Source organism: Paenibacillus sp. EKM212P (assembly GCF_011066115.1).
Lineage (GTDB): Bacteria > Bacillota > Bacilli > Paenibacillales > Paenibacillaceae > Paenibacillus > Paenibacillus polymyxa_B.
The window spans coordinates 576,714-670,972 of record NZ_JAAMNR010000004.1; the positions used below are offsets into that span (position 1 = coordinate 576,714).

78 protein-coding genes, 1 tRNA gene and 1 riboswitch (1 of these 80 only partly in view) are annotated in these 94,259 nt (G+C 46.9%); of the genes, 14 read left to right on the top strand and 65 right to left on the bottom strand.

The window, feature by feature from the left end; all coding sequences use genetic code 11:
• The 4 genes from G9G54_RS15195 to gcvH all read right to left on the bottom strand — a co-directional run.
• Positions 1–170, bottom strand: the beginning of a protein-coding gene (locus tag G9G54_RS15195) for a PTS sugar transporter subunit IIA (protein ID WP_165178694.1). 265 nt of this gene lie to the left of the window's left edge; only the first 170 of its 435 coding nucleotides appear in the window; it begins with the start codon at positions 168–170; its stop codon lies off the left edge, out of view.
• Positions 167–2,245 (bottom strand): BglG family transcription antiterminator, encoded by a 2,079-nt coding sequence (locus G9G54_RS15200; protein WP_165178695.1) that lies wholly within the window; start codon positions 2,243–2,245, stop codon positions 167–169. Before G9G54_RS15200 ends, G9G54_RS15195 begins: the two co-directional genes overlap by 4 nt.
• A 66-nt stretch (positions 2,246–2,311) precedes the next feature.
• Complete coding sequence (locus tag G9G54_RS15205; RefSeq protein WP_069290173.1) at positions 2,312–3,790, bottom strand: PTS mannitol transporter subunit IICB; 1,479 nt, start codon at positions 3,788–3,790, stop codon at positions 2,312–2,314.
• A 378-nt stretch (positions 3,791–4,168) separates the two neighbouring features.
• Positions 4,169–4,567, bottom strand: coding sequence for a glycine cleavage system protein GcvH (gcvH, locus tag G9G54_RS15210; protein WP_165178696.1), 399 nt, complete (start codon positions 4,565–4,567; stop codon positions 4,169–4,171).
• Positions 4,568–4,868: 301 nt separating this feature from the next.
• A riboswitch (glycine riboswitch) is annotated at positions 4,869–5,060 on the top strand.
• Positions 5,061–5,237: 177 nt separating this feature from the next.
• On the opposite strand from gcvH, the gene gcvT reads away from it, so the two are divergent.
• From gcvT to gcvPB, 3 genes are all read left to right on the top strand, one after another.
• Complete coding sequence (gcvT, locus tag G9G54_RS15215) at positions 5,238–6,338, top strand: glycine cleavage system aminomethyltransferase GcvT (RefSeq protein WP_165178697.1); 1,101 nt, start codon at positions 5,238–5,240, stop codon at positions 6,336–6,338.
• A gap of 126 nt (positions 6,339–6,464) precedes the next feature.
• On the top strand, positions 6,465–7,820 hold the full coding sequence (gcvPA, locus tag G9G54_RS15220) for an aminomethyl-transferring glycine dehydrogenase subunit GcvPA (RefSeq protein WP_165178698.1): 1,356 nt from the start codon (positions 6,465–6,467) through the stop codon (positions 7,818–7,820).
• On the top strand, positions 7,817–9,313 hold the full coding sequence (gene gcvPB / locus G9G54_RS15225) for an aminomethyl-transferring glycine dehydrogenase subunit GcvPB (RefSeq protein ID WP_076294374.1): 1,497 nt from the start codon (positions 7,817–7,819) through the stop codon (positions 9,311–9,313). Before gcvPA ends, gcvPB begins: the two co-directional genes overlap by 4 nt.
• Positions 9,314–9,433: 120 nt before the next feature.
• Here the strand turns inward: gcvPB and ptsP are convergent, their stop codons facing one another.
• From ptsP to G9G54_RS15275, 10 genes are all read right to left on the bottom strand, one after another.
• Positions 9,434–11,146, bottom strand: a complete 1,713-nt coding sequence (gene ptsP / locus G9G54_RS15230) for a phosphoenolpyruvate--protein phosphotransferase (RefSeq protein WP_165178699.1) — start codon at positions 11,144–11,146, stop codon at positions 9,434–9,436.
• Positions 11,139–11,414, bottom strand: a complete 276-nt coding sequence (locus G9G54_RS15235) for an HPr family phosphocarrier protein (RefSeq protein WP_013372579.1) — start codon at positions 11,412–11,414, stop codon at positions 11,139–11,141. The genes ptsP and G9G54_RS15235 overlap by 8 nt, the downstream gene beginning before the upstream one ends.
• Before the next feature lie 110 nt (positions 11,415–11,524).
• Positions 11,525–13,570, bottom strand: a complete 2,046-nt coding sequence (gene ptsG / locus G9G54_RS15240; RefSeq protein ID WP_165178700.1) for a glucose-specific PTS transporter subunit IIBC — start codon at positions 13,568–13,570, stop codon at positions 11,525–11,527.
• A gap of 263 nt (positions 13,571–13,833) precedes the next feature.
• Positions 13,834–14,694: a glucose PTS transporter transcription antiterminator GlcT gene (gene glcT / locus G9G54_RS15245; protein ID WP_165178701.1), complete on the bottom strand. Its 861-nt coding sequence runs from the start codon at positions 14,692–14,694 to the stop codon at positions 13,834–13,836.
• A gap of 190 nt (positions 14,695–14,884) precedes the next feature.
• A complete protein-coding gene (locus G9G54_RS15250) occupies positions 14,885–16,420 on the bottom strand; it encodes a flotillin family protein (protein WP_061829261.1) in 1,536 nt (511 codons plus the stop codon).
• Between the two features lie 48 nt (positions 16,421–16,468).
• Positions 16,469–16,987 carry a protease gene (locus tag G9G54_RS15255; protein WP_061829262.1) on the bottom strand — a complete coding sequence of 173 codons (519 nt, stop codon included), beginning with the start codon at positions 16,985–16,987 and terminating at the stop codon, positions 16,469–16,471.
• A gap of 174 nt (positions 16,988–17,161) precedes the next feature.
• A complete protein-coding gene (locus G9G54_RS15260; RefSeq protein ID WP_028542451.1) occupies positions 17,162–18,325 on the bottom strand; it encodes an iron-containing alcohol dehydrogenase in 1,164 nt (387 codons plus the stop codon).
• Between the two features lie 184 nt (positions 18,326–18,509).
• Positions 18,510–20,153: a UDP-glucose--hexose-1-phosphate uridylyltransferase gene (locus tag G9G54_RS15265; RefSeq protein WP_165178702.1), complete on the bottom strand. Its 1,644-nt coding sequence runs from the start codon at positions 20,151–20,153 to the stop codon at positions 18,510–18,512.
• A gap of 17 nt (positions 20,154–20,170) precedes the next feature.
• Positions 20,171–21,160, bottom strand: coding sequence for a UDP-glucose 4-epimerase GalE (gene galE / locus G9G54_RS15270; RefSeq protein WP_165178703.1), 990 nt, complete (start codon positions 21,158–21,160; stop codon positions 20,171–20,173).
• A gap of 1 nt (position 21,161) precedes the next feature.
• Complete coding sequence (locus G9G54_RS15275; protein ID WP_165178704.1) at positions 21,162–22,340, bottom strand: galactokinase; 1,179 nt, start codon at positions 22,338–22,340, stop codon at positions 21,162–21,164.
• Between the two features lie 220 nt (positions 22,341–22,560).
• On the opposite strand from G9G54_RS15275, the gene G9G54_RS15280 reads away from it, so the two are divergent.
• Positions 22,561–23,427: an AraC family transcriptional regulator gene (locus G9G54_RS15280; RefSeq protein WP_069290183.1), complete on the top strand. Its 867-nt coding sequence runs from the start codon at positions 22,561–22,563 to the stop codon at positions 23,425–23,427.
• A gap of 126 nt (positions 23,428–23,553) precedes the next feature.
• Here G9G54_RS15280 and mgrA read toward each other — a convergent pair whose 3' ends face one another.
• The 4 genes from mgrA to G9G54_RS15300 form a co-directional block, all read right to left on the bottom strand.
• Positions 23,554–24,552: an L-glyceraldehyde 3-phosphate reductase gene (mgrA, locus tag G9G54_RS15285; protein WP_039272878.1), complete on the bottom strand. Its 999-nt coding sequence runs from the start codon at positions 24,550–24,552 to the stop codon at positions 23,554–23,556.
• Positions 24,553–24,636: 84 nt separating this feature from the next.
• The gene (locus tag G9G54_RS15290; RefSeq protein ID WP_165178705.1) at positions 24,637–25,377 is read right to left on the bottom strand and encodes an NAD-dependent protein deacylase; all 741 of its coding nucleotides are present in this window, start codon (positions 25,375–25,377) and stop codon (positions 24,637–24,639) included.
• Complete coding sequence (locus G9G54_RS15295) at positions 25,374–26,144, bottom strand: HAD family hydrolase (RefSeq protein WP_165178706.1); 771 nt, start codon at positions 26,142–26,144, stop codon at positions 25,374–25,376. Before G9G54_RS15295 ends, G9G54_RS15290 begins: the two co-directional genes overlap by 4 nt.
• 14 nt (positions 26,145–26,158) lie before the next feature.
• Complete coding sequence (locus G9G54_RS15300; protein ID WP_165178707.1) at positions 26,159–26,965, bottom strand: alpha/beta fold hydrolase; 807 nt, start codon at positions 26,963–26,965, stop codon at positions 26,159–26,161.
• A 314-nt stretch (positions 26,966–27,279) separates the two neighbouring features.
• Here G9G54_RS15300 and G9G54_RS15305 point away from each other — a divergent pair, with 314 nt between their 5' ends.
• From G9G54_RS15305 to ilvD, 3 genes are all read left to right on the top strand, one after another.
• Positions 27,280–28,314: an acyltransferase family protein gene (locus G9G54_RS15305; RefSeq protein WP_165178708.1), complete on the top strand. Its 1,035-nt coding sequence runs from the start codon at positions 27,280–27,282 to the stop codon at positions 28,312–28,314.
• Between the two features lie 176 nt (positions 28,315–28,490).
• Positions 28,491–28,739, top strand: a complete 249-nt coding sequence (locus G9G54_RS15310; protein WP_023989894.1) for a KGG domain-containing protein — start codon at positions 28,491–28,493, stop codon at positions 28,737–28,739.
• Positions 28,740–29,084: 345 nt separating this feature from the next.
• Positions 29,085–30,773 (top strand): dihydroxy-acid dehydratase, encoded by a 1,689-nt coding sequence (gene ilvD, locus G9G54_RS15315; RefSeq protein ID WP_185156302.1) that lies wholly within the window; start codon positions 29,085–29,087, stop codon positions 30,771–30,773.
• Positions 30,774–30,865: 92 nt separating this feature from the next.
• Here ilvD and G9G54_RS15320 read toward each other — a convergent pair whose 3' ends face one another.
• Positions 30,866–32,251 (bottom strand): polysaccharide deacetylase family protein, encoded by a 1,386-nt coding sequence (locus tag G9G54_RS15320; RefSeq protein ID WP_165178709.1) that lies wholly within the window; start codon positions 32,249–32,251, stop codon positions 30,866–30,868.
• A gap of 179 nt (positions 32,252–32,430) precedes the next feature.
• Between G9G54_RS15320 and G9G54_RS15325 the strand changes: the two genes are divergently transcribed.
• Positions 32,431–33,585, top strand: a complete 1,155-nt coding sequence (locus G9G54_RS15325; RefSeq protein ID WP_165178710.1) for an AI-2E family transporter — start codon at positions 32,431–32,433, stop codon at positions 33,583–33,585.
• On the opposite strand, the gene G9G54_RS15330 is transcribed toward G9G54_RS15325, so the two are convergent.
• From G9G54_RS15330 to G9G54_RS15380, 11 genes are all read right to left on the bottom strand, one after another.
• Positions 33,573–35,348, bottom strand: a complete 1,776-nt coding sequence (locus tag G9G54_RS15330) for a peptidoglycan D,D-transpeptidase FtsI family protein (protein WP_185156303.1) — start codon at positions 35,346–35,348, stop codon at positions 33,573–33,575. The two genes, G9G54_RS15325 and G9G54_RS15330, sit on opposite strands and share 13 nt — an antisense overlap.
• 308 nt (positions 35,349–35,656) lie before the next feature.
• A complete protein-coding gene (locus G9G54_RS15335; RefSeq protein WP_165178712.1) occupies positions 35,657–37,906 on the bottom strand; it encodes a methyl-accepting chemotaxis protein in 2,250 nt (749 codons plus the stop codon).
• Between the two features lie 224 nt (positions 37,907–38,130).
• A complete protein-coding gene (locus tag G9G54_RS15340; RefSeq protein ID WP_165178713.1) occupies positions 38,131–39,462 on the bottom strand; it encodes a peptidase U32 family protein in 1,332 nt (443 codons plus the stop codon).
• Positions 39,463–39,494: 32 nt separating this feature from the next.
• The gene (locus tag G9G54_RS15345; protein WP_165178714.1) at positions 39,495–40,424 is read right to left on the bottom strand and encodes a peptidase U32 family protein; all 930 of its coding nucleotides are present in this window, start codon (positions 40,422–40,424) and stop codon (positions 39,495–39,497) included.
• 11 nt (positions 40,425–40,435) lie between these two features.
• Positions 40,436–41,464, bottom strand: a complete 1,029-nt coding sequence (gene mltG / locus G9G54_RS15350; RefSeq protein WP_165178762.1) for an endolytic transglycosylase MltG — start codon at positions 41,462–41,464, stop codon at positions 40,436–40,438.
• A 94-nt stretch (positions 41,465–41,558) separates the two neighbouring features.
• Positions 41,559–41,864 (bottom strand): DUF1292 domain-containing protein, encoded by a 306-nt coding sequence (locus G9G54_RS15355; RefSeq protein ID WP_013311522.1) that lies wholly within the window; start codon positions 41,862–41,864, stop codon positions 41,559–41,561.
• The gene (locus tag G9G54_RS15360) at positions 41,861–42,163 is read right to left on the bottom strand and encodes a DUF1292 domain-containing protein (protein ID WP_165178715.1); all 303 of its coding nucleotides are present in this window, start codon (positions 42,161–42,163) and stop codon (positions 41,861–41,863) included. The genes G9G54_RS15355 and G9G54_RS15360 overlap by 4 nt, the downstream gene beginning before the upstream one ends.
• 13 nt (positions 42,164–42,176) lie before the next feature.
• Positions 42,177–42,593, bottom strand: coding sequence for a Holliday junction resolvase RuvX (ruvX, locus tag G9G54_RS15365; RefSeq protein ID WP_165178716.1), 417 nt, complete (start codon positions 42,591–42,593; stop codon positions 42,177–42,179).
• 9 nt (positions 42,594–42,602) lie between these two features.
• Entirely contained in the window at positions 42,603–42,863 is a 261-nt protein-coding gene (locus tag G9G54_RS15370) for an IreB family regulatory phosphoprotein (protein WP_007431624.1), read from the bottom strand.
• 136 nt (positions 42,864–42,999) lie between these two features.
• On the bottom strand, positions 43,000–45,633 hold the full coding sequence (gene alaS, locus G9G54_RS15375; RefSeq protein WP_165178717.1) for an alanine--tRNA ligase: 2,634 nt from the start codon (positions 45,631–45,633) through the stop codon (positions 43,000–43,002).
• A 351-nt stretch (positions 45,634–45,984) separates the two neighbouring features.
• Positions 45,985–47,052 carry an AI-2E family transporter gene (locus tag G9G54_RS15380; RefSeq protein WP_165178718.1) on the bottom strand — a complete coding sequence of 356 codons (1,068 nt, stop codon included), beginning with the start codon at positions 47,050–47,052 and terminating at the stop codon, positions 45,985–45,987.
• 211 nt (positions 47,053–47,263) lie between these two features.
• Here G9G54_RS15380 and G9G54_RS15385 point away from each other — a divergent pair, with 211 nt between their 5' ends.
• Positions 47,264–49,237 (top strand): methyl-accepting chemotaxis protein, encoded by a 1,974-nt coding sequence (locus G9G54_RS15385; RefSeq protein ID WP_165178719.1) that lies wholly within the window; start codon positions 47,264–47,266, stop codon positions 49,235–49,237.
• A 166-nt stretch (positions 49,238–49,403) separates the two neighbouring features.
• Here G9G54_RS15385 and G9G54_RS15390 read toward each other — a convergent pair whose 3' ends face one another.
• From G9G54_RS15390 to cymR, 4 genes are all read right to left on the bottom strand, one after another.
• A complete protein-coding gene (locus G9G54_RS15390) occupies positions 49,404–49,616 on the bottom strand; it encodes a hypothetical protein (RefSeq protein WP_013311529.1) in 213 nt (70 codons plus the stop codon).
• Between the two features lie 10 nt (positions 49,617–49,626).
• Positions 49,627–50,148, bottom strand: coding sequence for a PRC-barrel domain-containing protein (locus G9G54_RS15395; protein WP_013311530.1), 522 nt, complete (start codon positions 50,146–50,148; stop codon positions 49,627–49,629).
• Between the two features lie 136 nt (positions 50,149–50,284).
• Positions 50,285–51,436: a cysteine desulfurase family protein gene (locus tag G9G54_RS15400; protein WP_165178720.1), complete on the bottom strand. Its 1,152-nt coding sequence runs from the start codon at positions 51,434–51,436 to the stop codon at positions 50,285–50,287.
• A gap of 11 nt (positions 51,437–51,447) precedes the next feature.
• Positions 51,448–51,867 (bottom strand): cysteine metabolism transcriptional regulator CymR, encoded by a 420-nt coding sequence (cymR, locus tag G9G54_RS15405; protein ID WP_013311532.1) that lies wholly within the window; start codon positions 51,865–51,867, stop codon positions 51,448–51,450.
• A gap of 304 nt (positions 51,868–52,171) precedes the next feature.
• Here cymR and mnmA point away from each other — a divergent pair, with 304 nt between their 5' ends.
• Entirely contained in the window at positions 52,172–53,293 is a 1,122-nt protein-coding gene (mnmA, locus tag G9G54_RS15410) for a tRNA 2-thiouridine(34) synthase MnmA (RefSeq protein WP_165178721.1), read from the top strand.
• Positions 53,294–53,696: 403 nt separating this feature from the next.
• Entirely contained in the window at positions 53,697–54,527 is an 831-nt protein-coding gene (locus tag G9G54_RS15415) for a PPK2 family polyphosphate kinase (protein WP_025723903.1), read from the top strand.
• A gap of 112 nt (positions 54,528–54,639) precedes the next feature.
• On the opposite strand, the gene crcB (G9G54_RS15420) is transcribed toward G9G54_RS15415, so the two are convergent.
• The 14 genes from crcB (G9G54_RS15420) to G9G54_RS15485 all read right to left on the bottom strand — a co-directional run bounded on the left by crcB (G9G54_RS15420) (position 54,640) and on the right by G9G54_RS15485 (position 71,989).
• Positions 54,640–54,996 (bottom strand): fluoride efflux transporter CrcB, encoded by a 357-nt coding sequence (gene crcB / locus G9G54_RS15420; protein WP_165178722.1) that lies wholly within the window; start codon positions 54,994–54,996, stop codon positions 54,640–54,642.
• Positions 54,993–55,394 carry a fluoride efflux transporter CrcB gene (gene crcB / locus G9G54_RS15425; protein ID WP_023989914.1) on the bottom strand — a complete coding sequence of 134 codons (402 nt, stop codon included), beginning with the start codon at positions 55,392–55,394 and terminating at the stop codon, positions 54,993–54,995. Before crcB (G9G54_RS15425) ends, crcB (G9G54_RS15420) begins: the two co-directional genes overlap by 4 nt.
• A gap of 87 nt (positions 55,395–55,481) precedes the next feature.
• Positions 55,482–56,792: a replication-associated recombination protein A gene (locus G9G54_RS15430; RefSeq protein ID WP_023989915.1), complete on the bottom strand. Its 1,311-nt coding sequence runs from the start codon at positions 56,790–56,792 to the stop codon at positions 55,482–55,484.
• Positions 56,793–57,153: 361 nt separating this feature from the next.
• The gene (locus G9G54_RS15435) at positions 57,154–59,295 is read right to left on the bottom strand and encodes a HelD family protein (RefSeq protein ID WP_165178723.1); all 2,142 of its coding nucleotides are present in this window, start codon (positions 59,293–59,295) and stop codon (positions 57,154–57,156) included.
• A gap of 303 nt (positions 59,296–59,598) precedes the next feature.
• Positions 59,599–61,416: an ABC transporter ATP-binding protein gene (locus tag G9G54_RS15440; protein WP_165178724.1), complete on the bottom strand. Its 1,818-nt coding sequence runs from the start codon at positions 61,414–61,416 to the stop codon at positions 59,599–59,601.
• A 97-nt stretch (positions 61,417–61,513) separates the two neighbouring features.
• Positions 61,514–62,812, bottom strand: coding sequence for an NCS2 family permease (locus tag G9G54_RS15445; protein WP_165178725.1), 1,299 nt, complete (start codon positions 62,810–62,812; stop codon positions 61,514–61,516).
• Between the two features lie 174 nt (positions 62,813–62,986).
• The gene (locus tag G9G54_RS15450; protein ID WP_025720213.1) at positions 62,987–63,736 is read right to left on the bottom strand and encodes a tRNA threonylcarbamoyladenosine dehydratase; all 750 of its coding nucleotides are present in this window, start codon (positions 63,734–63,736) and stop codon (positions 62,987–62,989) included.
• Positions 63,737–63,888: 152 nt separating this feature from the next.
• Positions 63,889–65,667, bottom strand: a complete 1,779-nt coding sequence (aspS, locus tag G9G54_RS15455) for an aspartate--tRNA ligase (RefSeq protein ID WP_165178726.1) — start codon at positions 65,665–65,667, stop codon at positions 63,889–63,891.
• 84 nt (positions 65,668–65,751) lie between these two features.
• Entirely contained in the window at positions 65,752–66,996 is a 1,245-nt protein-coding gene (gene hisS / locus G9G54_RS15460; RefSeq protein WP_023989920.1) for a histidine--tRNA ligase, read from the bottom strand.
• Between the two features lie 690 nt (positions 66,997–67,686).
• A complete protein-coding gene (locus G9G54_RS15465; protein ID WP_165178727.1) occupies positions 67,687–68,157 on the bottom strand; it encodes a hypothetical protein in 471 nt (156 codons plus the stop codon).
• Positions 68,158–68,213: 56 nt separating this feature from the next.
• Entirely contained in the window at positions 68,214–68,720 is a 507-nt protein-coding gene (locus G9G54_RS15470) for a type 1 glutamine amidotransferase domain-containing protein (protein WP_103049309.1), read from the bottom strand.
• Between the two features lie 227 nt (positions 68,721–68,947).
• Positions 68,948–69,109, bottom strand: coding sequence for a hypothetical protein (locus tag G9G54_RS15475; RefSeq protein ID WP_165178728.1), 162 nt, complete (start codon positions 69,107–69,109; stop codon positions 68,948–68,950).
• A 118-nt stretch (positions 69,110–69,227) separates the two neighbouring features.
• Positions 69,228–69,674 carry a D-aminoacyl-tRNA deacylase gene (dtd, locus tag G9G54_RS15480; protein ID WP_023989923.1) on the bottom strand — a complete coding sequence of 149 codons (447 nt, stop codon included), beginning with the start codon at positions 69,672–69,674 and terminating at the stop codon, positions 69,228–69,230.
• A gap of 137 nt (positions 69,675–69,811) precedes the next feature.
• Positions 69,812–71,989, bottom strand: coding sequence for a RelA/SpoT family protein (locus G9G54_RS15485; protein WP_025720225.1), 2,178 nt, complete (start codon positions 71,987–71,989; stop codon positions 69,812–69,814).
• 268 nt (positions 71,990–72,257) lie between these two features.
• Here G9G54_RS15485 and uraA point away from each other — a divergent pair, with 268 nt between their 5' ends.
• Positions 72,258–73,568, top strand: a complete 1,311-nt coding sequence (gene uraA, locus G9G54_RS15490; RefSeq protein WP_061829372.1) for a uracil permease — start codon at positions 72,258–72,260, stop codon at positions 73,566–73,568.
• Between the two features lie 136 nt (positions 73,569–73,704).
• Here uraA and G9G54_RS15495 read toward each other — a convergent pair whose 3' ends face one another.
• The 7 genes from G9G54_RS15495 to G9G54_RS15525 form a co-directional block, all read right to left on the bottom strand.
• Positions 73,705–75,762, bottom strand: a complete 2,058-nt coding sequence (locus tag G9G54_RS15495) for a methyl-accepting chemotaxis protein (RefSeq protein ID WP_238808102.1) — start codon at positions 75,760–75,762, stop codon at positions 73,705–73,707.
• 224 nt (positions 75,763–75,986) lie between these two features.
• On the bottom strand, positions 75,987–76,499 hold the full coding sequence (locus G9G54_RS15500) for an adenine phosphoribosyltransferase (RefSeq protein ID WP_023989926.1): 513 nt from the start codon (positions 76,497–76,499) through the stop codon (positions 75,987–75,989).
• 69 nt (positions 76,500–76,568) lie between these two features.
• Complete coding sequence (recJ, locus tag G9G54_RS15505; RefSeq protein WP_165178730.1) at positions 76,569–78,965, bottom strand: single-stranded-DNA-specific exonuclease RecJ; 2,397 nt, start codon at positions 78,963–78,965, stop codon at positions 76,569–76,571.
• 33 nt (positions 78,966–78,998) lie between these two features.
• The gene (locus G9G54_RS15510; RefSeq protein WP_165178731.1) at positions 78,999–79,955 is read right to left on the bottom strand and encodes a cation diffusion facilitator family transporter; all 957 of its coding nucleotides are present in this window, start codon (positions 79,953–79,955) and stop codon (positions 78,999–79,001) included.
• Between the two features lie 201 nt (positions 79,956–80,156).
• Entirely contained in the window at positions 80,157–81,074 is a 918-nt protein-coding gene (secF, locus tag G9G54_RS15515) for a protein translocase subunit SecF (RefSeq protein ID WP_165178732.1), read from the bottom strand.
• Complete coding sequence (secD, locus tag G9G54_RS15520) at positions 81,064–82,320, bottom strand: protein translocase subunit SecD (RefSeq protein ID WP_165178733.1); 1,257 nt, start codon at positions 82,318–82,320, stop codon at positions 81,064–81,066. Before secD ends, secF begins: the two co-directional genes overlap by 11 nt.
• A gap of 90 nt (positions 82,321–82,410) precedes the next feature.
• Positions 82,411–82,668, bottom strand: coding sequence for a post-transcriptional regulator (locus G9G54_RS15525; RefSeq protein ID WP_013311570.1), 258 nt, complete (start codon positions 82,666–82,668; stop codon positions 82,411–82,413).
• Between the two features lie 307 nt (positions 82,669–82,975).
• On the opposite strand from G9G54_RS15525, the gene spoVB reads away from it, so the two are divergent.
• Positions 82,976–84,550, top strand: a complete 1,575-nt coding sequence (gene spoVB, locus G9G54_RS15530) for a stage V sporulation protein B (protein ID WP_165178734.1) — start codon at positions 82,976–82,978, stop codon at positions 84,548–84,550.
• 5 nt (positions 84,551–84,555) lie between these two features.
• On the opposite strand, the gene G9G54_RS15535 is transcribed toward spoVB, so the two are convergent.
• The gene (locus G9G54_RS15535; RefSeq protein ID WP_165178735.1) at positions 84,556–85,332 is read right to left on the bottom strand and encodes a YetF domain-containing protein; all 777 of its coding nucleotides are present in this window, start codon (positions 85,330–85,332) and stop codon (positions 84,556–84,558) included.
• Between the two features lie 205 nt (positions 85,333–85,537).
• Here G9G54_RS15535 and G9G54_RS15540 point away from each other — a divergent pair, with 205 nt between their 5' ends.
• Positions 85,538–85,927 carry a TIGR04086 family membrane protein gene (locus G9G54_RS15540; protein WP_061829378.1) on the top strand — a complete coding sequence of 130 codons (390 nt, stop codon included), beginning with the start codon at positions 85,538–85,540 and terminating at the stop codon, positions 85,925–85,927.
• 88 nt (positions 85,928–86,015) lie between these two features.
• Here G9G54_RS15540 and yajC read toward each other — a convergent pair whose 3' ends face one another.
• The 9 genes from yajC to G9G54_RS15585 form a co-directional block, all read right to left on the bottom strand.
• Positions 86,016–86,351, bottom strand: a complete 336-nt coding sequence (gene yajC / locus G9G54_RS15545) for a preprotein translocase subunit YajC (protein WP_165178736.1) — start codon at positions 86,349–86,351, stop codon at positions 86,016–86,018.
• 34 nt (positions 86,352–86,385) lie between these two features.
• Positions 86,386–87,525 carry a tRNA guanosine(34) transglycosylase Tgt gene (tgt, locus tag G9G54_RS15550; RefSeq protein ID WP_039275028.1) on the bottom strand — a complete coding sequence of 380 codons (1,140 nt, stop codon included), beginning with the start codon at positions 87,523–87,525 and terminating at the stop codon, positions 86,386–86,388.
• A gap of 20 nt (positions 87,526–87,545) precedes the next feature.
• Complete coding sequence (queA, locus tag G9G54_RS15555; protein ID WP_165178737.1) at positions 87,546–88,574, bottom strand: tRNA preQ1(34) S-adenosylmethionine ribosyltransferase-isomerase QueA; 1,029 nt, start codon at positions 88,572–88,574, stop codon at positions 87,546–87,548.
• 7 nt (positions 88,575–88,581) lie between these two features.
• Positions 88,582–90,675: a SpoIID/LytB domain-containing protein gene (locus tag G9G54_RS15560; RefSeq protein WP_165178738.1), complete on the bottom strand. Its 2,094-nt coding sequence runs from the start codon at positions 90,673–90,675 to the stop codon at positions 88,582–88,584.
• A 227-nt stretch (positions 90,676–90,902) separates the two neighbouring features.
• The gene (gene ruvB / locus G9G54_RS15565) at positions 90,903–91,910 is read right to left on the bottom strand and encodes a Holliday junction branch migration DNA helicase RuvB (protein WP_013372650.1); all 1,008 of its coding nucleotides are present in this window, start codon (positions 91,908–91,910) and stop codon (positions 90,903–90,905) included.
• A gap of 50 nt (positions 91,911–91,960) precedes the next feature.
• Positions 91,961–92,575: a Holliday junction branch migration protein RuvA gene (gene ruvA, locus G9G54_RS15570; RefSeq protein ID WP_165178739.1), complete on the bottom strand. Its 615-nt coding sequence runs from the start codon at positions 92,573–92,575 to the stop codon at positions 91,961–91,963.
• Positions 92,572–93,075 carry a crossover junction endodeoxyribonuclease RuvC gene (gene ruvC, locus G9G54_RS15575; protein ID WP_013311580.1) on the bottom strand — a complete coding sequence of 168 codons (504 nt, stop codon included), beginning with the start codon at positions 93,073–93,075 and terminating at the stop codon, positions 92,572–92,574. The genes ruvA and ruvC overlap by 4 nt, the downstream gene beginning before the upstream one ends.
• Before the next feature lie 228 nt (positions 93,076–93,303).
• The gene (locus G9G54_RS15580; protein WP_165178740.1) at positions 93,304–94,008 is read right to left on the bottom strand and encodes a BofC C-terminal domain-containing protein; all 705 of its coding nucleotides are present in this window, start codon (positions 94,006–94,008) and stop codon (positions 93,304–93,306) included.
• A gap of 114 nt (positions 94,009–94,122) precedes the next feature.
• Positions 94,123–94,196, bottom strand: a tRNA-Pro gene (locus G9G54_RS15585).
• Between the last annotated feature and the right edge of the window lie 63 nt (positions 94,197–94,259).

Here is a 94,259-nt window from a genome sequence, read left to right on the forward strand (position 1 = left end):
CCATTCCCGATGTAGGTAGACACGATCTCCTCGCGTTCCAGCATCTTGTCAATGTACTCACTTGAAATATGTCCCGCATCCAGCAGGATTTGTCCAGCCATACGAATCGCCTCATATTTGTCTTTGGCGGTTGCGTTCATTTTTACTTTGTCTATCGTCATAATACTCACGGTAGGTTCCTCCCTGTCCCTAATTTACTGTGGAAAAATTCAGCCAGCTCACTCGATATATAATTGACAATATGATCCCTGCTACCGTGTTCCAGTAGCGTAACCATGTCTTCATGCAAAAGTAATGCACTAATCTCGCTCAATACCTCCAAGCTTTCTCTCGGCAGCTCACGAGGCCCCAACATGAGCAGCACGCATTCTACCTGTTCACCTGTATCCGCCAACAGCGGCTCTGCCAGCTTATACAAGGTAAGCGAAGGCTTGGGAATATAGTGGCTGCGCGTATGAACTAAAGCAATGGAGGTATCAGAGATCACCTGACTACCTTGGCGCTCTCTTTCCATGAGTTGTGCAGCAACCACAGAAGGCTCTGTAACATTCCCCCGCCCCGCCTCCAGCATGCATATCGCCTCTACGGTCGCCGCCATATCCATCCCTTGATTTTCCAGCGGATATACTTGAAATTGCTGTACAATGTGTACAATTTCCTCGAGACTTTTCCGCAGACCGGTAAGCCACTCCATATCCTGACCAGGCTGAACGGCCTGGTCCTGCTGATGATCATTGAGATGATGGAGTGTAATATGCTGGATGAAATGACGCAGACGGTCACTCTCCTCCTGCGTTAGCAGCGGACTGATCTTAAGATACCGATCTGGTTCAAGCGGTAGCTCTACTGTCGAAATGATCAGATCATAATCCTCCTTGGGAATCCGCGCCGCCTCGTACCATGAAGCCCTATCCACAATTTTGATCTGTGGGAGCTCTTTGGCGAGCCTTGTTGCCAGAAGTCTGGATGATCCAATGCCGCTCGTGCAGACTACAATGGCCCGCACCTCCCGACGCAATTGTCGCAGCCGCTCCAGCGAAGCGCCGAAATGCATGACGAGAAATCCGATCTCTTCATCAGGCACTTTCATTTCTGTCATGCTCGCCGCAGCCTTTTTCACTGAGTCAAATAAGCTGCTGTAATCCTTGCGGATTTGCTGAAGGAGAGGGTTACGAATCGACCTGCCTTCCTTCAAACGTTTGAATACCGGAGCCATATGGGCAATCAGTCCTTCACGCAGAACACGGTCCTCTTTCAATGGCGTGCCTGTCTCTTCCTCCACACGACGAATCAACTCATGAACCGACTCTAACAGTACGAGATCATCCAACGGCAGTAGTCGGGTAGAGTGATCTTCGGCATCACGAAATAGCAGCCTGAGATAAGATCGTTCCGGCTCTGGAAATTCAATATCCAGCGCCTCTGACAACTCCGTGCATATGCGTTCCACCATAGCTGTGCGAAGCATGATATTTTCATCTGAATCTGTTTTTAAATACGAGAGAAGAGGATCTATAACATACCCGAGTCGCAGACGTACCAGCGAAACGCAAATTTGAATCAGCAGCTCCATGTATTTGCTTTCCACCATGTTTTCCAACCATTTTTCATGGGGCTGCCAGAGGGCCTTTTCCACGATTAGCAGGTTATCTCTGCCAATCATCTCCAGCAACTTGTCGGCAACACGGGTTACAGGACGAAGTTCTTCCCGGGCTGAAAACAGATCGGATTCATCCAAATATTCGAGAGCCAGCTCGGAAATCGCCCGTCTTTTATCTGTCTCCCGCCCTGTAATCTCGACCCCGTACCCCCGTCTGCGCACAAGCATGAGTCCACGTTTCCCAATCCAGTCTTGCAATTCGTCTAGATCATGACTGACCGTAGTTACCGTGACTTTCAGATCTGAAGCCAGCGCCAACAGCTTGATCGGCTCCCGTGTATCCAGCAGCATGCAGAGTACCACGATCTTTCTCTCCTCAGCCGAATATTCGTCTGACTTCGTATGCAGCAATTGTTTTCGCAGGCATACAAGCTGAGCTGGATCAGCATCTATACAGATACCGATCCCTGACTTTTTCTCCAGCTTCACCTCATGAGCTGCCAGCCAATGCTCGACTGCACCCAGTTCCCGATGAACCGTCCTTGTGCTGACATTGATCTTCGTGGCAATTTCCCCGGCTGTAACCTCTTTGGACTGCTCCAGAAGATATTCCACGATGTCACGTTGTCGTTTCGTAATATTCATAAGCGCATACCGTTCCTTCCCAAGCTCATCCCTCCAGCAGGAGACGTACATTGCATACGATGGGGATTAAGAATCGGATTTCAGACGTTCAACCAGCGCTTCGTATTCAGGACTCTTCAGAAAATTGTCAATGGAAATGTGCTCAGCTTTCGGAGCTACTGTTTTAGCCCGATCTGTCAACGTTTTTTGCGTAATGACAATATCCGCATCCTGTGGAATTTCACTGATTGCCGTATTCGTAACTGTTACGCCCACACCCGCCTGCTTCATTTTTTTGCGTAAAATCGAGGCACCCATAGCGCTTGAACCCATACCTGCATCACAGGAAAAGACGATTTTGTTCACTTCGGATTTATCCTTGAGCGTTCGATCTGCAGCAATTTCTGCAGCACGATCAGATTCGTGGTTATCTTCCATTACAGTGGCGTTAGCACTTGCACTCTTGCTTTGATTTTTCATATCTTTCAGGCGGGATGCAGCTTCCTCCAGCCCCTCTTCTTGTTGCTTACCAGTCTTGAGTAACACTGCGGCAACAGCAAAAGATACGACCGCAGCAGCGATCACCCCGCTTAGCATTGGCAAATATCCGCCTTTTGGCGTCATTAGAAAATAGGCGATGATGCTGCCCGGCGAAGGAGCAGCAACCAGTCCGGCACCTGTCAACATGAAACAGAAGGTTCCCACAACGCCCCCAGCTATAGCAGCAAGAATCAAAATCGGCTTCATCAAAATATAAGGGAAATAAATTTCATGAATCCCGCCGAAAAAATGAATGATGACTGCGCCAGGAGCCGACGACTTCGCAGAGCCTTTACCGAACAGGCAGTAGGCCAGCAAAATACCGAGCCCCGGCCCAGGGTTGGATTCCAGCATGAACAGTACGGATTTCCCTGTTCTTGCAGCTTCCTCCAACGCAATCGGACTTAATACTCCGTGATTCAGCGCGTTGTTTAAAAATAATACTTTTCCGGGCTCAATAATGAGGTTGACAAGCGGCAGTAGCCCTGCGTTCACGAGGAACTGTACCCCTGCCGACAATACTTGACTGATCATTTGTACAACCGGGCCGATCGCCACATGGGCAAGCAGTGCTAGAATGGCACCGATAATCCCGGCCGAAAAATTATTGACCAGCATTTCAAAGCCTGATCTGACTTTGCCTTCAATGGCCTTGTCGAACTTCTTCAATATCCACGCAGCCAGCGGACCAGCGACCATCGCGCCCAGGAACATCGGGATATCGGCTCCCACTATGACACCCATCGTCATAATGGCACCAATCACACCTCCACGTTGTCCGTGAATCATCGTGCCTCCCGTGTAACCAATCAGCAGCGGCAGCAAATAATTTTTCATCGGATCAACCAGTTGTGCAAAACCTTCGTTCGGGAACCACCCGGTCGGAATAAAGAGTGCCGTAATCAATCCCCACGCGATAAAGGCTCCCATATTGGGCATAACCATACCGCTAAGAAAACGGCCAAAACGCTGTACGGCGACACGAGTGCCTCCTTTTGAACTTGGCTTTGCGTCCAATGTACTCATATTCAAATCCTCCTTGTAGGTAAGCATCACTACCTTTTCTTAAAATTCATACTAAATGACAGCGCTATCTTCATCAACGAAATGAAAACGTACTTTCGTCATGAACGTTGATGACAACATTTAAATTTAATTTATCCGAGAAGGTATTATACCTGCATAATTCTTCTTAATATGACCTGTAGCTTTAGAAATTAGTCGAAAAACCGTACTGGATTATGTATGATTCTTACTATAGGGACAACCCTCTACATCAGAATAAAACACGTAATTACGTCTGCAAAAAGACAAAAAAATAGTCGCTATGTCAAATCATAGCGACTGTTGTATACAAAAATCGAGCAGACAAATAACACTCTTATTCCATACTACATTGCTCCATTACTGCTCATCGGAAATCAACTGCTCGTATTGATCCGCAGACAGTAGCTTGCCCAATGCTTCCTCCACATCTTTACCCATCTCTACTTCGATCATCCAACCTTTTTCATAGGGAGATTCATTCACTAGCTCAGGCGTACTTTCCAGCGCTTCATTCACTTTTAATACGGTTCCCGTCACCGGAGCAAAAAGGTCGGATACCGTCTTCACCGATTCAATCGTACCGATCTCCGCTCCCTGCTCAATCGTTACTCCCGCCTCAGGTAATTCTACAAAAACAATATCACCCAGTTGATGCTGTGCAAAGTCTGTAATACCAATCCGCAACGTTCCATTCTCTGTGCGCTGAACCCACTCATGTTCGTCTGTATACCAAAGTTGCTGCTTCACTTCACCCATTTTGTTCCCCTCGCTTCCATATGAATAAAATCGCTTTTGCTCACCTGTATTAGACAGGTTAAGATTATGACAACAGGAACACTCATGTCAATAATACTAACAAAAATACTTCATATGACCTCATATGGCGTACTATATAAAAATATGATAACTTATAACAAACGCTTACATATCCTTATTTATATATTAAATGTTTTTTCTATTGTTTTTGATGACATTTTTATTGACATTTTGAATGAATTTGCGTATTAATGGGTTATAGCAAATGCTTTGGGAAACACCCCGACAACTGCAAACGCGGATGAACGCGGAGGGAGAGACTGCCAAAAAGATTCGCATAGCTGTTGCCGCTTATGAGACATAAGTGCACGCGAATCGGATCAAGTTGTTATCTGCAAAGCCAGGTAATATACTGTTGATCCCGAAGGTAGCGCCGAAGGAGTAAGCCTGCATTGTAGGTGAATCTCTCAGGCAAAAGGACCTCTGCCGGACGCATCTCTGGAGAGCATTCGCTATTGGAGCGGATCACCCAAGGGGAAACCCGGTACATACCGGGGTAACTTTCTGGTATCAAGGACAGAGCTGAAAAAAAGAGTGTAGACTGCCGTCTATACGTTTTTTTCGGCCTGTCTTTTTTGTTTAGCCGATCACACCGGATAGGAGTGGAAAAATGACTAATTTGCGAAAAACACCGCTATATTCGTCCTACGGGACGCAGTCTGGGGTTCGTTGTATTGACTTTGGCGGCTGGGAGCTCCCCGTTCAGTTTAGCGGCATTCAAAAGGAGCATGAGGCCGTCCGGCAACGTGCGGGTTTATTCGATGTATCGCATATGGGCGAATTTTTGGTTGAAGGCAAAGAGGCCGAAGCTTTTCTGCAAAGGGTGACCACGAATGATGTCAGCCAGTTGGAACCAGGTCAGGCACAATATTCACTCCTGTGTTACCCCGATGGAGGGGTAGTAGACGACCTGCTTGTTTACTGCAAAGGACCGGAGCGCTACATGCTCGTTGTGAACGCCTCTAACATCGATAAGGATTGGGATTGGCTAATTCGCCATATGCCTGCATCCGTTCACATGGAGAATGTGTCTGATGCGATAGCATTGCTGGCGTTGCAAGGACCGGAAGCAGCACGTATTGCCGCAGCCGTGGCAGATACGGACATTACGAATCTGGCATCTTTTCGCTTCCATGAGAATGTGCCATTGTTCGGAGCAAAAGCACTCGTCTCACGAACCGGATATACGGGTGAAGACGGTTTTGAATTTTACGTACCTGCCGCGGAAGCACCAGCCATATGGGAGGGTTTGCTTCGTTCCGGTGAGTCGTATGGGCTGATTCCCGCTGGACTTGGTGCTCGGGATACATTACGCTTTGAGGCACGGTTGCCGCTGTACGGACAGGAGTTATCTGCCACGATTTCACCGCTCGAAGCCGGTCTAGGTTTCTTCGTCAAGCTGAATAAAGGAGATTTTATCGGTAGAGAAGCACTGCAACGTCAGAAAGAACAAGGGATTCCTCGCAAATTGATCGGGCTGGAAATGATGGATCGCGGTATCCCTCGCGCCCATTACCCGGTATTCGCAGAAGGACAACGCATCGGTGAGGTCACAACGGGGACTCAGTCGCCCACCTTGAAGCGTAATCTCGGCCTCGCCTTGGTGGACAGTCGTTTTAGCGCCCTCTCCACACCGCTGGAGGTTGAGATTCGTGGCAAACGCCTGCGTGCCGAGGTGGTGGCAGCCCCCTTTTATAAACGCCCGCGCTGATCTTAAACTCTCTTCATTTCAATAAAGCAAACATGTCAGATATGAACTTCTGGGTTTTCCATCTCACACTTTTTTATTAGCTAATTTACGATTTAAAATTTTGCTTTTCGAAAGGAGCCAGAACCTATGAAGCAGCATCGTTATCTCCCTATGACTGAACAGGATCAAACCGAAATGCTGCGTGTGGTCGGCGTTTCATCCATCGATGATTTATTCAGTGACATTCCAGAGGCCATTCGATATCAAGGGGAACTCCCTCTTTCTTCTCGGCTCGACGAGAGAGCCTTAACCCGACATTTGGCCGAGCTGGCCGGACACAACGCCAATACAGACACACATGCCAGCTTTCTTGGCGCAGGAATTTATGATCATCATATTCCGTCCGTCATCCAGCACATCACTTCACGCTCGGAATTCTACACAGCCTACACCCCCTATCAGCCGGAAGTAAGCCAAGGTGAGCTACAAGCCATTTTCGAATTTCAGTCGTATATTTGCGAATTGACGGGCATGGCTGTAGCTAATGCCAGCATGTACGACGGAGCGACTGCACTGGCGGAAGCGGGCTCACTGTCCGCCGCAGCTACCCGCCGTAAACAGCTTATCGTATCAAGGTCCGTCCATCCGGAGGCACGTCAGGTATTGGCAGCCTATGCACGCGGATTGGATTTGGACATTGTGGAGATTGGCTGTTCGGACGGGGTAACGGATGCCGATGCGTTAGCGGCGGCCGTATCGGAACAGACCGCGGCTGTTTTAGTCCAAAGCCCCAACTTTTTCGGAGCCGTGGAAAACCTGAAGCCGATGGCTGATCTCATCCATGCGCACAAAGGTCTTTTGGTCGTCAGCGCCAACCCACTGGCACTTGGCTTGCTGGAGACACCCGGCAAACAGGGCGCGGATATTGTGGTAGGAGATGCGCAGCCACTTGGCATCTCCTCTTCTCTCGGCGGTCCGACCTGTGGATACTTTGCCGTTTCTCAGGTACATATGCGCCGTATCCCCGGCCGTATTGTGGGTCAGACCACAGACCGTAACGGTAAACGCGGCTTCGTGCTGACCTTGCAAGCGCGGGAACAGCATATCCGCCGCGAAAAGGCCACGTCTAACATTTGCTCCAATCAAGCGTTGCTAGCTTTATCTGCATCTGTATACTTGTCTGTCATGGGTAGACAGGGGATCAAGGAAGTAGCCGAGCTAAATTTGCATAAAAGCCGTTATGCTTTAGAGCAATTGCTGAGCTTGAAGGGCGTAACTGCCTCATTTAACGCACCAACCTTTAACGAGTTTGCCCTTAGACTGCCTGAGGGTACGGATATGAGCAAACTCCAGGCCGAACTGCTAGCTGCTGGATTTATCGCTGGCTACGATTTGGGCCGGGACTATGAGGAACTTGCTGGTCACATGTTGATTGCCGTGACGGAGCAAAGAACCAAAGAAGAGATTGACCAATTTGTACACACCTTGGGGGGATTGCTATGACACACACCGGACAGGATCAGAAACAAGGGCTGTTGAAGGAACACGATCAAGCGCTCATTTTTGAATTGAGCCGTCCGGGTCGCATCGCCTATTCCCTTCCCGAGTGCGACGTTCCCCGTCGCCCGGTGGCAGAGCTTTTGCCAGATTATGCGCTGCGCAGTGAACCTGCGGCATTACCCGAGGTATACGAAGTAGACGTTATTCGGCATTATACCGCCTTGTCCCGGCGCAATTTCGGCGTGGACAACGGATTTTATCCGCTCGGCTCCTGTACGATGAAATACAATCCGAAAGTGAATGAGGATGTCGCCCGATATACAGGCTTCGCCAAAATCCATCCATATCAGCCCGAGGAGAGCATCCAGGGTGCTATGGAGCTACTGCATACGCTCCAAAATGATTTGGCTGCATTAACTGGCATGGATGCCGTCACACTTCAGCCCGCCGCGGGCGCCCATGGCGAATGGACCGGGCTGATGATGATTCGCTCATACCACGAAGCACGTGGTGAGCGACGTACCAAGGTGCTCGTGCCGGATTCCTCGCACGGAACGAACCCCGCCAGCGCAACCGTCGCGGGCTTCGAAACAGTCACCCTTCCCTCCACCCCTGAGGGGCTGGTGGATCTGGATGCGCTGCGTCAAGCCGTAGGAAACGACACCGCTGCGCTCATGCTGACCAACCCGAACACGCTTGGGCTGTTCGAGAAGCAAATCACTGACATTGCTGCCATCGTGCATGACGCGGGTGGTCTGCTCTACTATGACGGGGCGAACTCCAACGCCATCATGGGAATTACCCGCCCCGGCGATATGGGCTTCGATGTAGTGCATCTCAATTTACACAAAACGATGAGTACCCCGCACGGCGGCGGCGGCCCCGGCGCTGGGCCTGTCGGCGTAAAGCAACGGCTCATCCCTTATTTGCCCAAGCCGCTTGTCGTACGGGATCCGCAGGGGGTGTACCACTGGGACCGGGAACAGGGAGATTCTATTGGACGGGTTAAGGCCTTTTACGGCAACTTCGGTATTCTCGTTCGTGCCTACACCTATATCCGTAGCTACGGTCCTGATGGCTTAAAGCGTGTATCGGAATGCGCTGTGCTCAATGCCAATTACATGATGCATCGGCTCGCTCCACATTTTGACCTGCCCTACCCTGGACATTGCAAACACGAATTCGTAATGTCGGGGCGAGGCTTGAAAAAATTTGGAGTGCGCACGCTTGATGTAGCCAAACGGCTGCTTGATTTTGGCTACCATCCGCCCACAATTTACTTCCCGCTGAATGTAGAGGAGTGCATCATGATCGAGCCCACGGAGACGGAAAGTAAGGAAACACTTGATGCTTTTGTCGACACTATGATTCATATTGCGCGGGAAGCGGAAGAGAACCCTGAGCTGGTGCTCAATGCACCATATACTACTCCAGTCACACGATTGGACGAAACTACCGCAGCCCGCAAACCTGTACTGAATTGCTCATGCAGTTAAAAACAAATTCTACTTAAAGGATGCAAAAAAGCCGGTATCTAAATAGATACCGGCTGCTGTATGTACACAGCAATTTTTTTGTTGGAAAAAGATATAACCTTTGAAATGTAATACCCTTCCTTAGCCTTCGATGCTTTGAACCAATTCAACAACCTGTTCTGCTGTTTGCATGTCCAGAGCTTTTGTAGCCAGTTTTTCCATGTCCGCACGGGACAACTTGGAGATTTGGCTACGTGCTGGCAGAATGGAAGTTGCGCTCATACTGAACTCATCAAGTCCAAGACCCAGCAGCAATGGAATTGCTGTTGTATCTCCTGCCATTTCACCACACATACCAACCCAACGTCCTTCACGGTGAGCGGCGTCAATAACCATTTTCACCAGACGCAGAATGGATGGATTGTATGGTTGATACAGGTAAGAAACCCGCTCGTTCATGCGATCCGCTGCCATTGTGTATTGAATCAGATCGTTTGTACCGATACTGAAGAAATCCACTTCTTTTGCGAATTGGTCAGCCAATACCGCTGTAGAAGGAATTTCTACCATGATGCCCAACTGAATTTCTTCAGATACGGATACACCCTCGGCTACCAACTTTTCCTTTTCTTCCATCAAAACAGCTTTAGCTTCACGGAATTCGTTCAGCGTAGCAATCATCGGGAACATGATGCGCAGGTTACCATGCACACTCGCACGCAACAAAGCACGCAATTGAGTGCGGAAAATATCCTGGCGATCCAGACACAGACGAATAGCACGGAATCCGAGGAACGGATTCATTTCTTTCGGCAGGTCCAGATAAGGAAGTTCTTTGTCGCCACCGATATCCAAAGTACGGACTACAACCGGCTTACCTTCCATTCTTTCCAGAACGGTTTTGTACGCCGTATACTGTACTTCTTCGGATGGAAGCTTATCGCGTCCCATGTACAAGAACTCCGTACGGTACAAGCCCACGCCTTCACCACCGTTGTCCAGAACACCAGCTACATCATTAGGCGTACCAATATTGGCTGCCAGTTCGACATGGACACCATCGACAGAAACTGTAGCTTCGCCGCGCAGCTTGCGCCACTCTTCGCGTTGCTTGTCGTATGCCACCTGTTTAGCACGGTATTCCGCAACAATCTCTTCGGTAGGGTTCACGAATACGTGACCATCCAAACCATCAACGATAATCAAATCGCCGCTTTTAGCTTGAGACAATATATTTTTCGTTCCCACAACTGCAGGAATTTCAAGTGAGCGAGCCATAATAGCCGAATGCGAAGTACGTCCGCCGATGTTCGTTGCAAAACCTTTAACAAATTCACGGTTCAGCTGAGCTGTGTCGGAAGGTGTCAAATCTTCTGCAAGCACAATCGTTTCTTCGGCAATTTCTGCAGGACTAACAAAATGAACACCAAGCAGGTGATTCAGGATCCGCTTGGTTACATCACGCATGTCCGATGCGCGTTCTTGCAAATAGGCACTTTTCATGTTTTCAAACATGGAAATGAACTGTGTAGCTACTTCATTCAAAGCATAGTCAGCATTAAGCTGCTCGTCTCTGATTTTAGCTTTAACCGGATCGATCAATTCAGGATCATTCAGGATGAGCAGGTGAGATGCAAAAATTTCTGCTTTTTTCTCTCCCAGCTCCTGAAGCGTTTTCTCCTTAATCGATTCCAATTCGGTTTGAGATTTTACCAAAGCCGCATCTAATCTCGCGATTTCAGCCTCAACATCACCAACCGCGCGTCTCTCTACAGCGTAATTCGGATGCTCCAAGATAAACGCCCGGGCAATGGCTATGCCTGCCGAAGCGGCAATCCCGGAAATTTTAAGCATGAACTTCGCCCAGCCCTTCGTTAACGATTACATTTTCAAGAGCTTTCAGTGCTTCGGCAGCTTCAGCGCCTTCGCAGATAATGTTAATAGTATCACCTTGTTCCAGACCCAGAGACAATACACCCAGAATGGATTTCAAAGTTACTTTTTTACCGTTAGCTTCGGCAAAAGATTCAGCACCGCTGAATTTGTTAGCTGTATTTACCAGTGCAGTTGCAGGACGTGCATGGATACCGTCTTCATCCGTAATTCTAAAAGTTGTTTGCATAATTTGTTCCTCCCACTTTCCTAAAGATAATATTTGTTTACACGCAGTATACCAGATCATTGATCAGACGGCCTAAGCCGCCTAATCAACTAATCCGAAACACATAGAGTTTATTTTATCGTAATTATACCATCTTCGCCAGCCTTCAATACTCCAGTTTTGTTTAAAGTTACCGAAGAACCTTCTGGAAGGTTGGTAAAAATGACAGGTGAGATGATGGATTTGGCGTTTGCCTTCACGTATTCCAGGTCTACTTTCATAATAGGCTGGCCGGCTGACACAAGATCGCCTTCGTTCACCAAAACGTCAAATCCTTGCCCTTTAAGCTTCACTGTATTCACCCCGATATGAACAAGCACTTCTTTACCGCCATCGGATTGAATACCAATCGCATGCTTGCTCGGGAATACATTGAATACTTTACCATAAACAGGGGACACAATCGTTCCATCATTTGGCACGACCGCAAAGCCGTCACCTGTCATACGTTCTGCAAATACCGGATCGGGAACCGTCGAGATATCAACCAATTCGCCGTTAACAGGCATTACAATATCTTCTACAATAATGGTTTGTTGTTCTTCTCCAGCTTCCTTCTCCTCTTGTGGAGCAGGTTGCGCCGGAGCTGGTGCAGGTGTACGTCCAGCCATGATATCAGCCATTTGAGATTTAATGGTGTCCGAACGTGTACCGAAAATTGCCTGTACGTTGTTACCGACTTCAAGGACACCCGATGCGCCAAGTTGTTTCAGACGAGCTTTGTCAACGTTCGATTTCTCATTAACCTCGATCCGAAGACGTGTGATACAAGCATCCAGATGCTTGATATTCGATGAACCACCGAAAGCTGCCAAAATGTTGTGTGGGAGCTCGTCACTACTACCAGTTGCTGCTCCATCCACATTTTCTGTGGCTTCTTCACGCCCTGGCGTTTTCAAGTTGAACTTCCGTATGATGAACCGGAATCCGAAGTAGTAAATCACTGCCAAAATCAGACCGACGATGATCACATACCACCAAGGCGTACGGGTTGGAATAATCCCAAAAATCAGGAAGTCAATAAATCCGCCTGAGAAGGTCATACCGATTTTGACATGTAAAATTTGCATGGTCATAAATGACAGACCTGCGAATATACAGTGTACTGCAAACAGCAGTGGAGCTACGAACAGGAAGGAAAATTCCAGTGGCTCCGTAATACCTGTCAAGAACGAAGTCAATGCTGCTGAACCCATGATACCTGCTACATATTTTTTGTGTTCTGGTCTTGCTTCATGGTACATCGCAAGCGCTGCTGCCGGCAAACCGAACATCATGAATGGGAATTTACCCACTTGGAACGTACTTGCTGTCAACGCCACTCCATCGCGAAGCTGGCTGAAGAAGATCTGCTGGTCACCGTGAACGGTTTGGCCTGCTTTGTTAACATATTCACCAAACTCAAACCAGAACGGTGAATACCAGATGTGATGCAAACCAAATGGAATCAGCGCGCGTTCGATAACCCCGAACAGGAACGCCGACAAAGTTGGGTTGGAATACACCATAAAGTGAGATACTGCGTTAAGTCCTTGTTGAACTGGAGGCCAGATCAGAACCAATGCAAGTCCGACAATCAGTGAGGATACCGCCGTTGCAATTGGAACGAAACGCTTACCCGCGAAAAAGCCCAGATATGAAGGAAGCTCAATTTTGAAAAAGCGGTTGTACATGGCAGCGGCCAGTATACCGATGATTATCCCGCCGAACACCCCGGTTTGAAGCGTTGGAATCCCCAACACGTTCGCATAACCCGGTATTTTTTGAGCAATCAGACCAGGTGTGACACCCACGGCTGTACCCAGCGTAATGTTCATAACGAGGTAACCGATGATGGCAGCCAAACCTGCTACACCTTCACCGCCCGCCAGACCGACGGCTACGCCGACTGCGAACAACAGTGCCAGATTGTCAAAAACGATTTGTCCGGCATTCATCATGATCGTCGCTACCGATTGAACCCAGCCCGCATTTAATGCCGGAATATACTGGAGAAAATCAGGATTGACCAGCATGTTACCGATACCCAATAAAAGCCCCGCAGCTGGCAAAATCGCTACAGGAAGCATTAATGCTTTACCGACACGCTGTAAAACGCCGAAAAGCTTTTTAAACATACCTTCCACATCCTTCTCTGAAATTTAGAACAGAGGCAAAACAACAAAAAAGGCATGAGCCGATTTAAGTATGTTTGAAAACAACCTTGGGATATAGAATGCCCCAGTAGGCTGTAAACAATCATAACTTAAAACAACTCATGCCTGATCGAATCAGTAACACGTTAAATGTTCAGTTAATGTTCAGTTGTTGTCTTCCTCATTGCAAAATTGATTATAGCACCCGACTAAATGCGAGGCAATACTTTTTTATTCCGGTTTTATCACTTTTGTTGCTCCCCCTGCTCTTTGCGTTGGGACAACCGTTGCAGATGCATTGTCAAATAACTAACCTCAGCCGGGTACACAGATTTACGGAGTCTTTTCTCCATAATTTTCGTGAGCTTCCAGGCCAGCATATACATTTCCGGATACTCCTCATTCAAAAGCTTGTCCAATCGATAAATCTCCTGCACAATTTCTCCTCGGCGCACACGTTCAATTGCAAACCTCAGATGAGTCAGCAGACGAGAATAATCAAGAGATTGGAGAGGAATACGATAATCCAGTGTGCTCTCGACAACCTGAACCATATCCGCAATCAGACGAGAATCCTTCCTAACCTCGGAGATATGCTGGTTTGTCATGGCGCTATAAATATGCAGGGCCACGAATCCGATTTCATCTTCTCCCAGATCTACATTCATCTTATCCCTGATTAAAGCAACAGCCTGCTCAGCCATCTTGTATTCCTGAGGATATATTTCCCTAGTCTCATACAAAAACGGATTATGAATCGTAATTCCCTGTTTATGACGGTTGATGGAAAAAGCGATATGGTCAGTTAAAGCAATCAGTATGTGCTCATTTAGAGGCTTCTTTGCTTGAAGCTGAACAAGATGAAGCACCTCACCGATGACCTCAATGAGCTTTTCATCCAGCTCAGGAAGCAACCGTTTGTATTGCTCCTGCTCTTCATGGCTTTTTAATATAAATAATTTTTCAACTGAATCCAACGGCATAAGATCGCCGGGTCTGCGATTGAAACCGATTCCTTTTCCAATCACGACAACCTCATCATGCTCGGGATGCATCCCTATAATCACATTGTTATTCAGCGCTTTTGCCACTTTTAGGCTGCTCACATCCGCACCTCTTTTATCAGAACCTTGATCCTAAGAATTATAGCATGAAGCTCAGAGGAATCCACGTTAAAGTACCAAATATTCGGCTAAAGGTCAATAAAAAGAAAACGCTTTTCATCACATTGACGGGAAATGCTGTGATGAAAAGCGGTCTTTTGGTTAGGGATAAATGCTCCCTAAAGACTTATCGTTATTCTTTATCTGTTAGCGCTACCTCCACCGAGGCTGGAAGAGGCTGCTTATTCGCTTCACCGGAAGGCGGCACGGAATGAAGGCCTTTTTTCCCCGTGGTCAACCCCTTGATTAACTGCTCCACATCAATACCGGATACACTCTTCAGCATCTCGGGTGCCGTAGCCATCAGTTCGGTGACATAATTGCTGACACGCGCTGCTCCTTCTCCTTTTCCCGTATCAACTACGGTGAGTTTATCAATGGACGCAATCGGTTCGGCAATACGTCCAGCCAGATCAGGCAGCATTTTCACGATAATATCGAGCACGGCGGCCTCTCCAAACTTCTGGAACGCCTCCGCCAGTTTTTCCTTGGCCTCCGCTTCTGCAAGTCCACGCAAACGGATGACATCTGCGTCTGCCGTACCTTTGGCGCGTTCGGCATCCGCTTCTGCTTGCCCGTTGAGACGTTTTTGTTCAGCTGACGCTTTAGCCTGTGTCTCAATCGAGTATTGCAGCGATTCAGCCTCACGCATTTTACGCGATTTATCTGCTTCCGCTGCTTGCTCGACCGCATACCGATCGGCTTCTGCCTTCTTTTTCACTTCCGCATCATATTGCTTTTCACGTACCTGTATTTCTTTGGATTGAAGATCAATTTCCCGTTCTTTGCGCACCAGCTCGACCTTCATCTGCTCTTCGACAGCAGTCTGCTTGGCACGGGCCTCCTGAATGTGATAAGCCTGATCGGCTTCTGCCTTCGCTGTATCCTGTTCTTTCTTAAACGAAGCCACTTTCAGTTCCTTCTCCTTGGCTGCCTCCGCAATGTTGGTATCCCGCAGCAGTTCTGCCTTCTGGCCTTCCTGTTCCGCACGCGCCTTCTGAATCCGAGCATCCCGCACAGCCTCGGCTTCTGCAATCTCAGCATCCCGTTTCACAGCGGCAATTCTCGGCTTACCAAGCGCATCCAGATATCCGTGCTTATCACGCACATCTTTGATGGTGAATGAAACGATTTGCAAGCCCATCTTTTTCAGATCACGAGCAGCCACGCCCTGTACTTCCTGCGCAAACCGATCCCGATTACGATAAACTTCTTCCACTGTCATCGAACCGAGGATTGCGCGTAAGTGTCCCTCCAGCACTTCCTGAGCCTCTCCTCTAAGAGCCTCCAGTGGCTTCCCGATGAACTGCTCGGCTGCTGTAGCCACATCCTCAATAGAACTGCCGACCTTGATAATCGCCACACCATCCGCAATCACGGGAACTCCTTGCTCCGTATACACTTCCGGTGTGGTTACGTCCAGTTTATGGGACAACAGAGAGATGAATTCGGACTGCTGGAAAATAGGCCAAATGAAGGCACCCCCGCCGCGTACAATTTTAATTTTGCGTCCAGAGTCATCCTCGGAAATATTTTTATTTCCCAGAAAAGAGCCCGTCACGATCATCCCTTCATCCGGTCCTACCGTTTTGTAACGGGCCCAAAAAGCGATCCCTAATATAACGATAACGATGACAACAATCCCAGGGACCAACACAATATCTTGCAAATTTGACACTCCCGATCACGCTCCCTTCAAGTTAAGCGAATGCGCCGTCTATGTGTCCAGGTACGCTACGCGGACGACGCCCTCTGCGACCTCAACCACGACGATACGGGTTCCCGCAGCAAGCGGTTTGTGATCGAAGCTCGATGCTGTATGTATGGTGTTGCCTGCACCCAAGCGGATCATAACCTCCCCGTAACCAACCTCAGGTACAGGAATGGTGACCTCACCGATCCGGCCAGTCAGCTCACGCATGGAGAAGCCGCTGGATACTTCCGAATTCGCCATGGGCTTGATAAACGCAAAGAACACGAGTATTCCGATGACAAACGCAATCCCTAAAGCAAGCACGACGACCCACCCCATGCTCAGCCCAGTATACTTTGTCAGCAGAACTCCAGCTCCGCCAAAAGCGGTCATGGCTCCAAGTAAAACGACAGGTCTGAACCAATCGAGGCTCGGTAGCTCCAATGCACCATCCAGCCAACCACCGAGTACATCTCCAATCAGCACACTGACTACGGTAAAGATAGCGCCCCCTGCCAATAACCACCAAAATATGGTTTCCATGCGACTCCTCCTTCCATGTACCTTTTCAGTCTGGTTTCCAGTCTATAACTATGTTTACGTATTCAACCTTAAAAAGTTTCAAAATTTTCCTCCAATATCCCAAATCAAACCCAAAAAAGCACGTTTGTACGTCTAATGACGCACAAACGTGCTTAAAATGATACAAGTATCAGTTTACAGAGATGCTTTGTAAATTTCGACTACATCTTCGCGATTGAGCTTATTAAAACCACCAAAAGATCCGAATTTCACAGCTTTATCAGCCATAACATCGATCTGGGACGCATCAATATCGTAATCAGCCAGACGGCTTGGTGCACCAATCGAGTTCCAGAAATCACGCAACGCCTGAATACCTTCCAGCGCCACTTCTTCATCACTCTTGCCTTCTGGGTTTACATGGAACACATTGACGGCCAGTTGTTTGAAGCGTTCAGGCTTCACATGCAGATTGTGTTTCATCCAGTTCGGGAACAGAATAGCCAGCCCTCCACCATGTGGAATATCATAAACAGCAGACACCGCATGCTCGATATTGTGAGTAGCCCAGTCACCTGTCAGCCCCATGTTCAGGAAGCCGTTCAGCGCCATCGTACCACAATACATAATCGTTTCACGCAGCTCGTAGTTTTCCAGATCGTTGACCAGACCTGGAGCCGCATCCATGACCGTACGCAAAATCGTTTCGCACCAGCCAAGTTGGACCGGAGTATTGGATTCCAAATGGAAATAATGCTCCAGCGTATGTGACATCATATCTACGATTCCGTAAACGGTTTGATTTTGTGGCAGTGAGTATGTGTTTACAGGGTCAAGAATAGAAAACGCAGGGAACGCAAATACGCTGCCCCATCCCAATTTTTCCTGTGTTTTTTCATTTGTAATAACAGAACCCGCATTCATTTCAGAACCGGTAGCTGCCATGGTCAAAACTGTACCTAATGGCAATGCTGCCTGTGGTGCCGCTTTACGCTCTGCAAAATCCCACATGTCGCCATCATATTTTGCACCAACAGCAATGGCTTTGGAACAATCCAGCACACTACCACCGCCTACAGCCAGAACGAGGTCGATTTGATGTGTTTTACACAATTCCACGCCTTTATGTACTGTAGATAAGCGAGGATTCGGCTCTACACCAGCCAGTTCCGTTACCTCTGCACCAATTTCACCAAGCAAACTTATTACATTATCGTACAAACCGCTGCGCTTAATGCTGCCGCCGCCATATACAAGTAGTACACGTTTACCATATTTAGGAACTTCACGCTTGAGAGCCTCCAATTGTCCTTTACCGAAGATCAATTGTGTAGGATTATAAAATTCGAATGCTTTCATCGCAAACGCTCGCCTCCAATAGTTCTAAAGTTTAATGTTAAGAAACTACTCTATTATAACCTTTTCGGTTACAGGAAACAAATATGCTTTATTTTCAGAAAAAAACCACACTCCTTGAGGAGCATGGTTCAATGTCATATCTTGGGAGGGTTCTCGTAGTGTATTATGTGCTGCACCAGCGATTTTATTCTCCCAAAGTATATCCCAATTGTTTCATAAAACGACCAAACGCCTGCTGCCCGGACTCATTCCGTTTATACACTCCTGCATGCTCTAAAATTTCACTGAATTTCAGTCCAACTTCATTTTGTACGGTACGAACAGCCGTTTCCTTGTCAGGCAAACGACCGAACCGAGTGTTTAACTGATAAATCCAGTCTGCATGCTTAAACAGTGGATGTCCTTCCTGCTGCATAGCCACAGCCAGTTTGTCATCCCCACACAAAATATCTGCAATCCCATCCAGTTCATCCTTGAGCCGCCCCGGTAATATGGCAAGTCCCATAACTTCGATCAGACCGATATTTTCCTTCTTGATGTGATGCATCTCGCGATGAGGATGGAAAATACCTTCCGGATACTCTTCACTCGTTCGGTTGTTACGCAGTACGAGATCCATCTGATACCTGCCTTCGGAATCTCGGCGCACAATCGGCGTCACAGTATTATGTGGAATCGTTTCCCCCTCCTGCTCTGTATGAGAGAGGACATCAGCTACAGGATCACTATAAACTTTCCAGGCTTCAAAAGCAGCATTTCCCGCCTCCAACAGCGCCTCGGCATCTGTTGACGTAAAACGGATGACCGACATCGGCCAGTTTACAATCCCTGCTGTAACCTGCGGGAACGCTTCATTATGGTATACACCGTCCACACCCGCTTTTTCAATTGGGAATGTATGACGACCACCCTGAAAATGATCATGGGTCAGGATCGATCCGCCGACAATCGGCAGATCCGCATTGGAGCCAATAAAATAATGCGGAAACGCTTTCGTAAAAGCCAGCAATCGCCGCAGTGTATCCTTCGTAAGCTTCATCGGTACATGATCATGATGGAACACGATGCAATGCTCGTTGTAATACACATAGGGTGAGTATTGAAAAAACCACGGCTCCCCATTCAATTCCACCGGAATGATACGCAGATTTTGACGGGACGGATGATTTACTCTTCCTGCATATCCGACGTTTTCACGGCATAATTGACACTTGGGATAAACAGGCGGCGGCAAAAGCTTCGCCATCGCAATTTCCTTAGGACTTTTTTCTGGCTTGGACAAATTAATCGTGATTTCCATATCTCCGTAAGATGTCGACTGATTCCAGTACACATTGCTGGCAACCCGATCCATTCGAATGTAGTTCGAATCGATGGATAATTGATAAAAAGCATCTGTCGCCGCCTCTATGCCACGTTCAGCCTCCGTTTGATGAAAGTCACGGATGACTTCAGACGGTCTCGCCATCAGCAGTCCCATGATTTTGGAATCCAGCAAATCGCGATACGTATCTGTGTTTTCAGGGATAAGTCCTATGGCAAAACCATAATCTATCAATACATTAAGCACAGGCTGGAGAGCTTCGGGGGCCATAACGCCCCCTGCTTCCCCACCTGAATAAGGCTCCGAAAACCCAAACTGCTCCAACAGCAGATTACGGCTGTAATCTGTATCTTGCGGACCGATCAAGCCCTTGTTTTGTGCGAATGCAACCAGTTGCTCCACCGCATATAGAGCCGATTGCTGCACAGTTTCGTCGATGTCATGGGCCAGATGCCGGGAATGTTCCCGGCCTTGGCCTTTATCTGCGGATTGGCGCTCGCTCATATGTCATCGTCTCCCGTCTATTCGTCGCCGTAGCCGTGAGGGTGCGACTGATGCCATCCCCATGCTCCGCTAATAATATCCTCCAATTGGGTACGTGCTGGACTCCAGCCCAACACCGAACGAGCCTTGTCAGAAGATGCAACCAATATCGCTGGATCGCCTGCGCGGCGTGGCTCTGTAACAACTGGAATGTCGAGTCCAGTGACCTTGCGTGCCGTCTCAATAACTTCTTTCACAGAGAAGCCCTGTCCATTGCCCAAGTTGAATACGTTGCTGTCATTGCCTTCGCGCAAGTAATTTACTGCACGCACATGAGCATCCGCCAGGTCACTCACGTGAATGTAATCCCGAACACACGTGCCGTCAGGTGTCGCATAATCCTCACCAAACACAGCGATGTGTGGACGTTGCTTCAAGGCTGTCTGGAGCACTAATGGGATCAGATGGCTTTCTGGTCGGTGATCTTCACCGATCTTGCCGCTCTCATGTGCACCAGCCGCATTAAAATACCGTAAAGACACATATTTGATGCCTAAAACTCTATCAAACCACGACATCATGCGCTCCATCATCAGCTTTGTTTCACCATACACGTTGGTTGGCTCTGTACGGTCTCCCTCTTCAATCGGCACCTTTTCCGGTTCGCCGTAGGTAGCCGCAGTAGAGGAAAACACGATTCGGCGCACTCCAGCATCCTTCATTGCCTCCAGCAAGCTCAGCGTGCCAAATACATTGTTGTCATAATATTTACCAGGATTTTGCATACTTTCTCCAACCAGCGAGTTGGCTGCAAAATGGATAACTGCATCGATACTATTTTCAGAGAACAGTTTGGACAGTAATTCTTTATCCCTCAAATCCCCTTCATACAACTTGCCTCCAAGCAATGCTGCTTTGTGCCCGGTTTGCAAATTGTCCAGCACCACAACTTCTTCTCCCAGATCCAACAGTTCTGCTACGGTATGTGAACCGATATATCCAGCTCCACCTGTGACTAAAATGGCCATGTTATTCGTCCTCCTTCAGTTCTTTTACTCCGTCTCCTGCCTTGCATACATAAAAGCTGGCTTCCAGCGCTGTGCGGGTCTGATAAGCTTCGCCGACTTCCTTCACAAAACGTTCCACATCGTCCTCATGAACCAATGAAACCGTACAACCTCCAAATCCGGCTCCTGTCATACGAGCACCCAGCGTGCCAGGAATGCGTCGTGCTTCTTCAACCATGACGTCCAGCTCCGTGCAGCTGACCTCATACAAATCGCGCAATGAATCATGAGAAGCATTCATTAACTGACCAAAAGCTGCAAGTTCATTCGCTGCGAGAGCATCGACAGAGGCCAACACACGAGCGTTTTCCTCCACCACATGCTGTGCCCGCCGACGCACTGTTTGGTCCGCGATGTGATGCTGAAGCTCTCCGAAACGTGCCTCATCCAGCTGAGCGAGGTATTCCAGTGACGGCTCCTGCTGCTGTAAAATGGACAGTGCTTCGGCACACTGGCTACGACGCTCGTTATAGGCTGAGTCCACCAAACCGCGACGCTTGTTTGTATTGCCGATCACGAGCTTATAAGCCCCCGTGCGGAATGGCACTTTACGGTACTCCAACGTATCGCACATCAGCAGAATTGCATGATCAGCTGCTCCGTTCGCTACAGCGAACTGGTCCATAATGCCGCAATTGACACCAACGTAATTGTTTTCTGCCCGCTGGGACAACAAAGCGATCTCGACCGTATCTGTTTCCTGTTTTTCGATCGTGAGGAACGCGTATCCTGTAACAACCTCAATGGAGGCTGAGGAGGATAATCCAGCACCATTCGGTATTTCTCCATGATAGAGCAGGTCATATCCGTTAGACGGATAAACTCCCTTTTCAGCCAACTCTACCAGCACACCCACCGGATAGTCCACCCACTCATCCGTTTTGTTTTTACCTATTTCTCCACGGGGGATAGACACTTCATACGACAGGTTTGTCGAAGCAAAATGAATTTCATCATCATTGCGCGCACGAAGGATTAGCGTCGTTCCGAATTCCAGCGCAGCCGGGAGTACATAACCACCGTTATAGTCGATATGCTCTCCAATCAGATTGACACGTCCAGGTGCATGAAATATCCGCAGTTCATTGCTGCTTTCACCATATTTTTCAATAAAATGTTTCTTTAATTCAGTAGAGTTCATATCCGCATCCACCTCATATACCGTTAGTAAAGGCCCCCCTGATTTCCCTGTAACATCTTAATCAGGTTGACATCTCTTATGATTTCAGTATAAATGAAAGCGTCACACAATGTAATGCATCCATGTGTTTAAGCTATGGATAAATGTGACTTGGATATGTACAATGTAAGTATAGCGCATCCGCTAAACCATTCACAAATGCAGGAAGGATGACCCTATTTTGCAAGCGCATTCATATAGTTATGCCGTCGCCTCTAATCCGGTGTTTTATGAAAATAGCCCGCTGCATGTGCTTTTTGCAGGAGAGAGCCAAACCAAATCCGGTCATGCCGTGGGACCGAAAATCTATGATTACTATCTGCTACACTTTGTAGAATCGGGCAGAGGTATCTTCCGAACGGAACAGCACACATATCAGCTTGAAGAAAACGATTTTTTCCTTATTCATCCCGGTCAGCTGGTGAGCTATACCTCTGATGAAGAGGAACCGTGGCGTTATCGTTGGTCTGCGTTTACCGGGCACCATACTGAGCAGGTGGTGCAGGAGGCTGGGCTACGTGTTCACCAGCCTGTCTTTCATGCTTCCGATCAAAGTCCCATTCCCGGTTATTTGGAGCAAATGCAATTGGCCTTTTATAGCAGAAAATCTAGTTCTCATCTATCAGCCTTGGGCTATTTGTATCTGATTATGGGGGAAGCAGGCAATTACCTGAGTGACTGGACTGATCCGTCCGGGGCGGATTCGCAAATTCAACGTACAGTCAAGCAGATGGTTCAATATATGTCCACTCAGTACGCACACCCCGTTTCCATTGAGCAAATGTCTGAAGGACTTGGTTATAATCGTGCGTATTTGTCACGGATATTTAAAAAGGAAACGGGCATCTCCCCCGTCACCTATCTGCTTAAGCTAAGAATCGACAAATCACGTCAACTGCTGCGTGAGCGTCCTGAACTATCGGTAGAGCAAGTGGCCGCTTCGGTCGGACTAACCGATGCCTTATATTTCTCACGTCAATTCAAACGCTTCTGTGGTCAGTCTCCAACCGAGTACCGAAGCAAGGTTAAGCAATATCCACAGTCGTAAAACAGACTTAAACAGCCCGCATCCTTCAAACGGATACGGGCTGTTAATTTATATTGTAAAAGAGAACACGAAATTAGGCCGATGACTACAAATTAACTTTCGCCATTAGGCTGTGCCGCCGTCCTGTCAGTTCCCGGCATTCAGAATCGAATCAATCCGATCCAATTCCTCCTGAGAAAAGTCCAGATTGGATAAGGTAGCAACATTTTCTTCAATTTGGCTTACACGGCTTGCCCCAATCAAGACAGAGGTCAGACGTTCGCCGCGCAGAGCCCAGGCCAGCGAAAATTGAGCCAAACTTTGTCCGCGTGCAGCAGCCATCTGATTCAAGGCGCGTACCTTGCGAAGTGTCTCTGGCGTCACATGGTTCTCATTGAGGAAAACCGAAGTACTCGCTGCACGTGAATCCTCGGGAATTCCGTTCAAATATTTATTGGTCAGCAATCCCTGAGCCAGCGGGCAAAAGGCAATGCTGCCTACCCCGTTTTCGTCCAGTACATCTTGTAATCCGTTTTCAATCCAGCGGTCGAGCAAGGAGTATTTCGGCTGATGAATCAGAAGCGGTGTTCCCAGCTCCTTCAGAATGCGAGCTGCTTCTGCTGTTTGCTCCGCACTATAATTGGACACACCCACATACAGCGCTTTGCCGGATCGTACGATATGATCCAGTGCTCCCATCGTTTCTTCCAGCGGCGTATCAGGATCAAATCGGTGAGAGTAGAATATGTCCACATAGTCCAGCCCCATCCGCTTCAGGCTCTGATCCAGACTAGATATCATATACTTGCGAGATCCCCAGTCACCATAAGGCCCTGCCCACATATTGTAGCCAGCTTTGGTGGAGATGACCAACTCATCCCGGTACGGTTTCATATCACTGGCTAATACTTGTCCAAAAAATTCCTCAGCTGATCCCGCAGGAGGGCCATAGTTATTAGCTAAATCAAAATGCGTAATTCCCAGATCAAAGGAGCGAGTAATCATGCTACGGCCATTCTCCGCGTTGTTAATCCCGCCGAAATTATGCCACAAGCCCAGTGAAATAGCGGGCAGTTTTAGACCTGATCTCCCTGTACGGTTATATTTCATACTTTCATAACGATCTTCGCCAGCTAAATAAACCATGCTATCCCAGCCTCTCTCGAAACATTGTAATGTCCATCACAACATCATCATAGCGCTTTTATCCAGGCGTTGACAAGAAAACGATTACAGACCTAATTGATGAGCAAGTTTTTCCATAACTTTACCGATTGGATCGGTGATCAAAAGATCCGCCTTATGATCATACGAGGTGGGATCTGTATTCAGCAGCACCGTATGTTTACCACGAAAATAAGTAATCAAGCCTGCAGCAGGATGTACTGTCAGCGACGTTCCTCCAATTAACAGCAGATCAGCCTGCGAAATAGCCTGAACGGATTGAATAATGGTATCCTGATTCAGCTCCTCCTCATATAAAACGACATCCGGTTTGATAATTCCTCCATCTATTGGACATTTAGGTACAACCTCAGAGCTGTTCATCACTTCATCTTGACTGTAAAAGCGTCCGCATTCCATGCAGTGGTTCCGATGCACCGAGCCGTGAAGTTCCAATACATTCACACTGCCGGCAACCTGATGTAAACCGTCAATATTTTGGGTCACAATCGCTTTTAGACGGCCTTGCTTTTCCAATGACGCGAGGAAATGATGACAACCGTTCGGCTCCGCATCGGGATGCAGCATTTTGCTGCGATAGAAGTCGAAGAACACTTCAGGATGCTTCACAAAAAATGAACGGCTCAGCATAACCTCAGGGGAATAAGGCAATTTCTCCTCACTTTGATACAGGCCTGCTGCCGAACGAAAATCCGGAATACCACTTTCCGTCGATGTGCCTGCACCGCCGAAAAAAACAATATTCTGCGATTGCTGTATCCATTCCGCCAACGTATTAACTTTCATACCCTACGCACCTCCAGCTCTTCATATCCACGAACAACCTTATCCGCATCCAGCAAATGACCAGAACGTTCTGCTTCTGGCGCAAATCCAATAGCGAGCCGCACTCCGGCACGTTTGCCCATCTGCATGTCCCCATTGCTGTCTCCAATGACTACCACGTCCGCCGGCGACAATCCTAGTAATGCGCAGGCTTTTTCAGCCATTTCCGGGTCAGGCTTACCATATGTAACCCTATCATGTCCGATAATCTCATCAAAATAGGATGTCAGCCCCATCCACTCCAAATGCTCCTGTGCAGCCTCTGTACTGTCAGAGGTCACAACCGCTAGCTTCAGCCCGGCATGGCGGCTTTGCTCCAGCAATGTCCGCAACCCTGGAAACACCTTCGCTGCCCGATGTCGCCGAATATCAGCCATCGCCGTTTTATTAAAGTCGCGGACAAGCCGCACAGCTTCATTCCACGGTACACCAGTACTATAAAGCTGCCAAGCCAGTACCCCCGTACTTTCGTCCACCGTCCCCATGGCCAGCGGGCCAGAAGGGTCGTAACCGATCACACGTCCCTCCTGATCGTGAACGGTACCTAGAACGGTACCTTTTTCCACCGTAAAACCGGCACCTGCCACGGTAAGATGCTGCTCCATCATATCCAGTATAGAACGAGCCCAGGGGCCCCACAACTGAATAAAATCCAGCAACGTTCCATCTTTATCTAATAAAATACCACGGCATGGGTACCGCTCCCCCTGCACGATCAGCTCAGACATGCAGCACACCTCCTTTACTGATTCTTAGAAGCCACATCCACACTCTCTTTCATCCAGTCCTGTAAAGCAGTTACCGTCTGATTCCATTGCTCGGCAGCACTAATTTTTGCAGGATTATCCCCTTTTTGGACACCATAACTGCCGAATTGGGCATGATTTCCCCCTTCGACTGTAAAATACAGCGTGTTGGCTGGTAAATAAGTTCTTCCACTTTGAACATTTTCCATCTGGACGACTCCATCATCACTTCCCAGTAGAGAAATAACGGGCAGATTTTTATCCTTTAAATTACCCTTGTTATCCGGGTAGGAGGCGAGGAAAAATACACCTTTGACCTGATCAGGATGTGCAGCTGCATATCGGGCCGCCATCACACCCCCTAACGAATGGCCTCCAATAACAAACGCTTCTTTCGGATATGCCTTTAGCACTTCATTCGCTAAATCCGGGGAGATCAATGCAAGGTTCAGTGGCATTTTTGCAATGATCACATGATGACCCTTTTCCGCCAGACGGCGTGCTAAGGGCGCATAACTTTCGGGCTTCACCAACGCCCCTGGATACAAAATGACTCCAGTTCCGCTTCTTTTTACAGGCTCAAAACCAACCCAATGTTCTTGTTCATTTACTTTCACAGCATCCGCTACTTCTGCTAATGCAGCAGCAGCCGTCTCATCAGGCTGATAAGGCGTAAATACCTTCCATGCCCCCCACCCTGCGATCAGTACAATGACAATCAGGATGCCTAAGAGAATTTTCCATATTTTCCGAGGACCACGTGTCCCATATGAATTGTATGATCTTCTTGTTCTTCTTCTCATTGTAAAAGTTCCTTTCGCCTTTTGTACCTCGAAATTCGTAATTTGAATATAAAATGTGTCGCTGTATTCATCAGCGTAACTATAGCCTTGTTAGGGTAACATCGTTGTACATACAGGGTCAAATCAGCATACATTTCCAGGTATTAGCCCATCTTTGTCCCGTGTTCAAGCTTTCGCCACATAAAAAGGACATGGTAGCGCTTACCGTTGTGAAAAAAATCACAATGATAAGGTCCAGAGTATCGTACCTTGTTCCTTGTAAAGAATTATTTTTTAAATAGTTTAGTCGGCAGAAGCCGTTCGGAGGGAAACACATGACGACAAGCCATGATGTACAAGGGGAAAGCTTCTTTCTCAATCTGCGATTTCTGTTGATCATATGCGTATTTGCAGGAAATGCTCTGGAGCCTCTAGTCGGTTCACTTCATATTGCCCAACAATGGTTCAGCTGGATATTCATGTTCCATATGCCGTTGTTTGTACTCGTTACAGGCTACTTTGCCAAATCATCTTTGACCGGACCCGCAGGCCAAAAAGTTCTGCTTCAGATCGGTATGCAATATCTTATTTTTCAATCTCTTTATTCGATATTGGATGTTGCACTCTTCCACGTTCCCCATATCCATCATTCGTTCTTTGCTCCTTATCTGCTCCTCTGGTTCCTTGCCAGCCATATCTGTTGGAGACTGCTGATGCTGACTTTTCAGAAAATACCACCTGTCCTCCAATTGGGTATATCCGTGCTGCTGGGTATCCTTGTCGGGTATCTCCCTGTAGATGGTATATGGCTGAGCGTATGCAGAACCTTTGTTTATTTGCCTTACTTTGTAGCAGGTTATCATTTGAATTATGCGGACGTTCGACGGTTCTTCACAACACCAGTCCGCATAATCGCTGGCATTGTATCTCTTCTGCTTATGGTACTGGCGGGAACGTCGTATTTCGGCATCCCGGCAGGCTGGCTGTATGGCAATATGACTTACGGTGAATTGGGCCATACCGAATGGTACGCAGGAATTTACCGCATCGGTATTTATGGAGTTCAATGGATAGCATCGATGGCGTTTCTAAGCTTTGTTCCGGCCGTCACAGGACGTATAACTGAGATGGGAAGACGGACACTATATGTCTTTTTACTCCATGGCTTGATCGTCCGTACCGTCGTTGCAAAGGGAGTCTACGAATATATAGATACTCCAGTGGAAGTCATGTTGATTGTAGTGTGTGCTGCAGGTCTGTGCTGTATGTTGACCATGCCTTGGGTTCGAACTGCAACAAGACCTCTGATTGAGCCACAGGTAGAGTGGATGCTAAAGCCAGCTCCTTATCCTTTTAGACGGTCCGCGTAATCTTTTTATCCCTTTTTTATTTAACATTGAACTCGCGACAACCCACTCACAGACGAACATGTAAGCGAGTCTACCCTCTCTTTACTCCACTTAGAGCCTGTTTCATACAGGCGTGATGTGGTAAGTAAAGGATGCGCGCAACAAAAAACAACTTTTTTATTAAGGAGTGATTTGTAATGGCACGTAATCAAAATCAGGGGAAAATGAGTCGCGAAGAAGCAGGTCGTATGGGTGGAGAAGCTACTTCCAAGAAGCACAATAAGGAATTTTATCAGGAGATTGGTAAAAAAGGCGGGGAAGCAACCGCAAACTCTCATGATAAAGAATTTTATCAGGAAATCGGCAAAAAGGGCGGCGATGCTACAGCTGAGTCGCATGACAAAAATTTCTACAGAGACATCGGTCGTAAAGGCGGCAGAAATTAAGGTGTAGTGTCATATTCCGCCCTCCTTTAACATAAAAACAAGCCTGAGCCCATCCGCTTTATTGAGGAATGGGCTCTTTCATATTTTACCTGATACGCAAACCTATCAGTATACATATTTCTAATAGAATCACATTCTAACCTTTTCTAAATGCAATATATAGACAAATAAAACTGGTCATATCTATATATTGTTGATTACAGAACACTTCTTGTACTTTTTCAAAATCTTCATATATGTAGAAAAAAGCTCACATCTATGATAGACTCTTTAGAAAACATCTGCGCTATTACGGCGTCCATTGAACGCCATACTATTTTTATACTTTGGGGGGAAACCAGCATCATGACAGCTAAGACGAAAATGCGTTCCGATATGATTAAAAAAGGCTTTGACCGCGCTCCTCACCGCAGCTTGCTGCGCGCAGCGGGTGTCAAGGAAGAAGATTTTGACAAACCGTTTATTGCGGTATGCAACTCGTATATTGATATCGTACCGGGCCACGTCCATTTGCAGGAATTTGGCAAAATTGTCAAGCAAGCCATTCGTGAGGCAGGCGGTGTACCTTTCGAGTTTAACACCATCGGTGTAGATGACGGCATTGCCATGGGGCACATCGGTATGCGTTATTCTCTGCCGAGCCGTGAAATTATAGCTGACTCTCTGGAAACTGTCGTTTCCGCTCACTGGTTTGACGGCATGGTTTGTATTCCTAACTGTGATAAAATTACCCCTGGCATGATGATGGGCGCATTGCGCGTTAACATTCCAACTATTTTCGTCAGCGGCGGTCCTATGAAAGCTGGTAAAGACAAGAACGGACGCTCTATTTCCCTGACCTCCGTCTTTGAAGGCGTAGGTGCATATCAGGCTGGTAAAATCGACGATCAAAGCTTGCTTGAATTAGAACAATATGGCTGTCCGACATGTGGCTCCTGTTCAGGGATGTTCACAGCGAATTCCATGAACTGTCTCGCAGAAGCGATGGGTCTGGCTATGCCGGGTAACGGCACCATTCTCGCAGTAGCAGAAGAACGTAAAGAATTCGTTAAACAATCTGCACGCCAATTAATGGAATTGATTAAGCTGGATCTTAAACCACGTGATATCGTGACTAAAGAAGCTATTGATAATGCATTTGCATTGGATATGGCAATGGGCGGTTCCACGAATACCGTATTGCATACATTGGCACTTGCCCATGAAGCAGAAGTTGACTACCCTATCGAACGTATTAATGAAGTCGCAAACCGCGCACCTCATTTGTCCAAATTGGCACCTGCTTCCGACTATCATATTGAGGATGTTCATAATGCAGGCGGCGTAAGCGCAGTGCTGAATGAATTGTTGAAGAAACCGGGCGCACTGCATGGTGACTGTATTACTGTAACCGGAAAAACCATTCGTGAAAATGTAGAGGGTCAGGAAATTCTGGACACTAACGTTATCCATAAACTGGACAACCCGTATTCCGAACGTGGCGGTCTGGCTGTATTATTCGGTAATCTGGCACCGCAAGGCTCCATTATCAAAGTCGGTGCAGTTGATCCTTCGGTTGGTGGTTATCACAAAGGTCCTGCTATCTGCTTTGATTCACAGGAAGATGCACTGGCAGGTATCGCCAACGGTAAAATTAATGAAGGACACGTTGTTGTTATCCGTTATGAAGGTCCAAAGGGCGGACCTGGTATGCCTGAAATGCTCGCTCCAACTTCACAAATCGTGGGCATGGGGCTTGGTGCCAAGGTGGGTCTGATTACAGACGGACGCTTCTCAGGTGCTTCCCGTGGTATCTCCATCGGTCATATTTCCCCCGAAGCCGCAGAAGGGGGACCTATCGCTTTTGTTGAGGACGGCGATATCATTGAGCTGGACTTGAACAATCGTAAGATTGAGCTCCACATTACGGACGAAGAATTCGAACGTCGTCGCGCCAACTGGAAAGGCTTTGAGCCGAAGGTGAAAACGGGTTACCTGGCGCGTTATTCCAAGCTGGTGACGAACGCAAGTAACGGCGGAATTATGAAAATCTAAAGCTTTGCTAAGATATGCTTTATGAACGGCTAAAAAGCCTCCCGACCCCTAACAATGGATCGAGAGGCTTTTTTATTAGGTCATTAGGTTAGCTATTCAGTCATTTCGCTGTTGAGTATATGGACATCATCTCTCTGAGCTGTTTGCTCAAGAGCTTCGTCTGAGCAGTGTGAGTCTCCCTGATGAAAACGGTCAAACAAGGTATCCATTGGCATCACAATCAGTTTCGGTACCATTACATCTTTTTTTTCACTCAATTGCTCTGAACCCGAAGGATGAATAACACGAAATAACAGCTTTAGATATACAGTGGACACATGCTTGAACAGTCCTTTGGGAAGCTCCCGAACCTGAAATCCCAACTTCTCTGGTCCCCGATGAATCATACTTACTGCATAGATCGCCTTTACACCCTTCATTTCAGAATCATGTACAATGCGTTGGGCCAGATCAGGAAGTTGTTTTTTCACAATCCGAACCAATTGAATAGCTAAATGTACCATCGACTTTGCCGTCGAACCCAATTGAAATAACTTTTTATTATCAAAATGAAGCTCAATTATCGGGTCCCCTTTTTCTAGCCACCTGCTGTTCTCCATATTTACATTTGGCCCATGATAGATACGGCGACGATAATAAAAGATCGTATCCTCCTGACTTACGGGACGAAGACGAAACAAAACATGGAATAGCCGCTCATACTGGAGCCATCCACATACCAGCGTTCTTTTTGACCAGCTCGTACTGAACATCTCGGAGGCAGTAGGTTGATTGACAGACTGACGGCAAAACAATGTATCCACCCGTACGCTGCGTAATTGTCGTTCTTGGGCGACCCTCAGCAGCTTCTCCAGCGCGATTAGCATATTCTGGGGCGCTTCCGCGTCTGCCCCCAATGTCGTACCACAGTCATGGAGCAGCATCACCTCGCCACCCCTTAGCTTTTTGAGCATTCTCTCCGCCAATTGTTTCGCTCCAATGCTTGCCTTCCAATCTCCGAACATGGAGGACCATAATACGATTCGACGACCATGGGTGTTGGAAATATCAAAAAAGTTCACTATCCCCCAAGGGGGGCGATAAAAGGTCGTTCCCTCGCCAGTTACTCGACGAATGACTGACTCTGTCTGGGCAATTTGTCTTCTGACCGTAACAGGCCGCATAAGCCAATTCGATTTGTGCACATAATTATGAATACCGATCAGATGACCTTCATCATGCATGCGTTTCAGAAGTTCAGGGTGTTTTTCTGCATTCATCCCAACAACAAAAAAAGTAGCCTTGGCATCAAAACGCTTCAGTAAATCAAGCAGCTGTGATGTATACACTGGATCAGGGCCATCATCAAAGGTGAGTGCATATTCTTGCTCACTTTTGCCGCGCCTGAACACCCGGAAACCAAATATACGACTAACCAGCGCCGGAATAAAAGCATAAAAAGTCGAAATGTAAAACATCCATAACAGCAGAGTCTGCACGTTTTATCCCCACTTTTCTATTCTGAACTCCCCAAGCAGGCTTCCTGAGGAAAACTCACTTACTTATATGTTATCACAATGACGTAAACATGCCGAGATTTCGCTATTGCATATGGTCAGCATTGAGGTCCAATTTAGTGTACAATAAATAAAAATCTAAAAGGAGTCGTTGTATACATATGCTTCCATTGTACAAAAAATATTGGCGTACCGTTTTTGATATCGGTCTGATCGTATTAACCGTGTATTTAATTATGTTCGTATCCAGCAAACTCTATCAACTTGCCGCACCTGTGTTCCTTTCGTTTGTCGTGTTCTGGTGCATTGAACCTGCTGCCCGTTATTTTCATCGGAAAGGAATGAAAAAGCCTTTTGCCTCCGCACTCTCCGTATTGCTGTTTATCATCCTTTTACTTGCTACTTTTTTCGGATTGGGCTTGATTCTGGTTACGCAATTTACGAAAGTCGCGCAAAACCTCCCACAATATACTCAGATTATCCAAGCGGAATTCACGCGGTATCTTCATCTTTCTCAAGATAAAATTGCTGCTTTACCTCCGGGTGTTACCGAACGTGTGAATGAATATTTTGCGACTGCCACCACCATTGCTACGAAATGGGCACAGCTAGGATTATCCTTTTTCATACAGTTCCTCAGTTCTTTCACTGTTTTTATGGGCAACTTTGCCATTGCAATCATTTTAGCGTTCTTTTTAAGTATGGAAATTAATCTTTGGAAGGGCATTGCTCGTAGTAAAACACCCAAGACACTAAAAACTGCTTACCTTTTTCTAAAAAATCACGTACTTAAAGCCATCTCCGCTTTTCTCAAGGCTCAAGCTCTACTGGTAGGGATTACCTTTGTTCTCGTATTTATAGGTTTACTCATTTTGCAAGTGGATAATGCCCTCTCATTGGCGCTCGTGGCAGCTTTGTTTGATATCCTGCCCTTGTTGGGTGTGCCTGTTATTTTTATTCCGTGGGCAGTGTATCTGTTCATCACAGGCAATACCGGCCTGGCTGTAGGCCTGCTCATTGTCATGGCTGTCACGGTGATCGTCCGCCAGCTGGCAGAGCCTAAAATCACTGGTAATTCCATCGGTGTTTCATCTGCCTATCTGATGCTTTCCTTTGCCATTATATCGTTGTCCATCTTTGGACTGGCCGGATTAATCCTGTCTCCCATTCTGATCATTTTGCTCAAGGAATTGTGGCAGCAAGGCTATCTGCAGAAATGGATTCGGTTTCCGACAGAGGAATTTGACGAGCCTCCGTTTATCGTTAAAATCCAGGAGGAAGATCGTGAAGCTACCCGTGGAACTCAGGAGGATTGAGCTAACAGATCCATTACTTGACCAAACAGTGCTGTAGCTTGATTTGCAGAATGTGTTGAAGCATTTTGCACAAGGACGGCGACCGCATAACGAGGCTGCTCTATCGGACCATACCCTATAAACCACTGGTGATTGATAGGGTGACCGTTCTTCAAAGCTTGGGCCGTACCTGATTTGCCAGCCAGATTCCATGATTTACTACGCAAGGAGGCACCCGTCCCCTGTGTCACAACCTTTTCCATTGCTTCACGAAGCGTGCGAGCCGTCAATGTGTGAATCAAGCGGCTGCCCTCGGGTGAAGGTGCAGCATGAGCAGGTAGTTCCAGTAAGGTGCTACCATCTGCGTAGCTGATGCGTTTGACGAGGCGTGGTGCATGTACTTGACCATCGTGCAGCAAGGTGACGATGAGATTAGCAGCTTGGAGAGGCGTTACCAGCACATCGCGCTGACCGATAGCTGTCTGTACACGTACGCCCGGATCAGACGCGTTCGTATGGGAGCCGAATACGGCTCCCTTTTCTTCGTGATCCAGCGGTCTGAATTGAGGTAGCCCTGCAAGATTCCGCTCCTGCCAGCCCACAGTTCGGCCCAATCCTAGTGCAGAGGCTGTGGCCTGAATTTGCTCAGGATTAAGCCGTTCACCGAGATGAGTGAACACACTATTACAGGATACAGCAAGCCCTTCCTCCAGGTTCAGGGTACCGTGTCCTTCTTTTTTCCAGCAAGCCAAACCGTACTTGCCATAAGTTCCATGACAATGGAATTGTTCCTGCGGTTGGACAACACCTGATTCAAGTGCAGCAGCAGCCGTAACCAACTTAAAAATGGAACCAGGCGTTATCGCCTTAAGTGCACGATTAGACCAGTCTGTTTTTTTCTGGGGATCAACATGACCGGGATTATAAAAAGGGCGAGACACCATCGCCAGTACATCCGCGTTGCCTGCATCGAGCACTACCACCGCCCCTTCTGCCAAATGACTAGATTCCGTCAGCTTTTCAATCTGTTCCTGTATAGGTAGATCAATTGTAGTCTGTACCTGTAATGGATAGTGACCATTGGATGGAGCACTGACACGCAGCGGTACATGAGTCAATGGACGACGCTGCGCATCTACAAATCGGGAGACGAACGTTTCACCGACGCCGCTCAGCAGCGGCTCCAACGTTCTTTCAAGCCCGGCTGCCCCCATCGGCAGTTCACTCGCTCGGTCGGCACGTTCATACAGAAAGCCAAGCCATTGCCTGCCATTGGGCAAATTCCTGTAACGTTTCGCATAAGGTACAAGCTCGATAAGCGAAGGGGCTAGCTTCAGCAGCTTGCCTGCTTCGTGCGGATTGATTTGTACGGGCTCTCCACCCCCATCACGCCATATGAGCGGGGATTGCAGTCCTTTCCATCGTGTCAGTAGTTGATTCTTGTTCGTACGCAGTAGCTTAGCCAGTTCTTCGCCATGTATAGCCGCTTTGCCATCTACATCGGGAAAAAGCACTGGCGTCCATACGACTCCGCCAGTCAAGGGTTGCCCATGCCGGTCCGTAAACTGTCCACGTCCAGAGTCGATAGAAATGCCCTCCTGTCGCTGACGTGCTGACATTTCCTTAAGCGAATGCCCTCCATAAACAGACATATGAATGCCCGCTGTCCCCTGAATCCAAGCCAGTCGGAATAATAAAATCAGCAGTAGCGCTATCACCCCCAAGGCCATATATGCAATTCGACGTTTTCGTATGAAACTGCTACCACGCCTCGGCACACCCATCCTTCTTTCATCATTTTTCCAGTAGTATGTCCTGTAGTTGAAAAAGAAAACCCACTCAACTTTTAACGTGAATGGGTTTCCGAATTTATTTGTATCTTGTGATGTCTGCTTCTGGACTCCAATCTAAAATCTCGTCTAACGAATAAAAAAACGTAATAAAAATAGTAATGGCCAGCACAACCCAAGCTACCTTTGTGTTTGTATTCATCTTTTGCTTTCCTTCTTGAGGGATTTTTAAGCACATCCAAATAAAAAGTACAAAACCACGGAGATCAGTGACATTCCTGATTCCCATGGTTTTGTTATATCTACACCGTAAACCGCGAAAGCTGTTCCTTCAAATTCACCGATACTCCTTCCAGCTTATCCGACAAACCTACCAGTTGATTACCGATATTGGCCTGCTCAGTGCTGAGCGAAGCGACTTCCTGCGAAGTAGCCGAGGATTGCTCGGCCACCGCACTTACATTGGTCATTGCCTCGGACAAAGTGGTCTGCGATTCACTCAGATGATGAATGGAGGCGGTAACCGTTCCCAATCGTAGCGCGAACTCTCCCATTTGCTGCTGCACCGATTGGAAAATGTCCGTTGTTTCCTGCACGGCTCCCATCTGTTCCCGGAACAGCGGATACACCTCAGATAATGCCTGTACCGTTTCATTCATTTCATTGACGATGTTGTTAGTAATGCCTGTAGCCGTACGAATAGCTTGACGTGATTGTTCAGCCAACTGCCGAACCTCATTAGCTACCACCATAAAACCACGCCCCGCCGTCCCCGCTCGTGCCGCTTCAATCGTCGCATTCAGTGATAGAATATTCGTTTGTTTCGCAATATCCTGTAATACGTCCAGCACCTTAAAGACATCGGAAGTTGTCTTCTTCAGTTCATCTACTTTGCCTACCAGAGCATGCGTAGTTTCTTCCGTAACCTTAGTCTTGCTCAATAGATTTTTCAGTTGAACTGTCCCTTGTTCACTGGATTGTTCAACTTCTTGTGCGACCAGACTCATTTCATGATTGGAAGCCATCACCGTATCCATTTGCTGAGATATATTCCCGGTTAGTCCGCTACCACGTTCAGCCTCTGTTGCCAAACTGGCGGCGCCGTGAGCAATCTCCTCCGTTGCTGCTGCAATTTCTTTAGCTGAAATGGCTGTCTTCTTCGAGGCATCGCCTAGTTCTGTCGCTGTATTCAGAACCTCCTGAGCTGAGGCATTCGTCTGCTCTACCAGCAATGTAATTTGCTCCATCATCATATCAAAGCTTTCTGACAACTGCCCAATTTCATCCTGAGCCTTATAGTTCGTTCGAATTTGCAAGTTGCCTTTGGCGCCTTCGACCATTAAATCCTTTAGGTGTGTCAATGGACGAGCCACGAGGCGCACGATCCACAGGCCAATGAACAATGCAATGAGTGCAGCCACTGCAGCAAATATCCAGGTCGTGGTTAGAATCCCCTTAGCGTCTCTCACCAGCTCAGATACAGGTACTACACCCACGAGAATCCATTTGGAAGTTCCCAGCGTATTATGAACCGCAAGCACATTTTGCTCTTTGCCATCTGCAACCTGCTCCATAATTTGATTTCCTTCAATTCCTTCAAGCTTGGAAACGTAATCCAGCTTTGTCTTTCCTCCTGACAAGCTCTCATTGTTAGAACCTATAAACTCACCCTTGTCTGTCACAAGGCTAATCATACTGCCTGAGCCCAAATTAACACCTTTCAACTCGTCCTCCACCGCACTGGACTTTAAATCCATAACCAGAACATAAGTCCCTCCCAACCCGGACATGCTGTTCATGGAGCGTGCCAGACGAAAGGTCTTGCTGCCATTGTCATTCACCTGCGTAGGTAGCCAAACCATTCCCTTGTTTTTCAAAATATCCTTAAACCACGCTTCCTGCCGTACATCCTTTTGTGTTCCGGTGCCCATAGCAGCTAAATTGGTTTCTTCCGGGTACAAGTACATTGAATCAATCGCTTTATTCGTAAAAGCAAGATTCGTTAGCTTCTTATTCACTTCGCCCATAGCAACAAAAGATGCAAAGGGATTTTTATCTTGCTTTACTGCCTTTTGCAACTGATCACTTAATTCAGTATCGAAAAATACCTGTGTCGATGTGTCTTGAAAGCGCTCTAGAATAATATCAAGCTTTTCTGAAGTTTGCTGGACGGTCTGCTGATAAGCCGTAGCTGCATTTTGCTCAATCGTACTTTTAGCCTTGTAGTATGAGAGCATCCCCAAGCTGACCACAAATAACATAATTGCCGCAAAAAAGATCAGAAACAACTTCATTCCAACCGAACGTATCGGATTATAGTTTTTGACCAAATGCATGAAATCTTTACTGTACCTTTCCGGCTTAAGTAAACGCTTTAAATTGTGTGTACCTTTACGAGTCGCTTTAGCTACCCAGGGGGCAACCTTCGAAGACACCGCACCCGCTTGTTCCCCTTTTTCCGTGGTCACTTTACTGCCTTTCAAACCCTGCATTTGATCCGTTTTCTTGGGTTGCCTTTTTACTGTATTCCCCTCTTTTTTCCGTAAACCCATTCCTCTCACCTGCCACCATATAATTAGTTTCTAATTCCACGTCATCCATTATGTATCTATTATCTATATAACTTCTATCGGAACTATTCGACAAGGAATGTAGCTTTCCTTTGAGTATCAACTAAATTTTGTGAAACTTTTTTCCTAGAAAACTATTCAAAAAAAAGCCTCTCCAACCGATAGGAGAGGCTTTTGAATCTTTTCGTCTGTGACTTAAGGCTTATTTACTTCTTTTTACGCATCATATCAAAATACGATACGGGTTGATCTACCTTCATTCTAATTCGTTGAAGCGGGTGACGAGCAGCATCCAATTCGTTGCCTTCCTCATCCCAGATCGTTTCGACCGTTTGTTTAAAAAATGTTCCGTTCGGGCCGAAAAATTCAATTTCATGACCGGGTTTAAAATGGTTCCGTTGTTGAATAGTTGCGATGCCACTTGCGGCATCGTAGTCCATAACCAGTCCAGCAAAATCATAAGGGACTGCTTTTTCTTCCGGCTCATAAATATGATCCTCATGATCCGGTGTATCGTAGAAAAATCCTGTATTCAGCGGGCGATTGGCTGCCTTGTTAATTTCTTCAATCCATTCTGGTTTGAGCACATAATTTTCAGGATCAGCCATATAGGAATCAATCGCTTGACGATAGACATTCACGACCGTAGCCACATAGTGGATAGACTTCATACGTCCCTCTACTTTAAAACTGTCTACACCTACATCAATCAGATCAGGAACATTTTCAATCATACACAGATCCTTGGAACCCATAGAAAAGGCATTATCGCTCTCTTCAAACAGTGGAAGCTGGTTAACACCGAGCTGGAACTGTTTCAGTGCATTGCTCTCCTGTGCCTCTTCCTCAGATATCCAAACCTCACCTGGGCGGGCATCCTCAAACAAATCGTATTTCCAGCGGCAAGACTGACAACATCCCCCACGATTGGAATCACGGTCTGTAAAGTGATTGGACAACACGCAGCGGCCGGAAAATGAAGAGCACATCGCACCATGGACAAAAGCTTCGATTTCGATGTCCACATGCTTTTTAATTTCTTCGATTTCCTCCAGACTGGTCTCACGCCCCAGTACTACACGCGGTAGTCCTTCGTTTTTCCAAAACTTTACTGCTTGCCAGTTCAACGTGGACTGCTGCGTACTCAAATGCACTTCCAATCCAGGAACAGCACGCAATGCCACGGATACAATAGCCGGATCAGCGACGATCACGGCATGAATTCCTGCCTCGTACAGATTGCGCAAGTATTCCTCGATTCCGGCAATATCTTCATTGTGGGCATAGATATTGGTGGCCACAAGCACCTTAGCACCGTACTTGTTGGCAAATTCTACACCTTCTCGCATTTCTTCAAAACTGAAATTATCGGCGTTAGAACGCAGACCATATTTTTGTCCACCAATATATACAGCATCCGCGCCATAGTGAACGGCAAACTTCAGCTTTTCCAGATTTCCGGCAGGAGCCAACAGCTCCGGCTTATCCAGACGATTCCGTTTACCTATATATTTTCTCGTTTTGGTTATCGTCCCCATGACGTTCCCCCCTCTGTAAATTCATTTTAAAATTAATAAACCTGCTCTTTATAGAAAAATCCGAAGGAAAGTTCCCGTTCAGGATCTTGAAGACGGCGAACTTCATCCAGCCAGCTTTCATCATAAGCGTAAGCATCCGGGTCGGCTGTATAACTATCTATTGCTTTACGATAAGCACGAACAACCGCCTCATTGTAAGCCGTAGACTTCAATAAGCCCTCGATCTTAAAGCTATGCACGCCCGCCTCCATTAGAATATGCAGGTCCTCCATGATGCAAAAATCATCTGAACTCATGATATGTGTCCCATTTATATCCTCGTAAATAGGGAACTTCTCTTCTTTCCGCTCTGCTTCAATCAGAAACAAGCCGCGTCCTCTACCCAAATCGCCTTCTACATTACGTCCCTGGTGCAGCATATAACTTTGGACAAGCTTACGCTTGGAGTGATAAATATTGGTCATGCCATGTACCTGAACCTGCGCTTCTATGTTCAACTTTGGTATCATTTCGGTTATTTCATCCATACTCAGCTCACGAGCCAAAATGACCCGGGAAGCCCCCTTTTCACCCCAATAGTTGGCGGTTGCGAAGTTGGTAGAGATCATCTCACCGTTCCAGAACAGCTTCAGATGCGGGGCATACTCCTTCACGGCCATAAGCACTGCGGGATCATTAAACTCAATGGCATCAATGCCGCATCCAACTAGGGTCTGCACATATTCGGGAAGGAGCGGCAATAGCTCATTCGTCATCAAATTCGTCATGGATACATATACCTGCGCCGTATGCTTGCGTGCCTCTTCCACCACTTCACGGGTTTGGTCAGGTGTAAAATGTCCCGGCAGCCGCATTCCAAAGCGGTCATCTCCAATAAGTAATGCAGTAGCTCCAGCCTCCAGCATATGGCGGGCATCCTCCGGAGAGCTGGCAGTTGCCAGTAGTTCGGGTTTGTAAGCCATAGGCTCACCTCCTAATTTGTCTTACGGTTACTTACCTGAATGTTATGCAAATGTTCTTTATACGTTTTGGCAAACAAATGTTCATGTGTCCCGTCTTTTTTGGTCACATAAAATAAATAATCTGTAGCTTTCGGCTGTAAAGCCGCTATCACTGAGTTCAGACTGGGACTTGCAATCGGTCCTGGTGGAAGTCCCTGATGCAAATACGTATTATACGGACTTTCTACAGCCAGATCCTTGTAATACAGTCGTTCCTTTTGCTTGTCCAGCATATATTGAACTGTAGCATCAATTTCCAGCTTCTTATCCTGTTTTAACCGGTTATAAATGACGCCAGCTACTACAGACCGCTCATCTTCCACAACCACCTCGCGCTCTACCAAAGAAGCAACCGTCAGCAGTTGATGCAGCGTTTCACCCCGCTGTTTCAGCTTGGCATCCAAATCGGAAATAGTCTCTAGCCGCTTTTGTGTCTGTTCTAGCATCACCTGTATAATATCTTTGGCCGTGCTGCCCTTTTTCAGCTCATAGGTTTCCGGGAAAAGGTAGCCCTCCAGCGCATAGCGAAGCCCCGCCTGCTTTGGAATGTCCCGCACCAGCGCGACGTCAAAAGCGGACGGATCGTTGGCCAGCTGCAAAAATTGCTGCCGGTCTGCCAGTCCTTCCTTTTGCAGCTTATCAGCCATCTGTCTAATCGTAAAACCTTCCGGGATTGTAAAACGAATCATTTCCTCTTTAACAACATCTCCAGCCGATAACTTAGTAATCAACTGATCAAAGGTTGCGCCAGGCTGCGCCTCATATTTTCCGGCCTGAAATGCGCTTCCTTGCTGTTTGAATTTTACATAAGCCTTAAACACGAGCGCATTACGTATAAGTCCCTTTTGCTCCAGCGTATCTGCGATTGCCGATGTTCCTGTTCCCTGCACCACCGTAAAAGCAACGGGTTGTGTTTGGGGCTGAACAGGCTGCATGGCATTCCAAATATAGAGGGCTACCCCTCCTGCTATAATGATAAGCAGTAGCAACAACGTAAACATCCTCGTCCTTCGCTTCACATCCACCCAACTCCTTCACAGCCAAAAAGGGCGGACTGGTCCGCCCTTTCAGGTTTGATCTCATCGCTATCCAGACTTACAGTTCTTCCGGCAACGTACATTCATCGTACAGTTCGGAAATATCTTCCCACTCATCATCATCTTCAATGGTGGTGATAGAGATTTCGCCGTCTGTGGATGAGCTTACATGGTAAAGTTCATGTTCGCCAACAGCAGCCCCGGGTCTACGCAATACGGCGTACCGTTGCTCACCTACCTTGAACTCTGCTTCCAATTCCATGCGAATCGCATGGCCCTGTTCATCCTGCAACTCTACATCGCCGTCGAACGTTTCCTTCAAATCAGAGGTCCAACTCAGGTCTTCACGTGAATAGCTCGTCATTTCCCGTCTTCCTCTTCCTCTTCTTCTACGAATGTATTAAAGGTCTCTTCGACGATTTCCCATTCGGCATCGTCTTGGATCACAAACAATTTAATATCATCGCCTTCTTCCTCGTAACGGAAGGCGTACACATCGGACTCATCCGCTTCAGGCTCCACTGGCGCAACCATCATGTACTTCGCTTCGGAACCATCTACCTCAAACTTCATAATGACCTCGAACTCTTCCTCGTTGCCCTCGTCATCGGCAATATAAATAATTTCCGGCTCTTCTTCCATACCCACTTGATTTTCAGCCATTACGAAATCCCCCTCACCTTGTACTGTGTGCGTCCAAATAGTTTTGCAAGATCAGGCTTGCGGCCAGTTTATCTACCACCTGCTTGCGTTTTTTTCGGCTGACGTCGGCCTCCAGAAGCGTACGCTCCGCCGAACGCGTCGTCAGCCGTTCATCCCAAAGGTGAACGGGTAAACCCAGTAACTCCTTGAGTCGGTTCGCAAAATCGATGCAAATCTCACCGCGTGGACCCACGGTTCCGTTCATGTTTTTCGGCAAGCCTACAACAACCTCGCTGACCTCATTGTCACGAACCAAATTTGCAATTTTACCGAACTCGCTGTCGTCACCGCGTCGTTCTATGACTTCCAATCCTTGGGCGGTCCAGCCGAAGGCATCACTTACGGCGACCCCAATTCGGCGATCCCCGTAATCCAATCCCATTACTTTCATGCCTGTCTCCTAACGGTGCTTGGCGAGATAGAAACGAACCAATTCTTCAATCAACTCATCGCGCTCTTTTTTACGTACCAGGCTTCTGGCATTATTATGCCGTGGCACATAAGCCGGATCACCGGATAGCAAATAGCCGACGATTTGATTGATCGGATTGTATTCTTTTTCCACCAGCGCATCATATACGGTCAACAAAATCTCCTGAGCAGAAGCTTCCTTCTCATCTGCCTTGACATTAAATTTGACCGTTTTGTCCATGGAATCCATTGTTGACACCTCGCTTCCACAAAACATGTGTACATGTTTATGCCAGCTTATTCTTTTACATCATACCATAAGCAAAGCCTTACAAGGAAATATCTAAGCCCGTTTTTTCCCAAAAATCCGCAAAAATTATCGAACTTTATCCTTGTGAGGCTGCCGACACCAGTTCATGCGCACGTTGAAGTGCTTCGTCCAGCTTGCTGGCATCCTTACCACCGGCTTGCGCCATGTCAGGTCGTCCGCCACCACCGCCACCGCATACGGCAGCAATTTCTTTCACGAGCTTGCCTGCATGAAGTCCAGCCTTGGTATGCTCTGCCGGAACTGCTACGACAAAATTAACTTTGTCGTCCATTGCAGCGCCGAGCACCAGCACAGCAGCCGGAAGTTTCCCTTTCAGTTCATCAGCAATCGCACGCAACGCATCCATGCTGGAAGCCTGCACGGGTGCAGCCAACAGCTGCACCCCGCCTGCTTGCACGACCTGATCGGTCAGCTGGCCTGCCTCAATAACGCTCAGCTTGCTTTGCAGCGATTCATTTTCACGACTGAGGTCTTTAATTTGTTGCTGCAAAGATTCGATACGCTTAGGTACCTCAGACAGCTTGGATTTTACAAGCCCAGCCGACACCTTCAACAGCTCTAATTGACCTTCCATATATTCAAAGCCAAAACGTCCGGTCACCGCTTCAATACGACGTACACCTGATCCAATGCCGCTCTCGCTGACAAGCTTGAACAAGCCAATTTGCGAAGTATTGCTGACATGACAGCCACCGCATAGTTCAATGCTGTAATCGCCTACCTTAACGACCCGTACGATATCTCCATACTTTTCACCGAACAGCGCCATTGCTCCGAGAGCCTTGGCTTCATCAATCGGTTTCAGTTCAATATTAACGTCCAGCTGACTCCAGATGGCACGGTTTACACGCAGTTCAATATCCGCCAGCTCTTCTGGTGTAATGCTTCCAAAATGGGAGAAGTCAAAACGCAGACGCCCAGGCTCTACCAAAGAACCCGCCTGATTGACATGGTCACCCAGCACCTCTTTAAGCGCTTTGTGAAGCAAATGTGTAGCCGTATGGTTTTTCTCTATTTCTCCACGTGAAGCTTGATCTACTTCTGCTTTCACCGTATCGCCAACGTTCAGCTCACCGGCTTCTACAACAACCTGATGCACATGCTGACCTTGAGGCGCCTTAAACAGCCCTTCGACCTTCGCGGTTACCGTACCTCCACGCAGCAAGCCTTGGTCACTGACTTGTCCTCCGCTTTCGGCATAGAAAGGAGTCACATCCAGCACGACCTGACAAGACTGCCCTTCACTAACACTGTCCACCAGTGCATCTTCATATACAATCGCCACAATTTTAGACTCAGTTATGAGGTCATTATATCCAACAAATTCACTTTTAACCGCCAGATCGGACAAAGCTCCGCCCTGAATCTTCATGCTGGCGCTGTCCTGATGAGCATCACGGGCACGTTTGCGTTGCTCCTGCATCGCTTCATCAAAACCTTCACGGTCTACTTTCAAGCCTTGCTCGTCCGCATAATCCTCTGTGAGATCGAACGGGAACCCGTACGTATCATACAGTTTGAAGGCATCTGCTCCGCTAATGACATTGCGACCTTCGGCCTTCGCCTGAGCACTGATATCGGACAAAATGGCCAATCCATCTGTCAGTGTTTCATGGAAGCGTTCCTCTTCCGTTTTGATCACTTTGATGATGAAATCACGCTTGTCCACTACCTCAGGGTAATACACACCCATGACATCCCCAACGGTTTCCACCAGCTCAAACATAAATGGACGGTTCATGCCCAGCATTTTTCCATAGCGCACAGCCCGGCGCAGCAAACGGCGGATCACGTAACCCCGTCCTTCATTAGAAGGCAGCACACCGTCACCAATTGCAAAAGCTACGGTGCGGACATGGTCAGCAATAACCTTAAGAGCCACGTCACTGTCCACATTTTCGTTATATTTTACTCCTGCCATCGCCGCTGTTTTTTGGATTATTGGCTGGAAGATATCCGTATCAAAGTTGGAATCCACATTTTGTAAAATGGATGCAAAACGCTCTAATCCAGCCCCTGTATCAATATTTTTGTTTGGAAGCGGCGTATAGCTGCCGTCTTTGTTATGGTTGAATTGTGAGAATACGAGGTTCCACACTTCCAGATAACGCTCATTTTCTCCCCCCGGATACATTTCAGGGTCCGTCATGTCGCTGCCGTAGGCTTCGCCACGATCATAAAAGATTTCCGTACAAGGTCCACAAGGGCCTTCACCGATATCCCAAAAGTTATCTTCCAGTTTGATGATACGTTCGGCAGGAAGTCCAACTTTTTCGTTCCACAGCTTGTACGCTTCCTCATCCTCAGGATACACAGTTACAGCCAGACGTTCCGGATCAAAACCAATCCATTTTGGATCCGTCAGAAACTCCCATGCCCATGTAATGACTTCTTCCTTAAAATAGTCACCAATGGAAAAGTTGCCGAGCATTTCGAAAAAAGTATGATGACGGCGCGTTTTACCGACATTCTCAATGTCGTTCGTCCGGATACATTTTTGCGAATTAGCAATACGTGGATTCTCCGGCTTCACACGTCCGTCAAAATAAGGCTTAAGCGGCGCCATACCCGCATTAATCCACAGCAGGGAAGGATCTTTATGTGGAACAAGCGGTGCGCTTGGTTCAATCACATGTCCCTTGCTTTCAAAAAACTCCAGCCATTTGGAGCGGATTTCACTAGCTTTCATATAAGTAGCCTCCTAATTATGGTGTCACTGGTTCCTGGCACTGGCCATAAAAAAACAGAAAAACGCCCCTGAACGGATCAGGGACGATTGTATCGCGGTACCACCCTGGTTAACGCCGTCCCCTCTGTACGAAATGCCCATGCGCAAGCTGCACACCAACATTTGCTTAACGGACGATCGATCGCCTTGTTTTCACTGGTAACGGGAGCATCCCGGCGGGTTCAGCCCGCACTTCGAAATCAGCTTTCCCTACTGGATAAACACATTTAAACATACTCAATTCAGTATATCCGTGTCATTTAGCCGTGTCAACGCGATTTCAGACAAGATACATACGGTGTATGGACAAAATCAGATTGTTTTCCGCTTCACATAATAAGCAAAAAAATGCTGAAGTCCTACCTTTAAAACCGCCATCACGGGAACCGCTAAAATCAAGCCGGTAATTCCCGCAATTTCCCCACCCACTAGCAGAGCGAAAATAATGGCTATCGGATGCAGATGCAACGTTCGTCCCACCACCTGGGGAGAGATGACATTGCTCTCCAACACTTGAATACAGGTGTTAACGACCACGACCAAAAGCACCATTTTTAAGGAGACCGTAGAAGCCATGACTATTGCCGGAGCGGCTCCCAAAAAGGGGCCCAAATACGGAACGATGTTAAAAACCGCAACCACTCCTGCCAACAACAGCGCATAAGGCATGCCAATGAGCATATATCCAAGATAAGCCATCACTCCAATAATGACGCATACCAGTAATTGTCCCCTGACATAGTTGCCAAGCGCCTGGTCAATTTCCTTAAGTACCGTTACAATCGCCTTGCGACGAGAACGCGGGAGGTAAGACACAATCGTCCGCTCGAACACATCAAAATCCTTCAAAATATAAAAAATGAGGAACGGTACAATGAACACATTGAACAGCATGTTGATCATCCCGCCGATGTTATCCATAAAGGTAGAAATCCCTGTTGCCATCCGATTCTCTAGTTGGAAAAACCATTGATTCATACCCGTTCGCACCCCTTGGGGCAAAATGCCGCTATCCATACTCGTCATTAATCCCTGTGCATGCATGGTCAGCTCAGGCAGATGCTCATTCAGCTCATCCAGTTGTTCAATGAACATCGGAATCAGGTTCATCAGAATCACAACGAGACTGGCTAAAAACACAGCATAGATGAGCAGCACAGCTACGCTTCGAGGCACCTTGCGACCGCCCAGCATACTAACAACGGGATTAAGTACATAGGAGATGATCATCGCTACCGCAAACGGAGCAATGATTGTTTTCAGAAATTCATACAAATGCAAAAACAAAGGTCGCAGCAGCCAGATAAAATATAGAATGACAAGTCCCAGCAGCGTCCATATTCCGTACCGGAACAGTCTACTTTTCGTTAATTGCTCCATTTCGTGCCCCCTTACCGGACTAGCCTCCTTTAAGTATATGCCTGTACCTCCACTTTAATCCTTCCCGCAAGTCTGGATTGCCCTATAGATTACCATTGTAAAAAAATGATGAAAACGGATGAAAACAATTAACAAAGTCATTCCATCTGACGATATAAGTACAAAGCACTACTTTAAGCTTTCACATTTCTGAAACATCGGGGGTCGTTACATGAACTTAAAAATCAAGCTTATTCTCCTTTTTACTTGTATTGTTATCGTTGCAGCTGGGCCATTGTCGATCATTAGCATGACAAGCGTTAAAAATCAGGCCAACCATGATATCCAAGAGCTTATGAACAGCAAAACCTCCGAAACCGTCAATCAGCTCGACGGATGGATAGGTGGTAACGCCAAAATTATTGAAACACTGGCTGCGAGCCTGGAATCCAGCGATATTTCATCAGATGCCAAAGCCGTATCTCTGAAAGCAGCCTTTCAAAACTATAAAGATCAAAATATTTCCAATATTTACGCAGGCTTTGAAGATGGATCCTACTGGGATGGATCTGGCTGGTTTGAAGCAGGTTATGATCCTCGCGCTCGACCGTGGTACAAGGATGCCAAAACCAAGGGAGAAATGTATTACTCGTCCCCGTACATTGATGCAAATAGTACGAATTTCACCATTTCTATTGCGAAGCCTCTCAAAAATTCGAATGGCTCCGTCACTGGTGTGGTCAGCGAGGATATTATGCTCAACGATATGACAAAAATGATTAAAAGCATAGACCTGAACGGATTGGGCTACGCATTTCTGATTGACCAAAATGGAGCCGTGATCGCGCACCCAGACAACAAGCTGGCTGGCAAAAACCTCAAGGACACCCCCGAGTTGGGCTCATCAACCGCGGACCTGCTGAGCGCCGCTTCGGGAAGAACAGACTATAACTACAATGGAAGTGACCGTCAGCTTTATTTTAAAAAGATGCCTAGCACAGGCTGGATTGTAGGGTTGTCTATTTCCAAAGAAATTGCTTTTCAGGAGTATTACTCCACTCGTAATACGTTGATTATTACGGTTGCTATCATCTTGGTCGTCGCTATGCTGCTGGCAATCTGGGCGGCAAACAACTTTATTAAGCCGATTCGCAGACTCCAAGCGAATGTCAAACGTATAGCTGAAGGTGATATGACCGCTCGCGTAGATGTTAAGGGTAAAGATGAAATTGCCAGCCTGGGAACAGATTTTAATATCATGTCTGATAATCTCTCTCACCTGTTGCGCAAGGTATCAGATACTGCTGGTGATGTCAGCTCAGCCTCCCATGATATGCATCAACACGCCAAAGATACTGGAACCATCGCGTCACAAATCTCCAGTGCAGTTCAGGAGCTTGCCCAAGGAGCGAGCGATCAAGCTGAGGCTGTATATTCCGGCTCTGAGAAACTGACTCACATGACAGGCTCCATCGACCAGATTGGCGAAAGTGTCAAACGCACCCAAACTGCCGTGTTCGAAACAGATTCTGCCGTGCTTGCAGGGTATGAAACAGCAGAACGCCAAGCGAAACTGGCCGCCGAGTCCAGACAAACGACGACTGCGGCAGGAGAAGCCGTAGATTCGCTCGCGCTGAAAACTCAGGATATTGAGCGGCTGGCCGGGGCCATCCACGATATCGCCGCACAAACAAACCTGCTGGCCCTCAATGCATCTATCGAAGCAGCACGGGCCGGGGAACACGGACGAGGTTTTGCTGTCGTCGCGGGAGAAGTGAGAAAGCTGGCTGAGCAAGCCGGCAGTTCCAGTGACAGTATCATGAGGAAGCTGGAAGAAATTAAAATTGCAGGAGTACAAAGCGCAGAGGAAATGAAGAAAGCACTTGCTGTAACAGTAGAACAGGAGCATGCTGCCATTGCGACGAGACAGGCGTTTGAATCCATTCGTGGGGCTTCTCAGCATATGCTTGCCCAAATTGAGGACGTTACCGCCGCCGCAGATCATCTCCGTGTGAATGCTGGACATATTTCCGATGTCATTTCCAGCGTTGTCGCTGTTTCTGAACAAAGTGCAGCATCTACAGAGGAAGTGGCTTCTTCTGTACAAGAACAAGGTCATGCCATGAACAATATTGCCGACCTTTCTGCCAAACTCGATTCTCACGCTGATCTTCTATTGGAAGAGGTCAAACGCTTTAAATTGTAAAACTAACCATCTTCATAAATATGGTATACAAAAGAGGGTGCCCCGAACGGCCATATGGCCGTTCGGGGCACCCTCTTCGTTGTTTTTATCAAGCGTTATCCAACCTACTAAGCCGTATGTAGATCACACCTCTTAGTAAGCAGCCTGTCCACTTTCGGTGTCAAGCTTAGGAAGAAGCATGAATTTGCGGCAAGTCCTGTTGTGCCATCTCATCTCCAAAGAATAGGTCGTCCAGCGAACTGAGCGTTCCATCCTCTTCCACTTGGTAGACAGACATTTTTTCACCATTCACCTGAAGTTCGATAAAGCATCCCCAGCAATAAAATTGATGGGAGCCGATTTTGCCGATATCTTTGGAATTACAATTCGGACATCTCAATAAACTCACCCTATCCATTAACAGAATATATGGCTTTTTCCAGACGCTGCTCGCTTAACGGGGGAACCATAACGGCATTTTCCCCGATGGACATATCTTCGGTGCAGGGCAGCCATTTCCGCCCTTCTATAATATCCGATACAAAACCATCGCTGATTTCCAAGCCTATTATGTTATTGCCCATTTCCTGGTCAAAATAAACATCCGAGATGTGCCCGAGCATAAGCCCTTCCTCTGTTAGCACGGATAGATCCTTCAGTTTACCGGGTCCAAGCAAGTACGTATGTTGTATATCATGGGCCTCCGTTTTACGGACAGCCTGCTGATTGCGAATCATGATCGCATCCTCACCGTAAGCAACGATGTCATCCCAAGCAACCATTTTCACGTGAGAAGAAAAAAGCCCTTTTCCTTCCAACTCGATCCCTGTGATTCGCCAATCAGCTGTCACCATAAAGTCATGTATTTTGCCAATCTGCTTCCCGTCCTCCACATCGAAAACGGCAAGTCCGATCATATCTTGAAGCTTCATATTATAGGGTACCTCCTCATTCTGCAATCCGAACGAAGGTGCGGTCATTTTCCTACATGCCTGTCAGACCTTGCTTCCGTTCATGCAATGAAATGGAAAACCGCCCCTCCCTTCTTATTAAAATGCGGAGAAATCCCTAGTACCTAGTACGCAGCCGCTTCCATATGGTTTCAATTTTCTTGGCCGTGTATTCCATTTCTTCCGTAGTATTACCCAAACCGAAGCTAAAGCGAATCGCTGAATGTAAAACATCTTCAGGAAGATCCATTGCCTGCAATACATGCGATAGCTCTAGAGATCCGGAAGTACAGGCTGATCCGCTTGCTGCTGCGATTCCTTCCATGTCAAGGTTCATCAGCATGGTCTCTGTACCAATGGCCGGAAAGCTAACATTGAGGACATTAGGTAAAGAATGATCAGGATCACCGTTAATTACAAAATTTGGGCTACCCAGAGTGCCGTCCAACCCTTTAAGCAGCGTCTGGCGAAGAACTGTATCGTGCGCCCCACGCTCCTCAATGGAAGCATTAGCAAGAGTTGCGGCTTTAGCCAGACCCGCAATACCAGCGATGTTTTCTGTTCCGGCACGGCGTTTCTTCTCCTGAAGTCCCCCATGCATTAGCGGCTGAATGCGTGTACCCTGACGGATATATAATGCACCCACCCCTTGTGGTCCGTTAATCTTATGACCCGATACACTCAGTAAGTCAATCGGGAGATTCCGGCAGTCGATGGATATATGACCGAAAGCTTGAACCGCATCTACATGGAATACAATGCCATGTTCTCTCGCAATCTGCCCTACTTCTGAGATCGGCTGAATAACGCCCACCTCATTGTTGGCATACATCATGCTGATCAAAAAAGTGTCCGGTCGAATGGCAGCCTCGATATCCGCAGGGTTCACGCGTCCAAAACCGTTGACCGGGACATAAGTCACCTCATACCCCGCTTTTTCCAGCTCATCACAAGCATGAAGCACTGCGTGATGTTCAACTGCGGTTGTAATCATATGCCCGGAAGTACGGCCGTCTGCCGTAGCCGTCCCAAACAGGGCCAGATTATCGCTTTCTGTCCCTCCGCTCGTAAATATAATTTCTTCAGGCTTGCAGCCCAAAGAGGCCGCAACGGCATCCCGAGCAGCGCTGACGGTGCGCTTGGCATCGCGACCAAAGGCATGAACGCTCGAAGCGTTGCCAAATTGGCCGGTCATGATGTCCATCATAGTCTGCGCAACCTCAGGATGCATAGGAGTCGATGCGGCATGATCCAGATAAATTCTGTTCATGTTAATCCACCTCAAATATAGAACATGTAATTGTCCAATTCATCATGTTCTTGGTATGTGATCAAGTCCTTAAGTGTAGTAGAATCCAACACTTCAGCGATGCTGTCACGAATTCGCAGCCACAGCTGACGTTTTGCCGGATCGTCTTCTTCCGTGAAATCGACCGGAGAAATCGGACCTTCCAGTACACGAATGATGTCTCCCGCTGTTACTCCTGCCGGTTCATTCGCCAAAATATAACCGCCGTAAGCACCACGGATACTTTTTACCAAACCTGCATTACGCAAAGGCGCGATGAGCTGTTCCAGATAATGCTCTGACAGCTGATTTTTTTCGGCAATACTTTTCAAAGAAGTTGGACCTTCGCCAAACCTGGCTGCAAGTTCCATCATAATGGTCAGGCCGTAACGGCCCTTCGTTGATATTTTCAATTGTGCCACCTCACTTATAGTAACAATTCCGTTAAACACGCGGAATAACTGGTGTTGTAAACCTCTCTATTCCGATCCTAACCCTCAGCTTATGTTAACATATTAGGGCAGGTAAAGGGAAACATTACGGTAACAATCTTAAAAAAAGTTGCTTTCGGGCGATTTGGAACAGCTTTAGCCCATTTTATATAGCTTTCTTCCATCGTTCGCCGTGTCGTTTGATCGTCCAAACATCGTATCTTATTATCGTTTATGTTACAATAGGTGGGTTCTACAACAATATTGAAAGAATTGGGTGATGACCATGGCTAAAGCCAATCATGAAACCCGTGTCGTCGTCGGGATGTCCGGTGGCGTCGACTCATCCGTTACCGCGCTGCTGCTGAAGGAGCAGGGCTATGACGTAATCGGCATCTTCATGAAAAACTGGGATGACACGGATGAATTTGGCCGTTGTACGGCTGAGGAGGATGCGGAGGATGTGCGCCGTGTCTGTGAACAGATCGACATTCCTTACTATACCGTCAATTTTGAGAAAGAATACTTCGATAAAGTATTCTCCTATTTTCTTGATGAATATAAAGCTGGACGCACACCCAACCCGGATGTCATGTGTAACCGTGAAATTAAATTCGGCGAGTTTCTAAATAAAGCGCTGGATTTGGGAGCAGATTATGTTGCTACTGGACATTATGCACGGGTTGTGGAAGAAGACGGCCACTTTACCTTGCTGCGAGGTGTGGATAGCAATAAGGATCAGACTTATTTCCTGAATGCATTAAGCCAAACACAGTTATCCCGAGCAATGTTTCCCATCGGTCATCTGCCGAAACCAGAAGTGCGTAAAATTGCGGAAGCTGCGGGACTGTATACGGCCAAGAAGAAAGACAGCACAGGCGTATGCTTTATCGGTGAGCGTAATTTTAAGGAGTTTCTGAGTGGATATCTGCCTGCAAAAGGTGGAGACATGGTGGATATCGCTACTGGTGAAGTCAAAGGACGCCACGATGGTCTGATGTACTATACACTGGGTCAACGACAAGGCTTGGGCATTGGCGGCTCGGGTTCAGGTGAACCGTGGTTTGTAGCGGATAAGGATCTGGAGAAGAATATTCTGTATGTGGTACAAGGTGATCGTCACCACAGCCTGTATTCTACCAGCCTGATTGCAACAGATGTGAACTGGATTGAAGGTGCAGATACTCGTCCGTCCGGCGAATTCCGTTGCACAGCCAAGTTCCGTTATCGCCAACCTGATCAGCAAGTAACTTTACAATGGCTTGCCGATGGAACCGTGCATGTCATATTCGATGTACATCAAAAGGCCATTACGCCTGGACAAGCTGTTGTATTTTATGATGGGGAACGCTGTCTGGGTGGAGGAACCATTGATAAGGTTGAAAAACTTCAGCCTGAAACAGTTTAAATGAATGACCATTTTTCATTGATATAGTAGGAATTAAAAAAAGTCGTCTCTCCAGATTTGGAAGGGGCGACTTTTTTTTATGAAAGATGTTTTTATTTAATGATTGAAAAAGAGTTCATAATCTGCTCTTTATGATGTCTGTCATGCTGAGCAAACATTTCTCGCAAAAAATTTTCCATGGTGTATACACGTCCCTTTTAATCCATTGGTATACTTCCCATTTTAAATAGGAATCGTCATATTTAAATAAGAGCGCTACAATGGACTTCTAACTTATTCCCTCTTTAATCCTTTTCGAATTAACTTGAAAGATCATTAATATATAAGGAACTTTTGATAACATCCTCATTTGGGTATATGATGTAGACAAGATCATACTTCAATTGAAAAGGAGCGTGCCTTTATGTCTGATTCATTAGGAATGCTGACACCGGGTAAAAAAGTTTCTTTGAAAGAATGGGACCCTAAGGATACGAAGAATATCAAAAATAAAGAAGAAATCCGACAGGAAACAGATCAATTGAAGGAACGCTTCACGGAATTACAAAGCAAATTATTTACAGAGAAAAAACAATCCGTTTTGTTTGTATTTCAGGGTATGGATTGCAGCGGCAAAGATGGCGTCATCAAACAGGTGTTTTCCAACCTTAACCCTGCGGGGGTGACTGTCCACAGCTTTAAATCACCTACGGCTGAGGAATTAAGTCATGATTTCTTGTGGCGTGCTCATAGCGTTACCCCAGGACGTGGATATATTGCAGCATTTAACCGTTCTTATTATGAGGATGTGCTGATTACACGTGTTCACGGACAGATATCCGATAAGCAGGCCAAACGGAATATTAAGCATATCAAGCATTTTGAACAGTTGTTGCTGGATAATGGTGTAAAGGTGGTTAAAATCTTTTTACATATTTCAAAGCAATTTCAGTTAGAAAAGCTGATCGACCGGATTGAAAAGCCCCACAAAAACTGGAAACTCGATCCAAGTGACTTGCAGGAACGAAAATTTTGGAAGCAATATACCCAGTATTATGAGGATGTATTAGAGCTAAGCGCAACCAAACAAGCTCCTTGGTATGTCGTTCCTTCAGACAACCGTTGGTATAGGGATTATACTGTGCTACGGATTGCCGTCCAAACGCTGGAGGAAATGAAGTTGTCTGATCCTGATCCAAGACCTGAACTTGAATCCCTTTTACCTGAATTGTACAAAGAACGAGATAAAAAATAGCTGTATAGGTACAGCACTAAGCTTCCAAACCTTATCACGGCTGAGAATGCCTTGAGACGGGATTGGAAGCTTTTTATTGCATTTTTACGTGTTATCTCAAAAATGTATAAGCTTAACTGACTCTGTACCCGATAGCCGCAGCTACAACTCCTACCACGACAGAGGACAGTACATACGTAGCCATGCGTCGGTATTCTTTACGCTCCATCAGTTGAAGAGATTCATAGCCGAATGTGGAAAAGGTGGTGTAGCCGCCACAAAAACCTGTTCCTAGCAGCATCCAGAGTGCCGGAGACAAATGGTTTTGCGTAAACTGGCCATAGAGCCAGCCTAACAGCAATGAACCGCTGACGTTAATGATCCACGTCCCCCACGGGAATACGGTACCGAACCTCTTTCCGGCCCACATGCCAAGCCCGTATCTCGCTAGTGTACCCATAATCCCGCCTGCCGCCGCCCACCAGATCATAAGCGTTCCTCCTTGGGAGCAGCCTGCGTCATTTTTGTACCTAGGCGGATACCTGTCCATGTCAAAAACAGCCCTCCGCCTACGCTAAGCAGCAGGTACAACACAGCCGTCAGCATACGATCATGAACCGTGAGGCGTACAGCATCTACTGCAAAAGTGGAAAAGGTGGTAAAGCCCCCTGTAAAGCCTGTTCCGATGGCAAGTCGCAATCGCGGCTTGATCCGCCATGATCGCAAGGTTACCGTAAAGAACCAACCAAGAAACAGGCAGCCGATCCAATTGATTAGCAGCACACCAAGTGGAAAATCCGCACCCGCCGCAGGCAACAGCGATTGCAGGCCATAACGGGTAGAGGTTCCAAGCGCTCCGCCCGCGGCAACGAATAGCACGTCTTTCATCTTTTTATCTCCTTCTTCGCTCTTGCACGATCATGGTGTAACGTGACGATATCGTACACACTCTGTATATGAAGTCACACATATATATCAAGACTGTGAATCCCGCCAGCGCTGGTTTTGCCTGATTTTTGACTCATTCCCCTGCTCAGTAGCCTGATAGAAGGTTTGGTCTGCTATCGAATCGGGCAAATATTGCTGCTTCACATAATGATTCGGATAATTATGTGGATATTGATAGCCAACATGACCGAGCTTTTCCGAGCCTTTATAGTGTGCGTCACGCAAATGGAGTGGCACCTCGGCCGATTTGATATCGTCCATAGCCGACATGGCCCGTGAAATTGCCGTATATACGGCATTCGATTTTGGGCTTTCCACAGCAAACAAAATGGCCTGTGCAATGTTCAGTTTGGCCTCGGGCCAGCCGTTATTGCGATAGGCTTCAAGCGCACTCACCGCTTGCACCATTGCCTGCGGGTTCGCTAGGCCAATGTCCTCACTGCTCGCAGCGATGAGGCGGCGGATAAAGGTCATCGGGTCCATGCCGAGCTTTTCTACGGCGTACAGAAACCAGAACAGCGCGGCGTCGCTGGAGCCGCGAATGCTTTTGTGAAAGGCCGACAGCACGTCATACTGCGTGGATTCATCTGCTTTGACAATCGGGCGACGGATGGATTCCTCTGCGACTTCCAGTGTCACGTGAATCGTGCCGTCTGCCAGCGGAGGCGTCGTGAGCGCCGCCAGTTCCAGCGCGTTCAAAGCGCGGCGGATATCACCGTTCGCCATGGACGCGATGTGAGCCAGTGCAGCTTCATCTACCTGAAGCTGCATGTAGCCGAGCCCTTTGTCCGCATCGCTCAAGGCACGGCGCATAGCAGCCAGCGAATGCTCCTGCGTTAGCGCTTCAAGCTGGAACAACGTAGAACGGCTCATTAAAGCGCCGTTGACGTAGTGAAAGGGATTTTCAGTGGTGGCGCCAATAAACACGATCGTGCCCTTTTCCACCGCAGGCAACAGTGCATCCTGACGCGAGCTGTTAAAACGATGTACCTCGTCGAGAAACAAAATGGTTTTTTTGCCATACATCGATTTATTCGTCTGTGCCCGGTCAATGACTTCTCTTACGTCTTTCACAGATGCTTCTACAGCATTCAGACGTACAAAATCGCCTTGCGTGTGTTGCGAGATGATATGTGCCAGTGTTGTTTTGCCGCACCCCGGCGGTCCGTACAACAAAATAGAAGAGACCTGATCTGCCTCTATAGCTCTTCGCAGCAGCTTACCTGGACCCACAACATGCTCCTGTCCAATATATTCATCCAGCGAAGTCGGACGCAAGCGATCCGCAAGCAACCGATTGCTTGGCGTTGACTCTTGGGAATATGAAAATAAGTCCATTTCATTCACTTCCTTATGGTTTATGAACGAACACTTTCTCTTTTTCTTTGAAAACATACTATACTATGTTCGCTCATACGGTTGAAAATCATGAAAATTCAAGTCATCTATAATCCTGATACGGTATAAACCGCCTCTTATTCTACCATATCCGTTAACAAGTTGCAGATAGCATGGTCACGGCACGGCTGTAGATCTACAAGTCAGTCGCCTACAAAAAAAAATAAAGAACAGCCTTAGACGAAAGATGAATTTCGTGGCTGTTCTTCGACTGGCATAACTTCATAATTTCCATCACTAAGATAAACAGTACAAAAAGGAATACAACAACTCAGGCGATGCTTTACAACGCTTTTTCTGCTTACTCCGTCTGTGCCTGTACGTAACTAGGAAGTGAGCCATCATGCAATAGCCACAGCTCATGCAGCGCACGGGTACATCCTACATACAGCAGTTTGGCATCCCATGCCCGTTCTCCATAATGCTCATGGTCGGCATCCGCCACAATAACTGCATCGAACTCCAGACCTTTGGATAGGTACACAGGCAGTACCGACAAACCGCCTTCATATTGCTTTTTACCACCGTCAATCAAATTCACATCCAACCCCGCGCTTATGAAAACCTCATGCAGTTCCATAGCCTCTTTTAAGGTGCGTGTCAGCACAGAAACAGTACGATACTCCTTGGAGGACAGCTCTTTTAGAGCGGTGAGCAAACTCTGCTCACGCACGGATGAGTCGTAAGACACGGTGCGCACCGGATCGCCACTACGAAATACCGGAACTGCCGTAATACCGCCGCGAACTCCCTGCTCCAAAATCGTGTTTGCAAATTCTATTATTTCCAAGGTTGATCTGTAGCTCCGCGTAAGTGCAAAATACCCGGTATGTTCCGGCGCAAAAAGAGAACTCATTTCCTCCCACGCATGTACACCACGGTATTCATGGATGCCCTGCGATAAATCGCCCAATATCGTAAAGGAATGCCCTTTCACGAACAAATCCAGCAATGCGATATGAAAAGGTGAAAAATCCTGCGCTTCATCAATGACCACATGGTCAAAACGTTGAGATGACTCTACCTCATGAATCAGCACGTGAAGATACACTAACGCAGTCAGATCTTCTTCACGGATAATCTGTTTTCGCAGGTCCGACTGTGTGGTCTTAAAAATAGCAGTCGGCAGAGAAGCCTTCATCTCCGCAGCCGTATCTGCGGGTAACCCTTTAGCTGCCTGAAAAAGCTGCTTATAGAGCGTCAGTGCGTCATATTGTGGCCATTTTTTAGCATATGCCTTTTCCCGTGTCCCTGCCTTTTTCTTGCGTTCCTTGAGCGCTGCCGCCGAAGGCGACTTTTTCAGTTCCATTTCAATCCAGCGGTGCACTCTTGCCAGCACACGCTCCTTCCGCTTCGCGAGCGGATAAGGCTTATATTCCTCATTAAACCAATTCAAAATCTCAGCTTGTGGCAGCACCGCTCCATCCCATGGTGAAAAATCCCCCTCAGGCACGGAGATGGGCTCCAGTCGTTCAACAAAAGCTTGAAGCAACTCCATAAAGTGAACCGAGCCCTTGAATCTTCCCGGAGCCTCATCCATGGATTCCTTTCTCAGACTGCCACTCTCAAACCAATAAGATAATGTTTCGGCAGGATCAGCCAAAGGTAAATCCAAACCCAATAAGTCCAGTGCCCAGTCTGCAAATGTACTTTGCTGAATATTCCCGACCCCCAGCTCTGGAAGTACATCTGAAATATAGTCAAGGAACATATGGTTTGGTGCGAAAATTACCATTTTGTCCGCTGATACCTGATCCTTGTATTGATACAGCAAAAATGCGAGACGATGCAGCGCTACCGTCGTCTTGCCACTACCCGCTACCCCCTGAATAACGAGGGCTGTATTTTTGGCCGCGCGGATGATCTGATCCTGCTCCGCCTGAATGGTAGATACGATATCCCGTAAACGGTTATCCTTGTTTTCTCCCAAACGATAAACGAGAAACTCATCAGAAACGGCAGGCTCGTCGCTTTCACGATTATATGTATCGGCTACCCGTTCCAGGATTTTTTTCCGAATGACAACATTACGCTTCAGATAGACCAAGCCCTCAATGGTTCCCTCAGGAGCTTCGTAAGACGCGGTTTCTTCACCACCTGTAAACGAATAAAACAAGCTGGCAATCGGTGCACGCCAATCAATCACCAGCGGATACGCTGACGTTTCTTCACGCTCCACTCCAATTTTACCGATATAAAGTGGCTTCCGTTGCCCTCTGCCACGCTCGTCAAAATCCATACGACCAAAATAAGGCTCCTGTGAGCTTTTGGCCAAAGCCTGACGTTTTTCCTCCCGTGCCGATTCCAGCACTTGCTCCGTAAAATCATGCCCGGTGTACACCGGCGTATTGCGAAGCCGTTCCAATCTCCGATCAATTTCCTCCATAGCAAGCGACAGCCTATGCTGTTCTTCTTGATAGGCACTTTGAAACTCATTCTCCATTTCAGTTACCTCCTAAGAATATCAAGTCTCGATTTCTGCATCGCATTCACTTGCTCCGACACAAAAAAAGGAAAGTAAGCGTAACACATTTAACCATAAAAATCCAACCTTATTTCCTAATACGCCTATTCCCCTACTCTTTCACAAAAGTATGAAGCTTTGCGGCACCAGTGGAGCGGGTGATTTGAATCCGAAGAAGCGGAGCGTTCGCCTTTGCCTCTGAATTCCCCCCTGTCCTCATTACAATGAGAGGAATTCAGAGGCAACAGCGATCGGAGGATCAAATCACACGCGCAGCGGCCTCTAATGCTCCATACTCCTCTCCCCCATCTCCACAAACTGCTTTTGAGCCAGCTCACGGTACACCTGATGGGACTCTAATAACTCCGTATGAGTTCCTGCACCGGTCACCTTACCCTTGTCCAACACGATAATCTGATCGGAGTGCACCACCGTAGACAAACGATGAGCAATGACAATCGTCGTGCGTCCTTCCATCAAGTTCGCTAGGGCCTTCTGTACCTCATGCTCAGATGAGCTGTCCAGACTAGATGTAGCCTCATCCAGCATGAGAATGTCAGGGCTACGAAGAAGCGCACGCGCAATAGCGATCCGTTGACGCTGCCCTCCGGACAGCTTCATTCCCCGTTCTCCCACCTCAGTATTGTAGCCTTGAGGTAGATCCATAATAAATGTATCCGCATACGCCATCGTGGCTGCTCGTCTCACTTCTTCCAAGTCAGCTTCGCGCCCCAAGCCATATGTAATATTATCTCTGACCGTTCCGGTCATCATTGAGCTTTCCTGCGATACATAACCAATTTTGGAGCGCCAGGAGGAAAGTGTATATGACGATATCGGTTCGTCTCCATAACGAATTTCACCTGTATCTGGCACATAAAAGCGTTCCAACAATGAAAACAAGGTGGACTTCCCACTTCCACTCGGTCCCACGAATGCTGTCGTCCGGTTAGCCGGAATGACCAAGTTCGCATTATGAAGGACCTCTTCACCTTCGGTATAAGAAAAGGCAACATCACGAAGTATAATATCTCTGCTCTCTTTCGCCGCTTCCTGCTTCAACTCGAGCGGTTCTTCTTCATGATCTAAAATCGTCTGAATCCGTTCAGTAGCCCCAACCACCTTTTGCAGACGTGAATACAGGGTCGTGAATTGTGCCATCGGTGTGATCACCTGAAACAGCAGCAAAATAAAAGCCACCAAATCCCCAGCGGTCAGCACACCCGATGCGACACGAACACCACCAACACCCAATATAATGACCAGCACTGCAGTCAGCAAGAAGGTAGAAATGGGACCTACAAGGGCCAGGATACGTGACTCTTGCAAACCGAAGCGGAACATCCGGTAAATACGATCCTCACCGGCCTGAGCCTCTCTGCTTTCGGTTCCGTAGGCCTTCACCAGTCTGATTTCGCCGATAACCTGACTCAACACTGAGGTCAGATCTGCCATCTCATCCTGCTGTTTTTTGGAGATGCGGTACATTTTTCTGCCTACCGGAAATAAAATCAGGGCTGTTAGCGGAACAATGGCCATAATAATGAGCGTCATCACCCAATCCAGATAAAATAACAATGCAATACCACCAATAATTGCGATCACATTAGAAATCAGATTGACTAGATACTCCGTAATTAAGTTCATAATCAGGCTTGTGTCATTGGTGACGCGACTCATCGTATCTCCTGACCGATTCCGATCAAAGTAAGGGATAGGTAGAGATAAGATTTTATGCCATAAGCGTTTGCGCAAATTAGCCACAATCTTATGCCCGGCATAGTTCAACATATAGATAGAAACCGCCGAAGCCACCGCTTGAAGCACAAAAGCGCCAAGCAGACCAACAATGACCATACGGTTTAGTGAAGAAAAGGTCAAGCCATCAATCAACCCTTTGGTCATCATGGGTACGATTAAACCAGCAATGGTCTGAATCAGCGTCAGAATCAGGGCGATGATTAGAATAGCCTTGGGCGGATGTGCACTCGCAATCAATTTGATAAACCGCCCCATGCCAGCCTTATCCGGTCTTTTACCCGACTTTTCCTTCATCTGGTCCTCCTGCTCATCTTGGTGTGTATGATGTTCTTTTTCCATATGCCATCAACCTCGCTTCCTGTCTGACCATTCTTGTTCAAACAACAACACCCGCGCTCTGCGCGGGTATGAACAGTACAATCTATCTTCGAGTTTACTACACCAGAGAATGAAGCACAAAGTTAGCCACAAATAGTACAGAAATGATATATAATGCAACAGGCACTTCCTTGCCCCGTCCTGCTGCCAGCTTGGCTACGGGGTATGCAATAAAACCAAAGGCCATCCCGTCTACAATACTGTAAGTAAAGGGCATCATCACCATGATCAGAAATGCAGGAAACGCTTCAGTAAAATCACTGAAATCCATCTCTCGCACATTTTGCACCATTAGACCCCCAATGATGATCAACACGGGCGCAATGGCACTGTCAGGAATATAAGCCAACAGAGGAATAAAGAAAAACGTCGCTCCGAATAAAATAGCAGTTACCAGCGGTGTCATTCCCGAGCGTCCCCCCGCTGCAATGCCAGCCGTCGATTCCGCAGCGGCTACCGCCGGACTGCTACCCAAAATACCGGCAAAGATATTGGTTACAGCCAACACACGCAAGCTGTTTTTAAATAAATCCGGTCTTCCAATCATGTTGGTTTGAGCAGTAATCATACCAATATTCTCGAATAGCACGATGAGTAGGAGCAAAAAGACAGCGATCCAGAAAGCTACCGAGACAATGCCTGAAAAGGAAAGCTCTCCAAACAATTGCCCATACTGTCGTACCGTTTCAGAGGTTCGTACCGTGCTTGTAGGCTCTACAGCTTCCAGTATATAAGCAAGTCCAGTTCCCGCCAAAATGCTAATTAGTAAACCTCCCTGAACGTTACGCACAAACAATATAATAGCGAGCAGCAACGTTACACAAGCCGTAATTACCTTGGGATCATTAAAATGGCCAATAGCCACAAAAGTCGTCTGATGAGCAATCACGATGCCGCTTTTTTGCAATCCGATAAAGGTTAAAAACAATCCAATGCCCACCGTAATTCCGTGCTGCAAATTATGGGGAATCGCTTGGCTAATCAGCTTGTACAATGATGTAAAAGCCACAATGGCGAATAAAATCCCTGTGACGGCAACCACCATCAGCGCTTCCTGCCAGCTCAGCTTCATAGAATGTACGAGCGTATATGTGAAAAAAGCATTAATTCCCATCCCGGGTACAACGACCATTGGAGATTTCCCACCAAAAGCCATAAGCAGGCAGCCGATCATCGATGTCAGCAGCGTCCCGAGCATTGCCCCTTGGAGGGGAATCCCGGCATCTGCCAAAATAGTTGCATTAACCATAACAATGTATACAACGGAAAAATAAGAAATGGCCCCAGCGGCTAATTCCTTTTTCCAATGATGCTCGGGCTTGAAACCGAGACTTCTGGACCATAGTCCATCCTTCATACCAAAACCCTCCAGCAAGTTGTTCAATCTTTTTGCAGTAAGCTGCGCTTTTTCAAAACAAAAAAGAGCTGTAGCAACTGTGACACAAAGGATGTGATGCACAGAACTACAGGTCTTAAAGTGAATACATACTGATGTAAATCTACGAATGCACTGCCATGCTATTTTTGCAACTTACACACCAGCGTGTTCTAACAAATCCTTCACGGCTACACTAACCATGATCAGTCCTGCTACCGGAGGTACAAATGCATTGCTTGCAGGTGGCTGCTTCGCCTTCCGGATTTCAGGTGCGTTTGCAGGTACAATTTTTTTTGTAATTTCTTCACGTGGCTTCATGGGTTCCTCATCGGAGAACACAACTTTGACGCCTTTGGTAATGCCTTCCTTGCGCAACTTGGTGCGGATGACACGGGCAATCGGGTCCATTCTCGTCTGGGAAATATCTGCTACTTGAAACCGACTCGGATCCATTTTATTCGCAGCGCCCATACTGGAGATCATCGGAATCCCACGTTTCAGGCATTCCTTAATCAAATGAATTTTGTATATAATCGTATCCGAAGCATCCAGCACATAATCCAAGTCGTACTTGAACAGCTCCTCATATGTTTCTTCTGTATAAAACATGTTCAGTGCAATCGCTTCACATTCAGGATTAATCAGCTTCACACGCTCTACCATCAGATCAGCCTTTTTTTGACCTACCGTCGTTGTCAACGCATGAATCTGGCGATTAATATTGGTGATATCTACAACATCTTTATCAATCAAAATGATGCGTCCAACACCCGTGCGCGCCAGTGCTTCCACTGCAATCGAACCGACACCGCCAATACCCAGCACGGCCACCGTGCTATTTTTCATAACTTCTAGACCTTCAGTTCCGATGGCCAGTTCCGTTCGTGAAAATTGATGCAACAATATGGTATATCCTCCCTCACTGATTTAAACTCTATGCCTGAACTCCAGCATACAAACCACGAACCCATTATCCATATGAGGGTAACGGGTTCATGGCATTCTATAAGCTATCTCATGCCAATGGATGGCACTTGCTAAGCCAAATGTTCGTCTTAAGCTTTAGGCGCAACAGGCTTCGGAGCAAGACGAATATGAAGCTGATCCAATTGAGCTTGATCCACTTCGGCTGGTGCATCCATAAGGAGGTCTGTCGCGCTGGCTGTTTTCGGGAATGCAATAGTTTCACGCAGATTTGTACGACCTGCAAGCAGCATGACAAGACGGTCAAAACCGAAGGCAATACCACCATGTGGAGGCGTACCATATTCAAATGCATCCAGCAGGTAACCGAATTTATCCTTCACTTCTTCAGGCGGCAGATTGAGCGCTTTGAACATTTTTTCCTGAACTTCACGTTTGAAAATCCGCATCGAGCCACCACCCACTTCGTAGCCGTTCAGCACGATATCATAGGCCTGAGCACGAACTTGACCTGGATCTGTGTCCAAGAGGGCCAGGTCTTCTTCCTTCGGACGAGTGAACGGATGGTGCTCCGCTACATAACGTTTTTGTTCTTCGTCATAGCCGAGAAGCGGGAAGTCTACGACCCAGGCAAATTTGAATTTGTTATCGTCGATGAGCCCCAAATGACGGCCAATTTTCAGACGAAGCGAGCCTAATACATCAGCAACTACTTTTTTATTATCCGCAGAGAACAGCAACAGATCGCCTTCTTCGGCTCCCGTACGCTCTTTCAAGGCTTCGATTTCTTCCGGTGTGAAGAATTTAACGATAGGCCCCTTGAATTCGCCTTCTTTCACTTGAATCCAAGCCAAGCCCTTTGCTCCATAACGCGCTGCAAAAGGACCCAGGTCATCAATGTCCTTACGGCTCCACGTGCCACATCCTTTGGCATTAAGGACTTTAACTTCGCCACCCTTTTCAATTACGGAAGCAAATACTTTCACACCACTGGTTGCCACGATATCATTAACATTTATCAGCTCAAGGCCAAAACGCAGGTCTGGCTTGTCCGAGCCGTATTTGTCCATCGCATCAGCATGTGTAATCCGTTGGAACGGTGTTTCCAGTTCTACCCCAACGGTTTCTTTGAACAATTTCACCATAAGACGCTCCATCATTGGCAGCAAGTCATCCTGTTGCATGAAGGAGGTCTCGATGTCGACCTGCGTAAATTCAGGCTGACGGTCAGCACGCAAATCTTCATCACGGAAACAACGTGCAATTTGGTAGTAGCGCTCCAGGCCACCCACCATCAGCAATTGCTTGTACAGTTGTGGCGATTGCGGCAAGGCGAAAAACTCACCTTCATGCACCCGGCTAGGTACCAGATAATCACGTGCGCCCTCTGGGGAGCTTTTCGTCAAAATTGGTGTTTCCACCTCGACGAACTCTTCTCCGTCCAGGAAGTCACGGAATATTTTTGCTGCTTTGGAGCGCAGTTTCAACGTCTGGTACATTTCCGGACGACGCAGGTCCAAATAACGGTATTTCAAACGCAGAGACTCGTCCACTTCTACACCATTTTCAATGAAGAACGGAGGTGTTTTGGACGCATTCAATACTTCGATTTCAGTGACACGCACTTCAATTTCACCTGTAGGCAGATTCGGGTTAATGGTTTCTGCATCACGCTTAACAATGGTACCGGTAACCTCAAGCACATATTCACTACGAACACGATCCGCAATTTGCAGTGCGTCACCGGAATATGCCGGATTAAACACAATTTGTACAATTCCGCTACGGTCGCGCAGGTCAATAAAAAGTACGCCCCCCAAATCACGACGGGTTTGTACCCAACCGTTCAATGTAACTGTTTCTCCGATATGCGCATGGGTCAATGCGCCGCACTCATGACTCCTTTTCATAATACACACTCCTGTTTATGTTTAGTAGTTAATGCTATATGACAACCAGAGGAAGCTCCACTGATTGATGTTACATCATTTTGCTTATCCTAATTCTTCCACCAGTTGATCCAGCTTAACGGTACGCTGCTCGCCAGTTTCCATGTTTTTCAGTGCAATTTCACCTTGAACCAGCTCATCCTCACCCAGAATCGCAGTATACCTTGCTTTAAAGCGATCGGCTGATTTCATCTGCGCCTTCATTTTGCGTCCCAGATAATCTCGCTCCGCAGAAAATCCGGCTTGACGCAACTTGAATAGTTGTTTGGTCACTTCTGTTTCTGCTGCTTCTCCCAATGCTACCATATAGATATCTAACGGCTTGGCTTCGTTCAGTTTGACACCTTGATGTTCCAGGATCAGCTGAATTCGCTCCAGTCCAATGCCAAAACCAATGCCCGGCTGATCCGGTCCGCCCAAATCTCCAACCAATCCGTTGTAGCGGCCGCCTCCACCGATCGTATCTATGGCACCAATTCCTTCAGCTTTGAATTCGAACGCTGTCAACGTATAATAATCCAGCCCCCGTACCAAACGCGGGTTAACTGTATATTCCACGCCCATGGCATCCAAATTTTGCTTCACTTTCTCAAAGTGTGTGCGAGATTCCTCGTCCAAGCTATCCAAAATCGAAGGTGCACCTCCAAATTTGTCCTGGTCATCTTTGCTATCCAGCACTCGCAGCGGATTACGCTCAATGCGTGCTTGGCTCTCCTTGGTCAACGTATCCTTAATTGGCATCAAGAAGTCTACCAGATGCTGACGATAAGCTGCCCGGCTGGCTGCATTACCGACGGAGTTAATCTCCACCTGTACTCCTTTCAAGCCCAGCTCACGGCAGAATTGATACCCGAAAGCAATAACTTCTGCATCCAACGCCGGATCGACCGCACCAAATGCTTCAATTCCAAATTGGTGAAACTGACGCTGACGCCCAGCCTGTGGACGCTCATACCGGAACATCGGGCCGATATAATACAGCTTAGTTACATCCGGCTCCCCGTATAGTTTGTTCTCCACATAGGAGCGGACAACCCCTGCTGTTCCTTCCGGACGCAAAGTCATGCTGCGCTTCCCTTTATCCTCAAAAGTATACATTTCTTTTTCCACCACATCCGTCGTTTCACCCACACCTCGAACGAACAAATTCGTTTGTTCGAACATTGGCGTACGAATCTCTCGGTAATTAAAGCGGCGGCTAATCTCACGGGCTTTTTCCTCGACAACTTGCCACTTTTCTACACTGCCCGGCAGCAAATCCTGTGTTCCTGTCGGTTTTTGAAAGGCCATTAACGTATCCCCCCATCGTTGTATTTCGTATTGTGCACTTTCTTCTTGCTCCACTTTCAATATAAAACAAAAAATCCCTCGTCCTGTTAACATTAACAGGGACGAGGGATTGTCGTTTACAATCACCCGTGGTACCACCCACATTCCGGAGTTTGCCCAGACAACCAGCATAAGAATCACTCATTGCCCGTCAGCATTATACTGACTCCGCTCATACGTATAACGCCCGTAACGCGCAGTACGGCTATTATGCAGGACCATCCACTGTCGGTACAGTTGCAATGCACTTTCAGTAGGGTTTCCTCAATTGTTCGCCGCCTGTTCTCGGGGAGGTCATTCATCCGCTCATCAAGGGAATTTTTACAGCCTGGAAATTCCTCTCTGCGCTTGTGGGTTCGGAGTACTTGGTCCCGTCATCAAATCATTTTTCATTATTTTATGATTTTAATGAACCGCCTCGACAAAGTCAAGACATTCTCCCTATAATCGGACAAATAAGGCTTATAAAAAGAAAATAACCTGCGGAAACGGTCCGCAGGTTCAAAAAGATATATCAAAAGGGGGTCATGCTGTTATTATAAACAACGAATATTAAGGAATGATGTTTCGAATATTACAATTGTATTACAGTCACTCTTTTGTAGCTAAATTTCTCAAGTATCGACAATCTCTTGTGTCGCGCTCTCAGCTTTAATCCAACTGCGATACATATCCACGATTGGAACGTAGCTTATAAATGACCTCATCATAATCGGCATCATTCACCTTTGCTGATAATACATACCGTAATTCATCTTGATCACCGTTAATATACACATCTGTCGCACGGAGCAACCCTCCGTCATGATTCGTTGTTCCACCCCGATCTTCATTCAGATCCCTTTGGGCTGAGCCAGAGTTAATCTGGTCTTCCTTCGCATCTGGTAGAATATTCTCGCCATAAGCACCCGCCGCAGGGATTGCCGCACCTGCAGAGCCTCCTGTGCTCACAGAACCTGTATTGTTATAGGGGACCAGCGGAATTAAAACTCTCGTCTCCCGACCGAGCGCATCATCCAAAGCACCTACTTCCAAATGTTCAGTTCTATAAGCTTGAAGCGAGGCTCTGGCACCCTCAGCTTCATCTTCTGTGCGAAAATAAGCCTGAATCTGTTTTGCCATATTAAATCCTCCTCGTTTGGGAATTGTACTGGCATTAATCTAAGGAAATATTCAAATTACAATGCTTTTAATAACTCACGCACAAAGGCAGGCTCATCCTTAGGGGTCCGAGACGTAATAAAGTTACCGTCCACAACCGCCTCTCGATCCTCAAAATGAGCACCCGCATTAATTAAGTCATCTTTCAACGGAGGATAAGCAGTAATCGTCCGGCCTTGTAACAAATCGGCACTCGCCAAAATTTGTGGCCCGTGACAGATAGCGCCAATCGTTTTTTTGGCCTCGTTAATTTCAGTCACAAATTTCAGAACATGTGCATCCAATCGCAGATTTTCCGGGGAGGATCCGCCGGGAATAACAACTGCATCATAGTCACTTGATTTCACATCTGCAATGGCTTTTTCAATAGTGTAGCTTGCTTTACCTTGCTTACCGCTCACTTTCTCACCTTGCTTCAGCCCAACAATATCTGCCTCATGTCCAGCCTTTTTTAATTCATCATAAGGTACCTTCATTTCAGAATCTTCAAATTGGTCAGCTAATAAAAATGCAATTTTACTCATTAATGTTCAGATCTCCTTTCCGGTTATCCTCGAAAAAGTTAAAATTAAGTTTGTTTGTCTACCACGATTTGTTATTACCCGCTTGATCTGTTTTTATAACAATCGCAGCGGCGGAAAAGAAAAAGGAGCCTTTCGGCTCCTGCACTAATTCAATGCTACATATTTTATTTTTGGCCTCTTTGTGCTACTTTCGGGTAGCACCTCATAACGGTACATTTAACCCGATGTTACCTGCGTGGCAAAGCACCGCGTCCCGGCTTGTCGATGGCTGCTGCAACATGCTGTAATAACGTATCAGCATTACGAGTAAGGCTGATTGCCTCCTGCATGCTACCGGGAAAAAGCAGCACAGTGCTTCGAGGCCCGTCCATTTTTGGGGTTTGACGCATAGCTTCGTCTCTCCTGTCACCCTTAGGCTATCCGCCTGGCTAATCACCAATCGGGATGACATTATGGTCCCTCTGAACAGTTATTTTATTCTACTCAGATCACGCCATCAACGCATAGCTACGAACGTTCGGTATCCAAAATCAGTGTCACTGGGCCCCAATTCGTCAATGAAACATCCATCATAGCCCCAAAAATTCCCGTTTCGACCTCCAAGCCCTTGGCTCGAAGCTGACTGTTGAAGAAATCATACAGCTTTTCCGCTTCCTCAGGTTTGGCCGCCCCCATAAAGTTAGGCCTTCTCCCTTTACGGCAGTCACCATACAACGTAAATTGAGAGACAGACAAAATGGCTCCACCGACATCCAGAACGCTGTCATTCATTTTACCTTCAGCATCCTCAAATATACGTAATCCCGCTGTTTTATCCGCCAAATAGACGGCATCGGCTGCAGTATCTCCCTGACCAATACCAACCAGCAGCATTAATCCGGTTCCAATCTTGCCGACCACCTTTTGATTCACCGTTACCTGAGCGTCTTTACAGCGCTGAATAATGATCTTCATCGCCTATCCGATATCTCCTTTAACCTTCCCTTTTAAAAGGTGCTCACAGCCGTATTATGGCTCTTTTAGCAACCCATGGGTCTTTCTACCCAAGATGTGTTACAAAGGCTATAAACCTATCTGTACGCTTAATAAGGTTATTGCATAATCCGATGCACAGTGTATACATCCTTCACCCGTTTGATCCGTTCGACAACAGAATGCAAATGATCCGTGTTGCGAATGAGAATCGTGATGTGAATCATCGCCATTTTATTTTTATCTGTACGACCTGTAACGGCCGAGAAGCTGGTTTTGTTCTCAGAAATGGCCTGAAGCACTTCATTCAGCAAACCGTTGCGATCATGCCCCGTAATCTCAATATCGACACTGTAGTTGACTTCCGCTGCTTCTTCCCACTCTACTTCAATCACACGTGCCTGGTCTTCGCCCGTACCCGAAGGAATATTCGGGCAATCCGTCCGGTGAACGGATACGCCGCGTCCACGTGTTACATAGCCAATGATGTCATCTCCCGGTACGGGATTACAACATCGTGCAAAACGGACGAGTAAATTATCGACGCCTCTGACGCTGACACCGTTGGTCGGTGTTTTTTTCCGTTCGCCCTGCGGCTTGTACTCCTTGACTTCGGTCGTCAATTCGATCAACCGGGCCTCTTCTTGTTCCTTACGCAGCTTCTCTGTCAAACGTGTACAGACCTGCGCTGCGGTTATACCACCAAAGCCAATCGCAGACAGCATATCTTCGGAATCGTTAAAAGAGAACTTCTGTGCCACTTCCTGAAGCTTGTCGTCGCTCATCCACACCGATGGCTCGATATCACGTTTTCTCAGTTCGCGTTCCAGATTTTCGCGGCCTTTTTCAACATTCTCCTCACGCTTTTCTTTCTTGAACCATTGTTTGATTTTACTGCGCGCGTGAGAGGACTGAGCAATTTTGAGCCAGTCCTGACTAGGTCCATAAGAGTGCTTGGACGTCATAATTTCGACAATATCACCGGTTTTAAGCCGATAATCCAAAGGTACGATTCTTCCATTTACCTTAGAGCCAATCGTTCGATTGCCAACTTCGGTATGAATACGGAAAGCAAAGTCCAGCGGAACGGATCCGGCCGGCAACTCAATGACCTCTCCCTTAGGAGTAAACACAAACACAAGGTCTGAGAAAAAGTCCATTTTGAGCGATTCCACAAATTCCGACGCATCCTTCGCTTCATTTTGCAGCTCCAGAATTTCTCGAAAAAAGGTGATTTTATCCTCAAAGTTAGTGTTGTTTGCTCCGTTGCCTTCTTTATAGGCCCAATGGGCCGCAATCCCGAATTCAGCGGTACGGTGCATATCCACTGTGCGAATTTGTACCTCGGTAGGCTCCCCGTTGGGACCTACTACTGTCGTATGAAGGGACTGATACATATTGGCCTTAGGCATAGCGATATAATCCTTAAACCGCCCCGGCATCGGCTTCCACAACGTATGGATAATCCCCAGTGTGGCGTAACAGTCTTTAATGTTATCCACAATAATTCGAATCGCCAGCAAATCATATATTTCATTGAATTGCTTGTTCTTCGTCGTCATTTTTTTAAACACACTGTAAATATGTTTAGGGCGTCCGGACAGATCAGCCTGAATGCCCATCTCTTCCAGCTTTTCTCTGATACGCTGTATGACATTATCAATAAACTGCTCCCGCTCTGCCCGCTTTTTATGCATCAAATTGGCGATGCGATAATACTGCTGAGGATTCAGATAGCGTAAAGCAATATCTTCCATTTCCCATTTAATGGCCGAAATACCCAGTCGGTTTGCAACCGGACAGAAAATCTCTAACGTTTCATAAGCAATCCGACGCTGGCTTTCCTCTGACTGATATTTCAAAGTACGCATGTTATGCAGACGATCTGCTAACTTAATGACGATGACACGAATGTCCTGCGCCATAGCAATAAACATTTTTCGATAATTTTCGTTCTGTTGTTCTTCCTTGGAACGGAACTGAATACGCTCCAGCTTCGTCAGACCATCGACAAGCATCGCACATGTATCGCCAAAATGCTCGCGAATCTGCGCCAAAGACACCGTCGTATCCTCCACAACGTCATGTAAAAGAGCGGCGATAATGGAGATGGTATCCATCTGCATATTAACGACGATATCAGCAACCGCAAGCGGATGCAGAATATAAGGTTCACCGGACTTACGAGTCTGGCCGGAATGGGCCTGCTCGGCAAAATCATAGGCGTCCCTGATGCGGATAAGATCTGCTTCTCTGGTATAGGCCCCGGCCTTTTTAAGTAATTGCTCTATCCCCATTCTGCTCTATTCCGTGTCCTTTCTATGCAAAATGGAACCCGCCGATCAATGTCGCGCAAAGGTTCCCTTTTAAAAGTGATTTCCTACAATTATGACGGTTAGCACGTCACACGTCAACTATTACAGGTTTGGCATTGTCGCATTATTCTGTCACACATGGTAAGTAAAATCAGGATTGTTGACGAAATGAAACGAATTATATTGAAAAAATTACGAAAAGTAATTAATGTATATAAGAATAATTGAAAGAACTAAGGAGTGAACTGCGTTGCAACGCGAAATTCAAGTTAATGAAAAGCTTCCGGCAGGACCTGGGTTCCTGCTCAGCGTACAGCATTTGTTTGCCATGTTTGGCAGCACTGTGCTGGTGCCGAATATTTTCGGCGTCGATCCCGGCATGATTTTGCTAATGAACGGTATTGGCACATTGTTGTACATATGGATCTGCCGCGGCAAAATTCCCGCCTATCTCGGCTCCAGCTTCGCTTTTATCGCTCCCGTCAGTCTTGTGCTTAAAAACAATCCCGGCGGCAACGGCTATGCTATGGCCCTCGGTGCTTTCATCGTTACAGGTATTATTTTCTGCCTCGTCGCACTGGTGATCAAATATGCCGGAACCCGTTGGCTGGACGTCGTTTTTCCTCCAGCTGTTATGGGCTCCATCGTAGCCTTAATCGGTCTGGAACTGGTTCCGGTTGCAGCAGGCATGGCAGGCATTATCAATGCCGATCCTACTAAGGCCTGGACTCCAGATCCCAAAACGATTACTCTTTCGCTCGTTACACTCGGGGTCACTGTTCTGGGTGCGGTATTGTTTCGCGGGTTTGCCAAAATCATTCATATTCTGATTGGTATCGTAGTGGGCTATGTACTTGCTTATTTTATGGGCATGGTCAATACACAAGCCATTGCAGACGCTCCTTTTTTCGGACATCCTGCAATTACCACTCCAGTTTTTAATACCTCTGCTATGCTGACGATTCTTCCTGTTGCTCTGGTCGTCATCGTAGAGCATATTGGTCACTTGCTTGTGACTAGCAACATTGTCGGGCGCGAACTGTCCAAAGATCCTGGTCTCCATCGCTCTCTGCTAGGTAACGGTATTTCCACCGTCATTTCCGGTTTTGTGGGTTCTACACCTAATACGACTTATGGTGAAAATATTGGTGTCATGGCATTAACTAAAGTGTACTCTGTATGGGTCATTGGCGGAGCGGCTGTCATTGCCATCCTATTGTCCTTCTCAGGCACGTTCTCAGCGATTGTTTCTAATATTCCAGCTCCAGTTATGGGTGGCGTATCCTTACTATTATTCGGTGTCATCGCTGCCTCCGGTCTAAGAATCTTCGTTGAGCAAAAGGTTGATTTCGCCAAGCCAACCAACATGCTGCTTGCGACCATCGTGCTTGTTGTCGGAATCAGCGGTACTACGCTCACTTGGGGCGCTGTAACCTTGAAAGGTATGGCATTGGCTACAATCATCGGCATCATCCTCAGCTTGTTCTTTAAGCTGATTGACGTGCTCGGCTGGTCCAACGATAAATCGCAGGAACCTTTAACCGAGAAAACACCAGATTGATGTCTTTTTTTCAACTTTAAAACGCCGCTCCATGTAAGTTATGGGTCAACACGCTCAGAATGTATAGACAAGCGTGTAAAGATCCATATCTCATGGAGCGGCGTTTTTTTATGCACGGCCTTTTTTTCTAAAGATATCACACACGAAAGCGAGATACGACCTGATTAAGCGTATCAGAAACACCTGTAAGCGTCTTGACAGAGCTGTCCATACCTTCCAGATCCTTAAGTTGCCGTTCGGATCGTTCCGCGGCTTGCCCTGTACGTTTAGCTGAAGCTTTCGCAATGTCTGCAAGATATCCAATAGAGGCTGCAACTTCCTCTGAACCTGCCGACATTTCTTCTGAGGCAGATGAAACCTCCTGCACTTCTATCGCCACCTGCTGAATATCTTGATTCATCGCAATAAAACGTTCTTCCACCTCAAGCAAAATAGATACTCCTTCATCCATCTCCAGAGCACCCTGCTGCATTCCTTCCAAAGCTAATTTGGTTTCTTCCTGCATGGATCGGATTCGACTCGTAATTTGTTCCGCAGACTCGCTCACGTTTACAGCCAGCTTGCCGATTTCTGAAGCCACCACAGCGAACCCTCGGCCATGCTCCCCTGCACGTGCGGCTTCAATGGAAGCATTCAGTGATAGCAACTTGGTCTGCCCACTAATTTCCTGAATCATTCCAATTATGCTGCCAATTTGGACGGACCGCTCATTCAATGAGCTTACTACCCTGCCTGCCTCATCCATAGACATTTTCGCTTTATGCATTCCTTGGTTGACCACGGTCAACCGTTCATTTCCTTGTTGTGCCTTATGTTCAATCTCAGTGGTAGCCTCGGATACATGCTGGATAGATTCAGCAATACGCTGTATGCCAACTGCCATCTCCTCCATCGCTGTCGCACTCTCGGCTGCGGCAGCCAACTGAAGCTCGGCCCCTTCCTTCACCTTAGCCAGTTCTCCTGCATTGTGCTGGGCATCTTTAGTCGTCCCAGAAATCTCTTGGGAAATTTTTATAGATACGCCTGAGATAACATCTGACTCTTCGCTCAAACGTGATGCCATTCCTCTGGTTGCCGCAATCACCTTATTGATCCCGTCAGCCATTTGGCCAAATTCATCCTTACGTTGATGTGTTAGTTCAAGGTTATAATCCCCAAGAGCCATACGATTGGTTATCTGCATAATTTTTTTAATCTCTTTGATCATACCTGAATTGTTAAGTAATAACGCTCCCATAATTAGCAAGATGCCTATAACACTAACAATAAGAAGAAGTTTAAGCATTTCGTTCGCAGAGCGGTTCAAATCGGATTCTGGCAGTAATACGCCGATTTTCCATCCGGTTTGCGGGAGTGTTTCGTACATTATCCGGTAGTCCTCACTATCAATGGGTACGGATAGTTGTCCGGACGTACCAATTTGAATAGATTGTGCTGCTTCCGCATTCATCGTGTTTGTTAACGGCTCGCCTGCTTTTAAGGACGGAAGACCGGATGACAAAATGGCTCCATTCTTATCCATCAAGATCGCACTACCGTTAGCACCAAACTTCATTTTTTCAATAAACGTTTGAATGTTTGTCATGTTCAGGTCGCCAGTAATGACACCTAACAGCTTCCCTTCCCTATCATAAAATGCTTTCCCTGCAGTAATCATATTGATTTTCAGTCTGCTATCGTAAAAAGGCTCCGTAAAATTTATATCCTTACCACGTTCCACGGCTTCTGTATACCATGGCTGTGTTAAGTAGTCATATTGTGGATCATCATATTCAATCGTTTGCTTCACTAGCTGGCCATCTCTATGCACATATATGGAACGGTAAGTCACTCCCGGATCATACGCACCTTTAGCAAAATAAATGCCCAACCCGTATGACATATCATTTAAAGCCAGCTCTTGTTCAAAATAACGTCCATAACCCTCAATGTTCATTCCTGCTCCCAGTTGTTCCGCGCTCTTAGTCAGCATCGAAACAAGTAAAGCATGACGATCTACGTTAGCTGCAATATCCGCTTTAACCCTCGACAAGGAATGAGCAGCATTTTGGCTTATTTCCGTATCCAGCTTCTGCTTGGCAAAAAAATAAGACAAAAAGCTGATTAAAATCAGCGTTATAAGTACAAGCGGAATCAAGGTAGAAAATGTCCGTGCCTGTAAACTCTTAAATCGAAATAAACCCAATATAACCACCCCTGTTCCCTTTTAACTATTTATCGACAGTTATTTTTTGATTCTTTATTACTATTTCCAATAAAATACATGGTAGTTTGAACCAATGAAACAAAGCCCAAACTTAAAATACTGCTAAACAAAATAGTCCGATGGAGCAACTCTTTAGATAAAGAGATGTTCCATCGGACTATTTAGACGATCCGTTCATAATTATTTCCCGGGAAACCCGGGTTTTTAAATACTTAATACGTAATCAGGGTGAATACATCTACATCAGGCAGTTTCGCCCGACCGTTTAGATCAGACAGCTCGATAAGAAAAGCAGCCCCTGCCACATTGCCACCAAGCTGGCGTACCAAGTTCACGGATGTAGCAATGGTTCCACCTGTAGCAAGCAGGTCATCAGCAATCAGAACATTTTGTCCCGGCTCAATAGCATCCTTATGCATCGCCAGCGTATCTTTACCATACTCCAAACCGTATGCTTCCTCAATGGTTTCCCCAGGGAGCTTGCCACTTTTACGGATGGGAATAAAACCAACACCAAGCGCATAAGCCAAAGGAGCACCAACAACGAACCCACGTGCTTCTGGCCCTGCAATCAAATCAATTTTCAAATCCGATACCAGTTCCTTCATATCGTTGATAGCCTTGCGGTACAGTTCACCATTTTTCATCAGTGTCGTAATGTCCTTAAAACTAATCCCTGGTTGTGGAAAATCGGAAATCACCCGAATATATTCTTTGTAGTCCAACTTAGTTCCTCCTACTGTAAACTTCAAATTAGTATATACATTTTACAACATAAATAGCGAAATAGTATCTCAAGACGCACCCTTCATAAGCGACATAATCCAGTTCGTCATCTGGGTAGTGTCCGCATCCAGCAAATACTTCTCCATCTCAGCCATATTATACAATTCCTGATAGCGTGGAGAAGCTGTTAAATCCCGCTTAGGCGGATTGGATACAAATTGGAATTGACCATCTGTACGCGTCATAAACTCAAGCTCTTCGAAGATGTCCAATACTTTGGATAACATGCGTACTGAACAGGAACACTGTCGGCTAAGAGCAGGCAGCATTGCTTTTTCATCAATAGGCTGTGTTCCCATTCGGGAAAGCACAACGTAAATACGCTTGAACAGCTCTCTGTCGGGGCTTACGAGTCGACCGCCACGCTCACTGACCGAATGAAGGAGAAATATGTTCTCTACATTCTCAAAGGTAGACCATAAAGCCTGAAACTGATCCGGTGTATCCGGCGGCTCCAGTACGAACAGCGACTTCACAGAGTGCTGTGCATCTCTTTGACCATCACTGGGAATAACGCTGCCGTCTTTATCGTATAACCATAAGGATTCAGCGTCCATGGAGCCCGATGAACGAAGCCTAGATGAAGGATGGATCAATACCGCAACGTCTTTCTTTCTTTCCTCTATGCGTGGATGAAAGATCTTCAGTCCCCGCTCTAATTCGGCAAAAGGGTCCGACACTCCACGATAATCAAAAATTTGCGGCGCTTGCACTCGAATGTCCTGCATCATCAGCTGGAGAGACCTTTTACCGTTCCATTCGTTAATTGACAATTCACCCAGGAGATCTATCTCCGTTTGTTGCTGTAAAAAATCAGCCAAATCGCCACGACGGAAGGCAATCGCGTCCAGCGATAAACCGTTCTGCTCCAGCAGGAGCTTCACATGATTTTTCTCACGTCCCATTTTACGAGCCTCACGCAATTGCAGACCCTGTAATACGAATCGTGGAGAAGGATTCCCCATACCAAAAGGCTGAAGCAACTCCAGTTCTTCAACCACTTGTAAAGATACCTCATCCAGACGACAGACCATATCGGCCTCAGCTACAGGAATGAGATCTTCTGGTGTCAGAATGGAACCCGCATAGCGGTTCAGCTGCTCTTCAAACAATTTCAGATTGTCACGGGACAGCGTCATACCCGCAGCCGAAGGGTGACCACCAAAATGCTCCATAAGCTCATGGCTGTCCGTAAGAGCACTGTAAATATCCAATGCAGGAATAGAACGGGCAGAACCTTTGCACGTGCCTGTCTCAGCATCTATACCAAGAATAATGGTCGGTCGATAATAGCGATCCAATAGTTTGGATGCCACAATTCCGACAACGCCGACATTCCAGCCTTCACCAGCCAACACAATAACTGACGGTAGCTTGCCTCCATTCAGTTTGGATGCCAATTGTTGCTCGGCTTGCTCCACAATACGTTCGACCACCTGTTGACGCTCACGATTGAGCAGGTCCAGAGCATGCGCAAGTTGATCTGCTTCTTCCTCTTTTTCTGTCGTCAGCAGAGAAACTGCTCGTCCCGCATGATCCAGGCGCCCGCTGGCATTAATCCGCGGAGCCAATGCAAATGCGATGTTGACTGAAGTCACTGTAGATATATCCACGCCCGCTACATGGAGCAACGCACGGATACCCGGAAATGCAGAGTTTCTCATGGATTGAATCCCTCTGCGTACCATCGTCCGATTTTCACCATGCAGTGGCATCAGATCGGCTACTGTGCCGATAGCGGCAATTTCAAACCATTCCTCCGGCACCTCACCCAACAGCGCCTGAGCGAGCTTCAGGGCAACTCCAACACCTGCAAGACCTTTAAATGGGTATGGGCAACCGGGTAGCTTCGGATTAATCAAAGTATATGCCTCGGGAAGTACAGCAGGCGGCTCATGATGATCCGTCACTATAACATCTATCCCCAAGGAAGTTGCATAAGTAATTTGCTCTACTGCACTAATTCCCGTATCTACCGTAATGACCAGCGTAACTCCCTGCTGATGAGCCCAATCAAGGGCATGGTTATGCAGACCATATCCCTCATTAGAACGATGGGGAATATAAATATCATAAGAGGCCTTCAGAAAACGCATGAGCTGAATCATCAATGATGTACTGGATACGCCGTCCGCATCATAATCGCCATAGATTAATATATGCTCGCCACGTTCCAGAGCCTGGCGAATTCTCGGCACAGCCTCTTTCATACCAAGAAGCAGATAAGGGTCGTGTACATCGTCCACACTTCCGTACAAAAAGCGGTTTGCTTCCCCGGCGGTAGTGACGCCCCGGTTCACTAAAAGCCGGGACAACAATGGTGAAATCCCCAGTTCTTCTGTCAACAGCTGAGCCGCTTCCAGGTTAGCCTCTGGGGTCTTCCATCTGTACTGCGAATGAAGCAATCCTATTCACCTTTCTTTCATAGTCGTCCTGCCCTATTGAAGCAACGACGACACATCATTATCTGGCAGTTCATGATTGGATTTGTAAGGATACCCGGCTTGATAAGAAATGAACTGCATTTGTACATGGGTCACCTGTGGAAAACGGGCTAACAGTAGATTTCTGGCTCGATCGGCGATTTCCTGCGCTTCCTGTACCGTAATCCGCGGGTTCACACTTATCGTTACATCCACTGTTATGAAATGGCCTGTTTCCTGGGCATGTAAGTGCTCAACCGTTACAATACCATACACCCGTTGAATCGTCTCCATAAAGCGTCGGGAGTCTTCCTCCTGCAAGGGCTGTGCAGGAACCTGGTGAGCGGTATTCATTACCATTAAATATCCTTTGCGCAGCACCAGACAGGCTACCAGCAAAGCTGCGGTTGGATCAAGATATAATAATGCAGGCCATTCCATTGCTTCGCCAGTCATTGCACCGATCATGCCGATCAATGCAATCAACGATGCATACAGCGAGTAACGTTCATGGTTAGCGTACCGATCTGCTTCCGCTTTATGACCATGTTTAATCGAGTAGCGATATTGAAACTGAAATAACGCCTCTCTCAACACCAACGCAATAAATACGGTAATTAATGCATACAGACCGGGAGCCTGCGGTTCCGAACTGCTTAATGAACGAACCGCCGAGATAGCTAGCTGAAGACCGCTCATCAGCACTAAAATAGCCAGCACCACAGATATGACCGTCCGAACTTTTTCACCGTTCCGCAACCGTGCCAACATTCCGTGCCCTGTAGCACCCTTGGAAAACAGAAGCTCCTGCAAACGGGAAGCACTATCCGCAGCTGTATGCAGTGCATCCCCCAACAACGCCTTGCTGTTTGCCGCATAACCGACGGTTCCCTTTAGAACAGCCAGCGCGAGATTGCCTACAATCCCGCTCAACGCCGCAGTTTCCAATGATCGGCTGCGTTCGCTATTCACAACGTTTCCCCCTCAATCCTGAACTAACCCTTTCCCAATAAAGCTCCATTCTAAAATAACCGAATTTCTTAAAATCAAAAAGCATTCACATTTAAGTGTCCACTACTGTGCCTTACTCAAGGTAAATCTCAAAACCTTAGAAAACCGCGCCCAGGCAGACGCGGCTTTCTCTTTAATTTATACTACTGGTATTTGCGTAACTTAAGACTTTGCAGTTTTGACCGCGCCCCCGCCAGCTGTCGGAGATTTTTGTTTTCCTTTCAAAGCCACCCACAGCGGACTGGCAATGAAAATGGAGGAATAAGCACCAAACAACAAACCAATAACCATCGCAAGTGAGAACATACGGATCGATTCGCCGCCAAATATGAACAAACATAAGGAAGCAATAAACACCGTAAACACAGTTGCAAGTGAACGAGTCATCGTCTGCGCAATACTGTGATCAACTACCTGCTCTAAGTCGTCCCTGGACTTCTTCTTCGCAAACCGTAGATTTTCCCGAATACGGTCAAAAATAACGACGGTGTCATTAATGGAGAAACCGACAATCGTCAGAATTGCCGTAATAAAGGTCAAATCCACCTCAAGACGGAAAATCGAGAAAATACTGATAACGAGGAAGGCATCATGCAACAACGAAACGATGGCTGCAATGGCAAACCGCCATTCAAACCGGATCGAAATATAGACCGCGATGGCTACACATGCTAGCAATATCGCCCATATTGCATTCCGCTCCAGTTCTTGCGCCATTTCCGTATCCACTGTATTAACCTCAAAAGATGCCTTCGGATCAAGCTCTTTATTAAAAGAAGTCTTAAAGTTATTCACTTGCTGGTCCGTCAAAACCTGCGAGAAGCGAATACCGAAGCGTTCTTTACCCGGCGTATAATCAACCTCTTTGCCGATCCCCTGCTTGTTCAGCAAAGTTTGAATCTGTTCCTGTGTAACGACTTTAGTCAAATTGACATCCACATTCGAACCGGAACGAAAGTCCACCCCGTAATTTAAGCCAAATATCGATAAGCTCAAAATACCAAGCAGTGTGATAATAATCGAGAACGTGTAAAACCACTTGCTCATCTTAATATATTTCAAGTCCCAATTAAAGCGCACTGATATCACTCTCCTTCACACCAAAATACTTGGCCTTCTTCACAACATCCGCTTTAACCAGCAGATTGAGTAAGAAGCGGGAGAAGAAGATATTCGTCAAAATACTGGTGACAATATCAACGATGAGCACCAGAGCGAATCCTCGAACGGAGCCTGTTCCCAGACCAAACATAACCGCTGCCGCTATAATAGTCGTAACATTGGCATCCATAACGGTACGGAACGAAGCCTTACTACCTGCAATGACAGAAGAACGAATCGTTTTGCCTGACTTGATTTCTTCTTTAATCCGTTCATACGTAATGATATTGGCATCTACCGCCATCCCGATCCCGAGCACGAAGGCTGCAATACCCGGAAGCGTAAGCACGAATCCACCCAAATAAAAGATGGCAAGCACCACCCAGGTATGAACGATAAGACAGAAACTGGCGACTAATCCCGGTACACGGAACATCGCAATCATAAATACCAGAATAATGATCGAGCCGATCAATCCAGCACGAATCGTCTGATCCAGTGACAATTGACCCAGCGTAGCACCTACACTCTGAGAATATTTTTCCGTCAGTTTGAGCGGAAGGGCACCCAGATTAATCGTATCCGCCAGTTTATTCGCTTCATCACGAGTGTAGCTACCTGTGATTGACGCGCTACCGTCCGTTAATTCCCCACGTACTGTAGGTGCAGACAGCAATTCCTGATCCAGGAAAATAGCTAATTCTTTATTCAGAAGTCGCTTTGTGATTTCTGCAAATTTAGCTTTGTCCTTCACTTTGATACTAATCTCAGGTTGGTTCAGCTGGTCATAGCCAACAACAGCGCCATTCTCCACAAAATCATTACCGCGGAGCTCAATTTTGCTGTATTGGCCTGGCTTTTTAGCATCTGCTGCCGTTGCACTGCGGAACGTTAATTCTGCTGGTTTTTTCAGCATGGAGCGGACTTCTGCCTCATTAGTAACACCAGCAAGCCGCACGCGAATACGGTTGCTACCCTCTGTTGTTACTTCCGGCTCAGTCGTACCGAGCGCATTAATCCGTCTCTCCAGACTTTGAGCTGTTTGTATTAGAGACTGCCTGGTTACACTCTGCCCGGCTTCCAAAGGCTGGGCTTCATATAAAATTTCAAAGCCTCCCTTTAAATCGAGGCCTAATTTTAAACTGTTCAGTAGGCCCGGGCTTGTCCCGATCATAACACCAGTAGTTATGAGCACGACCACGATGAAACTTAGAATTCTCTTCATTCCGTCCCATGTTCCCCTTTCATTCTCAATATTCCTATTATAGCTACCCCTCAAAAAGCAGTCAATTTGAACGCAAAAAAAGACCCCCTTCTATTCGAAAGTGGAGCCCCGTAATGCGGACATCGTCAAATAGTTCATAAAGCTCGTCGCTTTAAGGGAAAGTATATCATTAACGAGCTTGTGCAGCGGAGGGATACCCTCCTTTTCATATTTATGGCTGACGCAATTCCACACGTCCTTACTTGTGACATGCTCATAGCCTACGAGAATCAACTCGTCCGCCTTACTTTGACAGAGCATCTCAATTGCGTCATCCCAATCCTGCTCATCCAGCTCTTCCATACCCACGATGGCCGTTCCTCCTCCCAGCGACTACCGGTTCCGCAGATCAGCAATTAGCGGGGTTATTGACTGCTTTGTAGAACATTTCTGTCCTGATCCTGGAAAACCCTTCTTTTCGTTGAAAATAGCCTTAAATCAACAATATATGCATTCATTTCGCTCGTCAATAGCAGAATTCACCACTCTCCCTCTTGTTGTCTAAATCACTTTGTTTCTGAACGGAAAAGCTTGTCATGAACATGGACAGGTCCAGCATATCTTCTAAAGTAATGTATAGACGCAGAATTACATTTTGGGGAAGAGGGAGTTGCGATTGAAAAAGCAGACTTTCATCCATGGAGCAATCATTTTATTGGCAGCGGGAATTATTAACCGGATACTTGGTTTTATTCCCCGAATCGCACTCCCGCGTATCATCGGCCCCGAAGGAGTTGGCTTGTACCAACAGGGGTATCCCTTTTTTATCGTTCTGGTGACGCTTATTACCGGGGGTATCCCTCTTGCGGTAGCCAAGCTTGTAGCCGAAGCTGAAACGGCGGGACAGCCCGAAATGTCGCGGCGTATTTTGCACACCAGCCTGCGCTTCACCATTACACTTAGTCTGATCGCCATGGTGCTCTGTCTTGTGTTCGCGCCTTGGATCACAAGCCATCTCCTGACCGACAGTCGCGTGTATTATACATTTGTGAGCATGAGCCCAATGATTGTCATTGTAGCTGTTTCTTCAGCTTATAGGGGCTATTTTCAGGGAAAGCAAAATATGATCCCTTCCGCCAGTTCCTCCATTGCGGAGACCGTTATACGCATTTTTTGCGTCATTTGGTTTGCTTACTTGTTACTTCCTCATGGGGTAGACTATGCTGCTGCAGGTGCCATGCTCGGTGCTCTGGCGGGCGAATTCATTGGCATGATTGTACTGCTATGGCAATACGTGTGTAACCAGCGAAAAGATCGCATCCTTCAGCCAAAGTCGCCTGTCCCCTCCTCTGAAGTTCATCCCGAGCAAACATCCGTTTTGTCACGTCTTATGTCTATATCCGTTCCCGTTACTGCTGGAAGGCTTGTCGGTTCCTTATCCTATTTGCTCGAATCTATCTTGTGCATGCGCAGCCTTGCCGTAGCAGGCATCGCAACTGGCGTGGCAACCGCACAATATGGAGCCATGCAGGGCATGGTCATTCCTGTGTTATTACTACCTGGGGTTCTAACCAGTTCGCTAGCAGTTTCACTCGTTCCTTCGTTATCCGAAGCAGCAGCTAAGGGGCATATTACAGCCATTCACAAACGTCTACATCAATCGCTTCGGCTCGCTTTGGTTGCAGGAGCCCCATTTGCCGTTATCATGTATGTATTGGCAGAACCTCTGTGTCTGCTACTCTACAATAATGGCGATATTTCAGGCATGCTTAAGCTCATGGCACCTTTTGCTCTTTTTATGTACATTCAGGCCCCGCTTCAGGCAGCACTTCAGGCATTAGACCGTCCTGGAAGTGCCTTATTAAATACCTTTATCGGAGCCGTTATCAAAATTGTACTGATCGTCTGGCTTGCTTCCCAACCTCAGTATGGTATCTATGGAGCTGTCATCGCCATTTGTATTAACAGTGCCATTGTTACTCTCCTTCACGGCTTCAGTGTCAGCAGACTGCTTCGCTTCCGCGTACGTTTGCTCGATTTCTGGAAGACCGGGATAGGCATGATCATCATGGCAGCAGCAGTATTATATACCTACAGACATCTAACGATGTTCAACCAAATGTGGCTTCAGTTTATTTTTGCCGCAGGATTGGGAATTATACTGTACCTTTTCCTAATGACCTTGATCAAAATGATTGATTGGGACAACCTTACACGCATTCCAATCCTGAGAAGATGGTTTAAAGCATAAGAAACCTAATCTGAATATTTTCCATAGGCCGGTGGTGTAATGTACACATCACCTCTATGGTTAACCGAGCATAAAAAAACATCCTTAAAATCTTTGTGTCCCTTCGCTTGAATTTGATTTTTAAGCCAAAAACGGTTCATATCCATCCGTTCCAAATTTCTATCCAGCACTTTGCCATCCATGATTAATGGAATAGGCAGTCCCTCATATCTAAACTTTCCACCGATTTGTGGAGAAGGATGAACTTTATTCACCTGTTGCTCTTTGTTTGTCAAATCTGTTCCGTTTAATTCCTGCTTCATTTTTTCGTGTTCCACTCCATCATTATCATCCTTACCTATAACCGTTAGCTTACCTGTCGTTTCCAAAATAACATATTCAACTTCGTCCAGACTTTCTATATTTTGTTCGCGAAGTTGTAACAGCAAGTCATCTAAATTATAACGTTGTTTTACCATTTCATCCTTGTTTAATTGTCCATTAGAGTACAATACACTGGGCCTACCATCAAATAGTAAGCGCAGTCGCCGACTTTTCAGACTGAAAAATGAAATACCTATTTGCAAAATTAACAGCACTCCTAAAGGAATCAACCCTTCATAAAGTGGACGTTTTATATCCTCCAGGCTGAATACAGCAATTTCTGCAATCATAATGGATATGACGAGATCGAAAACAGACAATTTGCCGATCTCCCTTTTACCCATCAGTCGCATCACCAGATATACAATAAAATACATGAGCAGCGTCCGAAAAATATGAGCAAAAATATCGTGACTCAATATGTTCGCCTCCTCTCCTGTACTTGCAATAAGACATGAGTCGTCATTGTACACGTATTCTGACCGTTCCTCACTTGGCTCATACAAAAAACAAAAGGCTAAATTATTGAAATAAAGAGAAAGACTGCTTGCGACTTGGTACTAAGCCGGTAGGCTTGGCCATAGAATGATAATAGTACAAACCTTGGTACAGGAGGAATTATCAATGGAGCTCATTCGCCGCTGGTGTTCGTTTCGTCTGGCCCATCCTATTTTATCCGGCTTATTTTATGCTTTTGCATGGATGCTGCTTGGCGCATTGATTCTTTCACTACTCTTGTGGCTGACACAGATGCAGGAACAGGACTTATCATTGTATACGTACATCGTCCATGCATTCGCCATGCTATCTGGCGGCTTCGTCGCCGGTAAAAGATCCACAAACAAAGGCTGGTATCAAGGCGGTATTACAGGCATCCTGTATGGACTAATCGTTCTTCTGGTCGGTTTTCTGGCATTGGATGCGGGCATGAACGGCAAGGACTTGTTACACTTAGGTTTCGCGTTTGTCATAGGCGCAGGTGGTGGGATGTTTGGCATTAATCTCAACAAGTAATCAAAATGTTTGTATCCATGTAATAAAACAACACAAAAAAACCGAGCCTCCTCAAAGGCTCGGTTTTTGCATAACGGTCACCAGCATTTTACGATTTGGAAACAACTTCCTCAGATGCCGTGTCTTTTGCAATCGCGTTGCTGATTGCACTGCGGTCAAAGGTCAGCTTCGTGACATCATTCACACGCAAAACTACTACATCATCCGTAATCTCCATAATTGTACCGTGAAGACCTCCGATTGTAATTACTTTATCTCCCTTTTTCAAAGCTTGAAGCATCGTTTGACGCTGCTTTTGTTTTTTCTGATTCGGGCGAATCAGCAAGAAATAGAAGATTACAAACATCAGAGCCAGTGGCCAGATCATTTGAAAAAGTCCGCCAGTTCCACCGGTTGCAGCAGCGGCTGTAGCAAAATGAAACATGTTAAATCCCCCTTTCGTATACTCTCCCTAAAACTTAAAAGCCTTTATCATTATCATGAAGACCGTACTGCTCAAAAAATTCATCTCGGAAATCAAGCAGCCTGTCATCCATAATCGCTTGTCTGACATTACGCATCAATTGTATTAAGAAATGCAAGTTATGATACGTTGTCAGTCGGAGCCCGAAGGTTTCATCCGCTTTAATCAAATGTCGCAAGTAAGCACGTGAATAATTGCGACAGGTATAACAATCACAAGCGGGATCGAGCGGGCCAAAATCACTTGCATATTGGGCATTGCGAACGACAAGTCGACCTTGGCTGGTCATCGTTGTCCCGTTGCGAGCAATTCGGGTTGGAAGTACACAATCGAACATATCCACACCACGGATAGAGCCTTCAATCAAAGCATCAGGCGATCCCACGCCCATCAAATAACGTGGCTTGTTGGTAGGAAGCAGAGGAACCGTATAATCGAGCACTTCATACATCAAATGTTTCGGTTCACCTACGCTCAGTCCACCAATAGCATACCCCGGGAAATCCATGGAAGTCAAATCCGCAGCGCTTTGCTTGCGCAGATCTTCATGCATACCTCCCTGAACAATGGCAAACAGACCTTGATCATGAGGACGCGCGTGTGCCTCTAGACAACGCTCAGCCCAACGGCTGGTGCGTTCCAGTGACTTTTTCACATACTCATATTCAGCCGGAAACGGCGGGCATTCATCGAAGGCCATCATAATATCTGAGCCAAGCGAGTTTTGAATTTCCATCGCCACTTCTGGTGAAAGAAACTTCTTATCTCCATTTAAATGAGAGCGAAAATGAACACCCTCCTCTGAAATCTTGCGCATTTCACTTAAGGAAAACACCTGGAATCCACCGCTGTCCGTTAAAATAGGGCGATCCCAATTCATAAACTTGTGCAGTCCACCCGCTTCACGAATAATATCGTGGCCGGGACGAAGAAACAAATGGTACGTGTTACTCAAAATAATTTGAGCATCCATCGCTTTCAGTTCCTCAGGACTCATCGTTTTAACAGTCGCTTGAGTTCCCACCGGCATAAAGGTTGGTGTCTCAATAACTCCGTGAGGTGTGTGTACACGCCCGAGACGAGCTCCCGATTGCTTGCAGGTTTTAATATGTTCGTATCTTATTGCTGGTGCCATATTTTCTCTACCATCCTTAATTAATAAATGAACATTGCGTCCCCGAAGCTGAAGAACCGATATTGTCGGTCAATCGCCTCATGGTAAGCATGCATAATATTCTCCCTGCCCGCCAGTGCGCTGACCAGCATAACCAAGGTGGATTTAGGCAAATGGAAATTCGTAATCATCGCATCCACCACACGGAATTCGTAGCCTGGATAAATAAAAATCTGTGTCCAGCCACTGCTGGCCTGCAGCACTCCATCCGCGAATGTATTGCCCACCGTCTCCAGCGTTCGGCAACTGGTTGTTCCCACTGCCACGATTCTCCCACCGCGCGCCTTGGTTGCATTAAGTACATCTGCCGTTTCCTGTGATAATGAATAATACTCTTCGTGCATGACATGCTCTTCAATCGTATCCACAGACATCGGTCTGAACGTCCCTAAGCCAACATGAAGAGTGATAAAGGCAACGGTAACGCCCTTCTTTTTAATCTGGTCCAGCAATTCTTCTGTAAAATGCAGCCCTGCCGTTGGAGCCGCAGCCGAACCTTCATGTCGAGCATAAACAGTCTGATAACGCTCGCGGTCATCCAGTTGTTCCTTGATATACGGCGGAAGCGGCATCTGCCCCAGACGGTCCAATATCTCCTGAAAAATACCGTCATATGAAAATAAAAGCACCCTTCCGCCCATATCTCCTTCTTCCTCAATTACTGCTTTTAGCTCATCACCGAAAACAATAACAGCACCCTTCTTTAGCTTTTTACCGGGTTTCACCAATGCTTCCCATCGGTCCCCTTGCAGTTGCTTAAGCAACAAAACCTCAGCCTTAGCTCCCGTGTCTTCCTTGATGCCAAACAAGCGTGCAGGAATCACTCTCGTATCGTTTAATACCAGCGTATCCCCTGGTTGGAGATACTGCACAATATCCGAAAACGTATGATGACCCACTTCACCGTTATTTTTGTTTAACGTCAGTAATCTGGAAGCGCTCCGATCAAGCAAAGGTGTCTGTGCAATTAATGTTTCAGGCAGTTCAAAATCGTAGTCGTTTACATTCATATATTGGTCAGTCCTTAACTATATCCACATTTTTGTAATAGTGTTGCAAAATTTTCTTGTAATCATACCCCTGCTCGGCCAAACCGTTGGCACCCCATTGGGATAAGCCCAAACCATGACCATTTCCTTTACCTGTAAAAATAAAGCTTTGTGTTTTGTCAATGACTCGTGCATGACGATCTTCATTCATGACGATCACCCCGTTACCACTTGAAGTACTGCTGCCAGATGCGGATAGGATTTGAGTGCCTTGTGTACCACTTACATGAGAAGTAGCCCCATCAGCGCCTAATACAGTATAACTTCCGGTACTCGCAATATCAAACAGTGTGCTCGGGAGTCCGCCCATTGCTGAGCGAAACATATCCGGATATTTCACTTTCAAAGGGGTTCCGTTCGCTTCCACCTCCAACACTCGCCCTGATGGACCACGTTTGGTGACATCGAGGTGATTAATAGAGGAAGGCACTGTGCCCGTGACTTTCCCTTGGAGGGATTTAGCAAGCTGAGCTGACGTAAAGGGCCCCCGCACCCATGCATAGTCTCCGGACTGAGGCACCTTTTCTAATACAATTATCTCTTCGCCCGGCTGCGCCTTGGCTATTGGTGTAACTGTCGATTGGATTTGGGGAATAGGACGCACATTTGTATTTTCCGCAGTGACGGTGATTTTGTCTAACCCCGCTTCTGTGACACCCTCCAGTTCCTTAGCATTATCCTCACGAATATACCCTGTCTTGCCACTGGAGAGAAGTACATGATACCACTCCTGTGCTCCTTTTTGCGCCGAAGTATCTCCCGAGCTGTCTACGCTGGCAAAGGCTTCGCCACCGCTATTCCACACCTCGGAAGCATCTGCTGTCACCCCGCCCGCATTAGATGAAAATACAGCTTCGACCACTTTGCCGCCACTTTTAATGACTTCACCAGCTGTTGCATCTACAGCCTCATTGACATTGGCATGTTCCGAGCTCTTACCGTTGTAAGCCTGGCTTAACGTGCCATCTACTACATTGCCGATCTGAAACCGATTGCCTTGGGCAAGCGCGTAGCTACGAGCCGCTACCGCTTGAGCCTTGAGCGCTTCATCTGGCCATGAAGAATAGACCTCTGCTCCTACCACGGAATACAAATACTGCTCCAAAGGAACTTCATTCACAAGCGCCAGCTGGCCTGACGTCATGCCAATCTCCATCTCGCCGCGATATGTACGCTGTGATCTTTCCATCACTTGTATTCCATCATTACCACCGTTGACAATTACCTTGCTATGATCAGAACCACTTAGCATGTAATGAGACATCACCTGCGAGCCAGTCGTGACTCCTGCTTCCTGTCTTATAATGAGGCCGGTTTGAGTAGCATTAACTTTAGACAGCGTGAGTCTCGGCTGCTTGCTCTCCAGCTCTGTTTTCAAAGCCGACAGCTTGCTGTCATTACTTTCTTCTCCAACCCATACAGCATACTGGCCTCTTGATTGAATTACAGTAAAAGCATCAAAGCCTGCCGCAGCAATTGTCGTTCGAACGAGATTAGCTTCCTGCTCGCTTCCGTAGCTTCCGGTGGACCAATGCTTGTTTCCCTTAACCTCGGCCTGCGCTCCGGTTGCGGAGGAAATCCGCTGTACAGCAGCCTGCGCAGACTGCTCACTAGCATATATTCCCGCGTACACTTGATACACAGAGCTACCATTTTTTGAACCGATAAAAACCGTAGGTTTATCATTAGTCTTTTGCAGGGCTTGGGCCGCTTTTATCGCCGCTGCTTCATTTCCTTCAAGTACCTTCACCCGATAGCTGTCTACACTAAAACGAGCCGTACTGTCTGGCAGTCCCATCCAAGTTTGAAAACTGCCCCCACTGTTCTGTCCAACACTCAGACCTCCTGATGATTTCAAGGTTACAGCGGGGACTGTCGCTTTATATTTGCTACCTAGATCCGCAAAAATCACTACACGAATATCCTCTTGGGCGGCAGCAGCGTGAACGCCCGAAGACCAAGGTATGCACACTGTAGCTAATACCATAATCGCTGCTGCTCGTTTGGCCCGGCCCATCCATGCACCGAAAATACTTTTTCGGTTAAATGCTTCTCCACTCATTTCTGGCTCCCCCAATCTAGCTGTCTAGCACTCATATTGCGTAATTTATCGGGATCTCGACCCTTGTCTGTCCCTTTAAATACATCGGCGGAATAAACCAAAATATGAACCCGCTCGAATCTTACTTACACTCTCACTTCCCTCAATCATCCATCAGCCGATATCGTATTCACCATACTTGCGTGTAACCATGCAATGATTTTTTTAAAATGCATCATGTTTCCTACTCACCGTGGATCCGTTGGCATGGGGATTCCAAGGTGGGCATATGCCGCCGGAGTAACTGTTCGTCCCCGAGGTGTTCTTTGTAAAAGACCAATTTGTAACAAATAGGGCTCGTACACATCCTCAATTGTCTGGCTCTCCTCACCAATGGTTGCAGCAATGGTGTCCAATCCTACAGGCCCGCCCCGGAATGAATGAATCATGGCCTTAAGCATTTTATGATCAATTTCATCCAGTCCGAGTGGATCTATTTGAAGTCTCTTTAGCGCCTCTGCAGCCAACTCAGAATGAATAATACCGTCTCCGGCAACCTGGGCAAAATCACGCACCCTTTTTAACAGTCGGTTAGCAATACGCGGGGTCCCCCGTGAACGCAATGCGATTTCCTCCGCCGCATCCCCAACAATCTCAATCTCCATAATATCCGCATTCCTGGACACGATGTAAGCCAGCTCGTCTGTCGTATAAAACTCTAATCGACTAATAACACCAAACCGGTCACGCAATGGCGCAGAGAGCAGCCCAGCGCGCGTAGTGGCCCCTATAAGGGTAAAGGGTGGCAAATCCAGACGGACCGAACGTGCACTCGGGCCTTTGCCAATCATAATGTCCAGCGCAAAATCCTCCATCGCCGGATACATGACTTCTTCCACCGTACGATGAAGGCGATGAATCTCATCAATGAACAAAACATCACCCTCTTGAAGATTGGTCAGCAATGCTGCCAAGTCTCCCGGTCTTTCAATTGCAGGACCTGAAGTCGTACGCAAATTAACCCCCAACTCATTGGCGATAATGTTAGCAAGAGTTGTTTTACCCAACCCAGGCGGTCCGTACAACAGTACATGGTCCAACGCTTCTTTACGCATTTTGGCCGCTTCAATATATACTTTCAGATTTTCCTTAACCTGATTTTGCCCGATATATTCATTTAGATAACGGGGGCGAAGGCTTAGCTCCGCCGTCTGGTCTTCCATCATCAAATTGGCGGAAATAATCCGGTCATCCATGTTCCATCGCTCCTCTTTTCACCAGACATTTGTTAGCGGACATCATCGTCCTATCCGGCAAACAACAGTTGCAAAGCCCGCTTCATCAAAATATCGGCAGATTCATCAGGTTTCGCATCTTTCTTCATACTGCTCCATACCTTATCCAACTCAGCATCAGTGTAACCGAGCGCCTTGAGCGCCTCACGGGCCTCGCCCCAATATGAACCTTCGCCTTCTTCTACGACAGGCTCAGCAAACAATCCGGTTGCCATCCCCAACGAGCCAATACCGTCCAGCTTGTCTTTCAAATCCAGAATCATACGTTGTGCCGTCTTTTTACCGATCCCCGGTAACTTGGTGAGAAATGTGATATTCTCCTGATAAATCGCCGTTACCACATGAGCAGGCGTACCGCCTCCTAAAATACCAAGCGCAACACGCGGTCCAATACCAGATACATCAATCAGTTTCCGGAAAAGCTGCTGCTCCTCACGGGTCGCAAAACCGAACAGTAAAATAGCATCTTCCCTTACATGATGGTGAATGTAAATAACCACTGGACCTTCAGTTTTGGCGAACGCGTAAGGATTCGGACAAAATACCCTATACCCTACACCCTGCACATCTAAAACAACATATTCATTTTCCAACTGGGCCACAGAACCACGCAAGAAATCTATCATTTTCGCAATACCTCATTTAATTTTGAATTTAGTCCATAGGAGTGCGCATGACAAATAGCCACCGCCAAAGCATCCGCTACATCGTCCGGTTTGGGCACAACTTGAAGCTTTAGGAACATTCTAACCATTTCTTGTACCTGTTTCTTCTCAGCCTTACCATACCCTACAATAGCCTGCTTTACCTGCATCGGCGTGTATTCACCTATAGGCAAATTACGTTGTTTTGCAGCTAATACCAGCACCCCACGTGCCTGACTTACAGACATAGCGGTTGTAACGTTGCGATTAAAAAAGAGCTTTTCCAGTGCTACCGCATCAGGCTTATATTTATCTATTAATTGCAACATGCCTTCATACACATGAAGCAGCCTTTCTTCTTCCGGTGTATGAGCCTCCGTCTGGATACAGCCATACTGCACAGGAACTACTTTACTGCCAATCTTGTCTACAAACCCGAAGCCCACAATGGCAATACCCGGATCAATTCCTAAAAAACGCAAAAAAATCTCTCCCCTATCGCTCAAACATGGCGTACCCAACCAAAAGCCAGCGTTATCCTGAATATAATCATGGTCAAATACCATATAAAGCGAACATATGTGTCGTTCTTTTCATTATAACAAAACTTTGTATCTAATAGAGGAAAAAATTTAAACGTGAGTAAAAACATAAAAAGAGACGCTTCAAGCCTCACCACATGGGCAATGCCTAACGTCTCGTAGTTGTAATCAATAGTGCTGCTTTAATACCCTTTGTGTTCGCTCCAGGGCAAAGTCACTAAAAGTGGAGATTACACTGTTATACTCATTTATATCCTGTACACGTATTCCCTGCTGAAGTTGTTTATATACCCCTTCTGGTAAGGCCGTCTCCATGGAACCCACATCCAATTGAAAAAAAGTGCGGATAACTTTTTCCTTTTTAGGTAGCCCTTCATACAATGTAAGCTGCCCGTCAGTGCTTAACCCCATGTATCCATGCTCTTTGCATGACTCTGACAAGTCTTCCACCCTGCGCTCCAGCCACACCTCTCCTTTGGTATTAAGTCGTCCCTTCCAATCGGGATGTTGCTTCAGTAAGGTCTCTAGCTGCTGTGAACTTAGCGTTCCCAAGGAAAGTGTTTCCGTACCACACACGTAGGTGGTTAACAGACGGGTCTTCCTGCTTATACCGGAAGCACGAATACTTTGCAATAGTTGCATCTGTGAGGAGTGATCTTCAGTTGGACTCAGATGTGGAGCCTCCTCCATGCTCTCCTCTGCCATGACGGTAGTAGCGAGTGGCTGTGACAACATAGCCTGCAAATAATTCGAAAACAGAATACCCAACCCTGCCAGCAAACAAGCCGCACCAAAAATGCTACAAGCCCACACTGTTCTTCTCCACTGTTTCCAGCGCCGTTTCATCTGTTTTTTCCAACTTAATCGCTTCACAGTAATCCCTTCCGTCCCACTTTTTGTGTTAGTGTGACCTGAGGATTACTGATTTATACAAAAAGATATGAATATAAAAAAAAAGCCGCTGCTTCCAACGACTTTCCTTTTGAATCGGGATGACACGATTTGAACATGCGACCCCCTGGTCCCAAACCAGGTGCTCTACCAAGCTGAGCTACATCCCGAAATAGATGCCGGTGAGAGGACTCGAACCTCCACGGTTTCCCTCACGATTTTGAGTCGCGCGC

Coding starts and splice junctions, on each gene's coding strand:
- G9G54_RS15200 (WP_165178695.1), bottom strand. CDS start 2,245: ATGAATATTACGAAACGACAACGTGACATCGTGGAATATCTTCTGGAG.
- G9G54_RS15205 (WP_069290173.1), bottom strand. CDS start 3,790: ATGAGTACATTGGACGCAAAGCCAAGTTCAAAAGGAGGCACTCGTGTC.
- gcvH (WP_165178696.1), bottom strand. CDS start 4,567: ATGGGTGAAGTGAAGCAGCAACTTTGGTATACAGACGAACATGAGTGG.
- gcvT (WP_165178697.1), top strand. CDS start 5,238: ATGACTAATTTGCGAAAAACACCGCTATATTCGTCCTACGGGACGCAG.
- gcvPA (WP_165178698.1), top strand. CDS start 6,465: ATGAAGCAGCATCGTTATCTCCCTATGACTGAACAGGATCAAACCGAA.
- gcvPB (WP_076294374.1), top strand. CDS start 7,817: ATGACACACACCGGACAGGATCAGAAACAAGGGCTGTTGAAGGAACAC.
- ptsP (WP_165178699.1), bottom strand. CDS start 11,146: ATGCTTAAAATTTCCGGGATTGCCGCTTCGGCAGGCATAGCCATTGCC.
- G9G54_RS15235 (WP_013372579.1), bottom strand. CDS start 11,414: ATGCAAACAACTTTTAGAATTACGGATGAAGACGGTATCCATGCACGT.
- ptsG (WP_165178700.1), bottom strand. CDS start 13,570: ATGTTTAAAAAGCTTTTCGGCGTTTTACAGCGTGTCGGTAAAGCATTA.
- G9G54_RS15255 (WP_061829262.1), bottom strand. CDS start 16,987: ATGGAAACCATATTTTGGTGGTTATTGGCAGGGGGCGCTATCTTTACC.
- G9G54_RS15260 (WP_028542451.1), bottom strand. CDS start 18,325: ATGAAAGCATTCGAATTTTATAATCCTACACAATTGATCTTCGGTAAA.
- G9G54_RS15265 (WP_165178702.1), bottom strand. CDS start 20,153: ATGAGCGAGCGCCAATCCGCAGATAAAGGCCAAGGCCGGGAACATTCC.
- galE (WP_165178703.1), bottom strand. CDS start 21,160: ATGGCCATTTTAGTCACAGGTGGAGCTGGATATATCGGTTCACATACC.
- G9G54_RS15275 (WP_165178704.1), bottom strand. CDS start 22,340: ATGAACTCTACTGAATTAAAGAAACATTTTATTGAAAAATATGGTGAA.
- mgrA (WP_039272878.1), bottom strand. CDS start 24,552: ATGGTTTATTTAGCTGGCGAAGATCGTTATGAAAGTATGAAATATAAC.
- G9G54_RS15290 (WP_165178705.1), bottom strand. CDS start 25,377: ATGAAAGTTAATACGTTGGCGGAATGGATACAGCAATCGCAGAATATT.
- G9G54_RS15295 (WP_165178706.1), bottom strand. CDS start 26,144: ATGTCTGAGCTGATCGTGCAGGGGGAGCGGTACCCATGCCGTGGTATT.
- G9G54_RS15300 (WP_165178707.1), bottom strand. CDS start 26,965: ATGAGAAGAAGAACAAGAAGATCATACAATTCATATGGGACACGTGGT.
- G9G54_RS15305 (WP_165178708.1), top strand. CDS start 27,280: ATGACGACAAGCCATGATGTACAAGGGGAAAGCTTCTTTCTCAATCTG.
- G9G54_RS15310 (WP_023989894.1), top strand. CDS start 28,491: ATGGCACGTAATCAAAATCAGGGGAAAATGAGTCGCGAAGAAGCAGGT.
- ilvD (WP_185156302.1), top strand. CDS start 29,085: ATGACAGCTAAGACGAAAATGCGTTCCGATATGATTAAAAAAGGCTTT.
- G9G54_RS15325 (WP_165178710.1), top strand. CDS start 32,431: ATGCTTCCATTGTACAAAAAATATTGGCGTACCGTTTTTGATATCGGT.
- G9G54_RS15330 (WP_185156303.1), bottom strand. CDS start 35,348: ATGGGTGTGCCGAGGCGTGGTAGCAGTTTCATACGAAAACGTCGAATT.
- G9G54_RS15335 (WP_165178712.1), bottom strand. CDS start 37,906: ATGGGTTTACGGAAAAAAGAGGGGAATACAGTAAAAAGGCAACCCAAG.
- G9G54_RS15340 (WP_165178713.1), bottom strand. CDS start 39,462: ATGGGGACGATAACCAAAACGAGAAAATATATAGGTAAACGGAATCGT.
- G9G54_RS15345 (WP_165178714.1), bottom strand. CDS start 40,424: ATGGCTTACAAACCCGAACTACTGGCAACTGCCAGCTCTCCGGAGGAT.
- mltG (WP_165178762.1), bottom strand. CDS start 41,464: ATGTTTACGTTGTTGCTACTGCTTATCATTATAGCAGGAGGGGTAGCC.
- G9G54_RS15355 (WP_013311522.1), bottom strand. CDS start 41,864: ATGACGAGCTATTCACGTGAAGACCTGAGTTGGACCTCTGATTTGAAG.
- G9G54_RS15360 (WP_165178715.1), bottom strand. CDS start 42,163: ATGGCTGAAAATCAAGTGGGTATGGAAGAAGAGCCGGAAATTATTTAT.
- ruvX (WP_165178716.1), bottom strand. CDS start 42,593: ATGAAAGTAATGGGATTGGATTACGGGGATCGCCGAATTGGGGTCGCC.
- G9G54_RS15370 (WP_007431624.1), bottom strand. CDS start 42,863: ATGGATTCCATGGACAAAACGGTCAAATTTAATGTCAAGGCAGATGAG.
- alaS (WP_165178717.1), bottom strand. CDS start 45,633: ATGAAAGCTAGTGAAATCCGCTCCAAATGGCTGGAGTTTTTTGAAAGC.
- G9G54_RS15380 (WP_165178718.1), bottom strand. CDS start 47,052: ATGGAGCAATTAACGAAAAGTAGACTGTTCCGGTACGGAATATGGACG.
- G9G54_RS15385 (WP_165178719.1), top strand. CDS start 47,264: ATGAACTTAAAAATCAAGCTTATTCTCCTTTTTACTTGTATTGTTATC.
- G9G54_RS15395 (WP_013311530.1), bottom strand. CDS start 50,148: ATGAAGCTTCAAGATATGATCGGACTTGCCGTTTTCGATGTGGAGGAC.
- G9G54_RS15400 (WP_165178720.1), bottom strand. CDS start 51,436: ATGAACAGAATTTATCTGGATCATGCCGCATCGACTCCTATGCATCCT.
- mnmA (WP_165178721.1), top strand. CDS start 52,172: ATGGCTAAAGCCAATCATGAAACCCGTGTCGTCGTCGGGATGTCCGGT.
- G9G54_RS15415 (WP_025723903.1), top strand. CDS start 53,697: ATGTCTGATTCATTAGGAATGCTGACACCGGGTAAAAAAGTTTCTTTG.
- crcB (WP_165178722.1), bottom strand. CDS start 54,996: ATGATCTGGTGGGCGGCGGCAGGCGGGATTATGGGTACACTAGCGAGA.
- crcB (WP_023989914.1), bottom strand. CDS start 55,394: ATGAAAGACGTGCTATTCGTTGCCGCGGGCGGAGCGCTTGGAACCTCT.
- G9G54_RS15430 (WP_023989915.1), bottom strand. CDS start 56,792: ATGGACTTATTTTCATATTCCCAAGAGTCAACGCCAAGCAATCGGTTG.
- G9G54_RS15435 (WP_165178723.1), bottom strand. CDS start 59,295: ATGGAGAATGAGTTTCAAAGTGCCTATCAAGAAGAACAGCATAGGCTG.
- G9G54_RS15440 (WP_165178724.1), bottom strand. CDS start 61,416: ATGGAAAAAGAACATCATACACACCAAGATGAGCAGGAGGACCAGATG.
- G9G54_RS15445 (WP_165178725.1), bottom strand. CDS start 62,812: ATGAAGGATGGACTATGGTCCAGAAGTCTCGGTTTCAAGCCCGAGCAT.
- aspS (WP_165178726.1), bottom strand. CDS start 65,667: ATGAAAAGGAGTCATGAGTGCGGCGCATTGACCCATGCGCATATCGGA.
- hisS (WP_023989920.1), bottom strand. CDS start 66,996: ATGGCCTTTCAAAAACCGACAGGAACACAGGATTTGCTGCCGGGCAGT.
- G9G54_RS15465 (WP_165178727.1), bottom strand. CDS start 68,157: ATGGCAAAACAGATTCAGGCTTATTTTCGCACAGAAGATGAAGCTGAG.
- G9G54_RS15470 (WP_103049309.1), bottom strand. CDS start 68,720: ATGAGTAAAATTGCATTTTTATTAGCTGACCAATTTGAAGATTCTGAA.
- G9G54_RS15475 (WP_165178728.1), bottom strand. CDS start 69,109: ATGCGTCAAACCCCAAAAATGGACGGGCCTCGAAGCACTGTGCTGCTT.
- dtd (WP_023989923.1), bottom strand. CDS start 69,674: ATGAAGATCATTATTCAGCGCTGTAAAGACGCTCAGGTAACGGTGAAT.
- G9G54_RS15485 (WP_025720225.1), bottom strand. CDS start 71,989: ATGGGGATAGAGCAATTACTTAAAAAGGCCGGGGCCTATACCAGAGAA.
- secD (WP_165178733.1), bottom strand. CDS start 82,320: ATGAAGAGAATTCTAAGTTTCATCGTGGTCGTGCTCATAACTACTGGT.
- G9G54_RS15540 (WP_061829378.1), top strand. CDS start 85,538: ATGGAGCTCATTCGCCGCTGGTGTTCGTTTCGTCTGGCCCATCCTATT.
- yajC (WP_165178736.1), bottom strand. CDS start 86,351: ATGTTTCATTTTGCTACAGCCGCTGCTGCAACCGGTGGAACTGGCGGA.
- tgt (WP_039275028.1), bottom strand. CDS start 87,525: ATGGCACCAGCAATAAGATACGAACATATTAAAACCTGCAAGCAATCG.
- queA (WP_165178737.1), bottom strand. CDS start 88,574: ATGAATGTAAACGACTACGATTTTGAACTGCCTGAAACATTAATTGCA.
- G9G54_RS15560 (WP_165178738.1), bottom strand. CDS start 90,675: ATGAGTGGAGAAGCATTTAACCGAAAAAGTATTTTCGGTGCATGGATG.
- ruvB (WP_013372650.1), bottom strand. CDS start 91,910: ATGGATGACCGGATTATTTCCGCCAATTTGATGATGGAAGACCAGACG.
- ruvA (WP_165178739.1), bottom strand. CDS start 92,575: ATGATAGATTTCTTGCGTGGTTCTGTGGCCCAGTTGGAAAATGAATAT.